At 67.4% G+C, this 114,778-nt stretch carries 94 protein-coding genes, 1 other RNA gene and 1 riboswitch (1 of these 96 cut by a window edge); of the genes, 39 read left to right on the top strand and 56 right to left on the bottom strand.

Annotated elements, in window-relative coordinates; genetic code table 11:
* The 5 genes from gspM to ACIGHN_RS04475 all read left to right on the top strand — a co-directional run.
* Nucleotides 1-548 carry the 3' portion of a type II secretion system protein GspM gene (gspM, locus tag ACIGHN_RS04495; RefSeq protein ID WP_056415100.1) on the top strand. 16 nt of this gene lie to the left of the window's left edge, so 548 of the gene's 564 nt are visible here — the last part of the coding sequence; its start codon lies beyond the left edge, outside the window; it ends in the stop codon at nt 546-548.
* Between the two features lie 14 nt (nt 549-562).
* On the top strand, nt 563-1,372 hold the full coding sequence (gspN, locus tag ACIGHN_RS04490; protein WP_396503432.1) for a type II secretion system protein N: 810 nt from the start codon (nt 563-565) through the stop codon (nt 1,370-1,372).
* Nucleotides 1,373-1,376: 4 nt separating this feature from the next.
* On the top strand, nt 1,377-4,004 hold the full coding sequence (gspD, locus tag ACIGHN_RS04485; RefSeq protein ID WP_396503431.1) for a type II secretion system secretin GspD: 2,628 nt from the start codon (nt 1,377-1,379) through the stop codon (nt 4,002-4,004).
* Nucleotides 4,005-4,022: 18 nt separating this feature from the next.
* Nucleotides 4,023-5,411, top strand: a complete 1,389-nt coding sequence (locus ACIGHN_RS04480; RefSeq protein WP_056415093.1) for a GspE/PulE family protein — start codon at nt 4,023-4,025, stop codon at nt 5,409-5,411.
* A gap of 366 nt (nt 5,412-5,777) precedes the next feature.
* Complete coding sequence (locus ACIGHN_RS04475; RefSeq protein ID WP_396503430.1) at nt 5,778-8,102, top strand: hypothetical protein; 2,325 nt, start codon at nt 5,778-5,780, stop codon at nt 8,100-8,102.
* An 82-nt stretch (nt 8,103-8,184) separates the two neighbouring features.
* Here the strand turns inward: ACIGHN_RS04475 and ACIGHN_RS04470 are convergent, their stop codons facing one another.
* From ACIGHN_RS04470 to dapF, 29 genes are all read right to left on the bottom strand, one after another.
* Nucleotides 8,185-9,840, bottom strand: coding sequence for a methyl-accepting chemotaxis protein (locus tag ACIGHN_RS04470; RefSeq protein WP_396503429.1), 1,656 nt, complete (start codon nt 9,838-9,840; stop codon nt 8,185-8,187).
* A 276-nt stretch (nt 9,841-10,116) separates the two neighbouring features.
* Nucleotides 10,117-12,018: a phosphomethylpyrimidine synthase ThiC gene (gene thiC / locus ACIGHN_RS04465; RefSeq protein ID WP_396503428.1), complete on the bottom strand. Its 1,902-nt coding sequence runs from the start codon at nt 12,016-12,018 to the stop codon at nt 10,117-10,119.
* A gap of 174 nt (nt 12,019-12,192) precedes the next feature.
* Nucleotides 12,193-12,334, bottom strand: a riboswitch (TPP riboswitch).
* Between the two features lie 56 nt (nt 12,335-12,390).
* Complete coding sequence (locus tag ACIGHN_RS04460) at nt 12,391-12,567, bottom strand: hypothetical protein (RefSeq protein ID WP_200912413.1); 177 nt, start codon at nt 12,565-12,567, stop codon at nt 12,391-12,393.
* Nucleotides 12,568-12,629: 62 nt separating this feature from the next.
* A complete protein-coding gene (gene lpxC, locus ACIGHN_RS04455; RefSeq protein WP_396503427.1) occupies nt 12,630-13,553 on the bottom strand; it encodes a UDP-3-O-acyl-N-acetylglucosamine deacetylase in 924 nt (307 codons plus the stop codon).
* Between the two features lie 320 nt (nt 13,554-13,873).
* A complete protein-coding gene (ftsZ, locus tag ACIGHN_RS04450; RefSeq protein ID WP_056415078.1) occupies nt 13,874-15,115 on the bottom strand; it encodes a cell division protein FtsZ in 1,242 nt (413 codons plus the stop codon).
* A 175-nt stretch (nt 15,116-15,290) separates the two neighbouring features.
* A complete protein-coding gene (gene ftsA / locus ACIGHN_RS04445; protein WP_008903721.1) occupies nt 15,291-16,520 on the bottom strand; it encodes a cell division protein FtsA in 1,230 nt (409 codons plus the stop codon).
* Between the two features lie 98 nt (nt 16,521-16,618).
* Entirely contained in the window at nt 16,619-17,425 is an 807-nt protein-coding gene (locus ACIGHN_RS04440) for a cell division protein FtsQ/DivIB (protein WP_396503426.1), read from the bottom strand.
* The gene (locus tag ACIGHN_RS04435) at nt 17,422-18,423 is read right to left on the bottom strand and encodes a D-alanine--D-alanine ligase (protein WP_396503425.1); all 1,002 of its coding nucleotides are present in this window, start codon (nt 18,421-18,423) and stop codon (nt 17,422-17,424) included. Before ACIGHN_RS04435 ends, ACIGHN_RS04440 begins: the two co-directional genes overlap by 4 nt.
* The gene (murC, locus tag ACIGHN_RS04430; protein ID WP_396503424.1) at nt 18,420-19,853 is read right to left on the bottom strand and encodes a UDP-N-acetylmuramate--L-alanine ligase; all 1,434 of its coding nucleotides are present in this window, start codon (nt 19,851-19,853) and stop codon (nt 18,420-18,422) included. Before murC ends, ACIGHN_RS04435 begins: the two co-directional genes overlap by 4 nt.
* Nucleotides 19,850-20,911 (bottom strand): undecaprenyldiphospho-muramoylpentapeptide beta-N-acetylglucosaminyltransferase, encoded by a 1,062-nt coding sequence (gene murG, locus ACIGHN_RS04425; RefSeq protein ID WP_396503423.1) that lies wholly within the window; start codon nt 20,909-20,911, stop codon nt 19,850-19,852. The genes murC and murG overlap by 4 nt, the downstream gene beginning before the upstream one ends.
* Nucleotides 20,908-22,179 (bottom strand): putative lipid II flippase FtsW, encoded by a 1,272-nt coding sequence (gene ftsW / locus ACIGHN_RS04420; protein ID WP_396503422.1) that lies wholly within the window; start codon nt 22,177-22,179, stop codon nt 20,908-20,910. Before ftsW ends, murG begins: the two co-directional genes overlap by 4 nt.
* The gene (gene murD, locus ACIGHN_RS04415) at nt 22,176-24,164 is read right to left on the bottom strand and encodes a UDP-N-acetylmuramoyl-L-alanine--D-glutamate ligase (protein WP_396503421.1); all 1,989 of its coding nucleotides are present in this window, start codon (nt 24,162-24,164) and stop codon (nt 22,176-22,178) included. The genes ftsW and murD overlap by 4 nt, the downstream gene beginning before the upstream one ends.
* A complete protein-coding gene (mraY, locus tag ACIGHN_RS04410) occupies nt 24,161-25,339 on the bottom strand; it encodes a phospho-N-acetylmuramoyl-pentapeptide-transferase (protein WP_056173130.1) in 1,179 nt (392 codons plus the stop codon). Before mraY ends, murD begins: the two co-directional genes overlap by 4 nt.
* Before the next feature lie 66 nt (nt 25,340-25,405).
* Entirely contained in the window at nt 25,406-26,887 is a 1,482-nt protein-coding gene (murF, locus tag ACIGHN_RS04405) for a UDP-N-acetylmuramoyl-tripeptide--D-alanyl-D-alanine ligase (RefSeq protein ID WP_396503420.1), read from the bottom strand.
* A complete protein-coding gene (locus ACIGHN_RS04400) occupies nt 26,884-28,395 on the bottom strand; it encodes a UDP-N-acetylmuramoyl-L-alanyl-D-glutamate--2,6-diaminopimelate ligase (protein WP_056415061.1) in 1,512 nt (503 codons plus the stop codon). The genes murF and ACIGHN_RS04400 overlap by 4 nt, the downstream gene beginning before the upstream one ends.
* A complete protein-coding gene (locus ACIGHN_RS04395) occupies nt 28,392-30,137 on the bottom strand; it encodes a penicillin-binding protein 2 (protein ID WP_056415057.1) in 1,746 nt (581 codons plus the stop codon). Before ACIGHN_RS04395 ends, ACIGHN_RS04400 begins: the two co-directional genes overlap by 4 nt.
* Entirely contained in the window at nt 30,134-30,481 is a 348-nt protein-coding gene (gene ftsL, locus ACIGHN_RS04390; protein ID WP_396503419.1) for a cell division protein FtsL, read from the bottom strand. The genes ACIGHN_RS04395 and ftsL overlap by 4 nt, the downstream gene beginning before the upstream one ends.
* A gap of 122 nt (nt 30,482-30,603) precedes the next feature.
* A complete protein-coding gene (gene rsmH / locus ACIGHN_RS04385) occupies nt 30,604-31,536 on the bottom strand; it encodes a 16S rRNA (cytosine(1402)-N(4))-methyltransferase RsmH (RefSeq protein ID WP_056173117.1) in 933 nt (310 codons plus the stop codon).
* Between the two features lie 2 nt (nt 31,537-31,538).
* Nucleotides 31,539-31,967: a division/cell wall cluster transcriptional repressor MraZ gene (gene mraZ / locus ACIGHN_RS04380; protein WP_056415049.1), complete on the bottom strand. Its 429-nt coding sequence runs from the start codon at nt 31,965-31,967 to the stop codon at nt 31,539-31,541.
* Nucleotides 31,968-32,232: 265 nt separating this feature from the next.
* Nucleotides 32,233-33,558 (bottom strand): ATP-dependent protease ATPase subunit HslU, encoded by a 1,326-nt coding sequence (gene hslU / locus ACIGHN_RS04375; protein ID WP_056415046.1) that lies wholly within the window; start codon nt 33,556-33,558, stop codon nt 32,233-32,235.
* A 98-nt stretch (nt 33,559-33,656) separates the two neighbouring features.
* Complete coding sequence (gene hslV, locus ACIGHN_RS04370) at nt 33,657-34,220, bottom strand: ATP-dependent protease subunit HslV (RefSeq protein ID WP_056173105.1); 564 nt, start codon at nt 34,218-34,220, stop codon at nt 33,657-33,659.
* Nucleotides 34,221-34,431: 211 nt separating this feature from the next.
* Nucleotides 34,432-36,180, bottom strand: coding sequence for an STAS domain-containing protein (locus ACIGHN_RS04365; RefSeq protein WP_056415043.1), 1,749 nt, complete (start codon nt 36,178-36,180; stop codon nt 34,432-34,434).
* Nucleotides 36,181-36,240: 60 nt separating this feature from the next.
* On the bottom strand, nt 36,241-37,065 hold the full coding sequence (dksA, locus tag ACIGHN_RS04360) for an RNA polymerase-binding protein DksA (protein ID WP_082485889.1): 825 nt from the start codon (nt 37,063-37,065) through the stop codon (nt 36,241-36,243).
* 178 nt (nt 37,066-37,243) lie between these two features.
* Nucleotides 37,244-38,317, bottom strand: coding sequence for a CobW family GTP-binding protein (locus tag ACIGHN_RS04355; protein ID WP_396503418.1), 1,074 nt, complete (start codon nt 38,315-38,317; stop codon nt 37,244-37,246).
* Nucleotides 38,318-38,431: 114 nt separating this feature from the next.
* Nucleotides 38,432-39,667, bottom strand: a complete 1,236-nt coding sequence (locus tag ACIGHN_RS04350) for a class I SAM-dependent rRNA methyltransferase (protein WP_396503417.1) — start codon at nt 39,665-39,667, stop codon at nt 38,432-38,434.
* A gap of 94 nt (nt 39,668-39,761) precedes the next feature.
* A complete protein-coding gene (gene lepB, locus ACIGHN_RS04345) occupies nt 39,762-40,433 on the bottom strand; it encodes a signal peptidase I (RefSeq protein WP_396503416.1) in 672 nt (223 codons plus the stop codon).
* Nucleotides 40,434-40,685: 252 nt separating this feature from the next.
* Entirely contained in the window at nt 40,686-41,660 is a 975-nt protein-coding gene (gene xerC / locus ACIGHN_RS04340) for a tyrosine recombinase XerC (RefSeq protein ID WP_396503415.1), read from the bottom strand.
* 167 nt (nt 41,661-41,827) lie between these two features.
* Nucleotides 41,828-42,520 carry a DUF484 family protein gene (locus ACIGHN_RS04335; protein WP_396503414.1) on the bottom strand — a complete coding sequence of 231 codons (693 nt, stop codon included), beginning with the start codon at nt 42,518-42,520 and terminating at the stop codon, nt 41,828-41,830.
* The gene (gene dapF / locus ACIGHN_RS04330) at nt 42,517-43,398 is read right to left on the bottom strand and encodes a diaminopimelate epimerase (protein ID WP_396503413.1); all 882 of its coding nucleotides are present in this window, start codon (nt 43,396-43,398) and stop codon (nt 42,517-42,519) included. Before dapF ends, ACIGHN_RS04335 begins: the two co-directional genes overlap by 4 nt.
* 194 nt (nt 43,399-43,592) lie before the next feature.
* On the opposite strand from dapF, the gene ACIGHN_RS04325 reads away from it, so the two are divergent.
* The gene (locus tag ACIGHN_RS04325; RefSeq protein ID WP_056415026.1) at nt 43,593-44,303 is read left to right on the top strand and encodes a glutathione S-transferase N-terminal domain-containing protein; all 711 of its coding nucleotides are present in this window, start codon (nt 43,593-43,595) and stop codon (nt 44,301-44,303) included.
* 31 nt (nt 44,304-44,334) lie between these two features.
* Here the strand turns inward: ACIGHN_RS04325 and ACIGHN_RS04320 are convergent, their stop codons facing one another.
* Complete coding sequence (locus ACIGHN_RS04320; protein WP_396503412.1) at nt 44,335-45,219, bottom strand: LysR substrate-binding domain-containing protein; 885 nt, start codon at nt 45,217-45,219, stop codon at nt 44,335-44,337.
* Nucleotides 45,220-45,356: 137 nt separating this feature from the next.
* On the opposite strand from ACIGHN_RS04320, the gene ACIGHN_RS04315 reads away from it, so the two are divergent.
* The 7 genes from ACIGHN_RS04315 (at nt 45,357) to ACIGHN_RS04285 (ending at nt 54,612) form a co-directional block, all read left to right on the top strand.
* Entirely contained in the window at nt 45,357-46,559 is a 1,203-nt protein-coding gene (locus ACIGHN_RS04315) for an MFS transporter (RefSeq protein ID WP_396503411.1), read from the top strand.
* 1,330 nt (nt 46,560-47,889) lie between these two features.
* Nucleotides 47,890-49,569, top strand: coding sequence for an MBL fold metallo-hydrolase (locus ACIGHN_RS04310; RefSeq protein WP_396503410.1), 1,680 nt, complete (start codon nt 47,890-47,892; stop codon nt 49,567-49,569).
* Between the two features lie 171 nt (nt 49,570-49,740).
* Entirely contained in the window at nt 49,741-50,583 is an 843-nt protein-coding gene (locus tag ACIGHN_RS04305) for an rRNA pseudouridine synthase (protein WP_396503409.1), read from the top strand.
* A gap of 326 nt (nt 50,584-50,909) precedes the next feature.
* Nucleotides 50,910-52,178 carry a YjgN family protein gene (locus ACIGHN_RS04300; RefSeq protein WP_056417071.1) on the top strand — a complete coding sequence of 423 codons (1,269 nt, stop codon included), beginning with the start codon at nt 50,910-50,912 and terminating at the stop codon, nt 52,176-52,178.
* Nucleotides 52,175-53,446, top strand: a complete 1,272-nt coding sequence (locus tag ACIGHN_RS04295) for a M48 family metallopeptidase (RefSeq protein ID WP_396503408.1) — start codon at nt 52,175-52,177, stop codon at nt 53,444-53,446. The genes ACIGHN_RS04300 and ACIGHN_RS04295 overlap by 4 nt, the downstream gene beginning before the upstream one ends.
* A 279-nt stretch (nt 53,447-53,725) precedes the next feature.
* On the top strand, nt 53,726-54,202 hold the full coding sequence (locus ACIGHN_RS04290) for a hypothetical protein (RefSeq protein ID WP_396503407.1): 477 nt from the start codon (nt 53,726-53,728) through the stop codon (nt 54,200-54,202).
* On the top strand, nt 54,199-54,612 hold the full coding sequence (locus tag ACIGHN_RS04285) for a hypothetical protein (protein ID WP_396503406.1): 414 nt from the start codon (nt 54,199-54,201) through the stop codon (nt 54,610-54,612). Before ACIGHN_RS04290 ends, ACIGHN_RS04285 begins: the two co-directional genes overlap by 4 nt.
* Before the next feature lie 49 nt (nt 54,613-54,661).
* Here the strand turns inward: ACIGHN_RS04285 and rnpB are convergent.
* Together rnpB and rtcR are read right to left on the bottom strand one after the other, a co-directional pair.
* Nucleotides 54,662-55,101, bottom strand: an RNA gene (rnpB, locus tag ACIGHN_RS04280) — RNase P RNA component class A.
* A 45-nt stretch (nt 55,102-55,146) separates the two neighbouring features.
* Nucleotides 55,147-56,781, bottom strand: a complete 1,635-nt coding sequence (rtcR, locus tag ACIGHN_RS04275; protein WP_396503405.1) for an RNA repair transcriptional activator RtcR — start codon at nt 56,779-56,781, stop codon at nt 55,147-55,149.
* Nucleotides 56,782-57,568: 787 nt separating this feature from the next.
* On the opposite strand from rtcR, the gene ACIGHN_RS04270 reads away from it, so the two are divergent.
* From ACIGHN_RS04270 to ACIGHN_RS04220, 11 genes are all read left to right on the top strand, one after another.
* A complete protein-coding gene (locus tag ACIGHN_RS04270) occupies nt 57,569-58,714 on the top strand; it encodes a slipin family protein (protein WP_396503404.1) in 1,146 nt (381 codons plus the stop codon).
* 82 nt (nt 58,715-58,796) lie between these two features.
* Nucleotides 58,797-59,480: a hypothetical protein gene (locus ACIGHN_RS04265; protein ID WP_235504017.1), complete on the top strand. Its 684-nt coding sequence runs from the start codon at nt 58,797-58,799 to the stop codon at nt 59,478-59,480.
* 22 nt (nt 59,481-59,502) lie between these two features.
* Nucleotides 59,503-60,723 carry an RtcB family protein gene (locus ACIGHN_RS04260; RefSeq protein ID WP_396503403.1) on the top strand — a complete coding sequence of 407 codons (1,221 nt, stop codon included), beginning with the start codon at nt 59,503-59,505 and terminating at the stop codon, nt 60,721-60,723.
* Nucleotides 60,724-60,922: 199 nt separating this feature from the next.
* On the top strand, nt 60,923-61,762 hold the full coding sequence (locus tag ACIGHN_RS04255; RefSeq protein WP_396503402.1) for a nucleotidyltransferase domain-containing protein: 840 nt from the start codon (nt 60,923-60,925) through the stop codon (nt 61,760-61,762).
* Nucleotides 61,759-62,826 carry an RNA 3'-terminal phosphate cyclase gene (rtcA, locus tag ACIGHN_RS04250; RefSeq protein WP_396503401.1) on the top strand — a complete coding sequence of 356 codons (1,068 nt, stop codon included), beginning with the start codon at nt 61,759-61,761 and terminating at the stop codon, nt 62,824-62,826. Before ACIGHN_RS04255 ends, rtcA begins: the two co-directional genes overlap by 4 nt.
* 279 nt (nt 62,827-63,105) lie before the next feature.
* Nucleotides 63,106-64,023, top strand: coding sequence for a cysteine synthase A (gene cysK / locus ACIGHN_RS04245; RefSeq protein ID WP_056417040.1), 918 nt, complete (start codon nt 63,106-63,108; stop codon nt 64,021-64,023).
* 302 nt (nt 64,024-64,325) lie between these two features.
* Entirely contained in the window at nt 64,326-65,090 is a 765-nt protein-coding gene (locus ACIGHN_RS04240) for an endonuclease/exonuclease/phosphatase family protein (RefSeq protein WP_056163840.1), read from the top strand.
* A complete protein-coding gene (clsB, locus tag ACIGHN_RS04235) occupies nt 65,087-66,409 on the top strand; it encodes a cardiolipin synthase ClsB (RefSeq protein WP_396503400.1) in 1,323 nt (440 codons plus the stop codon). The genes ACIGHN_RS04240 and clsB overlap by 4 nt, the downstream gene beginning before the upstream one ends.
* Before the next feature lie 43 nt (nt 66,410-66,452).
* Nucleotides 66,453-67,511 carry a lysylphosphatidylglycerol synthase domain-containing protein gene (locus ACIGHN_RS04230; RefSeq protein ID WP_396503399.1) on the top strand — a complete coding sequence of 353 codons (1,059 nt, stop codon included), beginning with the start codon at nt 66,453-66,455 and terminating at the stop codon, nt 67,509-67,511.
* A gap of 182 nt (nt 67,512-67,693) precedes the next feature.
* On the top strand, nt 67,694-69,412 hold the full coding sequence (locus tag ACIGHN_RS04225) for an NAD(P)/FAD-dependent oxidoreductase (RefSeq protein WP_396503398.1): 1,719 nt from the start codon (nt 67,694-67,696) through the stop codon (nt 69,410-69,412).
* Between the two features lie 15 nt (nt 69,413-69,427).
* Entirely contained in the window at nt 69,428-69,979 is a 552-nt protein-coding gene (locus ACIGHN_RS04220) for a VUT family protein (RefSeq protein WP_056417028.1), read from the top strand.
* Nucleotides 69,980-70,978: 999 nt separating this feature from the next.
* Here the strand turns inward: ACIGHN_RS04220 and ACIGHN_RS04215 are convergent.
* Nucleotides 70,979-72,322: an amidohydrolase gene (locus ACIGHN_RS04215; RefSeq protein ID WP_396503397.1), complete on the bottom strand. Its 1,344-nt coding sequence runs from the start codon at nt 72,320-72,322 to the stop codon at nt 70,979-70,981.
* 127 nt (nt 72,323-72,449) lie between these two features.
* Between ACIGHN_RS04215 and ACIGHN_RS04210 the strand changes: the two genes are divergently transcribed.
* Nucleotides 72,450-73,556 carry a GlxA family transcriptional regulator gene (locus ACIGHN_RS04210; RefSeq protein WP_396503396.1) on the top strand — a complete coding sequence of 369 codons (1,107 nt, stop codon included), beginning with the start codon at nt 72,450-72,452 and terminating at the stop codon, nt 73,554-73,556.
* A 12-nt stretch (nt 73,557-73,568) separates the two neighbouring features.
* Here the strand turns inward: ACIGHN_RS04210 and ACIGHN_RS04205 are convergent, their stop codons facing one another.
* The 6 genes from ACIGHN_RS04205 to ACIGHN_RS04180 all read right to left on the bottom strand — a co-directional run bounded on the left by ACIGHN_RS04205 (nt 73,569) and on the right by ACIGHN_RS04180 (nt 80,789).
* Nucleotides 73,569-75,140 (bottom strand): methyl-accepting chemotaxis protein, encoded by a 1,572-nt coding sequence (locus tag ACIGHN_RS04205; RefSeq protein ID WP_396503395.1) that lies wholly within the window; start codon nt 75,138-75,140, stop codon nt 73,569-73,571.
* A 305-nt stretch (nt 75,141-75,445) separates the two neighbouring features.
* Entirely contained in the window at nt 75,446-76,321 is an 876-nt protein-coding gene (htpX, locus tag ACIGHN_RS04200) for a protease HtpX (protein WP_056163883.1), read from the bottom strand.
* Between the two features lie 200 nt (nt 76,322-76,521).
* Nucleotides 76,522-77,331 carry a DUF3025 domain-containing protein gene (locus tag ACIGHN_RS04195; protein ID WP_235507266.1) on the bottom strand — a complete coding sequence of 270 codons (810 nt, stop codon included), beginning with the start codon at nt 77,329-77,331 and terminating at the stop codon, nt 76,522-76,524.
* Nucleotides 77,316-78,377, bottom strand: a complete 1,062-nt coding sequence (pyrC, locus tag ACIGHN_RS04190) for a dihydroorotase (protein WP_396503394.1) — start codon at nt 78,375-78,377, stop codon at nt 77,316-77,318. The genes ACIGHN_RS04195 and pyrC overlap by 16 nt, the downstream gene beginning before the upstream one ends.
* Before the next feature lie 129 nt (nt 78,378-78,506).
* Nucleotides 78,507-79,517, bottom strand: coding sequence for a Bug family tripartite tricarboxylate transporter substrate binding protein (locus ACIGHN_RS04185; RefSeq protein WP_396503393.1), 1,011 nt, complete (start codon nt 79,515-79,517; stop codon nt 78,507-78,509).
* Nucleotides 79,518-79,619: 102 nt separating this feature from the next.
* The gene (locus ACIGHN_RS04180) at nt 79,620-80,789 is read right to left on the bottom strand and encodes a M20 family metallopeptidase (RefSeq protein WP_396503392.1); all 1,170 of its coding nucleotides are present in this window, start codon (nt 80,787-80,789) and stop codon (nt 79,620-79,622) included.
* Between the two features lie 102 nt (nt 80,790-80,891).
* Here ACIGHN_RS04180 and ACIGHN_RS04175 point away from each other — a divergent pair, with 102 nt between their 5' ends.
* A complete protein-coding gene (locus ACIGHN_RS04175; protein ID WP_396503391.1) occupies nt 80,892-81,812 on the top strand; it encodes a MurR/RpiR family transcriptional regulator in 921 nt (306 codons plus the stop codon).
* Between the two features lie 138 nt (nt 81,813-81,950).
* On the opposite strand, the gene ACIGHN_RS04170 is transcribed toward ACIGHN_RS04175, so the two are convergent.
* The 6 genes from ACIGHN_RS04170 to ACIGHN_RS04145 all read right to left on the bottom strand — a co-directional run bounded on the left by ACIGHN_RS04170 (nt 81,951) and on the right by ACIGHN_RS04145 (nt 87,389).
* Nucleotides 81,951-82,688: an amino acid ABC transporter ATP-binding protein gene (locus ACIGHN_RS04170; RefSeq protein WP_056416571.1), complete on the bottom strand. Its 738-nt coding sequence runs from the start codon at nt 82,686-82,688 to the stop codon at nt 81,951-81,953.
* A 148-nt stretch (nt 82,689-82,836) separates the two neighbouring features.
* On the bottom strand, nt 82,837-83,502 hold the full coding sequence (locus tag ACIGHN_RS04165) for an amino acid ABC transporter permease (RefSeq protein WP_056416573.1): 666 nt from the start codon (nt 83,500-83,502) through the stop codon (nt 82,837-82,839).
* Between the two features lies 1 nt (nt 83,503).
* Complete coding sequence (locus ACIGHN_RS04160) at nt 83,504-84,259, bottom strand: amino acid ABC transporter permease (RefSeq protein WP_056163901.1); 756 nt, start codon at nt 84,257-84,259, stop codon at nt 83,504-83,506.
* Nucleotides 84,260-84,368: 109 nt separating this feature from the next.
* Nucleotides 84,369-85,268 carry an amino acid ABC transporter substrate-binding protein gene (locus ACIGHN_RS04155; RefSeq protein WP_056416576.1) on the bottom strand — a complete coding sequence of 300 codons (900 nt, stop codon included), beginning with the start codon at nt 85,266-85,268 and terminating at the stop codon, nt 84,369-84,371.
* A 115-nt stretch (nt 85,269-85,383) separates the two neighbouring features.
* On the bottom strand, nt 85,384-86,283 hold the full coding sequence (locus tag ACIGHN_RS04150; RefSeq protein ID WP_056416578.1) for an amino acid ABC transporter substrate-binding protein: 900 nt from the start codon (nt 86,281-86,283) through the stop codon (nt 85,384-85,386).
* 173 nt (nt 86,284-86,456) lie between these two features.
* Nucleotides 86,457-87,389: a LysR family transcriptional regulator gene (locus tag ACIGHN_RS04145; protein WP_056163913.1), complete on the bottom strand. Its 933-nt coding sequence runs from the start codon at nt 87,387-87,389 to the stop codon at nt 86,457-86,459.
* Nucleotides 87,390-87,630: 241 nt separating this feature from the next.
* Here ACIGHN_RS04145 and ACIGHN_RS04140 point away from each other — a divergent pair, with 241 nt between their 5' ends.
* The 3 genes from ACIGHN_RS04140 (at nt 87,631) to ACIGHN_RS04130 (ending at nt 90,614) form a co-directional block, all read left to right on the top strand.
* Complete coding sequence (locus ACIGHN_RS04140; protein ID WP_396503390.1) at nt 87,631-88,197, top strand: TRAP transporter small permease; 567 nt, start codon at nt 87,631-87,633, stop codon at nt 88,195-88,197.
* Nucleotides 88,194-89,492, top strand: a complete 1,299-nt coding sequence (locus ACIGHN_RS04135; protein WP_396503389.1) for a TRAP transporter large permease — start codon at nt 88,194-88,196, stop codon at nt 89,490-89,492. Before ACIGHN_RS04140 ends, ACIGHN_RS04135 begins: the two co-directional genes overlap by 4 nt.
* An 87-nt stretch (nt 89,493-89,579) precedes the next feature.
* Nucleotides 89,580-90,614 carry a DctP family TRAP transporter solute-binding subunit gene (locus ACIGHN_RS04130; RefSeq protein ID WP_396503388.1) on the top strand — a complete coding sequence of 345 codons (1,035 nt, stop codon included), beginning with the start codon at nt 89,580-89,582 and terminating at the stop codon, nt 90,612-90,614.
* Nucleotides 90,615-90,682: 68 nt separating this feature from the next.
* On the opposite strand, the gene ACIGHN_RS04125 is transcribed toward ACIGHN_RS04130, so the two are convergent.
* The 5 genes from ACIGHN_RS04125 to ACIGHN_RS04105 all read right to left on the bottom strand — a co-directional run bounded on the left by ACIGHN_RS04125 (nt 90,683) and on the right by ACIGHN_RS04105 (nt 94,984).
* On the bottom strand, nt 90,683-91,012 hold the full coding sequence (locus ACIGHN_RS04125; protein WP_396503387.1) for a nucleotide pyrophosphohydrolase: 330 nt from the start codon (nt 91,010-91,012) through the stop codon (nt 90,683-90,685).
* Nucleotides 91,013-91,091: 79 nt separating this feature from the next.
* Nucleotides 91,092-91,607, bottom strand: a complete 516-nt coding sequence (locus ACIGHN_RS04120; protein ID WP_056163925.1) for a GNAT family N-acetyltransferase — start codon at nt 91,605-91,607, stop codon at nt 91,092-91,094.
* The gene (locus tag ACIGHN_RS04115; RefSeq protein ID WP_056163928.1) at nt 91,604-91,882 is read right to left on the bottom strand and encodes a DUF1778 domain-containing protein; all 279 of its coding nucleotides are present in this window, start codon (nt 91,880-91,882) and stop codon (nt 91,604-91,606) included. The genes ACIGHN_RS04120 and ACIGHN_RS04115 overlap by 4 nt, the downstream gene beginning before the upstream one ends.
* A 147-nt stretch (nt 91,883-92,029) precedes the next feature.
* Nucleotides 92,030-92,962, bottom strand: a complete 933-nt coding sequence (locus ACIGHN_RS04110) for a 2-hydroxyacid dehydrogenase (RefSeq protein WP_396503386.1) — start codon at nt 92,960-92,962, stop codon at nt 92,030-92,032.
* A 189-nt stretch (nt 92,963-93,151) separates the two neighbouring features.
* On the bottom strand, nt 93,152-94,984 hold the full coding sequence (locus ACIGHN_RS04105; protein WP_396503385.1) for an ABCB family ABC transporter ATP-binding protein/permease: 1,833 nt from the start codon (nt 94,982-94,984) through the stop codon (nt 93,152-93,154).
* 45 nt (nt 94,985-95,029) lie between these two features.
* Between ACIGHN_RS04105 and ACIGHN_RS04100 the strand changes: the two genes are divergently transcribed.
* Nucleotides 95,030-95,467 (top strand): acyl-CoA thioesterase, encoded by a 438-nt coding sequence (locus ACIGHN_RS04100; protein WP_056416595.1) that lies wholly within the window; start codon nt 95,030-95,032, stop codon nt 95,465-95,467.
* A 236-nt stretch (nt 95,468-95,703) separates the two neighbouring features.
* Here ACIGHN_RS04100 and ACIGHN_RS04095 read toward each other — a convergent pair whose 3' ends face one another.
* Both ACIGHN_RS04095 and ACIGHN_RS04090 read right to left on the bottom strand, forming a co-directional pair.
* Nucleotides 95,704-96,282, bottom strand: a complete 579-nt coding sequence (locus ACIGHN_RS04095) for a polymer-forming cytoskeletal protein (RefSeq protein WP_396503384.1) — start codon at nt 96,280-96,282, stop codon at nt 95,704-95,706.
* 230 nt (nt 96,283-96,512) lie between these two features.
* Nucleotides 96,513-97,013 (bottom strand): thioesterase family protein, encoded by a 501-nt coding sequence (locus ACIGHN_RS04090; protein ID WP_396503383.1) that lies wholly within the window; start codon nt 97,011-97,013, stop codon nt 96,513-96,515.
* 666 nt (nt 97,014-97,679) lie between these two features.
* On the opposite strand from ACIGHN_RS04090, the gene ACIGHN_RS04085 reads away from it, so the two are divergent.
* The 7 genes from ACIGHN_RS04085 to ACIGHN_RS04055 all read left to right on the top strand — a co-directional run bounded on the left by ACIGHN_RS04085 (nt 97,680) and on the right by ACIGHN_RS04055 (nt 105,964).
* Complete coding sequence (locus ACIGHN_RS04085) at nt 97,680-98,555, top strand: branched-chain amino acid ABC transporter permease (protein ID WP_056163944.1); 876 nt, start codon at nt 97,680-97,682, stop codon at nt 98,553-98,555.
* A 4-nt stretch (nt 98,556-98,559) separates the two neighbouring features.
* Nucleotides 98,560-99,636 (top strand): branched-chain amino acid ABC transporter permease, encoded by a 1,077-nt coding sequence (locus ACIGHN_RS04080; RefSeq protein ID WP_396503382.1) that lies wholly within the window; start codon nt 98,560-98,562, stop codon nt 99,634-99,636.
* A complete protein-coding gene (locus ACIGHN_RS04075) occupies nt 99,633-100,472 on the top strand; it encodes an ABC transporter ATP-binding protein (protein ID WP_056416607.1) in 840 nt (279 codons plus the stop codon). Before ACIGHN_RS04080 ends, ACIGHN_RS04075 begins: the two co-directional genes overlap by 4 nt.
* A complete protein-coding gene (locus tag ACIGHN_RS04070) occupies nt 100,469-101,290 on the top strand; it encodes an ABC transporter ATP-binding protein (RefSeq protein ID WP_056163951.1) in 822 nt (273 codons plus the stop codon). The genes ACIGHN_RS04075 and ACIGHN_RS04070 overlap by 4 nt, the downstream gene beginning before the upstream one ends.
* Before the next feature lie 6 nt (nt 101,291-101,296).
* Entirely contained in the window at nt 101,297-103,153 is a 1,857-nt protein-coding gene (locus ACIGHN_RS04065; RefSeq protein WP_396503381.1) for an AMP-dependent synthetase/ligase, read from the top strand.
* Between the two features lie 358 nt (nt 103,154-103,511).
* A complete protein-coding gene (locus ACIGHN_RS04060; protein ID WP_056416613.1) occupies nt 103,512-104,675 on the top strand; it encodes an ABC transporter substrate-binding protein in 1,164 nt (387 codons plus the stop codon).
* Between the two features lie 125 nt (nt 104,676-104,800).
* Entirely contained in the window at nt 104,801-105,964 is a 1,164-nt protein-coding gene (locus tag ACIGHN_RS04055; protein ID WP_396503380.1) for an acyl-CoA dehydrogenase family protein, read from the top strand.
* A 182-nt stretch (nt 105,965-106,146) separates the two neighbouring features.
* Here ACIGHN_RS04055 and ACIGHN_RS04050 read toward each other — a convergent pair whose 3' ends face one another.
* The gene (locus ACIGHN_RS04050) at nt 106,147-106,449 is read right to left on the bottom strand and encodes a hypothetical protein (protein WP_396503379.1); all 303 of its coding nucleotides are present in this window, start codon (nt 106,447-106,449) and stop codon (nt 106,147-106,149) included.
* Between the two features lie 188 nt (nt 106,450-106,637).
* Here ACIGHN_RS04050 and ACIGHN_RS04045 point away from each other — a divergent pair, with 188 nt between their 5' ends.
* Together ACIGHN_RS04045 and ACIGHN_RS04040 are read left to right on the top strand one after the other, a co-directional pair.
* A complete protein-coding gene (locus tag ACIGHN_RS04045; protein ID WP_396503378.1) occupies nt 106,638-107,843 on the top strand; it encodes an acetyl-CoA C-acetyltransferase in 1,206 nt (401 codons plus the stop codon).
* Nucleotides 107,844-107,868: 25 nt separating this feature from the next.
* The gene (locus tag ACIGHN_RS04040; protein WP_396503377.1) at nt 107,869-110,040 is read left to right on the top strand and encodes a 3-hydroxyacyl-CoA dehydrogenase NAD-binding domain-containing protein; all 2,172 of its coding nucleotides are present in this window, start codon (nt 107,869-107,871) and stop codon (nt 110,038-110,040) included.
* A 191-nt stretch (nt 110,041-110,231) separates the two neighbouring features.
* On the opposite strand, the gene ACIGHN_RS04035 is transcribed toward ACIGHN_RS04040, so the two are convergent.
* From ACIGHN_RS04035 to ACIGHN_RS04025, 3 genes are all read right to left on the bottom strand, one after another.
* On the bottom strand, nt 110,232-110,873 hold the full coding sequence (locus ACIGHN_RS04035) for a LysE family translocator (RefSeq protein WP_056416660.1): 642 nt from the start codon (nt 110,871-110,873) through the stop codon (nt 110,232-110,234).
* A 348-nt stretch (nt 110,874-111,221) separates the two neighbouring features.
* Nucleotides 111,222-114,113, bottom strand: coding sequence for a midcut-by-XrtH protein (locus ACIGHN_RS04030; RefSeq protein ID WP_396503376.1), 2,892 nt, complete (start codon nt 114,111-114,113; stop codon nt 111,222-111,224).
* A gap of 213 nt (nt 114,114-114,326) precedes the next feature.
* Nucleotides 114,327-114,778: 3-keto-5-aminohexanoate cleavage protein (locus tag ACIGHN_RS04025; RefSeq protein WP_396503375.1), on the bottom strand; the 452-nt coding region annotated here is incomplete at its 5' end.

Raw genomic sequence — 114,778 nt, 5'->3', positions numbered from 1 at the left:
CGTCCAGCGCCGCGCTGCGCGCCCGCTGGCAAACCCTGGCCCCACGCGAGCAGACCCTGGTGCTGGCCGCTGGCGGTCTCGTGGCGTTCGCGCTGCTGTGGTGGGTGGCCGTGGCACCGGCCCTGGCCACGCTGCGCGCCGCCCCCGCGCGCCATGCAGAGCTCGACGCCCAGCTTCAGCAGATGCAAAGCCTGCGCGCAGAAGCGCAGCAGCTGCAGTCCGCCCCCCGCAACACGCGCGGTGACTCGGTGGGTGCGCTGCGTGCCGCACTGGCGCAGCGCCTGGGCAACACGGCACAGATCAATGTCATCGGCGACCGCGCCACCGTCACGCTCAAGGGCGCCCCCGCCGACGCGCTGGGCCAGTGGCTGGCCCAGGCCCGCAGCAATGCGCGCGCAGCGCCCATCGAGGCGCGCCTGGCACGCAGCGCCGCGGCCGCACCCGCAACCCCCAACGGGGCGGCAGCACCCGTGGTGCTGGGCAGCGCCCGCGCCATGCCGCGCTGGGATGGCACGCTGGTGCTGGCCCTGCCGCCAGCCCAGCCCTGAACGCAACGAGACCCGTGGCCACTTCCTCCCGACACCGCCCACCCGTGACCCGCACGCCCCCCTCTGCCTGGGGCTGGGCGCTGGCGGGCGCCCTGGCCGGCATGCTGCCCGCCGTGGTGGTGTTTGCACCCGCGCACTGGCTGGCCGACAACGTGGCCAACGCCTCCGGCGGGCAGGTGCAGTTGCTGCAGGCGCGCGGAACGGTATGGACCGGCTCGGCACAACTGGTGCTGACCGGCGGCAGCGCCAGCCAGGACCGCACCGCCCTGCCGGGGCGGCTGGACTGGCGCATACGCCCCAGTTGGGGCGGACTGCATGTGCAGATCCATGCCGACTGCTGCACACCCCAGCCGCTGCAGTTGCAGGCCAGCGCGGGCTTGTCCGGCGCACGGCTGACCGTGATCGACGGCGAAAGCCTGTGGCCCGCGTCCGTGTTGACCGGCCTGGGCACCCCCTGGAACACGCTGCAGCCGCAGGGGCAGCTGGTGCTGCAGACCCGCGGCCTGGCGGCGCGCTGGAGCGCTGGCCGCATGACCCTGGCAGGCCAGGCGCAGCTCGATGCGCGGGCCATGTCCTCGCGACTGTCCACCCTGCGCCCCATGGGCAGCTACAGGCTGGCGGTGCAGGGCGGCGAAGTGCCCACGCTCACGCTGAGCACGCTCGACGGACACCTGCAACTGAGCGGCTCAGGCCAATGGGTGGGCCAGCGCCTGCGTTTCACGGGCGAGGCCAGCGCGGCCCCCGAGCGCGAAGCGGCCCTGGCCAATCTTCTGAACATCATTGGACGGCGCAGCGGCGCGCGCTCCATCATCACCGTGGGTTGACCCTATGACTTCCTTGTTCTCACCCCGCCTTGATTTTGCTCTTAAAGCGATAGCTGCCAGCGTCCTGCTGGCTTGCGCCAGCGGCCAGATCAATGCACAAACCGCCATCGACACCCGCACCGGCAGCGTGCGATCGGGCGAGCCGGTCACGCTGAACTTCGCCAACGCCGAGATCGAAGCCGTGGCGCGCACCATGGCCACCATCACCGGCCGCAACGTGGTCGTGGACCCGCGCGTGAAGGGCCAGCTCAACCTCGTCACCGAGCGCGCCGTGACCCCGGCGGCGGCCTTCCAGCAGTTCCTGGCCGCGCTGCGCCTGCAGGGCTTCACCGTGGTCGAAGCGGCGGGCCTGTACAAGGTGGTGCCCGAGGCCGATGCCAAGCTGCAGGGCGGCAGCGTGAGCGTGGTGCAGGGCAGCTCCGGCAGCGCGCCGGGCGGCGGGCAGATCGTCACGCAGATCTTCAAGCTCAACTTCGAAAACGCGGCCAACCTCGTGCCCGTGCTGCGCCCGCTGATCAGCCCCAACAACACGATCAACGTGAACCCCGGCAACAACTCGCTGGTCATCACCGACTACGCCGACAACCTGCAGCGCCTGGCGCGCATCGTGGCAGCGATGGACGTCTCCAACGCCAGCGACGTGGAGGTGATCCCGCTGCGCAACGCCGTGGCCACCGACCTGGCGCCGCTGGTGGCGCGCCTCATCGACGGCGGCAGTGCCGCCGTGGGCGTGCCGGCCGCTGGCCAGGGGCAGTCGGACACGTCGTTCAAGACCACTCTGATCGCCGAGCCGCGCAGCAACTCGCTGATCCTGCGCGCCGCCAACCCGGCGCGCGTGGCCCAGGTGCGCGCGCTGGTGGACCGGCTGGACCAGGCCCCCGTGCCCGGCAGCAGCGCATCCACCGGCAACATCCACGTGGTCTACCTCAAGAATGCCGACGCCACCAAGCTTGCGACCACCCTGCGCGCTGCCATGGCGGCGATGGGCACGGGCAACAGTGCGGGGGGTGCCGCAGGCGGCGGCGGTGTCAGCAGCCCCGCTACGCCCAGCGGCAGCCTGAGCGGCGGCAACAACAGCGGCAGCATGCTGTCCACGGGCACGGGGCTGTCCAACAGCAGTTCGGGCGGACTGGGTGCGGGCAGCAGCGCCATGGGCACCAGCAGCACCAACAACAACCAGCCATCCACCGGCGGCCAGATCCAGGCGGACCCCACCACCAACTCGCTCATCATCACGGCGCCGGAGCCGCTGTACCGCCAGCTGCGCACGGTCATCGACCAGTTGGACGGGCGGCGTGCGCAGGTGCTGGTGGAAAGCCTGATCGTGGAAATCTCGGCCAACAAGCTGGCCGAGTTCGGCATTCAGTGGCAGGGCATTCTGGGCAAGCAAGGCGACGGTACCGTGGGCGTGATCGGCACCAACTCCGGGCAGGCCGGGGCCAACATCCTGGGCATCACCGCGGCCCTGGCATCGGGCAACGCTGCGAGCATCGCCTCGGCCGCGGGCACCCTCGGTCAGGGATTGAACGTGGCGCTGGCGCCGCGCATCAACGGCCAATACTACCTGGGGGCACTGGCCAACTTCCTGCAGAACAGCGGGGACGCGAATGTGCTCTCCACCCCCAACCTGATGACGCTGGACAACGAAGAGGCGCGCATCATCATCGGCAACAACGTGCCCTTCGTCACGGGTTCGTACGCCAACACCACGGGCAGCAGCACGGTCAACCCGTTCCAGACCGTCGAGCGCAAGGACGTGGGCCTGATGCTCAAGGTGCGACCGCAGATCAGCGAAAACGGCACGGTGAAGATGGCGATCTACCAGGAGGTTTCCAAGATCGACACGTCGACCCTCAGCAACGCCAACGGTCCGAGCACCAGCAAACGCTCCATCGAATCGAACGTGGTGGTGGACGACGGCAGCATCATCGTGATCGGCGGCCTGCTGGAAGACAGCTATCAGCAAGGCCAGGACAAGGTGCCGGTGATGGGCGATCTGCCGGTGGTGGGCAACCTGTTCCGCAGCGAAACCCGCTCGCGCAACAAGACCAACCTCATGGTCTTCCTGCGTCCCATCGTGGTGCGCGACAACGCCACCAGCGACGCTTTGATGGTGGACCGCTATGAAGCCATCCGCGCGCTGCAGCAGGCCACGCAGCCCGCTCCAAGCCTGCCCATGAAGACGGTGTCGGGCGCACCCATATTGCCTCCTCTGCCGGAGCGATTCACCGCCCCTGCCCCTGCGCAACCGGCGACCGCTGTGCCCGTGCCCGTCCCCATGCAGCAACTCACCCCCGTGGTGCCGCTGCCTCCGCCAGCACCCACCGGCGCACCGATCAGCAGTGCGCCTGCGCAACCTGTTGCAGCACCGCCCGCGACTCCCCAGGCCGCGGTTTCGCTGTACTACGTCAACATCGGCACCTTCGGCGATGACGCGCAGTCCAAGGCCTCGATGGCCCGCCTGCGCAATTCGGCGCTGCCGCTGGCGCTGCAGTCCGTGGAGACCAACCGCGGCACGGCCACCCGCGTGCGCGTTGGCCCCTACGCGACCGAAGAGGCTGCCCAGGCCGCCGCAGCCACCGTGCGCGGCAAGCTGGCGCTGAACGCCACGGTGGCGGCGCAGCCGCTGTAAACCAGGGATCGCCCGCCCATGCGCCACCCCCTGCCCTACGCCTTTGCCCGCACCGCCCAGTTGCTGCTGGAGGATGACGGCCACCAGCTTGTGCTGTGGCACGGCCCGGCCCCCGACGCGGGTGCGCTGTCCGAAGTGCTGCGCAAGCACGCGGTGCAGCAGTTGCTGCCGCTGGACGCGCCGGGCCTGGCGCAGCGCATCAGCGCCGCGTACTCGCACAGCGAATCGAGCGCCGCCACGGTGGTGAGCGAGGTCGAGAGCGACGCCGACCTCTCGCGCATGATGCAGGAGCTGCCCGCGGTGGAAGACCTGCTGGAATCCGCCGGCGACGCGCCCATCATCCGCATGCTCAACGCCCTGCTCACGCAGGCCGCGCGCGACGGCGCGAGCGACATCCACATCGAGCCGTACGAGCGCCACTCCAGCGTGCGCTTTCGGGTGGACGGCACGCTGCGCGAGGTGGTGCAGCCCAACCGCGCGCTGCACGCCGCGCTGATCTCGCGCCTGAAGATCATGGCGGACCTCGACATCTCCGAAAAGCGCCTGCCGCAGGACGGCCGCATCAGCCTGCGCCTGGGCACGCGGGCCATCGACGTGCGCGTGTCCACCCTGCCCAGCGCCCATGGCGAGCGCGCCGTGCTGCGCCTGTTGGACAAGAGCGAAAGCAAGCTGAGCCTGGAAGCCGTGGGCATGCAGGGCGACACGCTGCACCGCTTCGAAGGCCTGATCTCGCAGCCGCACGGCATCATCCTCGTGACCGGACCCACGGGCTCGGGCAAGACGACCACGCTGTACGCGGGCCTGGGGCGCCTGGACGCCACGCGCAACAACATCATGACGGTGGAAGACCCCATCGAGTACGAGCTGCCGGGCGTGGGCCAGACCCAGGTCAACAGCAAGATCGAGCTGACCTTTGCCAAGGCCCTGCGCGCCATCCTGCGGCAGGACCCGGACATCATCATGATCGGTGAAATCCGCGACTTCGAGACCGCGCAGATCGCCATCCAGGCCTCGCTGACGGGCCACCTGGTGCTGGCCACGCTGCACACCAACGACGCCGCCAGCGCGGTGACGCGCCTGACCGACATGGGCGTGGAGCCCTTCCTGCTGTCGTCGTCGCTGCTGGGCGTGCTGGCGCAGCGGCTGGTGCGCAAGTACTGCAGCCACTGCCACGGCAGCGGCTGCGAGCACTGCGGCCAGACGGGCTACACGGGCCGCACCGGTGTGTTCGAGCTGCTCGTGACCAACGACGCGATCCGCGCGCAGATCCACAACCAGGCATCCGAAGCCGACATCCGCGCCGCGGCGATGGCCGACGGCATGGCGCTGATGCGCGACGATGGCGAACGCCTGATCGCCGCGGGCATCACCAGCCGGGAAGAAGTGCTGCGCGTCACGCGCGACTGAGCGTCCGGCAGACCCGCACCGCCGGGGATACGGCCGGGCGCGGTGCGGGCGAGGGCTTGCGCGATGCAGCGCATTGCGCCCTCGCCCCGGGTTACTCCCACCACGAAACGCTATATTTTTTGTAGCTGCCAGCGCTTTCTCATAGCGCGGTAGCGGCCAAAACCTTCCGTATCTTCCCCTACGGATCGCCCGGCGCTGCTGTCAGCCCAGTCTGACAGGGCCACTGGCCCGTGACCGCTGGAAGCCGGGCAGGCAGCCGCCCAGAATGGAAAGCCTGCAACCCGGCGAGGCGCGGCCTGCGCCCGCCGCGGTATCCGCCCCGCCTCCATTCCCATTGGCCCGCCGATCGCGCCCGCACCCATTCCCATGCACCCACCACCGACCCCGCCCCACCCATGGCAATTCTTCCGCGCCGGGGGCGTGGACCAGGTGATCATCCGATCCGGCGAGGACATCGCCCGGTTGCCGGAGCTGGACCAGAAGCTCTGGGTGGCCCTGGCCTGCCCCACGCGCGGCATCGAGTTCGACGAGCGCACGCTGGATCTGATCGACATCGACCACGACGGCCGCATCCGCCCCCCGGAACTGCTGGCCGCCTGTGCCTGGGCCTGCGCGCAGCTGCGCGACCCTGCCGAGCTGACACGGCCCGGCGATACGCTGGACATCGCAGCCATCGACGACAGCACCGAGCCGGGTGCGGCGCTGGCAGGCGCAGCGCGTCGCATCCTCGCCATGGCGGGGAGCCCTGATGCCACCGCCATCTCGCTGGCCGAGGTGGTGGCGCGCAGCGAGCAACTGAGTACCCTGCGGTTCAACGGCGACGGAATCATCACCGTGGAGACGGCGCAGGGCGACGCGCTCGCCCGCACCGCGATCGAGCACATCCTGAAGACCCAGGGCAGCACCCCGCCCGTGGGCGACCCGCCGCTGCCGGGCATCGACCGCGCCCGCGCCGAAGCGTTCTTTGCCGACCTGGACAAGATCGCCGCCTGGGCTGCCAAGGCCCGTGACGCCACCACGGCACTGGCCCTGGGCGAACACACGCTCAGGGCGACCGAGGCCATGAACGCGGTGGCCCACAAGGTGGAAGACTTCTTCGCCCGCAGCCGCCTGGCGGCCTACGACCTGCGCGCGGCCACGGCGCTGAACCCGTCGCTGGAGGAATACACCGCCATGGCGCGCCAGGAGCTCGACCTGTCATCCAGCGCCATCGCCACCCTGCCGCTGGCACCCATCACGCCGCGCGGCCTGCTGCCGCTGACCGAGGGGGTCAACCCCGCCTGGGCGGCCGCGCTGCACACCTTTCGCGACCATGCCGTGGTGCCGCTGCTCGGGCACGACGTGGACACGCTGACGCAGGAGGGCTGGCACACCATCGCGCAGGCGCTGGCGCCCTGCCAGCAATGGCTGCAAGACCGGCCCGCCACCGCGGTGGACACGCTGGGCGACGAGGTGCTGACCGCCCTGCACGCCACGGACGCGCGCCAGCGCGTGATGGACCTGATCGCCGACGACGAGGCCGAGCAGACGCACAACGCGCACACCAAAGACCTGGAAAAGCTGCTGCGCTTCAAGCGCGACCTGCTGGAGCTGCTGAACAACTTCGTGTCGTTCTCCGCGTTCTACCAGCGCCGCGGCGCGATCTTCCAGGCCGGCACGCTGTACCTGGATGCGCGCAGCTGCGACCTCACGGTGCAGGTGGCCGACGCCGCGCAGCACGCCAAGCTGGCGGGCTTGGCCAAGACCTACCTCGCCTACTGCCAATGCACGCGCAAGGGCCAGAAGATGGGCATCGTGGCAGCGTTCACCGCGGGCGATGTGGACTTCCTCTTCGTGGGCCGCAACGGCGTGTTCTACGACCGCAAGGGCCAGGACTGGGATGCCACCATCACCCGCATCGTCGAGAACCCCACCAGCATCGGCCAGGCCTTCCTGTCGCCCTACAAGAAGTTCGTGCGCCTCATCGAAGAGCAGGTGGCCAAACGGGCGGCAGCCGGCGAGGCACGGGCGCAGAAGTCCCTGGGCGCCACGGCCAGCTCGCTGGCCAACACGCCCCTGAAGGCTGCGGGCACGGCGCCTGCGGACGCCGTCACGGCCACCGTGCCCCGCCGTACCGACGTGGGCACAGTGGCCGCCATCGGCGTCGCGCTGGGCAGCATCAGCGCAGTGCTGGTCGGCGTTTTCGCCAAGTTCGTGGACCTGGGGGTGTGGATACCGCTGGCGCTGGCGGGCATCGTGCTGGCCATCTCGGGGCCCAGCATGCTGATCGCCTGGCTCAAGCTGCGCCAGCGCAGCCTGGGGCCGCTGCTGGATGCCAGCGGCTGGGCCATCAACGGGCGCATGCGCATCAACACGCGGCTGGGCAGCTCGCTGTCGCAGACGGCCAAAGTGCCTGCCACTGCGCGCCGCACGCTGCAGGACCCGTTTGCGGAGTCGAAGGCACCGCTGTGGTGGAGCGCGGCGGCGCTCGTGGTGGTGGTGGCGCTGGGGGTGGCTGCGTGGCGCCTGCAGTGGTTCGACCGGTGGACCACTGCGCCTGCGCGGGCTCCGGCAGCGACGGCGCCTGCGCCGGCTTCAGCGGCTTCGTCTGCGGCCACCGTGCCGCCAGCCACGGGCAGCGCTGCCCCCGTGAACCCCGCCACCGCCCTGCCGGCCGCCACCGGTGCGGCTGCGGCGTCCAGCGCCCGCTGATTCTCCTGCGCGACAGGGCCTGAGCAAAAAGCAAAAGGCCGGTCGCCCGGCCTTTTGCGTGTGGGCTGTGCCCTGTGCAGGGTCAGCGAATCTGCAGCGCGGGCCGGCGCGGTGCCTGGGCCACCGCCGGTGCCGAGGGCTCGCCAGGCGCACCGAACGCCGGCGAAGACCCCGCGGCGCCTTCCTGCAGCCGGAACTGCCGCACGGCGCTGGTCAGGTGCACGGCCTGCTCGCGCAGGGATTCCGACGCGGCGGTGGACTGCTCCACCAGCGCGGCGTTCTGCTGCGTCATCTGGTCGAGCTGGGTGACGGACTGGCTGATCTGGCCGATGTTGTCGCTCTGCTCGGCCGACGACGCGGTGATCTCCGCAATGATGTCGGACACGCGGCGCACGCTGCTCACGATCTCGGTCATCGTCGCGCCGGCCTGGCTCACCAGGCGCGAGCCGTCTTCTACGCGCTCCACCGACGAGCCGATCAGGCCCTTGATCTCCTTGGCCGCCGCCGCACTGCGCTGGGCCAGGCTGCGCACTTCGCTGGCCACCACGGCAAAGCCTCGGCCCTGCTCGCCCGCCCGTGCGGCCTCGACCGCAGCGTTCAGCGCCAGGATGTTGGTCTGGAACGCGATGGAGTCGATCACGCCCGTGATGTCGGCGATCTTGCGCGAGCTGGTGGTGATCTGGTCCATGGTGGTGACCACCTGCGACACCACGGCGCCGCCGCGTGCGGCCACCTCGGCGGCAGACGATGCGAAGTCGCTGGCCTGGCGCGACGACTGCGCGCTTTGCTGCACGGTGCTGGTCAGCATTTCCATCGACGATGCAGTCTCTTCCAGGTTGGCCGCCGTCTGCTCGGTGCGGTGGCTCAGGTCGTGGTTGCCGCTGGCGATCTCGGAGCTGGCGGTGGAGATGTTGCCCGCCGAGTCCTGCACCTGGCGCACCAGGCCGCGCAGCGCGTCCTGCATGCGACCCATGGACACCACCAGCTGGCCCACTTCGTCGTGGTTCATCACCACCACGTCGCGCGACAGGTCGCCGCCGGCGATGCGCTCGGCCAGCTCCTGCGCCTGGCCCAGGGACTTGGTGATGGAGCGCACGCTGAAGAACGTGAGCGGAATCAGCACCGCCAGGCCCAGCAGCAGGCCGATGCCGATCAGCGCCGACATGGCCTTGGCGCGCGACTCCACGCCCGCGCGGGCCTCGTCCATCTGGGTGCGGGCCGACGTGGCCAGGCTGGAGAACAGCTTGTCGGTGGCTTCCATGTGCACCTTGAAACGGTCGGCGTAGGCGCCACCGCCCGCACCGTCGAGTTGCGCGCGTTCGATCTGCTCGAAGATGGGGGAGATGCCGGTTTCGTACTGCTTGATCTCGGCCAGCGACTTGTCGATGGACTCGACAAACGCTGCATCGCCGGACTGCACCTGGCGCACATCGGCCAGGCTCTTGCGCAGGGCGGCGAGGGTCTTGGCCCAGGTCTCGCGCAGTGCGGAGACTTCGACCGAGTTGTTGAAATTGATGATGATGTCTTTTTCGGTGCGGCGCAGATCACCCAGTGTGGTGCGCAGCTCGGACATGTCGGTCAGCGTCTGCACCCGCTCCGAGAACAGCACCTGCAGCGTGCCGCGCGTGCGGTCCAGTGCCACATAGCCCATGGCGCCAATGACGACCAGCAACATCAGCGAAAAAACGGTTCCGAAGTACAGGCGGGTGCGGATCGAAAAACGGCCCAGAGCATTCATGGCTCTTCCTTACATTTTTTAACAGACAACCCAGCATAGCAAATTTGGTGCCACGCCACCACCCGTCCTTCTGGGCCGGGCGTGGGCGCGACTATATGCTGTGCGGGCCTGTCAAAAGCACAGGGTAAGCCCCGGCTTCCCAGGCGCAGCAGGGAAACCCTGGAGCCAGTAGCCGGGCTAATGGGAATGCGATCTACGGGAACACCCCTACTGATACGACGACCAAAAAAAGATGCATGGAGCGTCCTTTCGCTTGGTGTCCAGGGGCCTGGGTCGTCAGGCCTTGCCCTGCCCTGGCGCCGCGCCTTCGGCCACGATGGGCACGTACAGCTGACCGCCCTGGCGCTGGAACTCCACCGCCTTGGTCTCCATGCCGCGGGCCAGTGCTTCCGACTCGGCCATGCCCTTTTGCGCGGCGAATTCGCGCACCTCGTGCGTGATCTTCATGGAGCAGAACTTGGGGCCGCACATGGAGCAGAAATGCGCCACCTTGGCGCTGTCTTTCGGCAGCGTCTCGTCGTGGTATTCCTTGGCCGTGTCGGGGTCCAGGCCCAGGTTGAACTGGTCCTGCCAGCGGAAGTCGAACCGCGCTTGGCTCAGCGCATCGTCGCGCGCCCGGGCGCCCGGGTGGCCCTTGGCCACATCGGCCGCATGCGCCGCGATCTTGTACGCGATGATCCCTTGCTTGACGTCATCGCGGTCGGGCAGCCCCAGGTGCTCCTTGGGCGTCACGTAGCACAGCATGGCCGTGCCCATCCAGCCGATCATGGCCGCGCCGATGGCCGATGCGATGTGGTCGTAGCCCGGTGCGATGTCGATGGTCAGCGGGCCCAGGGTGTAGAACGGCGCCTCGTGGCAGGTCTTGAGCTGCTCGGTCATGTTGGCCTGGATCATGTGCATGGGCACGTGGCCGGGGCCTTCGATCATGGTCTGCACGTCGTGCTTCCAGGCCACCTGGGTCAGTTCGCCCAGCGTGTGCAGCTCGGCGAACTGGGCCTCGTCGTTGGCGTCCGATGCGCAGCCGGGGCGCAGGCCGTCGCCCAGGCTGAACGACACGTCGTACGCCTTCATGATGTCGCAGATGTCCTCGAAGTGCTCGTACAGGAAGCTCTCGCGGTGGTGTGCCATGCACCACTTGGCCATGATGGAGCCGCCGCGCGAGACGATGCCCGTGCGCCGCTGCGCGGTGAGGTGGATGTAGGCCAGCCGCACGCCCGCGTGGATGGTGAAGTAGTCCACGCCCTGCTCGGCCTGCTCGATCAGCGTGTCGCGGAAGATCGCCCAGGTCAGGTCCTCGGCCACGCCGCCCACCTTCTCCAGCGCCTGGTAGATGGGCACCGTGCCGATGGGCACGGGCGAGTTGCGCACGATCCAGTCGCGCGTGGTGTGGATGTTCTTGCCGGTGGACAGGTCCATCACGTTGTCGGCGCCCCAGCGGATCGCCCACACCAGCTTTTCGACCTCTTCCTCGATGCTGGAGGTGACGGCCGAGTTGCCGATGTTGGCGTTGATCTTGACCTTGAAGTTGCGCCCGATGGCCATGGGCTCGACCTCGGGGTGGTTGATGTTGGCGGGGATGATGGCGCGGCCCCGGGCTACTTCATCGCGCACGAATTCGGGGGTGATGATCTTCGGGATGCTCGCGCCCATGGGGTTGCCCATCAGGCGCTGCTCGCGGCCCGCGTCCTGCATGTACTGGGCCATCCACTCGCGCTTGCCGTTCTCGCGCAGGGCCACGTATTCCATCTCGGGCGTGACGATGCCTTTCCTGGCGTAGTGCATCTGGGTCACGTTGGCGCCGCTCTTGGCACGCAGCGGTGCGCGCTGCAGCGCGGCCGCTTCGGTGCGCAGTTGGGCCAGGCGCGCGGCGTCTTCGCTCTTGCTGCCGTCGTCCAGCGCCACACGCTGGCGGCCGTCGTACAGCTCGGTGTCGCCGCGCGCGGCGATCCAGCCACCGCGCACGCTGGCCAGGCCCTGGCGCACGTCGATGGTCGCCGTCGGGTCGGTGTAAGGGCCGGAGGTGTCGTACACGCTGACCTGCTCGCCATTGGTGAGCGCAATGTCGCGCACGGGCACGCGGACATCGGGGCGGCTGCCGGTCAGGTAGCTCTTGGTGGAAGCGGGGAAGGGTTCGCGGGTGAGCGCGAGCAGGTGGGCGAACTTGTCGGGGGCATTCATGGCGGGCACATTCCTATCGTTGGGATGGATCTGTGCTCCGCAATAGGCCGGCATGGACCGCACGCACCCTGGCGGGTGCCCGGGCGCACCGCCAAGGCCCGACAGGCCCTCGCTGTGCGCACGTTGCGCGCCAACGCTGCCCGGTGGGCGGGGTGTTGGTACGCAGGTGCGGAAAATTCCGACTGCAGCTCTTCTTACGCTGGTACTAACCAGATCAAGTTCGCGGTTCCGGCGGTAAGGTCCGCCGTCTCAGCACGCCCAGCAGCCTGTTCGACGTTGTCGAAGCAGGCCCCTACGTGCACCCCGGAGCAGGCGCGAGTATAGGCCACTGTGCGGGCCGGGGGAAACTGCGGCGGTACAGGGCAGGAGCTGTCAGGTCACCCGGTCGATCAGCACGACTGCGAAAAACACCACGGCAGCGATCACCGTCCACTTCAGGATGGCCAGGCCGATGCGCTTGTAGTGCGCCTGGCCTGTGCCCACGTAGAAGCCAAAAGAGACAGCCGCTGCCAGAAGCAAGAAGATGGCGAGCCAGCGAACGATGATCATGGTGGGACGTGCCTTTCAGCAGTGCGCAACAGGGCCGGTCCGCCGGCCAGCGAGACCCACGGTCACCAGGCTCGCGCCGGCTGCGCAAAGCCGCCAGGGGCCTGGCGCTCGGCCTCGAAGGTCACCACTTCCCAGGCATCGCGCTGCGCCAGCAACTCGCGCAGCAGCAGGTTGTTCATGCCGTGGCCCGAGCGGAACGCGCTGTACGCCGCCAGCAGCGGCTTGCCGATGAGGTACAGGTCGCCCATGGCATCGAGGATCTTGTGTTTGACGAACTCGTCGTCGTAGCGCAGCCCGTCGCTGTTGAGCACCTTGTAGTCGTCCATCACGATGGCGTTGTCAAGACCGCCACCGAGTGCCAGGCCGTTGGACCGCATCATCTCCACGTCGCGCGTAAAGCCGAAAGTGCGGGCGCGGGCGATGTCGCGGCTGTAGTTGCCGGCGCCCATGTCGAACTCCACACGCTGGCCGGTGGAGTCCACGGCCGGATGGTCGAAGTCGATCTCGAAGCTGAGCTTGTAGCCGTGGTACGGCGCGAGGCGCGCCCACTTGGTGTTGGCGCCCTCGCCCTCGCGCACCTCCACCGGGCGGGTCACGCGGATGAAGCGCTTGGGAGCGTTCTGCAGTTCCACGCCCGCGCTCTGCAGCAGGAACACGAACGATGCCGACGAACCGTCGAGGATGGGCACCTCTTCGGCCGTGATGTCCACGTACAGGTTGTCGATGCCCAGCCCCGCGCAGGCCGACATCAGGTGCTCCACCGTGTGCACCTTGGCGCTGCCCACCGCGATGGTGGACGCCAGCCGGGTGTCGGTCACGGCCTCGGCGCGGATCGGAATGTCCACCGGCTGCGGCAGGTCCACCCGCCGGAACACGATCCCGGTGTCCGGCTGCGCAGGCCGCAGGGTCAGCTCGACCCTCTGACCACTGTGCAGGCCCACGCCCACGGCGCGGGTGATCGTCTTGAGGGTGCGTTGCTGAAGCATCCGGGGATTTTAGTGGGGCGACCCCGCGAAAACCATCCGCAGCTTCCTATGACCTTGATAGGAAACGGATTGGTTCAATTCAGTTAGTGAGAGCAAGTTGAGTCACTGCGCAATTGGACGTTTAACAGCTACGCCTCTGAACGCTGTGCTTGAGGTGCCTGACGAAAGGACCGCTCAATCGGACAACGGCGGACCAAAACTGGCGCGACCCAGGCCAGAGACACCGCGCAAGGGCCGCCCCGCCGCGCTGTTTTCGTCCCCCCTCCCGCGCAGCGAGAGAGGGGGTGAAGCGGCGTAGCCGCTCAGGGGGGAGTACCGAATCAATCTGCTTGTTTACGCAGGAAAGCCGGGATTTCCAGATCGTCCATGCCACCCGACGACAGCGCGTCCACCCGGGCTGCCGCCTGCGTGCGGTTGGTGCGCCACACGCTGGGCACCGACATGCTGCCGTAGTCGGCCTGGGTGCTGCCGGCATGGCCGCCCTGCACGCCCACGGCCGAGCCGATCACGCCGGCGCCGGTGAGCGGCATCTGGTAGGCCACGTTGTCCGTGCCCGTGCGCAGGCCGCCCTGCACCACCGAGATCGGTTGGCGGCGCGCGTTGGGGCGCGACAGGCCGGTGGCGACCACGGTCACGCGGATCTCGTCGCCCAGGCTGTCGTCGTAGGCGGCACCGTAGATCACGTGCGCGTCGGGCGAAGCGTAGGCATTGATGGTGCTCATGGCCAGGCGCGATTCGGACAGCTTGAGGCTGCCCTTCGCGGCCGTCACCAGCACCAGCACGCCCTTGGCGCCCGACAGGTCGATGCCTTCGAGCAGCGGGCAGGCCACGGCCTGTTCCGCAGCGATGCGGGCGCGGTCCGGGCCGCTGGCGGTGGCCGTGCCCATCATGGCCTTGCCGGGCTCGCCCATCACGGTGCGCACGTCTTCGAAGTCGACGTTCACGTGGCCGTATTCGTTGATGATTTCGGCAATGCCGCCCACGGCGTTCTTGAGCACGTCGTTGGCATGGGCGAAGGCTTCGTCCTGGGTGATGTCATCGCCCAGCACTTCCAGCAGCTTCTCGTTGAGCACGACGATCAGCGAATCCACGTTGGCTTCGAGCTCGGCCAGGCCGTTGTCGGCGTTGGTCATGCGGCGGCCGCCTTCCCAGTCGAACGGCTTGGTGACCACGCCCACGGTGAGAATGCCCATTTCCTTGGCCACGCGGGCAATCACGGGTGCAGCACCCGTGCCCGTGCCGCCACCCATGCCGGCGGTGATGAACAGCATGTGTGCGCCATCGATGGCCAGGCGGATGTCGTCCACCGCGGCTTCGGCGGCTTCACGGCCCTTGTCGGGCTTGCTGCCGGCGCCCAGGCCGCTGCCGCCCAGCTGGATGTGGCGGTGGGCCGAGCTGCGGGTCAATGCCTGCGCGTCGGTGTTGGCGCAGACAAACTCCACGCCCTGCACGCTGCGGGCAATCATGTGCTCGACGGCGTTGCTGCCGCCGCCGCCCACCCCGATCACCTTGATCTGGGTGCCCTGGTTGAATTCTTCGGCTTCGATCATTTCGATGGTCATGTTGGAGCTCCTGTTTCTTTCACTGAATTCGTTTGCAATCTCGTGTGCGACTGCCAATGGGTTGTTCGGTATGTCATCGTGCGCAGTGGGGGCGGCGGTCCGGTACATCGTCGCCATCGCCCACGCGGTATTCGGTGCGGGCTGCCTCGCGCCAGCCAGAGAGGAAATTTCATGGTCAGAAATTCCCCACGATGAAGTCCTTGAAGCGGCCAAAGGCCGTCTTCATGGAACCGCTTTTCTGTGCCACCTTGAAGCCGCGCAGGCGTGCCAGACGCGCCTCTTCCAGAAGGCCCATGACGGTAGCAGCTCTGGGCTGTGCCACCATGTCAGACAAAGCGCTGGAATACTTCGGAATGCCACGCCGAACGGGCTTCAAGAAGATGTCTTCACCCAGCTCGATCATCCCGGGCATGACCGAGCTACCGCCGGTGAGCACGATGCCCGACGACAGCACTTCTTCGTACCCCGACTCGCGCACCACCTGCTGCACGAGCGAGAAGATCTCTTCCACCCGCGGCTCGATCACGCCGGCCAGCGCCTGCTTGCTCAGCATGCGGGGGCTGCGGTCGCCCAGGCCCGGCACTTCCACCTGCGCCTCGGGGTCGGCCAGCAACTGCTTGGCGTAGCCGCTTTCGACCTTGATGTCCTCGGCGTCCTTCGTGGGCGTGCGCAGCGCCATGGCGATGTCGCTGGTGATGAGGTCGCCCGCGATCGGGATCACCGCCGTGTGGCGGATCGCGCCGCCGGTGAAGATCGCCACGTCGGTCGTGCCCGCGCCGATGTCGACCACCACCACGCCCAGCTCGCGCTCGTCGTCGGTCAGCACCGCCTGGCTGCTGGCCAGCGGGTTGAGCATGAGCTGCTCGACCTCCAGGCCGCAGCGGCGCACGCACTTGATGATGTTCTCGGCCGCGCTCTGGGCGCCGGTCACGATGTGGATCTTGGCTTCGAGGCGGATGCCGCTCATGCCGATGGGCTCCTTCACATCCTGCCCGTCGATCACGAACTCCTGCGGCTCCACCAGCAGCAGGCGCTGGTCGCTGCTGATGTTGATGGCCTTGGCCGTCTCCACCACGCGCGCCACGTCGGCCGAGGTGACTTCCTTGTCCTTGACGGCCACCATGCCGCTGGAGTTGAGGCCGCGGATATGGCTGCCGGTGATGCCGGTGTACACACGCTGGATCTTGCAGTCGGCCATCAGCTCGGCCTCTTTCAAGGCCTGCTGGATGCTCTGCACGGTGGCGTCGATGTTGACCACCACGCCGCGCTTGAGGCCATTGCTCGGAGCCACCCCCAGGCCTGCCAGCTTGAGCTCTCCATTGGGCAGCACCTCGGCGACCACGGCCATGACCTTGGCCGTGCCGATATCGAGCCCCACCACAACGTCTTTGTATTCTCTTGCCATATCAGTCTCTGCCCTTCTCTGTTCTGCCTGGCCGCCCCTCGGTCGGCACCACACCCTGGCCCGTACGCTTGCGCGCCTCGATCTGTTGCTGCATGCCGTTACCTCCTGCGCCCCGCGGCCGGTGCACCTGTACCATCCGCCGCCACCGTGGTCACGCCGCGCATGCGCAGCGCGTACCCGCCGGTGTGCCGCAGGTCCGCGGACTCCAGCGCATCCACGCGGCGGTGGTACTGCGCCGCCACCTGGGTGAGCGTGCGCGTGAACCGCTGGGTGCGCTGCACCACCTCCGCGGGCGTGCCGCCACCGAGCTCGACCACTGCGCCGCTATCGAGCGTCACGCGCCAGCCGCCGCGGCCGGTCAGCTCCAGCGTCTCGACCTCCATCCCCAGCGGCGTGAAGACCGGCGCCAGCAAGCCATGCATCTGCAGCACCTCGGCGGAGCTGCCCGCCGGGCCCAGCAGTCGCGGCAGGCCTTCCTGCTCCACGTCGCCCACGTTGGCCTCGAACACCTCGCCCTGCGTGTTGACCAGCGCCGAGCCGCTCTCGGGCCCCCAGTACGCCACCGCGTCGTGCTCCTGCAGCTGCACATGCAGGCTGCCGGGGTACACGCGCTGCACCTCGGCGCGGCGCACCCAGGGCACTTGCTCGAACGCCTCGCGGGCCGCGCGAAGGTCCACCGTGAAAAAGTTGCCGGCCAGGTGCGGCGCCACATTGGCCCGCAGCGTGACCGCGTTGTTGTGCACCAGGTCGCCCTGCACCACGATGCGCGACACCGCAAAGCCGGGGTAGCGCAGCACCCACCACGTCCCCGCCACCAGCACGCCCGCAGCCAGGCACACGAACAGGGCCGAGGCGGTCCAGTTCATGAGCTTGACGTCCAGCGGTGCCGGCAGGGTGGAGGTCATGGGTGGGCGGCTCCTTGTGCGGCGCGCGCGGGCGTATCCAGCGCCGCGTCTGCCAGGATGCGCAGGCACAGCGCTTCATAGCTGATGCCCGCAGCACGCGCAGACATCGGGACCAGCGAGTGCCCCGTCATGCCGGGCGACGTGTTCATCTCCAGCAGGAAGGGCTTGCGGTCGCTCGCGCGGATCATCAGGTCGGCGCGGCCCCAGCCCCGGCAGCCGAGCGTGCGGTAGGCCTCCAGCACGATGCGCTGGATCTCGCGCTCCTCGGCCTCGGGCAGGCCACTCGGGCACTGGTACTTCACGTCGTCGGTGAAATACTTGTTCTGGTAGTCGTAGGCGCCATCCGGGGCCGCGATGCGGATCACGGGCAGCACCACGGCATCGGCACCCTGGCCCAGCACGGGGCAGGTCACCTCTTCGCCGTCGATGAATTCTTCGCAGAGCACATCGGGGTCGTAGCGGGCCGACAGCAGCACGGCCTCCTGCATGTCCGAGTAGCCGCGCACCTTGGTCACGCCGATCGACGATCCCTCGCGCGGCGGCTTCACGATCAGCGGCAGGCCCAGCTCGTCGGGCACCGTGCGCACCACCTCGCGCTGCTGGCGGTCCGGTGCCAGCCACACGTAGCGCGGCGTGGGCAGGCCCTCGGCCGTCCACACGCGCTTGGTCATGACCTTGTCCATCGCAATGGCCGAGGCCATCACACCCGGGCCGGTGTACGGAATGCCGAGCAGCTCCAGCGCGCCCTGCACCGTGCCGTCCTCGCCGTGGCGGCCATGCAGCGCGATGAAGCAGCGGGCGTAGCCGTCGCGCTTGAGATCGCTCAACTGGTTCTGCGCCGGGTCGAACGCATGCGCGTCCACGCCGCTGGAACGCAGCGCCTGCAGCACGCCGCTGCCGGACATGAGGGACACCTCGCGCTCTGCGGAGTCGCCGCCCATCAGCACGGCGACCTTGCCCAGGGCCTTCACATCGATATTGAGTTCAGAAACAGTCATACCGCGCTCCCCTCCAGCGCCTTCAGCTCATTATTTTGTAGCAAATCGACCACCTTGCCCGGCACGGCCCCGATAGAGCCTGCGCCCATGCACATCACCACATCGCCCGCCCGGGCGTTGTCGGCAATGGCCTGCGGCAGGTCGGACACGTTGTCGACGAACACCGGCTCCACCCGGCCGGCCACCCGCAGCGCACGGGCCAGGGAGCGGCCGTCGGCCGCGACCACGGGTGCCTCGCCGGCGGCGTACACCTCGGTCAGCAGCACGGCGTCGGCGTTGCCGATCACCTTGACGAAATCCTCGAAGCAGTCGCGCGTGCGGCTGTAGCGGTGCGGCTGGAAGGCCAGTACCAGGCGCCGCCCGGGGAAGGCGCCGCGCGCAGCCGCCAGCGTGGCCGCCATCTCCACCGGGTGGTGGCCGTAGTCGTCGATCACGGTGAACGTGCCGCCGCCCTTGGCGGGCATGTCGCCGTAGTGCTGAAAGCGCCGGCCCACGCCCTTGAAGCCCGCCAGCGCGCGCTGCACGGCTTCGTCGGGGATGTTGAGCTCCACCGCGATCGCGATGGCCGACAGCGCGTTGAGCACGTTGTGCTCGCCCGCGAGGTTGAGGACCACTTCCAGGTCGGGCAGCGTGACGCCGTTGCGCCGCTGCACGGTAAAGCGCATCTGCCCGGCCTCGGCGCGCACATCGATGGCGCGCACCTGGGCGTCTTCCGAAAAGCCGTAGCTGGTGATCGGGCAGGTCACGCTGGGCATGATCTCGCGCACCGCGGGGCTGTCCACGCACAGCACCGCCGTGCCGTAGAACGGCATGCGGTGCAGGAAGTCGACGAACGCGCCCTTGAGCCGGCCGAAGTCATGCCCGTAGGTCTCCATGTGGTCGGCGTCGATGTTGGTCACCACGGCCATCACCGGCAGCAGGTTCAGGAACGACGCATCGGACTCGTCGGCCTCGACCACGATGTAGTCGCCGCTGCCCAGCTTGGCGTTGGCGCCCGCGCTGTTGAGCTTGCCACCGATGACGAAGGTCGGGTCGAGCCCCGCCTCGGCCAGTACGCTGGTCACCAGGCTGGTGGTCGTTGTCTTGCCGTGCGTGCCCGCAATGGCGATGCCTTGCTTCAGGCGCATCAGCTCGGCCAGCATCAGGGCGCGCGGCACGACCGGGATCTTCTTCTCGCGGGCGGCCAGCACCTCGGGGTTGTCGGGCGTCACGGCCGTGGACGTGACCACCGCATCCGCACCGTCGATGTGCGCCGCGGCATGGCCCAGGCAGGTCTTGATGCCCAGGCCCTCCAGGCGCCGCAGCGTGGCGCTGTCGGCCAGGTCGGAGCCCGAGATGCGGTAGCCCAGGTTGAACAGCACCTCGGCGATGCCGCTCATGCCGGCGCCGCCCAGGCCGACGAAGTGGATGTGGCGAATGGCGTGCTTCATGCCAACTCCTCGCAGGCGGTCACCACTTCGCGGGTGGCATTGATTTTTTGCATGTTTTTGGCTTTCACCGCTGTATCTACCAGCGTGGAGCGCTCCATATTCAATAGCATCTGCGACAGGCCTTCGGGCGTCAGGTCGCGCTGCTGGGTGAGCCACCCGCCGCCTGCATTCACGAGGAACTGGGCGTTGGTGGTCTGGTGGTCGTCCACCGCCGAGGGGAAGGGCACGAACAGTGCGGCAGCCCCCACAGCCGCGATCTCGGTCACGGTGCTCGCGCCCGCGCGGCAGACGATGATGTCGGCGTCGGCAAAGGCGCTGGCGGTGTCGTCGATGAACGGCGTGCATTCGGCCTCAACGCCGGCTGCGGCATAGTTGGCGCGCAGCGCGTCGATCTGCGTCGCGCCGCTCTGGTGGATGACCACCGGGCGCTGGTCCGCAGGCATCAGCGCCACGGCCTGCGGCACGATCTCGTTGAGCGCACGGGCGCCCAGGCTGCCGCCCACCACCAGCAGGCGCAAAGGCCCGGTGCGCCCGGCAAAGCGTTCGGCGGGTGCGGGCTTGCTGGTGAAGGCGGTGCGCAGCGGGTTGCCCACCCACTGGCCCTTGGGGAACACGTTGGGGAAGGCGGTGAACACACGGTCTGCCACGCCCGCCAGCACCTTGTTGGCCATGCCGGCCACCGAGTTCTGCTCGTGCAGCACCAGCGGCTTGCCGGCCAGCACGCCCATCATGCCGCCCGGAAAGGTGATGTAGCCGCCCAGGCCCACCACCACGTCGGGCTTGACGCGGCGCACCACCGCCAGTGCCTGGCCGAATGCGCGCAACAGGCGCAGCGGCAGCAGTGCCAGCGTGACGATGCCCTTGCCGCGCACGCCCGAAAAATCGATGAGCTCGAGTGCAAAGCCGTGCGTGGGCACGATGCGCGACTCCATGCTGCCCGGCGCGCCCAGCCAGTGCACGCGCCAGCCGCGCGCACGCAGTTCTTCCGCCACGGCCAAGCCCGGAAAGATGTGGCCGCCGGTGCCGCCGGCCATGATGAGGGCGGTCTTCTGCGTCATACGCGCCCCCCTCTCATGAGGAGTTTGTTCTCGTAGTCCACCCGCATCACCACCGCCAGCGCCACGAGGTTCATCAAGATCGCCGACCCGCCAAAACTCATCAGCGGCAGCGTGAGCCCCTTGGTGGGCAGTGCGCCCAGGTTCACGCCCATGTTGATGAAGGCCTGGAAGCCGATCCAGATCGCCACGCCCTGCGCGACGAGGCCGGAGAACACGCGGTCGAGGGCGATGGCCTGGCGGCCGATGTGCATGATGCGGCGCGTCATCCACAGAAACAGCACGATGAGGATGACCACGCCCACCAGGCCGAACTCTTCGCCGATCACGGCGAGCAGGAAGTCGGTGTGGGCTTCGGGCAGCCAATGCAGCTTCTCGACGCTGCCGCCCAGGCCCACGCCGAAGATCTCGCCACGCCCGATGGCGATCAGCGAGTGCGAGAGCTGGTAGCCCTTGCCCAATGCGTGCTCTTCGCTGAACGGGTCGAGGTAGGCGAACACGCGCTCGCGACGCCAGGGCGAGCTGGCGATCATGATGCCGAAAGCCGACACCAGCACGCCTGCGATCAGGAAGAACATGCGGGCGTTCACGCCGCCCAGGAACAGGATGCCCATGGCGATCACGGCGACCACCATGAAGGCGCCCATGTCGGGCTCGGCCAGCAGCAGCACGCCCACGATGGCCACGGCGGCGCCCATGGGCAGCACGGCGCGGAAGAACCGCTCCTTCACCTCCATCTTGCGGACCATGTAGTCGGCCGCGTAGATGAGGACGGCGAACTTGGCCACCTCCGACGGCTGAAAGCCGATGGGACCGAGCGACAGCCAGCGGCGCGCGCCATTGACCACCTTGCCCACGCCCGGAATCAGCACCGCCACCAGCAGCAGCAGCGCCGCCACGAAGAGCCAGGGCGCCACGCGCTCCCACAGGGCCATCGGGATCTGGAACGCCAGCAGCGCGGCGACAAAACCCACCACCAGGTACATCACGTGGCGGGTCAGGAAATGGGTGGAGGCGTAGTTGGCAAAGCGCGGGTTGTCCGGCATGGCGATGGAGGCCGAATACACCATCACCAGCCCCCATGCGAGCAGCGCCACCACCACCCACAGCAGGGCCTGGTCGAAGCCGAGCACGCTCGCGGGCGTGCTGGTGGTGCGGGGTCGGTAGTCGGTGCCGCCCACGCGCACGGGCAACACGTCCACGGCCTTGCCCGGCAGGCCGCCGAACCAGCCGGTCACGCGCTGCAAAAGGCTGCTGGCGGGTGCGCTCATGCCACACCTCCCATCGCGTCATCGGCCAGCGCGCACACGGTGTCGCAGAACACCTGTGCCCGGTGCTCGTAGCCGCGGAACATGTCAAAGCTGGCACAGGCGGGCGACATCAGCACGGCGTCGCCTGCGTGTGCGCGCTGCGCGGCCAGCTCCACGGCCTGGGGCAATGTCTCTGCATCGACCAGGGCCACGCCGCTGTCGGCCAGCGCGGCGCGGATCAGCGGCGCGTCGCGCCCGATCAGCACCACGGCGCGTGCGTAGCGCGACACGGGCGCTGCCAGCGGCGAGAAGTCCTGCCCCTTGCCGTCGCCGCCCAGGATGACGACGATGCGGCGCTCCGCACCCAGGCCGGTCAACGCAGCGACGGTGGCGCCCACGTTCGTGCCCTTGCTGTCGTCAAAGTATTCGACGTCGCGGATGATGGCCACCGGCTCCACGCGGTGCGGCTCTCCGCGGTACTCGCGCAGCCCGTACAGCAGGGGCGCGAGCGTGCAGCCCGCGGCCGATGCCAGGGCCAGCGCGGCCAGCGCGTTCACCGCGTTGTGGCGGCCCCGGATGCGCAGCGCGTCGGCCGGCATCAGGCGCTGGATGTGCAGGTCTTCGGCGGCCTCGTTGCGGCCGCGCTTGCGGGTCTCGTCGGCGTCCATGGCGCGCACCAGCCAGGGCATGCCGCTCACGACCTCGATGCCGAAGTCGCCGGGGCGCTGGGGCATGTCGGCGCCGAAGGTGATGTGCTCGCGCACCTGGGGCTTTTGCAGCTTGACCTTGATGGGTGGCGGCAGCATCTGCATCACCGCCGCGTCCTCGCGGTTCAGGATCATCAGGCCCTTCTCGCCGAAGATGCGGGCCTTGGCGGCGGCATACGCGGCCATGTCGCCATGCCAGTCCAGGTGGTCCTGCGTGACGTTGAGCACAGCCGCCGCAGTCGGCTCGAAACCGGTGACGCCATCGAGCTGGAAGCTCGACAGCTCCAGCACCCACACGTCGGGCAGCGTGGCCGCGTCGATGTGGCCCGCCAGCGTGTCGAGCAGCGTGGGGCCGATGTTGCCGGCCACGGCCACGGTCTTGTCCGAGCGCTCCACGAGCTGGCCGGTGAGCGACGTGACGGTGGTCTTGCCGTTGGTGCCGGTGATGGCCAGCACGGCCGGCGCGTAGCCATGGGACGCCCGCAGCGTGGCCAGGGCCATGGCATACAGGCTCAATTCGCCCCCCACCGGCAGTCCAATGGCGCGAGCAGCTACAAAAACAGGAGCAACCGTGTCGGGGCTCAGGCCGGGCGACCGGTAGACCGCGTGCAGGCCCCGGCCCTCCACCAGGGCCGCGTCGAAGGCGCCGGCCACAAAACGCACCAGGGGCAGCTCGTGCCGCAGCGTGGCGAGTTGCGGCGGCGCTTCGCGCGTGTCGGCCACGGTGACGTCGGCGCCGCAGCGCACGCACCAGCGCGCCATGGCCAGGCCGGAGGCACCCAGGCCCAGGATGAGGATGTTCTGGCCCTGCAGCGGCGTCATGCCCTGGCCGGGCGGGCCCAGGGGTTCGGTGGGCGCATCGACCGGTTCGGCATCGGCATCGGCATCGTCTTGCGGCGCTGCAGGCTCCGGCTGCGCAGGGGCGTCGGCAGCGGCCACGTCGGCAAAGATCTGTGCGACGAAGTCGGCAGCGGCCTTGGCGGCGGACACGGCCGGGGGCTTTTCGGGGTCCCAGGCTGCGGCGGCGGCGGCCGCCGCGCGGGCGCCGGTAGCGGTGGCAGGGGTCTCTGCCTCGGGCTGGGGTTCGATGGACTCTGGCGATGTCCCTGGGTCGGCCACGGACTGCATAGGCGCACTGCCGGATGTGCCGGGTGTGCCGGATGTACCGGACGCGTCGGGCACCGTCGATGCGCCGTCCGACGGATCGGCAGGCACGGCCCCGCCTGCATCCGTGTCGGGAGGCAGCTTCACCGCCGAGGGGGCGGTGGTCGCGGGGATAAGGGGATCGTCCGGGTTCATCGCAGTTTCAGGGTCGACAGGCCGACAAGGCACAGCAGCATGGTGATGATCCAGAAGCGCACGACCACCTGCGTTTCCTTCCAGCCGCTCTTTTCGAAGTGGTGGTGCAGCGGCGCCATCTTCAGCAGGCGCCGGCCTTCGCCGTAGCGGCGCTTGGTGTACTTGAACCAGGTCACCTGCAGCATCACCGACAGCGCCTCGACCACGAAGATGCCGCCCATGATGGCCAGCACGATTTCCTGCCGCACGATGATGGCGATGGTGCCCAGGGCGCCGCCCAGCGCCAGCGCGCCCACGTCGCCCATGAAGACCTGGGCCGGGTGTGCGTTGAACCACAGGAAGGCCAGGCCCGCACCCGCCATGGCGGCGCAGAAGATCAGCAACTCGCCCGAGCCGGGGATGTGCGGGAAGAACAGGTACTTGGAATACACCGAGCTGCCGGTGACATAGGCGAACACGCCCAGGGCCGAGCCCACCATCACCACGGGCATGATCGCCAGGCCGTCCAGGCCGTCGGTCAGGTTCACTGCGTTGCTGGAACCCACGATGACCAGGTAGGTCAGGATCACGAAGCCCAGCACGCCCAGCGGGTAGCTCACTTCCTTGAAGAACGGCAGCTGCAGGCCCGCCTTGGGCGGCAGGTCGAGCGAGAAGCCCGACTGCACCCAGCCGACGAACAGCTCCCACACCTTGGCGTTGGAGCTCTCGGAAATGCTGAACACCAGGTACAGCGCGGCCGTGAGGCCGATCACCGACTGCCAGAGGTACTTCTCGCGCGAGCGCATGCCCTCGGGGTCCTTGTTGACCACCTTGCGCCAGTCATCCACCCAGCCGATGGCGCCAAAGCCCAGCGTGACGATGAGCACGATCCAGACGAAGCGGTTGGACAGGTCGAACCACAGCAGGGTCGAGATCGCGATCGACAGCAGGATCAGCACGCCGCCCATGGTGGGCGTGCCGCTCTTGGACAGGTGCGACTGCATGGCGTAGCCGCGGATGGGCTGGCCGATCTTGAGCGAGGTCAGCACACGGATCACCTTGGGCCCCGCCACCAGGCCGATGAGCAGCGCCGTCATGGCCGCCATCACCGCTCTGAAGGTGAGGTACTGGAACACGCGGAAGAAGCCGAACTCGGGCGACAGGCCCTGCAGCCATTGGGACAGCACTAGCAGCATGCGACACCTCCGGCAGGTTGCCGCACCGCAGGGATGCTGGAGGCGGCCTTGAAGACCCGCACGTTCTTACTGCGTTGCACCATGGTGTCCCTCCAGTACCTGCGCGGGCGGTTGTCGCTCTTGTTGTTGTGGGTCGTCCTGCACTTGTGCGGCAGAGGCGATCGCCTCCACCACCTGTTCCATCTTCATGAATCGAGATCCCTTGACCAGCACACTGCCCACCGTGGGCAGGGCCTGGCGCACTGCATCGAGCAGCGCGCCCCTATCGTTGAAATGACGTGCCTCGCCGCCTTCGCCGTTGCCATGGCCGTACGACGCGGTGGCATGCACCGATTGATCGCCCAGCGCGAACAGTCGGGTGATGCCGGCCGTGCGCGCGTGCGCGCCGGCCTCGGCGTGGAACTGCGGCCCCTGGTCGCCCACCTCGCCCATGTCGCCCAGCACCAGCAGTTGCGGGCCGGGCAGCTCGGCCAGCACGTCGATGGCGGCACGCATGGAGTCGGGGTTGGCGTTGTAGGTGTCGTCCACCACGGTGACTTCGCGGCCCGCGATGCGCACGCTGAAGGCGCGCGAGCGGCCCTTGACCGGCGTGAAGCTGGCCAGCCCCTGCGCGATGGCGGCCAGGGGCGCGCCTGCCGACAGGGTGCAGGCGGCGGCGGCCAGGGCGTTGCTCACGTTGTGGCGCCCGGCGATGTGCAGCTGCGTGGCGACTTCGCCTTGCGGCGTGGCCATCGTGACAGCCCAGGCGCCCTGCTCCCAGGCCGCGCTGCGGCAGGTCACATCGCCGCCGTCGCCAAAGGTGACGGTGCGGCGGCCCTGCGCGAGCGATTGCCACAGGCCGCTGTACGCATCGCCCGCCGGGAACACCGCCACGCCATCGGCAGGCAGGCTGGCAAACACCGAGCCGTTCTCGCGCGCCACGGCCTCCACGGTGTGCATGAACTCCAGGTGCTCGCGCTGGGCATTGTTGACCAGCGCCACCGTGGGCTGCGCCATGGCGGCCAGGAGCGCGATCTCGCCGGGGTGGTTCATCCCCATTTCGATCACGGCGGCGGCGTGGCCGGCGCGCAGGCGCAGCAGCATCAGCGGCACGCCGATGTCGTTGTTGAAATTGCCCTGCGTGGCAAACGCGGCCTCGCACTTCCAGGCGCGCAGGATGGACGCGATCATCTGCGTCACGGTGGTCTTGCCATTGCTGCCGGTCGCGCCGACGAGCGGCAGGCCGAACTGCGCGCGCCAGCCGGTGGCCAGCGCACCGAGCGCAGCCAGGCTGTCGGGCACTTCGATGCCCGCGAGGCCGGCGGCTTCGAGGCCGCCGTGGGCGATGGCCGCGGCAGCGCCACCCGCACGGGCATCGGCCAGGAAGGCATTGGCGTCGTAGCGCTCGCCCTTCAAAGCCACGAACAGATCGCCCGCCTGCAGCGTGCGCGTGTCGGTGTGCACGCGGGCCAGCGGCGTGGTGCCGTCGCCCACCAGGCGCGCGGCGGGAATGCGCGGCTGCACGAGGTCGAAGGCCTGCTGCAGGGTCAGCATCGTGGCGGCGCTCATGGGCGGGCCTCCCGGGCCTGCAGCGCAGTGCGTGCATGGGCCTTGTCGGAGAACGGCACGCGCACGCCCGCGGTCTCCTGGGTGTCTTCGTGGCCCTTGCCGGCGATCAGCACCACATCGGCCGGCGCGGCCTCGGCCAAGGCCAGGGCAATCGCGGCGGCGCGGTCGGGCTCGGCGCGCACGGTGCGGCCGGCGATGGTGCCTTGCAGGATCTGGTGCACGATGGTGGCGGGGTCTTCGCTGCGCGGGTTGTCGCTGGTCACGACCACATGGTCGGCCTGGTGCTGCGCCACGGCGCCCATCAGCGGGCGCTTGGCCGCGTCGCGGTCGCCGCCGCAGCCGAACACGCACCACAGCTGCCCGCCGCGCTCGGCCGCAATGGGGCGCAGCGCCTGCAGGGCTTTTTCCAGCGCATCGGGCGTGTGCGCGTAGTCCACGGCCACCAGCGGCTGGCCGGGGCTGTGGATCTGCTCCATGCGGCCGGGCACCGGCGAGAGCTGGGCGCAGGCATACAGCGCATGCTCCAGCGGCACGCCCAGCGCCCGCAGGCCGGCCAGCACCCCCAGCAGGTTGGAGACGTTGTACAGCCCGATCACGCGCGTTTGCAGCACATGCGTGTGCGCGCCCTCGGCCACGGTGAAGCGCAGGCCGCCGTCGCCCATGCCGATGTCGCGTGCAGCCAGCCGTGCGGGGCCGGAGATCGACACGCTCCACAGGTCCAGCATGCGGTCTGCCAGCGATGCGTACAGCTCGGCGCCCCGCAGGTCGTCGATGTTGACCACCGCCGCCTGCAGGCCGGGCCACTCGAAGAGCATGCCCTTGGCCTGCCAGTAGGCGGCCATGCTGGGGTGGTAGTCCAGGTGGTCCTGCGTGAAGTTGGTGAACAGCGCCACGCGGATGCGGCTGCCGGCCATGCGGTGCTCGGCCAGGCCGATGGACGAGGCCTCGATGGCGCACGCCGTGCGGCCCGCGTCGGTGAACTGCTGGAAGGCGTGCTGCAGCCGCACCGGGTCGGGCGTGGTCATGCCGGTGCTGGTAAGCGCAGGCGGCACGCCGATGCCCAATGTGCCCACCAACGCGCATCCGCCATGCGCAATCAGCTCATTTTTTGATAGCACATTCAAGGCCTCGGCCAGCCACCAGGTGGTGCTGGTCTTGCCGTTGGTGCCGGTCACGGCCAGCACGTCGAGGCGCTGCGTGGGGTGGCCGAACCAGTCGGCCGCGATCAGCCCGGTGGCGGCTTTGAGGCCGTGCAGGGCGGCCACCGGCCAGCCGTCGAGCGGGAAGGCCTCGACGCCTTCGTGCTCCACCAGGCACGCCACTGCACCGCGTGCCAAAGCGTCGCCGATGTGCGCGCGGCCATCGGTGGCGGCGCCGGGCCAGGCGATGAAGCCATCGCCCGCGCGGACCAGGCGGCTGTCGGTCTGCAGCGTGCCGGTGACGCGTTCGCGCAGCCAGGCCACGGCGTCGTGCACCGAGGCCAGCAGGGGCAGCGTGCTTGCCGTCATAGCGATTCCTCCACCGTGTTGGCCACGATCTGGGGCTTGACGGCCATGTCCGGCTGCACGCCCATCATGCGCAGGGTCTGCTGCACCACTTCGCTGAACACGGGCGCGGCCACGGCACCGCCGTAGAACACGCCGTTGCTGGGCTCGTCGATCATCACGGCCACGATGATGCGCGGCTTGTCGATGGGCGCCATGCCGGTGAACCAGGCGCGGTACTTGCCCGATGCGTAGTTCTTGCCGACCTGCTTGCGCGCCGTGCCGGACTTGCCACCCACCGAGTAGCCCAGGGTCTGCGCCTTCTGGCCCGTGCCGCCGGGGCCGGCGGCCATCTGCAGCATCTTGCGCACCTGGTCGGCCGTGCGCTCGGAGAACACGGGCACGCCCAGCGCAGGCTCGGACGTCTTGAACATGGTGGCCGGGATCACGCGGCCGCCGTTGGCGAACACGGTGTACGACCGCGCCATCTGGAACAGGCTGGCCGACAGGCCGTAGCCGTAGGACATGGTGGCCTGCTCGACAGGGCGCCAGGTCTTGTAGGGCCGCAGGCGCCCGGTCACGACGCCGGGGAAGTGCAGCTGCGGCTTCTGGCCGAAGCCCGCGGCCGAAAAGGTCTCCCACATCTCGCGGGCGGGCATCTGCATGGCGATCTTGGTGGTGCCCACGTTGCTCGACTTCTGGATCACGCCTTCGACCGTGAGCAGGCCGTAGTTGTGCGTGTCCGAGATGGTGGAGCCGGTGATGTTGATGCGGCCGGGGTTGGTGTCCACCGGCGTCTCGGGGCGCACGCGCCCGCTCTCCAGGGCCAGGCCGATGGTGAAGGGCTTCATGGTAGAGCCGGGCTCGAACACGTCGGTGAGCGCGCGGTTGCGCAGTTGCTCGCCGGTCAGGTTCTGGCGCTTGTCGGGCACGTAGCTCGGGTAGTTGGCCAGCGCCAGCAGCTCGCCGGTGTGGGCGTCGAGCACCACCACGCTGCCCGCCTTGGCCTTGTGCAGTGCGACCTGGTCGCGCAGCTTCTGGTACGCGAAGAACTGCACCTTGCTGTCGATGGACAGCTGCATGTCCTTGCCGTCGACGGGTTGCACCGTCTCGCCCACGCCCTCGACCACGCGGCCCAGGCGGTCCTTGATCACGCGACGCGACCCGGCCTTGCCAGCCAGGTCCTTGTCGAAGGCCAGCTCCATGCCTTCCTGCCCGTGGTCTTCCACGTTGGTGAAGCCCACCACGTGGGCGGCGGCTTCGCCTTCGGGGTACTGTCGCTTGTATTCCTTGCGCTGGTAGATGCCCTTGATGTCGAGCGCCGCGATCTCGCGGCCCACATCCCAGTCGAGCTGGCGCTTGATCCAGACGAAGGTCTTGTCTTCGTCGGCCAGCTTCTTTTGCAGCTCGGCCAGCGGCATGTCGAGCAGCTTGGCCAGCTGCTTGAGCTTGGCACGCGTCTCGGGCTTGTCCTGCTCCACGTCTTCGGGGATGGCCCAGATGCTGGCCGCCGGCACGCTGGACGCGAGGATCAGGCCGTTGCGGTCCAGGATCTTGCCGCGGTTGGCCGGCAGCTCCAGGGTGCGCGCGAAACGCACCTCGCCCTGGCGCTGAAAGAACGCGTTGCCGAACACCTGCACATAGGCGGCGCGCCCGGCGAGCGCCACAAAGCCCAGGGCGATCATGGCCACGATGAACTTGCTGCGCCAGACGGGCGTCTTGCTGGCCAGCAGGGGGCTGGCGGTGTAGACCACGCTGCGGCTCATGGCTGCGCTCCTTGCACCGGTGCGGGTGCGCCACCCGGCGCAGCGGCCGCTGCTGCTGCTGCTGCGGCAGCCGCCACACCCTGCGGGTCGGACACGTACTGCGTGATGGCCGGCGTGGCCGTGCGCATGTTGAGCTGCGCCCGCGCGATTTTCTCGACGCGCAGCGGCGTGGCCTGGGCGCGCTTTTCGACCTGCAGGCGCTGGTGCTCGGTCTCCAGGCGGCGGGCCTCGACCGTGGCGCGGTCGAGCTCGGTGAACAGCCGGCGCGACTCGTACTGGGTATGCACCAGGTAGATCGCGCTCGCCAGCACTGCCAGCAGCAGGACGATGTTCAAGCGTGTCATGTCAGTAGCTGCACCGTATGCATGCAGCGGCCGTGGCAGCAGCAGCCGCAAGTTGGCCCGGCAGCGAGCACACCGCCTTTGGCAAGGCCGACATCACGCAAAGACACAGGGGGCGGCTCATGTCATGCCACCTCGGTGCGCTCGGCCACGCGCATGATCGCGCTGCGCGAGCGCGGGTTGCCGGCCACCTCGGCAGCGCTGGGCTTGATGCGGTCCAGCGCCACGAGCTTCATGGCCTGCGGCGCGGCAAACGGCGCGCGGCGGTCGTACACCTCTTTGGAGTGCTTGGCGATGAACTGCTTGACGATGCGGTCTTCCAGCGAGTGAAAGCTGATCACCACCAGGCGCCCGCCCGGCTGCAGCACCGACAGCGTGGCTTCTAGCGCCTGTTGCAGTTCTTCAAGCTCAGCGTTGATGAAAATCCGAAGAGCCTGAAATGTGCGCGTTGCAGGGTTCTGGCCCGGCTCGCGGGTTTTGACCGTGCCAGCCACGAGATCGGCCAGTTCGGCGGTGGTTGCAAGAGGGCCCCGTTCTTCGCGCCGAGCAACAATCGCCTTTGCAATGGGGCCAGCAAACCGTTCTTCACCGTAGTCACGTATCACCTCCGCAATCTGTTGAACCTCGGCAGTGGCCAGCCACTGGGCCACGCTTTCGCCGCGCGTGGTGTCCATGCGCATGTCCAGCGGGCCGTCGAAACGGAAGCTGAACCCCCGCTCCGGGCTGTCGATCTGGGGCGAGCTCACCCCCAGGTCCATGAGCACACCCGCTGCGCTGCCGGCCGGCAGGTCGGCGATGTGGCTGAAACCTTCGTGCCGAATGGAAAAACGCGCATCGGTGATGCGCGTTGCTTCGGCAATGGCTTCGAGGTCCTTGTCAAACGCGACAAGGCGCCCTTGGGGCCCCAGCCGCAGCAGGATGAGCCGCGAATGCCCTCCGCGCCCGAAGGTGCCGTCCACCCAGGTGCCCGCAGGCTCGGGCCCGGCGCCGCCCAGCAGCGCGTCCACGGCTTCGTCCAGCAGGACGGTGGTGTGTTGAAGAAGAGAAGGGGATGTCATGGTCAGAAGGAGAAGTCCTTGAAGACATCCGGCATGTCACCCTGCATGGCCTTGGCCTCCTGCTCGTCGTACGTGGCCTTGTCCCAGAGTTCGAAGTGGTTGCCCATGCCCAGCAGCATGGTGTCCTTGGAGATGCCGGCCGCCTGGCGCAGCTCGGGCGAGACCAGCACGCGGCCGGTGCCGTCCATCTCCACGTCCATGGCGTTGCCCAGGAAGATGCGCTTCCACCACTGGGCCGACATGGGCAGCTCGGCGATGCGCTCGCGAAACTTCTCCCACTCGGGGCGGGGGAACACCATCAGGCATCCGTGGGGGTGCTTGGTGATCGTGAGCTGGCCCGCTGCGGTGGCCGCGAGCACGTCACGATGCCGGGTCGGCACGGACAGCCGACCCTTCGCATCGAGACTTAGCGACGAGGCACCTTGAAACACGGAGGATTTTCCAGTTCGGAATCTTGAGATCCTTCAGGGCCCAAACGGGGGCCTGGAGGGCACTTTTCACCACTTAATTGCACTTTTTTGCACTGTAGCAGGAAAAGCACGCCGAACAAGAGGGCGTCCACCAAACTTTTGTAATGAAATCAACGACTTAGACGCGACTCTGCAGCCACCGGAACGCTAAAAGTCGTTGAAAAATAAGAACTTACGGCGGGCTATGAAAGTGACCTCTCAAGCCCGGCCCGATTCTGCCGTGTCGTCACAGGATGTAGCGCGACAGGTCCTCGTCCTGGCTCAGGGTCTGCAGGCGGGTGTCCACATAGGCCGCGTCGACGGTGATCGTCTGGCCCGACAGCTTCGTGGCGTCGAAGCTCACCTCGTCCAGCAGGCGCTCCATCACCGTGGCCAGGCGGCGGGCGCCGATGTTCTCGGTGCGCTCGTTCACTTCGAAAGCGATGTGCGCCAGGCGCGTGATGCCTTCGGGCGCGAATTCGAGCGTGACGCCTTCGGTGGCCAGCAGCGCCTGGTACTGCTTGACCAGCGATGCATGGGTCTGCGTGAGGATGGCCTCGAAGTCCTGGACCGACAGCGACTCCAGCTCGACGCGGATCGGAAAGCGGCCCTGCAACTCGGGAATCAGATCGCTGGGCTTGGACAGGTGGAATGCGCCGGAGGCGATGAACAGGATGTGGTCGGTCTTGATCATCCCGTACTTGGTGGTCACGGTGGTGCCCTCCACCAGCGGCAGCAGGTCGCGCTGCACGCCCTGGCGCGATACGTCGGCGCCGCTGGTTTCCTGGCGGGTGGCCACCTTGTCGATCTCGTCGATGAACACGATGCCGTTCTGCTCGGCATTGGCCACCGCGCGGGCCTTGATCTCTTCCTCGTTGACGAGCTTGCCGGCCTCTTCGTCGGTCAGCAGCTTGAGCGCCTCGGCGATCTTGAGCTTGCGGGTCTTGCGCTTGTCCTGACCCATGGAGCTGAACATGCCGCGCAGTTGCTCGGTCATCTCTTCCATGCCCTGGGGGCCCATGATCTCGAGCGGCTGCCGGTTCTCGGCCACGTCGATCTCGATCTCCTTGTCGTCGAGCGCGCCTTCGCGCAGCTTCTTGCGGAACACCTGCCGCGCGGTGTTGTCGGCGGCTGGCTCGGTGCCGACAGCGGCGCGGGCGGGCGGGATCAGCACGTCGAGGATGCGCTCTTCGGCAGCGTCGACAGCGCGGTCGCGCACCTTTTTGGTCTCGGTCTCGCGCGTCTGCTTGACGGCCATCTCGGCCAGGTCGCGGATGATGGAGTCGACGTCCTTGCCCACGTAGCCCACCTCGGTGAACTTGGTGGCCTCGACCTTGATGAAAGGCGCATCGGCCAGCCTGGCAAGGCGGCGCGCGATTTCGGTCTTGCCCACGCCCGTGGGGCCGATCATGAGGATGTTCTTGGGCGTGATCTCGTGGCGCAGGCTGCCTTCGACCTGCTGGCGGCGCCAGCGGTTGCGCAGCGCGATGGCCACCGCGCGCTTGGCGCTGGCCTGGCCCACGATGTGGTGGTCGAGTTCGGAGACGATTTCCTGGGGGGTCATGGAGGACATGCGGGGCCTGCCTTCAAAGTTCTGAGCAAAAATAGCCGCTACCGCTTTCTGGACAAGCGCAAGCAGCTATCGAATTAAGAGTAACCGCCATCAAACGCTCACAGCGTCTCGATGGTGTGATTCATGTTGGTGTAGATGCACAGCTCGCCCGCGATCTCCAGCGACTTCTTGACGATGTCCTGGGCCGACAGGTCGGTGTGGTTGAGCAGCGCCTTGGCGGCCGAGTGCGCATACGCGCCGCCGGAGCCGATGGCCACGATGCCCTGCTCGGGCTCCAGCACGTCGCCGTTGCCGGTGATGATGAGCGAGGCACTGGCGTCGGCCACCGCCAGCATGGCCTCCAGGCGGCGCAGCACGCGGTCGGTGCGCCAGTCCTTGGTGAGCTCGATGGCCGCGCGCGTCAGGTGGCCCTGGTGCTTTTCGAGCTTGGCCTCGAAGCGCTCGAACAAGGTGAACGCATCGGCCGTGGCGCCCGCAAAGCCCGCGAGCACCTTGCCGTGGTAGAGCTTGCGCACCTTGCGCGCCGTGCCCTTGACCACGATGTTGCCCAGGGTGACCTGGCCGTCGCCGCCGATCGCGACCTGGATGCCGTCAGGGGTCTGGCGCCGCACGCTCAGGATGGTGGTGCCGTGGAACACCGGGGTGTTTTGAGAAGAATCCATAGCTGCCGCACATGGGGGCGCGGGCGCGGCTTTCAAGCGCCGCGAGGCACAGCCGCCGTGGCCCAGCGCCGGCCCATGCAGGACCAGCATCCAGTGCCAGCAACCCCCGACAAAGCCCTGCGGCGATCTCAACGATCGCATTGCATGCATCCGCAACGCAACGCAACGTCACACCACGCTGCGCCGCGCGCCCAGCGCGACGCCGTGCCGATCAGTTCTTGCGGGGGATCACCCAGGCGTGCTCGTTCACGCCGATCACGTTGAAGAAGATCGCCACCAGGCGCTGCAGGTTGTGGAACTGCACCACATGGCCCAGGCCCTGCTGCTCGGCCGCCCAGTTGAGCACCGAGCCCGCCGCCGCGAAATCCATCCGGATGAGCTTGTCGCACGAGATGGTGAATGGCGCACCGGGCTTCATCAACGCCTGGAAGGGCTCCAGCAGCGGCGCCGCATCACCCTCGATATGGCCGGTGAGCGCGGCGACCGGTGCGCTGTCGAGCGGCGCAGGTGCCGAGAGGTCTCCCGCCAGGTCCGACGCTGCAAAGTCGCTGTCCGCCGCCAGCGGCGCGGCGCCCGACGACCCGCCCTCGTTGTCCGAGTAACCGCAGCGCGGCGACACCCAGGACGGGGGCGAGACTTCGTAGGTCACGCAGTAGTCGAGCGCGACCAGCTCGAACTCGTCGGGCTTGCCCATGAGCCGCAACGCCGCCATGCGCAGGCGCCACCATTCGGGGCTGGTGGCTCGGTCGCCCGACTGGGTCTTGGCGTCCAGCAGGGCGTTGAGTTTTTCGACACCGGAAAACACCAGCTGGCCGTCGCGCTCCGCCCACAGGCTGAACTGGTCGGCCAGCAGCGGCACGGCAGCGTCGTCGATGGAGACGATGCGGGACCACGACAAGGTCCACGGCGAGGCAGACCGCGCGAGCGATGCCTGCAAGGCCGCCACGGACGACACGCCCAGCGCGGCTGGCGCATTCCAGCTGAAATCCTTGCGCGCCGGCAGGCCGGGCGCCGCAGTGGCTGCCGCCGGCGACGCGGGTGCCATGCCCAACTGCTCAGGGATCGAGAACCACAGCGGCGCCGACCGGCTGTACTGCGCAGCGTAGTCGATGGCCAGGGTCTCGAAGCGGTCGTGCTGCCCTGTCGCGCGGTACAGGTCGAACAGCGTCATCCAGATTTCCTGCTGCTCGGCAGGCGCATCCCCGCGGTGCTGCGCCAGCACATCCATGAGGCCCGCCTCTGCACCGGCGTGGTCGCCATTGGCAAACCGGATGGCGGCTTCTTCCAGATCGGGTTCGTGCACAAATTCCTCCGGTTCAGGTGCCGGCGCTGGCGTGGCAGCGGCGGTCGCATCAGGGCTGAAGGATGCCTCCTGCGGGCCCGGGCTTCCACCCATCTGCGCGTCCATGCTTCCAAATCGACCCACGGCCATGCTGTCGTCTGCGAACAGCGGCTGCACGGCGGGCTTGGTCTCCAGGTGGGCGGGCAAGCTGCCCGGCGCGGTGGGTGCATAGGCCCGGGAGTGCGCGGAGTCGGCGGTCTCGCCCCCCGACTCGGGCATCACGCCGGGCTGGGTGGGAGCGTCAGCGCCTTGCTTGCTCTTCCACCACTGCTGCGACATCTGCGCTTCGATCTCGTCGATCTTCTTGAGCGTGACGGCGCGCTCGTCGGGCGAGGCCATGCTGCTCTGAAAGAACGAGGGCCGTGCGGTGGGGTCTTCCGTGCGGTGCCCCTGGAGCACCTCGCGCTGGCGCAGCTTGCGCAGCTGATCGAACTCGCGGCGCCGCACGAAGTCGTTGCGGCGCTTGCGCTCGATCATCTCCTTGAGCATCTGCTTGCTGTACTGGCTTTCCCGATCGTCCTGGATGGAGTCGAGCTCCGTCCAGTTGACCGTGGGATTCTTCACGAACCGAACCACCTTCGATAGCAGGCCGCCGGGGGTGGTTTCTTCCTTGCTCATGACTCAGGGGTACCGGTACAGAGATTGCGCAGCGATGATCAGCGTCAGGCCAGCGCCCGATCAGTCCCCGAACATCTTCTGCTTGAGTTCGCGGCGCTGCTGCGCCTCCAGCGACAGCGTGGCGGTGGGGCGTGCGATCAGGCGGCCGACGCCGATGGGCTCGCCGGTTTCGTCGCAATAGCCGTAGTCGCCAGCGTCGATGCGGGCGATGGACTGCTCGATCTTCTTGAGCAGCTTGCGCTCGCGGTCGCGGGTGCGCAGCTCGAGGGCGTGCTCTTCTTCGATGGTCGCGCGGTCGGCCGGGTCGGGCACCACCACGGTGTCTTCACGCAGGTGCTCGGTGGTCTCGCCAGCGCTGTTGTGGATGTCCTGCTTGAGCTGAACGAGCTTCAGGCGGAAGAACGCCATCTGCTTGTCGTTCATGTACTCGCTGTCCGGCATCGCCATGACTTCGGCATCCGTCAGCTCGGCGGCGGACTTGGTCTTCCAGTTGTTCGCCAGCTTGGGGTCTTTTTTGGCAGCCGTGAAAGTGGGGTGCGCTTGCGCAGTCGTGGGCATGGTATGTAGATAACTGGCTTTGGCAGCGGTGGAAGCCACTGTCTGTGCCATGGATGGTACGGTCAATTGGGCCAATCGGGAAGAAGGCCGGGTCGTGCGCGCGGGTACCCCCCCCGGCTGTGCGGGTGCGGCGGCAACGGGCGCCGGTGCTGCCACTGCGGGACTGGCTACCTTGGCCGCGGCCGCCTTGGGGACGGCAGCGGCGGTCTTGGCCGGAGCGGCTTTGGCAGCAGCCTTGGTCGCAGCAGGGGCTGCAGGGCGCTGGGCCGCGGCGGCGGGCTTCGCTGCCTTGGTGGCGGCCTTGGGTTTGCTGGTATCGGCTTTCACTTCCTGGTCTCCTCGCTGTACGGGCGGGCCCTTGCACCGCTAACGCGGCTTGGGGCGGGTGGCAAGCCTTCCGGGGTTTTACCGGGGCGCGATTGTATCGACCTGGGCTGACGCAAACGGAAACGTTGCGGATACAACACAAATCGGGCCGGGATCGGCGCCCCGTCCTACGAATGGATCAAACGAGGCTTTGCTCCAGCCCTTGCAGAAAGATGTCCTTGGGCAGGTCGATGCCGATGAAGACCATCTTGCTCAACCGCTGCTCGCCCTCGGCCCACTGGGGGCCCAGGTCGCTGCCCATGAGCTGGTGCACACCCTGGAAGATCACCTTGCGCTCAGTGCCCTTCATATTAAGCACCCCTTTGTAGCGCAGCATGCGCGGGCCGTAAATATTGACGATGGCGCCCAGGAAATCCTCCAGCTTGGCCGGATCGAACGGCCGCTCGGAGCGGAAGACGAAACTCTTCACGTCGTCGTCATGGTGATGGTGGTGGCCGTGCCCATGGTCGTGCTGGTGCGAGGGGTGGCTGCAGTGCTCGCCGTGCTCGTGGTCATGGTCGTGGTGGTCATGGCCGTGGTCATGACCATCGCCCTCTTCCTTGAGGAACTCGGGGTCGATATCGAGCTTGGCATTGAGGTTGAAGCCCCGCAGGTCCAGCACTTCCTTCAAGGGCACCTCGCCGAAATGCACGGCCTTGATGGGTGCGCGGGGGTTCATGTGCTTCAAGCGATGGATCAGCGCGTCGGTCTCCTCCTGGGAGACCAGATCGGTCTTGGACAAGAAGATCTGGTCGGCAAAGCCCACCTGGCGGCGCGCTTCCTGGCGGTCGTTGAGCTGCTGGGGCGCGTGCTTGGCGTCCACCAGCGTGATGATGGAGTCGATGAGGTAGGTCTCGGCGATCTCCTCGTCCATGAAGAAGGTCTGCGCGACGGGGCCGGGGTCGGCCACGCCGGTGGTCTCGATGACGATGCGGTCGAACTCCAGCAGGTTCTTGCGCTTCTTGGCGGCCAGCAGCTGCAGCGTCTCGCGCAGGTCTTCGCGGATGGTGCAGCAGATGCAGCCGTTGCTCATCTGCACGATCTGCTCCTTGGACTCGGTCACGAGGATGTCGTTGTCGATGTTCTCTTCGCCGAATTCGTTCTCGATCACGGCGATCTTCTGGCCGTGGGCTTCGGAGAGCAGGCGCTTGAGCAAGGTGGTCTTGCCCGAGCCCAGGAAGCCGGTGAGGATGGTGACGGGGATCAATGCCATGTTGTGTGTCCTTCAAGGGATGAACCCATGCGCTGCGCCCGGCACTGCGGGCCGGGTGTGCGTGGCGCAAGGGGTTGTTTTCAGTGTACCGACGCTGTCAAGCCCTTGCCGCGCTCAGCCCTTGCGCATCACCACCAGGCCCTTGAGGTACTCGCCTTCGGGGAATTCGAGGGTCATCGGGTGGTCGGGCGCGCCGCCCAGACGCTCCAGGATGAAGCCGTCCACGCCCGCATCGGCGCCCGCTGATGCGACGATCTTGTGGAACAGGTCGGCGCTGATGCCGCCCGAGCACGAGAAGGTGAACAGCACGCCGCCGGGCGAAAGCAACTGCAGCGCCAGGCGGTTGATGTCCTTGTACGCGCGTGCAGCGCGCTCGGCATGGGCCGCAGTGGGCGCAAACTTCGGCGGGTCGAGCACGATGGCATCGAAGCGCCGGCCTTCCTTGAGAAACTGGCGCAGCGAGGCGTTCACGTCCGCATCCATGAAGCTGGCGTGGTTCAGGTCGAACCCGTTGAGCGCCACATGGGCGCGCGCGCGCTCCAGGGCCGGGCCCGACGAGTCGATGGACGTCACATGCCCGTCCGCCGATGCGCCGCCGGCGCGCATGCCCGCGAGCGCGGCCACGCTGAAGCCGCCGGTGTAGCAAAAGCAGTTGAGCACGTCCTTGAAGCCCAGGCGCTGCGCGTAGTCGGCAAAGCGCTTGCGGCTGTCGCGCTGGTCCAGGTAGAAGCCGGTCTTGTGGCCTTCGGCGATGTTCAGCGTCAAATTCCACTGGTGTTCGTGGATGGTGAGCTCGAGCGGGGGGCCTTCGCCGTCGCCCGGCGTACCCGTGGGGCCGCCGCGCAGCCAGCCGGTGGCGGGCTCGAGGCCCTCGAGCGCGCGCACGCTGGCGTCCGAGCGTTCATACAGCTTGGCCAGGCCCGTCTCGCGCAGCAGGGCATCGGCGATCACGGCTTTCCAGCGCTCGGTCCCGGCGCTGGTGAACTGCGCGACCAGGGTGTCGCCATAGCGGTCCACGATGAGGCCCGGCAGGCCGTCGGACTCGCCGTGCACCAGGCGCACACCGTCGCTTTGCACATCAAAACGGGCTCTGGCAATGATGGAGCGCGCGCAAGAAGCTATGAAAAAAGGAGCATCGATGCGCTGCGCCTCGTCGAAGCTCCACACCCGTGCGCGGATGCGCGAGCTGGGGCTGAACGCGGCCCAGGCCAGGAACTGGCCCTCGTGCGACTCCACGCGCACGGTCTCGCCGCTGTCGGCGCCGCCTTTGGCGATGGCCGATTCAAAAATCCAGGGGTGGCGGCGCAAGAGCGAGCGCTCTTTGCCAGGGCGAAGGCGAAGGGTTTTCATGATGGGGCGATTGTCGCGTGAATGCGCCCCGCCGCCGGCCAGTGCTGCAGGGCGCTGACCGTTCCGCCCTGCACTTGCTGACGGCCCACCCGGGTCAGAGCGGGTGGCCGATGCGCCCGATGCGGGGCGCCCAGTTCTCCAGGATGTCGGCCGACACCAGCACCCGCCGCGCCTGGCCGATGAGCAGGTGCCGCGGCACGAAGCCGATGTAGCGGGAGTCCGCGCTGTTGTCCCGGTTGTCGCCCAGCACCAGGTACTGGCCCTCGGGCACCGTCACCGGCCCGAAGCTGCTGTGGGCCGTCACGCCCTGCAGCCACTGCACGCGCCGCTCGTGGCCGTCCAGGTGCTCCGTCCAGCGCGTGGCGGGCACTTCGGCGCCCAACTCGGCCAGGTGCTCCGTCACTGCCTCGGGCGCGTCGTAGCGCGCCGCCTGGCCGTTGAGGTACAGCACCTCGTCGCGCATCTCCACCGTGTCGCCCGGCAGCGCCGCAATGCGCTTGATGAGCCGCGTTCCGTCCAGCGGCGACGAAAACGTGACCACATCCCCCCGCGCCGGATCCCCCAGCCGCGCCACCACCACATCGGTCAACGGCACCTTCAGGTCATAGGCCAGCCGGTTGACGAACACCACATCCCCCTCCAGCAGCGTAGGCCGCATGGACCCCGAAGGAATCGGATTCCAGTCCGCCACCGCCGTGCGAAAAATGCCGAAGCACAGCAGCAACACGATGAACCCACGGTTCGATTTGACCCATTTCAGCAACATGGCACAACACTCCAAGGCGCCCTACAGCAAGCGCCCCCTGCTCGGATGCACGGCCTCACATCTTGGTTCCATGACCCCAGACAACGAGAACCACCCCGACCCACCGGCATGCCCGATCAGCGCCAGACACCGGCCCCGCAACCACCAACGCCCGCAGCGCGCGTCGCCCCCACCAGTGCACCCGTGGAGCTGGCTTTGCCAGGCCAGGGGGTGCGTCCCCCTCGGGGGAAGGCGCGCAGCGCCTCAGGGGCGCTACTTTTTTCTAGCGCGAGGATGCGCCGCGTCATACACCTTGGCCAGGTGCTGAAAATCCAGCCGCGTGTACACCTGCGTGGTGGTGATGTTGGCGTGCCCCAGCAGCTCCTGCACCGCGCGCAGGTCGCCGCTGCTTTGCAGCAAATGGCTGGCGAACGAGTGGCGCAGCATGTGCGGGTGCACCGGCGTGGTCAGCCCCGCCTGCTGGCTGCGCTGGCGCAGGCGCAGCCAGATCGACTGCGCCGTGAGCCGGGCGCCACGCTGGCCGACGAACAGCGCAGCGTCGAGCCGCGCGGCACCCTCGCCGCCAAACGGCGTGGCCCGCAGCTGCAGCCAGGCCTGCAACGCCTGGGTGGCGGCGCGGCCCACGGGCACGCTGCGGCGCTTGCTGCCCTTGCCGAACACATGGGCTTCGCCCGCCTGCAGGTCCACCCAGCCGCGGCCCAGGCGCTGGGTGTCGGGGCCGGGCACCGCGTCCAGCCCCGCCAGCTCGCCCACGCGCAGGCCGCAGCCGTACAGCAGCTCGACCATGGCCGCGTCGCGCGCCTCCAGCCACGGGTCGGCGCCAGTGTTGTCGAACTCGGCCAGGCGCACCGCGTCGTCCACGCCCAGCGCCTTGGGCAGGGGCTTCGGCGCCTTGGGCGCACGCACGTCCTGCACCGGGTTGTGATCGATCAGGCCCTGGCGCCCGGCCCAGATGAAGAACCCGCGCCAGCCCGACAAAATGAGCGCAATCCCCCGCCCGCTGCGCCCCGCGCTGTGCATCTGCGCCACGAAGCGGCGGATGTGCGCACTCGTCAGCTGCAGCAGCGGCAGATTCACCCCGTGCGCGAACTGCGCCAGCCGTGCAAGGTCCAGCGTGTACAGCGTGAGCGTGCGGTCCGCCAGCCGCTTCTCCACCCGCACATGCTCCAGATAGCGCAGCACCTGCGGGTCGGCGGGCAATGGCAAGGCAGCCGGAGCGTCGGACATGGTGGTAACGCCAAACAGAACGGCAGCAGCCTTGAAGCTCTAAACCACCCGCGCGAAGGCCGCAACCGGCGCGCCCCCACGCCAGCGCCACCGTGGAACCGGCTTCGCCGGGCCACGGGTGGCGTCCCCCCTTTGGGGGGAAGACGCGGAGCGGCTCAGGGGGGAGCTCATTTCAAGCGGATCAGGGCCGCACTGGCCAGCTCGGCCATGCGCGCCAGGAAGTCCGTGCCCATGGTCGCGTCAAAGCGGTGCGCATCGGGCGAGCCCAGCACCAGCAGGCCGAACGCCGGCGTGGCGCTGTCGATGGCCCCCGCGCGCAGCGGCAGCAGCGCGAGCGACTGGGCGGGTTCGCCCGGCTCCTGCGACAGCCAGCCGGCCGGCTCGAAGCCCAGGTTGGGACCGCAGAACGGCATGGTCAGCGACGAGGCGAACGCGCGCGCGTCCTCGCTCGCGCCCTGGGTGAAGTCGGCATCGATGTACGGGCCGGCCACGTCCCACACGCGCACCGCCGCCTGGGGCACGTCGAACAGCGTGCGCAAGCCGTCCACCACGGCCTGGGGCAGGTCGAACGGGTCCTTGACCTCCAGCAGCGCGCTGGTCCACTGGTGCACCTTGTGCGCGATGGTGGCGTTTTCGGTGCTGTTGCGCACCATCTCCATGATGCGCTGCTCCAGGCCCTTGATCTTCTCGCGCAGCATCTCAGCCTGGCGCTCCTGCAGGCTCACGGCACGGGCGCCGTGGGGGCTGGTGATCTGCACGCTGGCCAGTACCTCCGCGTGGCGCTCGAAGAAGCCCGGCGTGTTGGTGAGGAACTGGGCGATGTCGTCTTCGGTGATCGGTGGGATGTGGGACGTCGTCATAGGAGGGTGTCGGGAATGTCGATCTGGCCTTCGAACACCGTGGTGGCCGGGCCGGTCATGAAAACGGAATCGGCCGCCTGGCCGCTCCAGGCGATGGTGAGCGTCCCGCCGCGGGTCTCGACCTGCACTTCGGCGTCCAGCAGGCCCAGGCGGATGCCCGAGGCCACGGCCGCGCAGGCGCCGGTGCCGCAGGCCAGGGTCTCGCCCACGCCGCGCTCGAACACGCGCAGCCGCACATGGCTGCGGTCCACGACCTGCAGGTAGCCGGCGTTCACGCGCTGCGGAAAGCGCGCGTGGTGTTCGATGAGCGGGCCGGTCTGCGCGACGGGCGCCGTGTCCACGTTGTCCACCAGCTGCACGGCATGCGGGTTGCCCATGGAGGCCACCGCTACAAATATAGGAGCTGCTTGCGATTGCCCATCGAGCGACAGCGGCCATTTTTGCCCCGAACCCTGGTCCACGGGCGTGAGGCCGGCGGGGTCGAACGGCACCTTGGCCGGCTCGAACTCGGGGCGGCCCATGTCCACCGTCACGCGGCCGTCGGGCGTGAGGCGGGGGGCGATCACGCCGCTTTTGGTTTGCACGCGGATGGTGTCGCGGCCCGTCAGGCCCTTGTCGTGCACGAAGCGCGCAAAGCACCGGGCGCCGTTGCCGCACTGCTCGACCTCGCCGCCGTCGGCGTTGTGGATCACGTATTCGAAGTCAATGCCCTCGCCGGGCGATGGCCGCACGGTCAGGATCTGGTCGGCGCCCACACCGAAGTGGCGGTCCGCCAGAAAGCGGTACTGGGCGGTGGACAGGCCCAGGCGGCCCTGGGTCTCGTCGAGCACGACGAAATCGTTGCCCGCGCCCTGCATCTTGGTGAAGCGAATCTGCATCCCCGGGATTATCGTCGCAGGACCGGGTTGCCCGCCATGGCGCACCCCATCGCACGCACCGCAGCGCCGGGCTGCCGTGCGGCGCACCCAGGGCGCAAGCCCCTGGCGTGCACCGATTCGCACTCCGGTTTAGGCTTGCGCTTTTTTCCGGCCCGCGTGGCCGCTACCGCCACCACTTCGAAGGATCTTCCAGCATGGCCCAGCCCGATCTCTCCGCCTTCACCATCACCCGCAAATGGCCCGCGCAGCACCCGGAGCGCATTCAGCTGTACTCGCTGCCCACGCCCAACGGCGTGAAGGTGTCGATCGCGCTCGAAGAGCTGGGCCTGCCCTACGAGCCGCACCTGGTGAGCTTCGAGACCAACGACCAGACCTCGCCCGAGTTCCTGTCGCTCAACCCCAACAACAAGATCCCCGCCATCCTGGACCCGAACGGGCCGGACGGCCAGCCCCTGGCGCTGTTCGAGTCCGGCGCCATCCTGGTGTACCTGGCCAGCAAGACCGGCCATTTGATGCCAGAGGACACCGCGGGCCGCTACGAGACCCTGCAGTGGGTGATGTGGCAGATGGGCGGCCTGGGCCCCATGTTCGGCCAGCTCGGCTTCTTCCACAAATTCGCCGGCAAGGACTATGAAGACAAGCGCCCGCGCGACCGCTACGTGGCGGAATCGAAGCGCCTCTTGAAGGTGCTGGACGAGCGCCTCAAGGGCCGCCAGTGGGTGATGGGCGACACCTACACCATCGCCGACATCGCCATCCTGCCGTGGGTGCGCAACCTGGTGGGCTTCTACGGCGCGGGCGACCTGGTGGAGTTCGGCCAGTTCAAGGAGATCGAGCGCGTGCTGGCAGCGTTCGTGAAGCGCCCGGCCGTGGCCAAGGGCCTGAACATTCCGGCGCGCGGCTGAGCCCGGCCGGCGCAGTGCATGGGCTGCCGCGTCAGCCCATGCGCTCTTGCAGAAAGTCCAGAAAACACGCGATGCGCGCGGCCAGTTGCGTGTTGCGGTAGTACACCGCGTTGATGGGCTGGCGCACCTCCACCGTGTCGCGCGCCAGCACCTGCACCAGGCGGCCGCCGTCGCGGTCGCCTGCGGTCATGAAGTCCGACAGGCACACCAGCCCCTCATGCGCGAGCGCCAGCTGGCGCAGGGTTTCGCCGCTCGACGCGGTGAGGCGGGGCACGATGGGCCACTGGTCCCCGTGCGCGCCCCGCAGCGGCCAGCGGTTGAGCGATTCGGGCTGGTTGAAGCCCAGCAGCGTGTGCCCCGCCAAGTCCCCCACGCTCTTGGGCCTGCCCGCGCGCGCCAGGTACTCGGGGCTGGCCAGCACCCGCAGGCGCGTGGTGCACAGCGGGCGCGCGTGCAGGGTCGAGTCCTGCAGCTGGCCGATGCGGATCGCCACGTCGGTGCGCCGCTCCAGCAGGTCGATATAACCCTCGTCCGTGTCGAGCTCCAGCATGATCTGCGGGTAGGCGCTGCGAAACGCCGGCACCAGCGGCACGACGGCGTGCAGCATGAACGGCGTGGCCGCATTCACGCGCAGCCGCCCCGCGGGCTGCTGGCGGCGCGCGGCCATGTGCTCTTCGGCGTCTTCGATGGACGCGAGGATGGCGCGCGTTCGCTGCAGAAAGGCCTGGCCCTCCTCCGTGAGTTCGGTGCGGCGGGTGGTGCGGCGCAGCAGCGTGGTGTCGAGCTTTTTCTCCAGCCGTGCCAGCGCCCGGCTGATGCCCGAGACCGTCTGGTCCAGGCGGTCGGCGGCCGCGGTGATCGAGCCGCCGTCCACGACGGCGACAAAGGCCTGCAGCTCTTCGAGCGTGGTTTTCATGGAATGCGCCTCGGTTCAGACAACCCGCCATTATTGATTTGGCAGCAAGTATCTTCTGCCGATAACCGTCTTTTTCTGCAAAGGACAAGCACCCACACTCCAGGCATTGACCCATTGCCTACCAGGAGTGTTCTTCCATGCCCATTGCCTTGCTCGCGCTGACGCTCAGCGCATTCGCCATCGGCACGACCGAGTTCGTGATCGTCGGCCTGCTGCCCACCGTGGCAGCCGACCTGGCCATCAGCATCCCGTCTGCAGGCCTGCTGGTCAGCCTGTACGCCCTGGGCGTGGCGGTCGGCGCGCCCGTGCTCACCGCCCTCACCGGCCGCGTGCCGCGCAAGGCACTGCTGCTGTCGCTGATGGCTCTGTTCACCGCCGGCAACCTGCTGGCCTGGCAGGCCCCGAGCTACGAGACGCTGGTAGCCGCGCGCATCCTCACCGGCCTGGCGCACGGCGTGTTCTTCTCGATCGGCTCGACCATCGCCACCGGCCTCGTGCCGCGCGAGAAGGCCGCGAGCGCCATCGCCATCATGTTCACCGGCCTCACCGTGGCGCTGGTCACCGGCGTGCCGCTGGGCACCTTCATCGGCCAGCATTTTGGCTGGCGCGAAACCTTCCTGGCCGTGGCGGCGCTGGGCGTGGTGGCCTTCATCGGCAGCGCCTGGTTCGTGCCGCGCGGCATTGCGCACACACCCCCCGCATCGCTGCTGCAACAGGCCCGCGTGCTGGCCGAGCCGCGCCTGCTGCTGGTGTACGCCAAGACGGCCGTCGGCTACGGCGGCACCTTCATCCCCTTCACTTTTCTCGCGCCCATCCTCACGGACATCTCGGGCTTCAGCGCGGGCGCCGTGGGCTGGGTGATGCTGGTGTACGGCGTGTCGGTGGCGGTTGGCAACATCTGGGGCGGCCGCCTGGCCGACCGGCTGGGGCCCATCCCCGCGCTGCGCATCATCTTTGCGCTGCTGGCTGCGGTGTTGTTGTTGCTGCAGTTCACCGCGCCCTACCCCTGGCTGGCTTTGGTCACTGTGCTGTTGTGGGGTGCTGTGGCATTCGGCAATGTGCCGGGGTTGCAGGTTTATGTGGTCAAGCAGGCCGAGCGGTTCACACCCCAGGCGGTGGATGTGGCGTCGGGGCTGAACATTGCGGCGTTCAATCTGGGGATTGCGGGGGCGGCGTGGGGCGGAGGGTTGATCGTGACGCATCTGGGGTTGATGCATACGCCGTGGATTGGGGCGGTGGTGGTGTTGGTGTCGCTGGGGTTGACGCATTACAGCGGTGTGCTGGACAGGCGCAGTGGGATACCGGTGCGGGGTGGTGGGGCGGTGCCTGTGGGGCATTGAGTGAGGCTGGCTTCGAGTGCTTCCATCACTTTTTTTCTGGGCGGAGGCACTTCACTCACAGCCGTTCGGGTTGAGCCTATCGAAGCCAGGGCGCAGCGACCCACGTCCGTTCGGGTTGAGCCTGTCGAAACCAGGGCGCAGCGACCCACGTCCGTTCGGGTTGAGCTTGTCGAAACCAGGGCGCAGCGACCCACATCCGTTCGGGTTGAGCTTGTCGAAACCAGGGCGCAGCGACCCACATCCGTTCGGGTTGAGCTTGTCGAAACCAGGGCACATCGGTCCACGTCCGTTCGGGTTGAGCTTGTCGAAACCGGGGCGCTGCTCGCAGGCTCGCTGATGGGCAGCATGCCTTTGTTGAGTGCGGAGGCCGGGAGTCGCCCGGCGTGCGAGTAACTTTCTTTCGCGTCGCCGAAAGAAAGTCACCAAAGAAAGGGCGACCCTACAGCCTGCGTCCCCACTCGCCCTGCGGGCGAGTGGGGCAACCTGCGGTGCTCGGTCGTGGGGTGCGCTGCGGAACTCGCTGCGCGCTGCCGCGCTACGCTCAAACATCCGCAGCGAGTCAGTTCACGATGCGTGTGTCCTTCGGCACACGCTCACCCCACGCCCTGCGCTCCTCGGCGCATCCTGAAGGGATGGGGGAGAGAACATCCACACGGGCCATCGCTGCGCTCGGCCTGGCGGTCGCGGCGCGAAGCGCCTGCGCGGTCGGGGCCGAGCAACGCGATGGCCCGTGTGGCTGTTCGGATGTTGGCTGTTTGGCTGCCCACCCCCTGTGGCTGCGCCTGCGGCGGGGCGGTTGCGGGGTGAGCATGGGCGTCGGAGCGCCCATGCTTCGTGCTCTAGCTCGCCGTGGTTGTCTGAACGTAGCGCGCAGCGCGCAGTGAGTTCCACGGCGCACCCCGCAACCGCCCCGACGCAGGTCGCCCCTTCGCAACGCGAAGGGGTCGCAGACTTGGGGTCGCCCTTTCTTTGGTGACTTTCTTTCGGCGACGCGAAAGAAAGTTACCGCGCCGCCGGGCGCGCACCCCGGCTCCCGCCCTCAACACAGGCATGCTGCCGAATCAGCGAGCCCGCGAGCAGCACCCAGGTTTCGACACGCTCAACCCGAACGGATGGGGTTACGGAAGGGCAAGGTTTCGACAAGCTCAACCCGAACGGACAGCGATGACGGACAAACGCTTCGACAACCTCAGCCCGAACGGGCGAGGGTGCAACACCTTAGGTTTCAACAGGCCCAACCCTAACGCCAAGGGAACAAGAACCCACCCCTCACAACCCAGGCCCCAAACAGACACGAACACCCAACCCACTCCCCCTCGATAATCCCCCGATGCCCCGCACCACCCAACAACTGCACCCCCACCGCGAGCCCGTAGCCACCCGCCCCGCCGCCACCGTGCTGCTGCTGCGTGACGCCACAGGCAACAACAGCGGGCTCGAAGTCCTCATGACCCGCCGATCCGCCAGCGCCAGCTTCGCCCCCAGCGCATACGTCTTCCCCGGCGGCGGCATCGATGCACTGGACGCCGCCCCCACCACCCACGCCGCCGCAGACCGCCGCCCCACACAAAGCGACCTGCACCTCACCCAGGCCATCGCCGCCATCCGCGAGAGCTTTGAAGAACTGGGCGTCCTGCTGGCGCGCCACGCAGCCGACGGCCGCTGGGCCGATGCCGCCGACATCGCTGCCATCGACCGCCACCAGCCCTTCGCCCAGCAATGCAGCGCACGCGGCCTGCGGCTCGCGGCCGACAGCGTGTTCGTGCTGGCGCACTGGACGACCGACCGCGACCTGCCGCGCCGGTTCGACGTACCGTTTCTCGTGGCACGCATGCCTGAAGAAGGCCAGGAGCCGGTGGCCGACGAGGCCGAGCAGTTCGAGCCCGTGTGGGTGCGCCCGGCCGATGCGCTCGCGCGGCACGAGGCGGGGCAGTTCTTCATGATCTTTCCGACCGTGCGCACGCTGCAGCGGCTGGCGCAGTTCGGCACCACGCAGGCCGTGTTCGATGCGCTGGCCGACGAGCAGCCGCTGTGGACCAGCTGCCCGCGCGCCGGCACCCTGGCCGGCAAGGAAGCGCGCTACATGGAAAGCGACACGCCCTACGGCGAGCTGGCGCTGGTGTGCCCCGACGGGCAGATCGTCCACGCGCTCGACTGGCAGACCGCGCAGCCCGTGCCGCTGCTGCGCAACGTGCAACGCCTGACCGCGCCCAACCCCGGCGTGATGACCGGGCCCGGCACCAACAGCTACCTGGTGGGCGACCCGGCCACCGGGTTCATCGCCATCGACCCCGGCCCGGCAGACCCGGAGCACCTGGACACGCTCTGGCGCGCAGCGGGTGGCGACATCCGCATGATCGTGTGCACGCATTCGCACGCGGACCACTCGCCGGGCGCCGCGCCGCTGCAGGCGCTGTGCGTGCAGGCGGGCAAGGCGCCGCCGCCCATCCTGGGCCTGCCGTCCGCGCCCACGGCGCGCGCAGCCAGCGCCTTCACGCCCGACCGGGTGCTACAAAACAATGAGCTGCTGACGCTTGCAGGACAAGCGGCAGAGGGCCCTGTCACCCACACCCTGCAGGTGATCCACACGCCCGGCCATGCCGCCAACCACCTGTGCCTGCTGCTGGTGGAAGACGCCCTGCTGTTCAGCGGCGACCACATCCTGAACGGCAGCACCACGGTGGTGGACCCGCCGGACGGCAACATGGCCGACTACCTCGACTCGCTCGACCGGCTGGATGCGGTCTGCGCGCAGCACGGCGTGGAGTTCATCCTGCCCGCGCACGGCTATGTGCTGGGCCAGGCCCGCAGCGCCATCGCCAAGCTCAAGGCCCACCGCCTCGCACGCGAAGCCAAGGTGATGGCGGCCATGCAGGCGCTGCCAGAGGGCACCATGGAGGACTGGGTGCGCCACGCCTACGACGACGTGCCGCCGCGCATGTGGCCGGTGGCGCAGCGGTCGCTGCTGGCGCATGTGGAACGCATCCGGTCCCTTCAGCCTGGAGGTTAAGAAGCCCGCTGAGCGGCTGCGCCGCTTCCCCCCAGGGAGACGCCACCCGTGCCCTGGCAGAGCCAGTTCCACGGTGGCACTGGCGACAGGCCGCGCTCGTGGGGAGTGCACCGCCGACAATCACCCACCTACACCCTCGACCCGCGCACGGCGAATGTTCACCTTTGATGTATGACCGACAAGAACCCTGACCCCTCCCACATCCGCCTGGCCAAGCGCGTGGCCGACCAACTCAACTGCTCGCGCAGCACGGCGGAGCAGTTCATCGAGGGCGGCTTCGTGAGCGTGGACGGCCAGGTGGTGGAAGCGCCCGGCGCCCGCGTGCGCCCCGACCAGGCCGTGACGGTGGACCCCGATGCCAGCCTGCTGGAACTCACGCCGGTCACGCTGCTGCTGCACAAGCCCGCCGGATTTGAAGCGGGCCTGGGCCAGAGCGCGCCCGGCGGCGGCGGAGGCGGAGGCGGCGCCCACGGCACGCCATCAGGCAGTCATGGCAGCCACGGCAGTCACGGCAGCCGCAGCCAGGGAGCCACGCCCGCCACCACGCTGCTGGGCGTCGCGTCGCACCTGGCGGAAGACGCCTCGGGCATCCGCGTGCTGCAGCGGCACTTCCGGCAGCTCGAATGCTTCACCCCCCTGCCGACTGAGGCCAGCGGGCTCGTGGTCTACACCCAGGACAAGCGCATCGGGCGCAAGCTGGCCGAAGACATCGAGTCGCTGGAGCAGGAGTGCATCGTCGAGGTGAAAGGCGAGATCGCCCCGAACGGCCTGCAGCGCCTGTGCCACGGCCTCACCTTCAACGGCCGCCCGCTGCCGCCCATCAAGGTGAGCTGGCAGAGCGAGACAAAACTGCGGTTTGCGCTCAAGGGCATCCGGCCCGGGCAGATCCCGGCGATGTGCGAGGCCGTGGGCCTGTCGGTGGTGGCGATCAAGCGCATCCGCATCGGCCGGGTGCCGCTGGCCAAGGTGCCCGAGGGGCAGTGGCGGTATCTGCAACCCTGGGAGAAGTTCTAGCCCCCCTGAGCCGCTGCGCGGCTTCCCCCCGGAGGGGGACGCACCCGGTGGCTTGGCGAAGCCAGATCCACGGGAAGAACTGATGCCCCCCTGAGCGGCTGCGCCGCTTCCCGCCAAGGGGGACGCACCCCGTGGCCTGGCGAAGCCAGGTCCACGGGTGCGCTGGCGGGGGCGCGCCCTATGCGGACGGCGTGTGGTGGGCGACCAATGCTATTAAAAATATAGCTACTGGCGTTTGCCTATCAAGCGGTAGAGGCCATTTTTGTTTGAATTTCGCACCCATGCCTCGCTGCTACACTGCCTGCCACTCAGGAGGGAGTGAGTTCATGAACGAAAACAAGACCGGCGGCTCGGCGGGACCGATGTCGACCTTCATGCCGCAGAACATCGATGCGTACCCGCTCGAATTCACCGGGAGCGGTGGCGAGTATTTCAGGGTGTGGATCGTCAACGTGCTGCTGTCCATTGTCACACTGGGCATCTACACGCCCTGGGCGCGGCGGCGCACTGCGCAGTACTTCTACAGCCACACGCTGGTGGCGGGCAGCCCGCTCGAATTCACCGCGCAGCAGCGCAAGATGGTGATGGGCTTTGTGCTGCTGACGCTGATCACCATCGCCTACAACATCGCCGCCAACACCGGCCAGGATACCGCCGTGGGCGTGTTCTTGCTGACGGGCGCGCTGCTCTCGCCGCTGATCTGGGGCAGCGCCATGCGCTTTCGCCTGGGTGCCACGCGCTGGCGCGGTTTGCGCCTGCAGTTCACCGCCAGCTGGAAAGAGGTCTACATCGCCAGCTGGCCGATGTTTGCGCTGGCCCTGGTGTGGTTCGCCGTGTTCTTCGGCATGCAGATGCTGTCGCCCGAACTGGCCCAGGCCATGGAGGCGGTGGAAGAAGCCGAAGAAGGCGTCAAGCGGGCGCTGCCCAGCTTCACCCCCGCCATGGGCGGCCTGCTGGCGCTGGGCCTGGTGCTGACGGTGCTGTGCTTCATCCGGCTGGAATACAACTACAAGAGCCTGCTGGTGCTGCGCGCCCAGGTGGGCGCCGAACGCGGCCGCTGGAAGCCGGTGTACATGGACTTCGTGAAGGTGTGGCTGGCCACGGTGGCCGTGTTCATCCTGTGCGTGGTGGTCATCGCCACGCTGATCGCGGTGCTGGCGGGCAGCTCCATCGCGCTGCTGGTGGCAACCTCGGACAAGCTGGGCTTCTGGCTGTTCGTGATCATCTTCGCCTCCATCATCGGCGGCATGCTGCTGCTGTTCCTCGCGTCGGCCCCGGCCCGCGCGTACCGCGAGGCCCGCATGTTCCAGCTGCTGTGGAACAACACGGGCGTGAGCCATGTGGCCCGCTTCAAGTGCCACCTCAAAAGCGGCGGCTACGTGGGCCTGCGCATCAAGAACATGTTCCTGACATTGTTCACGCTGGGCCTGTACCGCCCGTTTGCCCGCGTGAGCGAATACCGCATGAAGCTCGAATCGGTGACCCTGCACGTCAAGGGCGGCGTGGAGCAGGTGGCCGGCACCATGGTGCGCCAGCAGCAGGGCGGCCTGGGCGATGCGCTGGCCGACGCGGCCGGCCTGGACCTCATCGGATGAGTGACCCCACCACGACCCCGGCCCGCCTGCTGCAGGGACGCTGGTTCGACGGGCTGAGCAGCAAGGCCCGGCCCGTGATGGTGAGCCTGCAGCCCACGCCCCGCGGGCCGTCGCTGGTGCTGCACCCGCTTTCGCAGCCCGGTGCCGAGCCTGTGGTCTTTGCCTGGAAGGACGTGGGCTGGCCCGAGGCCTGGAACGAGCACAAGCCCCAGCCCCGCGTGGTGGTGGACCTGCGCGACCAGGGCAGCCTCGAGATCGACGCCGTGGCCGACTGGCGCGCCGCGCTGGCCGCCGCCGGCGAGCGCCCCGGCATCGCCCAGCGCATGCAGACGCGCTGGCCCGTGCTGCTGGGCGTGACGGTGGCGGCGGCCATCGGCCTCACGCTGTTCTACCGCTACGGCACGCCCTGGGCCGCCACGCAGCTCACCCGCTTCGTGCCGGTGGGCTGGGAAACCAGCGTGGCCGAGAACGTGCTCAGGCAGATGGACGACGGCACCCTCAAGCCCAGCAAGCTTCCGCGGGAACGGCAAGACCAGCTCAAGGCGCGGTTCGACGCGCTGGTGCAGCAGACGCCGAAGACCTTGCACCGGTACCCCGACTACCGCCCGCCCCTGTCGCTGGAGTTCCGCGCGGGCATGGGCGCCAATGCGTTCGCGCTGCCCGGCGGCAAGATCGTGATGACCGACGGCATCGTCAAGGCCGCGGCCGAGAAGGGCCTGCCCGACGACGCCCTGGTGGGCGTGCTGGCGCACGAGATCGGCCACGTCGTGCACCGCCACACCACCCGCATGGTGGTCGAACAAGGCGTGCTCAACATGGGCTTGGGCCTGGCGCTGGGCGACGTGTCGGGCATCGTGTCCACCGGCGCATCGGTGCTCACCGGCCTGGCCTACAGCCGCAGCCACGAGCGCGAAGCCGACTGCTACGCCATTGCCCTCATGCGCCACACCGCCCTGCCCACTGCGCCCATGGGCAAGCTGCTGCTGGCCATTGCGCGGGACGAAGAGGAAGAAGAAGAAGAAAAAAAGAGCAAGAAGCCAAAAGCCCAGGAAAAAGGCAGCGCCGCGACCACCCCAGGCCAGGGTGCAGATACCGCGGCATCGGCTCCTGCACCATCGGGCAGCGCCCCCGCACCCAGCTCCAAGGGCCAGGCCCGCGCAGAGCTGGAGGCCCACCCCGTGTGGTCGCTGCTGAGCAGCCACCCGGACACCGTGCGCCGGGCCACCGAGCTGGAACAAGGCCACGCACCGCACTGCGGCAAGGACTGACACGGCGTTGCTGGACGCAACAGCTGGATGAACTGACGATGCGGTTTGGATGGCATTCCGATGCCGCAACCCGCCATGGAGGCAGCACAAACCACTGAATTTGTTACCCAAACAAACACAAGGTAACAGCCATTGGCGTCTGCATACAGAGAATGGCCGGGTTCGCAGCCGCCTGCCTTGCATGGACGAGGTAGATTCCTCGCAGACGCAGGGATTGGAACCCAGGCGGTGTATTGCCCTGCTGACCGGCAGGGCTCACCCATCCCCTCTCCACCACCCATGAGCACGACACTCACCGCACTCAATGCCTTCGTCGGCAAGCCGATCTCCGACATCTGCTCCAACAAATTCGACGCCTCCACGCAAAATCATTGCGCACATTTTGTAAGCCACGCACTGGGAATCAAACTGGGCATGCTGTGCGGCGACATGAAGTTCGCCACCAAAAAGACCGGTGGGTCCATCCGCTGCGACGAGCTCTACAACCGGCTGGCCCTCAAGGGCAAATGGGAAGACAAGCCCGCGATCACCGACGGGCTCTTGATCTTTGTCCTGTCCGCATCCAACGTGGTGAACAACGTGATGGGGCCCGTGCCGCAAAAGCACGTCGGCATCCACTACGGCGGCAAGGTGTTCAACTTCTCCAACAGCCAGCACAAGGTCGTGGTCGACAACTCTGTGGAGGCGTTCCACAGCAAGTTCAAGAACAGCTACGCCGGCGCCGATATTTCCCTGTACTACGGGGTGGCACCGTGAAACGCGGTGTGCGCCTGCTGTGCGCAGCAGCCATCGGGCTCGGCTGCACCTTGGCAGCGCCCGCGTTCGCGGCCGGTGCATCAGCCGCTGCCGCCGCGGACCCGGTCGCCACGCAAAAGGCCTTGAGCGCCTTGCTTGCCGCTGCCAACGACACCATTCCCAAAGCGTCCTCGTGCCACGGCGATTTTGGCCAGGCTGGAAAAGCCAAGGTCAAGGATCTGCTGGCCATGCGCATGGCGTACCTGTATGCAGGCACGAATGTGATCGAGGGGAGTTGCAGCAAGGCGGCGCAATGTACGGTGACCATTCGCCACGCGGCGGGTGAGGATGTGGCCTCTGCGGCCATCTCGTTCGCCGTCGGTGCAGGCAAGGCCCGGGCGTCGTCGCTGCAGTGCGTGATCACCCCGTGATGATGCTGCGGCTGTCGCTGCTGCCGGTGTGCCGGGTCGTCGGAATAAAGTGTGAAGCACGCCGATAAGCCGGATTCTGTGCACCACGGTTGCCCGCAGTGTGACCGCCATTAATCTGGGCCGGGTGTCGCCACCACGGCTCGGTGCTACCTACCCGCCAGCTCTGCGGAACCACATCAACGCTGGCCTACTTGGTATTGCTGCGCGTAGAGATTGCCCGTTTCACCCCGAGCGGGCTTGCCCGCTCGGGGTGGCTGCTCGGACCCGGCTTTCGCCGGGTTCGGACAGCTCTCGCTGTCCTCTCGCCAGCTTGCGCTGGCGCCTCACAGAACACTCCGCGGCAGGTAGTTTCCACCCGGACTCGTCTCTGTTGCTCTGATCCTCACCTCACGGTGGGCAGCCGTTAGCTGCTACGCTGTCCTGTGCAGTCCGGACGTTCCTCCAGTGCCTGGTTTCCCAGATTGCACCAGCGGCGGTCTGGCGTGCTTCACGGGCTGGATTATCCCACCTCCCGTGTGGCGCAACGCGCAGCCTTTATCCAGTGCGGCTGACACGCTCCCAATCCAGCCCAAACCGCGCCAGAAACTTGCGCAGCCGGTCCGCATCGTTGACCACGGTGCGCTGCGTGCGCGACGCGTTGAAGAGTTGCCGTCCCGCATCCGACAGGGTGCGCGACTGCCGGCACACCTGCAGCACCGCGGCCAGTTGCAACTGGTCGAACAGGTCCAGCGCAGCCACCGCCTCCTCGCCCAGCAGTTCCACCAGGTCGTCGCGGCCGACGGTGCCAGCGCCTGCATGGGCCATGCCATCGCGCGCATCCCGGGCGGCCTGCCACAGCCAGCGCAGGCGGGCGATCTCGGCCTCGACCAGGGGCAGGCCGATGCGGCCGCTGTCGGCCAGCGTGGCCAGGCGCGTGGCGCTGGCCGACAGGTCGCGGAAGTTGCCGCTCCACAGCGCGTCGCTTGACTGCGCAAAGCGCAGGTAGGCCGCGCGCGCCTCGGCCGACAGGCGCACCATGCGGCCCAGCTCGGCCCCGGTGCGCGCGAGCAGGTGGTCCAGGTTGGGCTCGATATCTTCGGGCCGCTGGGCCAGGCCCGGTAGCTGGTAGCTCCAGAGGTTGATGCGCGCGTACAGGTCTTCGCGAAATCGCCCCGCCGCGACCTCGGTGCGCAGGTCGCGGTTGGTGCCTGCAATCAGCTCAAAGTCGCTGCTCACCTCGCGGTCGCTGCCCATGGGGTAGAAGCGCTTTTCCTCCACGGCCTTGAGCAGCATGGCCTGCTCGTCCAGCCCCAACTCGCCGATCTCGTCGAGAAAAAGCACGCCCTTGTGCGCCGTGCGCAGCAGGCCCGCGCGGTCGGCCGCGGCGCCCGTGAAGGCGCCCTTCTTGTGGCCGAACAGCGTGGAGGCAGCGCCGTCGCCATGCAGGGTGGCGCAGTTCACTTCGACGAATTCGCCCTCCACCTGGTGGCGGGCCTTCTTGAGCTCGAACATGCGCCGCGCCAGGTGCGACTTGCCCGCCCCCGTGGGCCCTGTGAACAGGATGGGTGCGCGCGAGCGCACCGCCACGCGCTCGACCTCTTCGATCAATGCGTTGAAGCGCGCATTGCGCGTGGCGATGCCACTCTTGAGGAAGTCGAGCGCATCGCGCTGCTCGGCGCCGAAGCGATGCGCGATCACGTCGTAGCGCGACAGGTCCAAGTCGATCAGCGCGTAGCTGCCCGGGTCGCCCATCTGCTGGCGCTTTGGCGGTGATGTCTGCGCCAGCACACCGGGGATGCGGCGCGACTCCACCAGCAGGAACAGGCAGATCTGCGCGACGTGCGTGCCGGTGGTGATGTGCGTCCAGTACGCCTCGCGCTCGGTGTCGAAGCGGTAGCCCTGCGTCCAGTCGAACAGCGTGGCGTAGACCTCGCCGAAGTCCCACGGGTCGGCGATGTCGAGCTTCACGAGGTGGACGGTGGTCTCAGGCGACGCAGTGTGGATGTCCGTGCGCACCTGGTGGGCCAGTTCATGGTGAGGAGGGGTGTAGAGCAGCTCCATCCGCTTGACGACCACATCCTCGTGCTGGGCCAGCGACACCGTGGGGCGCCACTTCTCCCAGCGGCCTGCCCCCTTGCCTGCGTCCAGCTGAGTGCCCAGGAAGCCGATGACCACTTTTTCTTTGTGCATCATGTTTAGCTAATTGACTAGCTTTAATTCTATCTTCTGACCGAATTGATGGTGACAAAGAATTTTCTTCATGTCAGAAAGTTCATATGAATCAATGACTTGCGATTTTTCACCCGTAATTTCACAAGCTGGCACGCATCTGGCAATAGATAAGTACCAGCCGCAAACGCAGACCGCTCACAGGCCAGGGTTAGGACACAAGTTCGCCCTGCCGGTGCCGAGGTTCCAGGGGCCCTCAAGGCCCTCGTCGACCCCCTGCATGCCGCACTTCGCCAGCGTCTGGTCACGGCACGGTCGTGGAGACCACTCCGAAAGGACGTGTCTGGTTCGACTCCAGGCGTGCCACCACTGGTAGCTCAGAGGAAGAGCAACCCGCAAGGGTCTGTCACAGGTTCGACTCCTGTCCATTCTTCCGGCCGCAAGGCCGGAGCTTTGAAGAAACGGTCGAAAGACCACCCGCCGGACGCGGGGCGCAGGCAAAGGCTGCTGCACGGCAGCCCCCGCAGGCACTCCGTCAGCCGGCGGCGGTTTGCACCAGACCCCGGTGCAGCCCGCGCCCGCAGCCAGCCACGCTGCCGCCCTGCTTGCAGGGCAGCAACCACGGCGCACTGCAAGGCCCGCGGCTGCACTGCCTGGAGCCCCGCCGCCGCTGTAACGGCGCCCTATCGGGATTGGGGTCGTGTTGCCTGCGCTGTGCGGCAGCCGACATGACAACGACGACGAAGAAGAGAAGACGAACGAACGAACGAGGACTCCGCAACGCGGACCGCCACAAGGAGAAAAAGAAATGCTGAACAACAAGATCCAACGCATCACCGTCAAGAAGAACGAACGCGCCCTGCTGCTGCGCAATGGCGATTTCGACCGCGTGCTGCAGAGCGGTACGCACTGGCTGTTTGCCGGCCTGGACACGCTGCGCGTGGAAACCTTCGCCCTGGAGCAACCCGCGTTCACGCACGGCCTGGCCGACTACCTGATGGCGCAGGAGCCTGCCGTGGTGGCCGAGCACTTCGTGCAGGTGAACCTGTCGGAGCGCGAAGCGGGCCTGCGCAGCGAGAACGGCGTGCTGGTCGAAATCCTGCCGCCCGGCACGCGCCGCCTGTACTGGAAGGGCCTGGTGGACGTGGCCGTGCAGGTGGTGAACCTGCACAACGGTGCCGAGCTGCCCGCCGACCTGGTCGCCCGCCTGACGCAGACGCCACTGCGCCAACGGGCAGTGACCGGCCTGAACGGCGTGCTGCAGGTGCAGGTGCCCGAAGGCCAGTGCGCGCTGCTGACGCTGGACGGCAAGGTCGAGCGCCTGCTGACCGCCGGTGCCTACGCGTTCTGGAAGTATGGCCGCACCATCGCCGTGGAACTGGTGGATTTGCGCCTGCAGGCCGTGGAGGTCTCGGGCCAGGACATCATGACCCGCGACAAGGTGAGCCTGCGCCTGAACCTGTCGGCCACCTACCGCATCACGGATGTGCTGCAAGCCTTTGCCCAGCTGCAAAAGCCTGCCGACTACCTGTACCGCGAGCTGCAGTTTGCGCTGCGCGCCGCCGTGGGCACCCGCACGCTCGACGAGCTGCTGGAGAACAAGACGGTGATCGACGAGGTGGTGACCGCGCACCTGGCCACCAAGCTGCAGCCCTACGGCATGCAACTGGAGAGCGTGGGTGTGAAGGACATCGTGCTGCCCGGCGAGATGAAAGCCATCCTGACCCAGGTGGTGCAGGCGGAAAAGCAGGCCCAGGCCAACGTGATCCGCCGCCGCGAGGAAACCGCTGCCACGCGGTCGCTGCTCAACACCGCCAAGGTGATGGAGGACAACCCCGTCGCCCTGCGCATGAAGGAGCTGGAGACGCTGGAGCGGGTGGCCGAGCGGATCGACAAGATCTCGGTGTTTGGCGGCCTGGACCAGGTGCTGAATGGCCTCGTGAAGATGCGTTGATTCTCATGAAGAAAGAGAAATCGAGATGAAAGCAAAGAAACTGACCGCACGTGAAAGGCGCACGAACCGTAAGGAGACGCCCGTGAGTTGCGAGTCGATCAACCTGGATCCAGCGGTCTACAGCGCGGCATTGCGCTACCTTTTCGACCGCCCCGTGCCCGACAAGAGCGGGCAGGAGTGGTACTGGCTGATCGACGAGCCGGAGTTCGACGCCACGCCGCTGCAATGGACACACATCCAGACCGTGCTGTTCGCCAATGCGGGCACCGACCTGGCGCCCTACAGCGACGAGCACGTGGGTATGGGCCTGAACCATGTGATGAGCAACAACGCGGGCGACATCCCGCACATGGTGAACGACCCGTCCGTGCCCCTGGCCGACGCTATGCGCATGATGCGGGCCCTGCCCACCTTGTGGCGCGACTGCCTCGGCCCGCGCCTGGACACCGGGCCGAGCCCCATCGGGAGCCGAAGCGACCGCCTGTACTTCGTGAGCTACATGTGGTTTGACGTGTGGCCCACGTTCTGGAACGCCAAGGACATCCCTGAATGGCGCGACGCGATGTGGCAGGTGTTCTGCGAGATGCTGGCGATGCCTTACCGGGCTGCCCAGGAATCGGCATTGCACGGGATCGGTCACGAGGGTGTGCGCCTGAAGCGCCCCCAGGAATTGCAGGCGCACATGGACGCATTCATACGGCAAGTGAAGAACGACGACGAACTGAAGAACTACGCCCAGGCCGCAGCGCGCGGAATGGTTCAATGAACGACAAAGACGAAAGAACGAAATGAGCAACTACGAACAACTCGAAGTACCCAATGGCGTCCCCGTGAAGATGTGGACGAACGGCGTGCCCGTGGAAGAAGAAGCCAAGAACCAGCTGCGCAACATCGCCCGCCTGCCCATCGTGTTCAAGCACGTGGCGGTGATGCCCGACGTGCACCTGGGGATCGGCGCCACCATCGGCTCGGTCGTGCCGACGCTCAAAGCCATCATCCCCGCCGCCGTGGGTGTGGACCTGGGTTGCGGAATGATGGCGTGCAAGACCACGCTGACCGCCAGCGACCTGCCCGACAACCTGTCCGGCGTGCGTGCCGCCATCGAGCGCGCCGTGCCGGTAGGGATGACGCCCAAGCACTTCGGCCGCGATAAAGGAAGCTGGGATACCCCGCCTGCCGAAACCGACCGCGCCTGGTCGGCGCTGGTGGACGAGTTCAAGGAAATCTGCGAAGCGCACCCGCGCATTGAGAAGACCAACAACTACAAGCACCTGGGAACGCTCGGAACGGGTAACCACTTCATCGAGATCTGCCTGGACGAACACCAGTCCGTGTGGGTGATGCTGCACTCCGGTTCGCGCGGTGTGGGGAACGCCATCGGCACCCACTTCATCGAGCTGGCCAAGAAGGACGCCGAGATGAACCAGCGCAATCTGCCCGACAAAGACCTGGCGTACTTCGAGGAAGGCGCGCAGTACTTCGGCGACTACGTGAAGGCCGTGGGGTGGGCGCAGAAGTTCGCCGCCGCCAACCGCGAGGTGATGATGGGCCGCGTGATCGCCGCGCTGCGAAAAGTGATCACCAAGCCGTTCGAGACGCACGTGGAAGCGGTGAACTGCCACCACAACTACGTGCAGCGCGAAACGCACTTCGGGCAGGACGTGTTCGTGACCCGCAAGGGCGCGGTGAGTGCCGAGCAAGGCAAGCTGGGGATCATCCCGGGGAGCATGGGGGCCAAGAGCTTCATCGTGCGCGGAAAAGGCAACCCCGAGAGCTTCAACAGCTGCAGCCACGGCGCGGGCCGCACCATGAGCCGTACCAAGGCCAAGAAGATGTACACGGTCGAAGACCAGATCAAAGCGACCGAAGGCGTGGAATGCCGCAAGGACGCCGACGTGATCGACGAGATCCCGATGGCGTACAAGAACATCGACGCGGTGATGGCAGCGCAGGAAGACCTGGTGGAGGTGGTGTATACGCTCAAGCAGGTGGTGTGCGTGAAGGGGTAGCCCCCTGAGCCGCTTCGCGGCTTCCCTCCAGGGGGACGACGCCCTCGCTGCGGGGCGGCCCTTGCTTGGCATCTCTCGCCCGGGCCGCGCCAGTTGCGCAGGATTGCAGAAATTACTACATTTTTTATAGCTGCTAACGCTTATCCATCCAGCGCTCCAGCCATTTTTTATGCATACGCAAGAAGAACAACAAACAGAAATGCTCCGTTCCGCCCACCCGGTGGAGCCGCACATGCGCGCGCAAGTCATGCAGGAACTGCAGCGCATCGAAGCCACGCACGACGTGACCATCCTCTTCGCCTGCGAGTCCGGCAGCCGCGGCTGGGGCTTTGCATCGCCCGACAGCGACTACGACGTGCGCTTCATCTACGTGCACCGGCTGCCCTGGTACCTCACAGTGGCACCCGGCCGCGATGTGATCGAGGTGCCGATCAGTGGCGACCTGGACATCAACGGCTGGGACCTGCGCAAGGCGCTGGGGCTGCTGCGCGAGTCCAACCCCACGCTGCTGGAGTGGCTGCGCTCGCCCATCGTCTACCGCGAAGAGGCGGCCACCATGGCGCCGTTCCGCGCGCTGGCAGAGAACGTCTTCTCCAACGCCAAGGGATGGCACCACTACAGCTCCATGGCCAAGAAGAACTTTCGCGAGCATCTGCAGGCCGACGAGGTGCGCTACAAAAAGTACCTGTACGTGCTGCGCCCGCTGCTGGCTGCGCGCTGGATCCGCACACGCCCCGGCGTGCCGCCCATGCGCTTTGCCGAGCTGGCCCAGCACACGCTGGACCCGGTGGCCGACGCCGCGCTGGTCGCGGAGATCAACGCCCTGCTGGAGGTGAAAATGCGCGCCGGCGAGGCCGCCACCAGCCCGCGCTGGCCCGGCATCCACGCGTTCATCGAGGCCGAGCTGGCACGCAACGCGGCCGAGCCTGTGCAGCCGCTGCCCGTGCCGGGGCATGCTGCGCTGGATGTGCTGCTGCATGACACGGTGCTGCGGTACAGCCACCGCGCCGGGGGTGTGGCAGCGGAGGTGTCGCCATGACGGAGCTCGCTCTATCGCCCCTCACCCTCGACGGCTCCACCGGCGAGGGCGGCGGCCAGATCCTGCGCACCGGCTTGGCGCTTTCCATGGTCACCGGCCGGCCGCTGCACATCACGCGCATCCGGGCGGGGCGGCCCAAGCCGGGTCTGATGCGCCAGCACCTGGCCTGCGTGCAGGCTGCGGTGGCCGTGAGCGGCGGGCAGGCGGACGGCGCCGAGCTGGGCTCGCAGACGCTGCTGTTCACACCCGGCGCGGTGCAGGCGGGCGACTACCGGTTTCAGATCGCGACGGCGGGCAGTTGCCTGCTGGTGCTGCAGACGGTGCTGCCCGCCCTGATGCTGGCCAATGGCGAAAGCCGTGTGCAGCTATCAGGCGGCACGCACAACCCGATGGCGCCGCCGTTCGACTTTCTGGAGCGGTCGTTTGCACCCCTGGTGCGGCGCCTGGGAGTGGGGCTGGACCTGCAATTGCAGCGGCGCGGCTTCTACCCCGCCGGGGGCGGCGAGCTGGTGGCGCACATCACGCCGTCGGCACAGCCGCTGACACCGGTGGACGTGGTGGAGCGCGGGGCGCTGCTCAACGCTTATGGCGAAGCGCTGGTGCCGGGCCTGGCGCGCAACATTGCGCACCGCGAACTGGAGGCCCTGGGCCAACGCATGGGCTGGACGTTCGAAGCGGGGCAGCTGCGCAACCCGCCCACGCGGCAAAACGAAGGGCCGGGCAATGCGCTCATCGCCACGCTGGAATACGAGCACGTGACCGAGGTGTTCTGCCAGCTGGGCGAGCGCAGCCTGTCGGCCGAGCAGGTGGCCAAGCGGCTGGCGGACGAGGTGCGTACATACCAGCGTAGCCAGGGCGCGCTGGGGCCGCACCTGGCGGACCAGTGGATGCTGCCGCTGGCGCTGGCCGTGTGGCGCAGCGGGCGGGCCGCGCGCTACACCTGCACCGAGGTCACGCAGCACACGGCCACCAATGCGCAGACGATTGCGCTGGGCCTGCCGGTGCGGGTGGAGATCACGCCGGTGGATCGGGCGATGCGGGTGGAGATCAGCCCGCTGCGGTGAGCGCAGCTGGAATGACGAAAAGGCGGGAAGGCGGGAAGTGGCACCTCGGATATATCCATATCACCGGGGCTATCGAACAACTGGTTCAGAATGCGCGGGACACCGCAATGCCGGTCGGTGACCCGTCCATCCCGATCTGTCGAAAGGCCAGCCACGCCATCGTGCCCTGACTCCGACAGGCTCAGTCTCAACGGATGGTTGTTTATCTGGCCCCTCACCGGCTGGCATTGGGGCACCCCGTCACCCCTACCCATTGAATCGACCTTCACAGGAGACGCCATGAAAGCTGACAACATTCTGCAAACCATCGGCAACACGCCGCACGTGCGCATCAACCGCATTTTTGGCCCGGCGGCCAATGTGTGGGTGAAGTCCGAGCGCAGCAACCCCGGTGGCTCCATCAAGGACCGCATTGCGCTGTCGATGGTGGAAGACGCCGAGAAGTCGGGCGCGCTCCAGCCCGGTGGCACCATCATCGAGCCCACCTCGGGCAACACCGGCATCGGCCTGGCTCTGGTGGCGGCCGTCAAGGGCTACAAGCTCATCCTCGTGATGCCCGACAGCATGAGCATCGAGCGGCGCCGCCTGATGCTGGCCTACGGCGCGCAGTTCGACCTGACGCCGCGCGAAAAGGGCATGAAGGGCGCGATCGCCCGCGCGCAGGAGCTGCAGGCCCAGACGCCCGGGTCGTGGATTCCGCAGCAGTTCGAGAACCCCGCCAACATCGATGTGCATGTGCGCACCACCGCGCAGGAGATCCTGGCGGACTTCCCGGACGGCGTGGACGTGCTGATCACGGGCGTGGGCACGGGCGGGCACATCACGGGCGTGGCGCGGGTGCTGAAAGCCAAATTCCCGAACCTCAAGGTGTTCGCGGTCGAGCCCACGGCGTCGCCCGTGATCTCGGGCGGCGCGCCGGCCCCCCACCCCATCCAGGGTATCGGCGCGGGCTTTGTGCCCAAGAACCTGGACACCAGCGTGCTCGATGGCGTGATCCAGGTCGATGCCGAACCGGCGCGTGAATACGCCCGCCGCAGCGCGCGCGAAGAGGGGCTGCTGGTCGGCATCTCCTCGGGCGCCACGCTCGCCGCCATTGCGCAGAAACTCCCTGAGCTGCCTGCGGGCGCCAAGGTGCTGGGCTTCAACTACGACACGGGCGAGCGCTACCTGTCCGTGGAAGGCTTCCTGCCCGCGTAAAGCCCCCCTGAGGCGCTGCGCGCCATCTCCTCCCGGGGGGGACGCCACCCGTGGACTGCAAGAACCAGATCCACGGTGGCGCCGGCCGAGGGCGCGCGAGTTTGAGGCCGAGGTCGGGTTGCTGATCGACCCCTGCTGCGCATTGCGCCGCCGTACTGCACGCCTTTTTCGGCCACGGCAGCACATGCCAACGGCCAGACGTCCTACAGAGGCCACGCACCACGGCCACAACAATCGTTTCACCCTTCGGACCGCCCTGCATGGCGCTTTCGCTGCAGGGATTCCACAACGATTGTTTGCCCATGGCCACCACCCCATCCCAGCCCATTGCGTTCAAGGTTCTGACCGTGAACGTGCACAAGGGCTTCACCACATTCAACCGGCGTTTCATGCTGCATGAGCTGCGCGAAGCAGTGCGGGAGGTGGAGGCAGACCTGGTGTTTCTGCAAGAGGTGCAGGGCACGCACCACAAGCATGCCAGCCGGCTCGCCAACTTTCCGCAGGTGCCGCACTACGAGTTTCTGGCGGACACCATCTGGTCGCAATACGCCTACGGACGCAACGCGGTGTATGACAACGGCGACCACGGCAACGCGCTGTTGTCCAAGTTCCCCATCACCCGCTATGACAACCACGATATCTCGATTGCCGGGCCCGAGCGCCGCGGCATGCTGCACTGTGTGCTGCAGCCGCCGGGCCACCACCTGCCGGTGCACGCGGTCTGCGTGCACCTGGGCCTGCAGGAGTCGCACCGCCAGCGGCAGTTGAAGCTGGTGTGCGACCTGGTGAACACGTTTCCGAAGGACGAACCCGTGGTGCTGGCGGGCGACTTCAACGATTGGCGCCACCGCGCCCATTCCATCCTGCACCGCGGCGCAGGGCTGGAGGAGGTCTTCGTACAGGCCTTCGGCCGCGCGGTGCGCACCTTCCCTGCGTCGATGCCGTTGCTGGCGCTGGACCGCATCTACGTGCGCAACGCGTCGGTGCACTCGCCGCTGACCCTGCCCAAGAAGCCGTGGGACAAGCTGTCGGACCACGCCCCACTGGCCGCGGAGATCTACCTATGAACCTGCGACGCCCCAACTTCAGGCCACCGCGCTCTTCGCGCTGGGTGCCCGGCAACCATTTCGAGCTGCTGGAAAACGGCGAGGAGTTCTTCCCCCGCGTTTTCGAGGCCATCCGTGCAGCGCAGCGCGAGGTAGTGCTGGAGACCTTCATCCTGTTCGAGGACAAGATCGGCAAGCAGCTGCACGAAGCCCTGCTCGCCGCGGCCGACCGCGGGGTGGAAGTGCATGTGCTGGTGGACGGCTTCGGCTCGCCCGACCTGTCCGACGAGTTCGTGGGCAGCCTGGTCGGGGCGGGTGTGCGTTTTCGCATCTTCGACCCGGGCCGCCGCTTCATGGGGCAGCGGCTCAACGTGCTGCGCCGCATGCACCGCAAGATCGTGGTGGTGGATGGCGAGCTGGGATTCATCGGCGGCATCAACTACTCGGCCGACCATGTGGCGGACTTCGGGCCCGAGGCCAAGCAGGACTACTCGGTGGCGATGCGCGGCCCCATCGTGGCGCAGATGCACCGCTTTGCACGCGAGGCGGTGCTGGGTCGCGGCGGCCGCAGGCCGCAACAGCCGGATCGCAAGGCACAGCAAAAGGAGCCGGCCACGGCAGGCAGCGCCGACGCGATCTTCGTCACGCGCGACAACCACCATCACACCAACGACATCGAGCGCCACTACCGGGTGGCTCTGCGCTCGGCGCGTGACCGCGTGGTGATCGCCAATGCGTATTTCTTTCCGGGCTACCGCTTCATCCGCGAGATGCGGCGCGCCGCCAAGCGCGGTGTGGACGTGCGGCTGATCCTGCAGGGCCAGCCCGACATGGCCATCGTGCGCACCGCCGCCAGCATGCTGTACGACCACCTGCTGCGCGCCGGCGTGCGCATCTACGAGTATTGCGACCGCCCGCTGCACGGCAAGGTGGCGCTGGTGGACGACGAGTGGTCCACCGTGGGTTCGAGCAACCTCGACCCGCTGAGCCTGTCGCTGAACCTCGAAGCCAACGTCATCATCCGCGACCGCGCCTTCAACGACCACCTGTATGGCCGGCTGTCGCACCTGATGGAGAACAGCTGCAAGCAGATCAAGCCCCAGCCGTCCGGGCGCTTCGATGGCCTGCGGCTGATGCGCAGCTACCTGGTGTTCCACCTGATGCGCTGGTTCCCCACGTGGGCGGGCTGGCTGCCCCGGCACCAGCCCACCATCACCATGGTGCGCGCCGAGGCGGAAGCAGCAGCAGCGACGGCTGCCGCCGCATCCACCCAGGCGGACGGCGCCACCCACGGCGCTGCGGCCCAGGCGACTGCGCCGAACGCCGGTGTCGCCGCTTGATGCACCCCCGCACCGTGCGCCGCTCATAACCACACCGCCCGCCATGGCTGCCAGCACTCCCCACCCCCTTGCATTGGAGCCCGGCAGCGACAGCGATGACCTGCATGCCGCGCCCACCCCGGGCTGGCGCGGCATCACGCAGCGCCCCTGGTGGCCCTGGCTCACCCGCGGCCTGGCGCTGGCGTTCTTCGCGGTGGTGGCTTGGCTCATCGTGCGGCAGGCACGCACCGTGGACTGGCCCGCCGTGGGGCAGGCACTGCAGGCCTTGCCGGTCAGCGTGCTGGCCATCGCCGGCGCGCTGGCGCTGGCCAGCCACTGCACCTACGGCACCTTCGACCTGATCGGCCGCCACTGCACCGGCCACCGCCTCTCCCGCCCCGCCACGCTGGGCATTGCGATGACCAGCTACCCCTTCACCCTGAACCTGGGTTCGCTCATCGGTGGCGTGGGGGTGCGCTACCGGCTGTACGAGCGGCGTGGCGTGGACAACGGCACCATCGGCCAGGTCGTGGGCACCAGCATCGTCACGAACTGGGTGGGCTACCTGCTGCTGGCCGCCGTGCTGCCCTGGCTGTGGCAACCGCCGGCCCTGGCGGGCTGGGCCGCCGAACCCTGGCAATGGCGGGCCGGCGGCGCCCTGATCGGCTGCCTGCCCATGGCCTACGTGGCGCTGTGCGCGCTGCGCGCGGGCCGGGCGCTCAGGTTGCGCGGCCTGGAGTTTCCGTTGCCGCACTGGCCCGTGGCGCTGTGGCAGGTGGCCGTATCGGCCGCCAACTGGATGCTGATGGGCGCGGCGCTGTGGACGGTGCTGCAGGGCCAGGTGAGCTACCCCGCCGCCCTGGCCACCGTGCAACTGGGCGCTGTGGCCGGGCTCATCCTGCGTGTGCCCGCTGGGCTGGGCGTGCTCGAAGCGGTGGGCGTGGCTTTGCTGGCCAGCGGCATGGCGGGCGCGCTGGGGCAGGACAAGGTGTTGGCCGCGCTGCTGGCCTACCGCGCGCTGTATTACTTCCTGCCGCTGGTGCTGGCGGCCATCGCGTTCGGCGTGGCGGAACTGCGCTGGCGCCGGGGTGGCGACGCCGCCACCGCGCAAAGTATGAAGTAAAAAACGCCTCTGCCGCGCATCCAGCAAGCGGTAGAAGCTATTCTTTTGATAGCAATCTCAGCCAGCGGCCCCGGGTGGCGCCTGCGATGGCAACACCCGCCAGCACGCTGGCGCACGCTCCCCGGTAAAATCACGGCCCCACGACTTTGCACCCCGCCCGATCGACACGGGCCCGCAAGACCATGATCCGCCTCTCTGAAATCCGGCTGCCCTTCACGGCCGCCGAAGACCCCGACGCCCTGCTGCGCTCCGCCGCGGCCAAGCTCTTGGGCCTGGCACCGGCCGACATCACCGACCTGCACGTCTTCAAGCGCAGCTTCGACGCGCGCAAGGTGGACCTGCTGGCGGTGTACATCATCGACATCACCCTGGCCCAGCCGGAGCATGAAGCCGCGCTGCTGGCGCAGTTCGACAGCCACCCGCACATCCAGCCCACGCCCGACATGGCCTGGCACCCCGTGGGCCAGGCCCCTGCCGACCTGCCCCTGCGCCCCGTGGTGGTGGGCTTTGGCCCCTGCGGCATCTTTGCGGCGCTGGTGCTGGCGCAGATGGGGTTCAAGCCCATCGTGCTGGAGCGTGGCAAGCCCGTGCGCGAGCGCACCAAGGACACCTGGGGCCTGTGGCGCAAGCGCGAGCTGCATGCCGAGAGCAACGTGCAGTTCGGCGAGGGCGGCGCGGGCACCTTCAGCGACGGCAAGCTCTACAGCCAGATCAAGGACCCGCGCCACCTGGGCCGCAAGGTCATGAACGAGTTCGTCAAGGCCGGCGCCCCGGAAGAAATCTTGTACGTGGCCCACCCGCACATCGGCACCTTCAAGCTGGTGAAGGTGGTGGAGAACCTGCGCGAGCAGATCATCGCGCTGGGCGGCGAGATCCGCTTCGAGCAGCGCGTGACGGACGTGGTCGTCGAAGGCACGGGCGACGCCCGCCACCTGCGCGGCCTGAAGGTGCTGAACCAGGCCACGGGCGAGACCACCGACCTGCGCGCCGACCATGTGGTGATGGCCCTGGGCCACAGCTCGCGCGACACCTTTGCCATGCTGTACGACCGCGGCGTCGCCATGGAGGCCAAGCCGTTTTCCATCGGCTTTCGCATCGAGCACCCGCAGGGCATCATCGACCGCGCCCGCTGGGGCCGCCACGCCGGCCACCCGCTGTTGGGCGCGGCCGACTACAAGCTGGTGCACCATGCGCAGAACGGCCGCGCGGTGTACAGCTTCTGCATGTGCCCGGGCGGCACCGTGGTGGCCGCCACCAGCGAGCCCAACCGCGTGGTCACCAACGGCATGAGCCAGTACTCCCGCAACGAGCGCAACGCCAACGCGGGCATGGTGGTGGGGATCGACCCGAGCGACTACCCCACCGATGCCGCCGCCTTCGACGCCCACCTGGGCCACACCCACGGCATCGAAGCGCTGCCGCAGGGCCAGTTCCACCCGCTGGCGGGCATCGTGCTGCAGCGCCAGCTGGAGTCCAACGCCTTCGTGCTGGGCGGGCGCGACTACAGCGCGCCGGGGCAGCTGGTGGGCGACTTCATCAAAGGCACGCCGTCCAAACATCTGGGCGATGTGGAGCCCTCGTACAAGCCCGGCGTGGCCCTGGGCGACCTGCACGCCGCCCTGCCCGGCTACGCCATCGCCGCACTGCGCGAGGCGCTGCCCGTGTTCGGCCGCAAGATCAAGGGCTTTGACATGCACGATGCGGTGCTGACCGGCGTGGAGACACGCACGTCGTCGCCGCTCAAGATCGGGCGGGGCGAGAACCTGCAGAGCCTGAACACCGCCGGCCTGTACCCGGCGGGCGAAGGCGCGAGCTATGCGGGCGGCATCCTGTCGGCAGGGGTGGACGGGATCAAGGTGGGCGAGGCGGTTGCGCGCGCCCTGCTGGGCACCACGGCCTGACGTAGTGGTGGTGGCATGCCGGCTGCGCTGACGCACCCGACCCGCGCGCAGTTCGCTGCCGCGGCCCTGGCCATGGCCGCCGTGGTGCTGGCCTCCAACATCCTGGTGCAGTTTCCGATCAACGACTGGCTCACCTGGGGTGCCATCACCTATCCGGTGGCCTTCCTGGTGAGTGAACTGGTCAACCGCGCCCACGGCCCGCAGCAGGCACGCCGCGTGGCCTGGGTGGGCTTTGCGGTGGCGGTGGCCGCGTCGCTGGTACTGGCCCCTGCGCGCATTGCCATCGCGTCCGGCACGGCGTTTTTGCTGTCGCAATGGCTGGACATCGCCGTGTTCGACCGGCTGCGCCACGGCACCTGGTGGCGCGCGCCGTTGGTGGCCACGCTGTTGGCCGCGGTGCTGGACACGGCGGTGTTCTGGAGCATCGCCTTTGCTGGCAGCAACGATCCGTGGGTGACGTGGGCGCTGGGGGATCTGGGGGTGAAGCTGGTGTTGGGTGTGGCGCTGCTGCTGCCGTTTCGGCTGCTGGTGGGTCGGAGCGCTGCGCTCTACACACGGTCGGGTTGAGGTTGTCGAAACCTGTGCGCTTGACCTGCGTCCGTTCGGGTTGAGCTTGTCGAAACCGGGGTGCTGCTCGCAGGCTCGCTGATTCGTACCGCGTGCCTGGTTCAAGGGCGGAGGCCGGGAGTCGCCCGGCGTGCGAGTAACTTTCTTTCGCGTCGCCGAAAGAAAGTCACCAAAGAAAGGGCGACCCTACAGCCTGCGTCCCCACTCGCCCTGCGGGCGAGTGGGGCAACCTGCGGTGCTCGGTCGTGGGGTGCGCTGCGGAACTCGCTGCGCGCTGCCGCGCTACGCTCAAACATCCGCAGCGAGTCAGTTCACGATGCGTGTGTCCTTCGGCACACGCTCCCCCCCGCCCTGCGCTCCTCGGCGCATCCTGAAGGGATGTGGGAGAGAACATCCACACGGGCCATCGCTGCGCTCGGTCTGGCGGTCGCGGCGCGAAGCGCCTGCGCGTTCGGGGCCGAGCAACGCGATGGCCCGTGTGGCTGTTCGGCTGTCCACCCCCTGTGGCTGCGCCTGCGTCGGGGCGGTTGCGGGGTGAGCATGCGCGTCGGAGCGCGCATGCCTCGTCATCTAGCTCGCCGTGGATGTCTAAACGGAGCGCCAACGGCGCGCAGTGAGTTCCACGGCGCACCCCGCAACCGCCCCGACGCAGGTTTGCCCCGTAGCGCAGCGAAGGGGTCGCAGACTGGGGGTCGCCTTCTCTTTGGTGACTTTCTCTTGGCGAACCAAGAGAAAGTTACCGCGCCGCCGGGCGCGCACCCCGGCTCCCGCACTCAACACGGGCATGCTGCCGAATCAGCGAGCCCGCGAGCAGCACCCAGGTTTCGACAAGCTCAACCCGAACGGATAGCGGGCAGATCACCGGCACAGGCCCAGGCTTCGACAAACTCAACCCGAACGGGCGAGGCTGCAACAGCTCAGGTTCCGACAAGCCCAATCCGCGCAACCTGAAGAGCCCGAACCCCAGTCGCCACCACAACCAGCGCCGAGCCCCACGCCCTACTTGCGCTGCAAGAAATCCACCGCCAGCGCCGCCAGCGTGCGCGCCCCCACCGGCAACTGGTCTTCATCGATGTCGAACAACGGCGAGTGATTCGACGGTGCCTTGTTGAAGTCCGCCCCCTTGGGCGGCGCGCCCAGGAAATAGAAGAAGCCGGGCGCCACCTTCTGGAACTCCGAAAAATCTTCCGATCCGCTCACCTTGGGGATGATCATCGCCTTGCCCCCCGACGCCAGCTTGAGCGCGGGCAGCGATGCGGCAGTCAGCTCGGCCGGGTTGGTGGTCACCGGGTAGGCCACGGGGCCGAAGCGCACCTTGGCCTTGGCGCCGCTCGATGCTGCGATCTGCTCGGCCGTGGTGGTGATGCGCTTCAAGGCCTCCTGGCGCATGCCTTCGTCGAAGGTGCGCAGGGTGCCCAGCAGCTCCACGTTGTCCGGAATGATGTTGTAGCGCGTGCCGCCGTGGATGGAGCCGATGGTGACCACCGCGGGCTCCTGGCTGATGTTGAGCTGGCGGCTCACCACCGTCTGCAGGCCCAGCACGACCTGGCTGGCGGCCACCACCGGGTCGACCGCGTTCCAGGGCGACGAGCCGTGGCCGCCGCGGCCTTCCACCTGGATGCTGATGTTGTCCGAGCCGGCCATCAGCGGGCCGCTGCGGTAGCCCACCACGCCGGACGGCAGGTTGGCCGTGATGTGCAGGCCGTAGATGGCCTGCACGTCCTTCATGGCGCCCTCTTCCACCATGGCCTTGGCGCCGAAGCTGGGCACCTTGCCGTTGGCGTCGGCCTCCACCGGGGCGCCTTCCTCGGCGGGCTGGAAGATGAACTTGATGGTGCCGGGCAACTGGGCCTTCATGCCGGCCAGCGCCTCGGCCGCGCCCATGAGCATGGCCACGTGGGCATCGTGGCCGCAGGCGTGCATCACCGGCACTTCCTTGCCCAGGTAGTTGGCCTTCACTTTCGAGGCGAACGGCAGGCCGGTGTTTTCGGGCACGGGCAATGCGTCCATGTCGGCGCGCAGCGCCACCACCTTGCCCGGCAGGCCGCCGCGCAGAGTGCCCACCACGCCGGTGCCGCCCACGTTGGTCTGCACCTCCATGCCCAGCTTCTTAAGGTGCTCGGCCACGAGCTTGGCAGTGCGCACCTCCTGGCCCGACAGTTCCGGGTGGGCATGGATGTCGCGGCGCCAATTGACCATCTTGGGCGCTACCTTGTTCACGGCGGTGTCGATGGCCTGCAAGCCGGCGGCATCGAGCGCTTGAGCGTGGGCCGAAGATACGACGGCCAGCCCGCTGGCAGCGAGGCCGGCGGCAAGGGCGATGGCAGAAAGGGTTTTGTGCATGGAGCAGGTCCGTAAGGGTGGGTGGCGGCTTGCAAAGCCGTGATGGAACAAAAAAGCACGTCCATGCTAAAAGCTGCACCCCACTGCATGACAAGCGAAAATAGCCATCCAAAGAGCCAATATCGCCATGCAGCCTCCACGTTTCCCCCCGCCCGCCGGCACGACGGGTCGCACCGAGCCTGCGGTGTATCGCATCGACATCCCTTTGCTGCCCGAGTCCGCGGCAGGCAATGCGCTGCAGCTCATCGACCTGCTGCGCAGCGCGAATCTGCTGGCCGGCTTGCGCCTGGGCGCGCAGGCACCACGCCTGGCCTGGCGGCTGCTGGACGCCGAGGGCCTGCCCCTGCCGCAGTTGCCGGGGCCGCTGGCGGCCTATGGCGCCAACCCCACCCAGTCAGACGACCCGGAGGCCAACCGTGCGCCCGCCCAGGCGCTGTTCATCCCGTCGTTCCACGCGCCGGACATTCCGGCCATCCGCGCAGTGGCGGGCCGCTACGGCGCGCTGTCGCGGCAGCTGGGCATTGCGGTCGATGCGGGTTGCAAGCTGGTCACCGTCGGCAACGGCGCCTGGCTGGCCGCGCACAGCGGGCGGCTCAACGGGTGCCAGGCGAGCCTGCCGTGGTTCTACATCGCGGGGTTCGAGCGGGACTTTCCGGGCATCGGCCTCAGCCTGGGCCAGGATGTCTCGGACGACGGGCCCTGGCTCAGCGGCGCGCTGCCGCACAGCGTGAATCTGCTGGCCATCGCCCTGGTACGCCACGCGATGGGCCCGGAACTGGCCGCCGCCTGCGAGTCCGTGATGGCGCCCGACCACCAGCGCGCCCGCGCCGCGCTGCAGGCCAACGCGCAGCAGCACATCCCGGCCACGCGCGACAGCACCCTGGCGCGCGCCATCGCCTTCATGGAGGCGCACCTGGACCAGCCCTACGCCCTGGCCCGGCTGGCCGAGGCTGCGTCGGTGAGCACGCGCACGCTGCTGCGGCACTTCCAGCAGGAGCTGTCGCAGTCGCCGCTGGACTACCTGCACGGCCTGCGCTGCGCGCGCGCCCGGGTGATGCTGGAGGTGACGCTGGAGAGCGTGCCCAGCATCGCCGTGGCCTGCGGCTATGCGGACCCCGCGGCCTTTCGGCGCATCTTTGCGCGCTACACCGGCATGGCGCCGGCCGAGTACCGCAAGCGGCATGCCCTGCGCGCGCCGCGCCGGCGCTGGCGGGTGGAGGTGGCGGCGCGCTGAGATCGGAAGGGTCTAACGCAGCAGCGCGTTGCCGGCGGGCAGGCGGAACGCCTCCACCAGCTCGGCCAGTTGCTGCGCCTGCACCCGCAGGCCTTGGGCGGCGGCCGACGATTCCTCGACCAGCGCGGCATTCTGCTGCGTCATCTGGTCGAGCTGCGACACGGCCTCGCCCACCTGGCTCAGGCCCGTGGTCTGCTCGCGCGCGGCGGTGCTGATCTCGCCGATGATGGTGGCCACCTGGCCCACAGAGTCGACGATCTCGCCCATGGTGCTGCCGGCCGCGTGCACGAGCTTGGAGCCTTCGTCCACCTGGCGCACGCTGTCGCTGATCAGGCCGCCGATCTCCTTGGCCGCCGTAGCCGAGCGCTGGGCCAGGTTGCGCACCTCGCCCGCCACCACCGCAAAGCCGCGGCCCTGCTCGCCCGCGCGGGCGGCCTCCACCGCGGCGTTGAGCGCGAGGATATTGGTCTGGAACGCGATGCCGTCGATCACGCTGGTGATGTCGGCAATGCGGCGCGACGACAGGGCAATGCCGTCCATGGTGCCGACCACGCGGTCCACCGCCTCGCGGCCGCGGCGCGCCACATCGCTCGCGCCCGTGGCCAGGCTGCTGGCCTGCGCGGCGGCGTCGGCGCTGTGGCGCACGGTGGCCAGCAGTTCTTCCATGCTGGCGGCGATTTCTTCCAGGTTGGAGGCCGTGTGCTCGGTGCGGGCCGACAGGTCGCTGTTGCCCGCGGCGATCTCGCTGCTGGCGCCCGCCACCGAGGTGCTGGCCTGGCGCATGCCCACCACCAGCCCGGCCAGCCGTGCCTGCATGCCGCCCAGGCGTGTCAGCAGGGCTTGCAGTTCGTCGCGGTTGCCGGCAGTGGGCGTGGGCACGGCGGTCGTCAGGTCGCCTTCGGCGATGCGGTCGGTCACTTCGGACGCTTGTGACAGGGGCTGCAGGATGGAGCGCGAGAGCAGCCAGGCGCAGGCCAGGCTCAGCAGCAGCCCCACGGCAGAGCCTGCCGCCAGCAGCGCGATGCCCTGGCTTTCGCTGCGGCCAGCGGCTTCGCGGGCTTCCACCACGCGCTGGCGCTGGTACTCGGCCAGCTTGTTCACCGACGCCGCGTACGCATCGGCCGCAGGGCGCAGGCGCGTGGCGATGGCGTCGGGCGGCAGGGCCTCGCCGTCCTTGCGGCGCTTGACCAGATCGTCGCGCACCGTGCGAAAGCCGTTACCGGCCTTGTCGATGGCATCGAACAGGGCCTGTGATTCGGGGTCGGCCGCGAGTTCGTCCAGCCGCTTGCGCACCTCGGCCGAGCGGGCCGAGGTGACCTTGCGGTCCGCATCGATGCGGGCCGCGTAGGCCGCGTTGTCGATCTCCAGCAGGGTCTCGGCGCGCACCGAGCTCAGCACCACGATGGCGTGCAGTTCGCGCGCCAGCAAGGCGCGCTCCGACGAGGCGCCCCCCAGGTCATCCGCAATGTCCTGCAGCCCCGCCAACCGCCAGATGCCGACAGCGGCGGACAGCGACATGACAAGGCACACAACGCCGAAGGCCAGGGCCAGGCGCACCGCAACACGTGCGTGGGAGATGGACATACAACAGGGTTCCGTAAGAAGATTTTCGGGGCACGGCGTGCACGACAAGCCACACTGCCCGGCCCCGTGGCGAGTTTATCGACAGAAAGTTACAAACACTTGAGAGCTGAGGCCACCTCCCCACGCCTGGGCCCAGAGGCAGGAGCCGCTCGACACGCCTGCCACCGCACTCGCCGCGGCTCGGCCTTCCCCCGCGAGCGCCGGGCCCCGCCGAGGCGCCCATGAAAAAACCGCCGCAGGGCGAAACCCTGCGGCGGTCGATGGTGTGGGGCACGGCGGGCGTTGACAGCCCCGTGCAATCCGCCTTACTGCTGCGCGTTCTGCAGCGCGGCGATGCGCTCTTCGATGGGCGGGTGGGTGGAAAACAGCTTGCCGATGCCGCCGGCAATGCCGAAGGCGGCGACGCTCTTGGGCAGCTCGCCGGGGTGCATGCCGCCCAGGCGGGCCAGGGCGTTGATCATCGGCTGGCGGCGGCCCATGAGCTGGGCGGCACCCGCGTCGGCGCGGAACTCGCGCTGGCGGCTGAACCAGGCCACGATCATCGCGGCGACGAAGCCCAGCACGATGTCGAGCACGATGGTGGTCACGTAGTAGCCGATGCCGGGGCCCGAGCTGTTCTCGTCGTTCTTGCGCAAAAAGCTGTCGACCGCGTAGCCGATGACCCGCGACAGGAACACCACGAAGGTGTTCATCACGCCCTGGATCAACGTCATGGTGACCATGTCGCCGTTGGCGATGTGGGCCACCTCATGGCCGATGACGGCCTCGACCTCGTCGCGCGTCATGCCCTGCAGCAGGCCGGTGGACACCGCCACCAGCGCCGAGTTCTTGAAGGCCCCCGTGGCGAAAGCGTTCGGGTCGCCTTCGAAGATGCCGACTTCGGGCATGCCGATCTTGGCCTGGTCGGCGAACTTGCGCACGGTCTCCACGATCCAGCGCTCATCGGGGGAGCCGGTGCCGTCGATCACGCGCACGCCCGAGGTCCACTTGGCCATGGGCTTGCTGATGAGCAGCGAGATGATCGCGCCGCCAAAACCCATGATGAGCGCAAAGCCCAGCAGCGCGCCCAGGTTCAGCCCGTTGGCCGTGAGGTAGCGGTTCACGCCCAGCAGGCTGGCCACCACCCCCAGCACGACAACGACGGCCAGGTTGGTCATCACAAATAACAGGATCCGCTTCATGGAATGGGTTCTCCGTGGGGTCTACTACAACAACAGTGTTCGCTGGTCCAGATGGGGGCCGGGGGCGGTGCTTCAAGCGGCACGCCCAGCGTGGAAAGCCGCCTGCACCCCGCGCCGGCCCGCCCATGGCCGCGATTTCATCGCGCTATGGTAGGTGCAAACCCGCGGCGCGGCGTTGATCACACAAGCGTTGACGGGAATTACGGCCGGGGCCCGGGGCGCGGCGCTGGCCGAAAGACCTGGGCGTCGGCATAAAAGCCGGGTGCCTCGTTGGCCGGCCACCAGCCCGGCACGCCCAGCACCGGCAGCGGCACGAACGGCTTGGCAGCCCAGGTGTGCGGCTGCACGGCCTGCGCCAGCCAGGCGTCGAGCTCGCCCAGACCGTCCCCAGCACCGATCACTCCCGAATTGATAGCTACTGGCGCTGGATAGACGTGCGCCACCATGGGTTTTCGGGGTGCTACCAGCTTCTCCAGCAAGGCATGGCCGAACAGCACCAGCCGGGCCCGGGGCCACAGCGGGCGCAGGTCGATGAACAGGCGCTGCCAGTCCCGCGCGCGAAGGGCATCCCACAGCGCATCGGGCGCCTGCAGCAGCGCGCCGTTTTCATCGAACACCGTGAGCGAATCGCGCAGCGGCCCGCGCACGGCCTGCACGCCATCGGCCGCGATGGCCTGGGCCTGCAGTTCGTTCAGGCGGCGCTTGGCCTGCGGAAAATGCAGCCACACCAGGCCGTTGAAGAAGTCGTGCAGGTTGTCGCGGGTGGGTACGCGGCGGGTGTGCCAGATGTACTGCTCGTAGGCCGTGCCCTCGGGCAACTCGGACTGGGCGGCGAACACCACCGGCGCAGCCCCAGGCACCGCAGCCTGCAGCGCCTGGCCGACCGGGCTGCCGCCCTGCACCTGCTGCGCCACCGGCAGGCCCCGGCCGCGCCACGGCGCCAGCCAGGGAGCGCTCCAGTCGATCGCGCAGGGCAACGTGGAGGTGGGCGGGCTTACACCAGTCGCCACGGCAGCGCTTCACCGGAGCGCAGGGGCTTGAGGTTGGCATCGCCGAAGACGAAGCTCTCGGGCGGCGTCCAGGACTCGCGGCGCAGGGTGATGGTGCCGGTGTTGCGCGGCAGGCTGTAGAAGTCGGGGCCGTGGAAGCTGGCAAAGCCTTCGAGCTTGTCCAGTGCCCCCGCGTTGTCGAACGCCTCGGCGTACATCTCCATCGCGGCGTGCGCGGTGTAGCAGCCGGCGCAGCCGCTGGCGTGCTCCTTGAGGTGTGCGGGGTGCGGCGCGCTGTCGGTGCCCAGGAAGAACTTGGCGGAGCCGCTGGTGGCGGCCTCCACCAGCGCCACGCGGTGCGTCTCGCGCTTGAGCACGGGCAGGCAGTAGTAGTGCGGGCGCACGCCGCCGACGAAGATCGCGTTGCGGTTGTACAGCAGGTGGTGCGCGGTGATGGTGGCGGCCGTGAAGCGGTCGGATGCCTGCACGTAGTCGGCCGCGTCCTTGGTGGTGATGTGCTCGAAGACGATCTTGAGCTCGGGGAAGTCGCGGCGCAGCGGGATGAGCTGCTGGTCGATGAAGACGGCCTCGCGGTCGAACAGGTCGATGTCGCTGCTGGTGACTTCGCCATGCACCAGCAGCAGCATGCCGGCCTTTTGCATGGCCTCCAGCGTCTTGTAGGTCTTGCGGATGTCGGTCACGCCCGCGTCGCTGTTGGTGGTGGCGCCCGCGGGGTAGAGCTTGCAGGCCACCACGCCCGCGTCCTTGGCACGCGCGATCTCGTCGGCGGGCAGGTTGTCGGTGAGGTACAGCGTCATCAGCGGCTCGAACTGCACGCCGGCCGGCACGGCGGCCAGGATGCGCTGCTTGTACTCGAGCGCCTGCTGCGCCGTGGTCACGGGCGGGCGCAGGTTGGGCATGATGATCGCGCGGCCGAACTGCGCGGCCGTGTGCGGCACGACGGTCTGCAGCGGCTCGCCGTCGCGCACATGCAGGTGCCAGTCGTCGGGGCGGGTGATGGTGAGGGTTTGAAGGAGGTGGGAAGGTGCGGCGGTCATGGCCTGCATTGTCCCATTGCGCGCCCCACCCCATTGCACGCTATGCATTTGATAGCTGGTGGCGCTTGTCTACGGTGCGGCAGGCGGTCAAAACCCTTCCAACCGCGTATCCCGCACACCAGCCCTGGCGCCGGCAGGTCACTCCGCCGTGATGCCGACCTTGCGCACCACTTCGCCGAATTTCACCAGGCGCTCGGACATCATCTTCTCGAACTGGGCGGGGGTCATTTCCTCGGGCGCGATCACGCCGCGGTCCTTGAGGTTGGCGACCATGGCAGGCGACGTGGCCACCTGCCGCACGGCCTTGTACAGCGTCTGCACCACGGCGTCGGGCGTGCCGCCGGGCGCGGCCAGGCCGGTCCAGGACGTGAGGTTGAGCTCGGGGTAGCCCACTTCGGCCAGCGTGGGCACGTCGGGCAGCTGCGGCAGGCGCTGGTCTGACGCGACGGCGAGGGCGCGCACCTTGCCCGCCTGGACGTGGGGCAGCATGATGACCAGGTTGTCCAGGATGAACTGCACCTCGTTGGCCAGCACCGCCGTGATCAGCGGCGTGCCGCCGCGGTACGGGATGTGCGTGGTGAAGGCGCCGGTCGCGGCCTTGAACATCTCGACGTTGAGCTGGCCCATGCTGCCCACGCCGCCGCTGCCGTAGTTGAGCTTGCCGGGATTCTTCTTGGCGTAGGCCACGAACTCGGCGAACGTCTTGAACGGCAGGCTGCTGTGCACCACCAGTGCGTTGGGCTGGCGGCCCAGGATGGCGATGTTCTCGAAGTCCTTGACCGGGTCGTAGCCCACCTTGGGCTGGGTCAGCGGGTTGGCCAGGTGGCTGCTTTGCGACGACACGACCAGCGTGTAGCCATCGGGCTTGGCACGCGCCACGTACAGCGCACCCACAGAGCCGCCCGCGCCGGCACGGTTCTCCACCACGATGGGCACGCCCAGCACCTTGGACAGGGGCTCGGAATACTGGCGCGCCATGATGTCCACCGACCCGCCGGGCGGGAACGGCACCACGAGCGTGATCGGGCGCGAAGGGTATTTCTCGTCGGCCTGCACGGCCAGTGGTGCCAGGCCGGCCATGGCCGCCAGGCCCAGCGCCAGGCTGGCGGAAAGAACGCGACGGCGGGGAGTTTGCGAGGCAAAGGACATGGGTCTACTTTCAGGAAACTGGAATGGGGATGGAGCGTCGGCGCAGCGGCATCGGCGGACCTGTGCTGACTTGTACGGATAAGCGGATGGGCGCGGAATGGTTCAGGGGTGGTCGAGCACCGCCAGCGCCACGGCCTGCGCGCGCGGCACGAAGGTGGACAGCTCGCAGTACTCGCGCTCGGTGTGCGGGTGGCCGCCCACGGGGCCGGTGCCGCACAGCGTGGGCGCGCCCACCGATGCGGTCAGGCCGCTGTCCGCCGCGCCCCCGGTGAACTCGCCCTGCACCTCGAAGCCCAACGACAGCGCGCCGCGCTGGTACAGCGCCAGCAGCGCGTCGGGCGTGGGCTTCATGGGCAGCGTGCGGCGCGATTCGGTGATGCGGCCCTGGGTGCGCGGCACGGACTCTTCCTCGACGATGGCGCGCACCTTCTGAAGCAGTGCCTCCGGATCGGTGTCGGAGGTGAAGCGCAGGTCCACCTCGGCCTTGGCGTGCGGCGCCACCATGTTGGGCACGATGCCGCCGTGCACCACGCCCACGTTGACGGTGGTGCCCGTGGCGGGGTCGGTCAGTGCATGCAGCGCCAGCGTCTTGCGGGCCAGCGCCTCGATGGCGCTCGCGCCCGCCGCGTGGTTGATGCCGGCGTGGGCGGCGACGCCCTCCACCTCGAACTCCACCACCATCGAGCCCTTGCGGCTCGTCACCAGGTTGCCGCTGACGCGGCCGGGCTCGGCATTGAGCACCGCCTTGACGCCGCGCGCCTGGGCCATGATGCGCTCGCGCGTGACGGGCGAGCCGATCTCCTCGTCGCACGAAAAGAACAGCTGCAGCGGCCCTTTGAGCCCGCCGCAGCGCGCAAACGCCTCGGCCACGAACACGTTCATCACCAGGCCCGACTTCATGTCGGCCACGCCGGGGCCGTAGGCACGGCCATCCTCCACACGAAACGGGCGCCGCGCCACGGTGCCGACAGGAAACACGGTGTCCATGTGGCCCATGAGCACGATGGGCGGGCCGTCGGCGGCGCCGGGAACGTGGGCGTGCAGCAGCACGCCATAGCCCGGCACGGGCTCGAACCGCACGGCCACGCCGGCGGCCTCCAGCCGCTCGCGCAGGGCGATGGCCACCGCTGTCACACCTGGCTCGTCGCGGCTGCCGCTGTCGATGTTCACGACTTTTTGCAACAGATCTTGCATGGCTTGGGATTGGCCAGCCAGCCAGTCCAGAATGCGCTGGCGCACCGCCAAGCCTTGGTTTTCAAGGGTATCCTGCATCTCAATCCTCAGGTTTTGCCCCGGAGTCGGGGCGCGAATCTGGGGTGAAGTGTTGCATGCGGCGTTCGTGTTTGCAATACGTTTTTCACAAAAGAGACATCAATGAAATCATCATTGCAAGCATCCACAGGCCTGCTGACCGAGCGCCTGGCGCGGCAGAGCGCAGAGCTGACCGCCAGCGAACGCGCCCTGGCCGAGGCCCTGGGGCGCGACTACCCGCACGCGCTGCTCGAGTCGGCCACAGCCCTGGCCGCGCGCAATGGCACCAGCGCGTCGACCGTGGTGCGGCTGTTCGCCAAGCTGGGCTACGCGAGCTATGCCGAGGCCCAGCGCGAGGCGCGCGGCGAAGTCACCGCCCTGCTGCAGACGGCCGGCCAGCGCGCCCCGGTGACCATCGGCACCGAGCGCAGCCTGCCGCAGTGCGTGGACGATGCTTTGCTGCACGACCAGCACAACATCACCGCCACCCGCGACAGCCTGGACATGGCGGCTTTCGAAGCGATGGCCCGGCGCATCGCCCAGACCGAGGGGCGGATCTTCGTGCTGGCGCAGATCAACAGCGCCCCCGTGGCCGCGTGGCTGGCGCTGCACCTGAACATGTGCCGCCCGGGCGTGCACGAACTGGGTGCCGGTGCGGTGGCCGCCACCGACCAGCTGCTGTGGGTGCAGCCCGAGGACACGCTGCTCGTCTTCAGCATCCGCCGCTACGCCAGCGGGCCGGTGAAGGTGGCCCAGCGCTTTCGCGACGCGGGCGCGCAGGTGCTGGCCATCACCGACAGCCCGGCCGCCCCGCTGGCGGCGCTGGCGCGGCACCTCGTGCAGGTGCGCACGTCCAACGCATCGCCGTTTGATTCATACACCGCCGCGTTCTTCGTCTGCAATGCCCTGGTCTCGGCCGTCGCGCAGCTTCGGCATGCCCAGGTGTCCGAGGCGCTCAAGCGCAGGGACACGCTGTGGAAGGATGTGGAGGACCAGCAGCTCATCGTGGCCGAGCAGCCGGTGCGCAGGACATCACGCAAGTAGCGGGAAAGCGCAAGCGCGCGGCGCGCCCACTGCCGTTGGCGGACAGGTGCGGCGCTCAAAACAAAGGCGCCCGAAGGCGCCTTTGTGGAATCCACCGCATCGCACCCGAAGGGCTGCGATGCAATGCGGGCGCACCGGTCAGTGCGCCAGGATCTTGTTGAGGAAGTCCTTCGTGCGGGGCTGGCGGGCGTCCGGGTTGTTGAAGAAGTCGTCCTTGGAGCAGTCCTCCAGGATCTTGCCGCCCACGTCCATGAAGATCACGCGGTTGCTCACCTTGCGGGCGAAGCCCATCTCGTGGGTCACGCACATCATGGTCATGCCTTCGTTGGCCAGGCCCACCATCACGTCCAGCACTTCGCCGACCATTTCGGGGTCGAGCGCGGACGTGGGTTCGTCGAACAGCATCACGATGGGGTCCATCGACAGCGCACGGGCAATGGCCACGCGCTGCTGCTGGCCGCCCGACAGCTGGCCCGGAAACTTGTCCTTGTGTGCCATCAGGCCCACGCGTTCAAGCATCTTGAGGCCACGCTTCTTGGCGTCGTCCGCACTGCGGCCCAGCACCTTGACCTGCGCGATCGTCAGGTTCTCCGTCACCGACAGGTGGGGGAACAGCTCGAAATGCTGGAACACCATGCCCACGCGGCTGCGCAGCTTGGGCAGGTCCGTCTTGGGGTCGTGCAGGCGGATGCCATCGACCGTGATCTCGCCCTTCTGGAAGGGCTCCAGCGCGTTGATGGTCTTGATCAGCGTGGACTTGCCCGAGCCCGACGGGCCGCACACCACCACCACCTCACCCTTGTTGATGGTGGCCGAGCATTCGTTGAGCACCTGCACGGGGCCATACCACTTGGATACGTTCTTGAGTTCGATCATTTCTTTCTCCAATCTCTTCTCTCGTCACTGGTTCAGGGCGCCGCGCATGGGGCCGATCCGGCCCCATGCGACGATGCCGTGGAACTGGCTTTGCCAGCCCACTGGCGTCGTCCCGCTCGGGGGAAGGCGCCGAAGGCGACTCAGGGGGCTACCGAATAATGGCGATCTTCTTGTGCAGGCGCTTGACCATCCAGGACAGCGCGTAGCACATCACAAAGTACAGGACGGCAGCCGCCAGGTAAGCCTCGATGGGGCGGCCGAAGTTCTTGCCGGCCACTTCGAAGCCCTTGAGCATGTCGTAAGCACCGATGGCGTAGACCAGCGACGTGTCCTGGAACAGGATGATGGTCTGCGTGAGCAGCACCGGCAGCATGTTGCGGAACGCCTGCGGCAGCACCACGAGCTTCATGTTCTGGCCATACGTCATGCCCAGCGCCTGGCCGGCATGCACCTGGCCGCGCGGGATGGACTGGATGCCCGCCCGCATGATCTCGCTGAAGTACGCGGCCTCGAAGGCGATGAAGGTGATGATGGCCGACACCTCGGCGCCGATGGGCCGTCCGATGATGGCAGGCACCAAGAGGAAGAACCACAGGATCACCATCACCAGCGGAATGGAGCGCATGCCGTTGACGTAGATGGTGGCGGGCACATCCAGCCACTTCTTGCCCGACAGGCGCATCAGCGCCAGCAGGGTCCCGAAGAACACGCCACCGACGGTGGCGACAGCCGTGAGCAACAGGCTGAAGTACAGCCCCTTGAGCACGAAGTTGGAGATCAGGTCCCAGTTATAGAAGGAAAGGTCGAGATTCATATCAGTGACCTCCGCCGCCGCTGGCCACGACCATGCCGGGGATGCGCACGCGTTTTTCGATGAACGCCATGATCCGGTTGATCGCGAATGCCGACATGACGTAGAGCGCCGTCACAGCCAGGTACACCTCGATGCCGCGCGAAGTCTCTTCCTGCGCCTGCATGGCGAACATCGTGAGTTCGGCCACCGACACGGCGAACGCCACCGACGAGTTCTTGAAGATGTTCATCGTCTCGCTGGTGAGCGGCGGGATGATGATGCGAAACGCCATGGGCAGCAGCACATAGCGGTAGGTCTGGAAGGTGGTGAAGCCCACCGCCATGCCCGCATAGCGCTGGCCGCGCGGCAGTGTCTGGATGCCCGAACGCACTTGTTCGGCGATACGCGCCGAGGTGAAGAAGCCCAGGGCCAGCACCACGAGTGCGAAGCCGGGAACGCCTCGGAGCACCGGGAACAGGCTCGGCAGGACGTGGTACCAGAGGAAGATCTGGACCAGCAGCGGAATATTGCGAAACAGCTCGACCCAGGCATTGCCCAGCCGAACGATCATCGGCCGGTCCTGCAAGGTCCGCAGCGTGCCGATGAAAGAACCCAACACAAGCGCCAGCACCAGGGCCAGCAACGAAACAGACACCGTCCAGCCCCAGGCCGACAGCATCCAGTCCAGGTACGTGATGTCGCCGCCTTTGCCAAAGCAGCTTTGCACGACTTCCCTGTCCATGGTGTCCTGGCAGAACACCTGCCAATCCCAACTCATAGGAGCACCCCTTTAATTCTTGGAAAGGCGTTGGGCTGACCCGCAGGCGCAGCCCAACAAAAAAGCCCCCTCGAACCGGTTGGCCGAAGGGGCACAAGCTCAGCGAAGATTACTTCTTGGCGTAGTCTTCCATGGGCTTGTCGTTAGGCGATGCCCAGGCAGCCTTGGTAGCATCCGACATCGGCAGGCCGATCTTGGTGTTGGTCGGTGGCACGGGTTGCATGAACCACTTGTCGTACAGCTTGGCCAGCGAGCCGTCGGCGATCTGGCGCTTGATGGAGTCGTCCACAGCCTTCTTGAAGGCGGCGTCGTCCTTGCGCAGCATGCAGGCGATGGGTTCCACCGACAGCACTTCGCCAACGATCTTGTAGTCGGCAGGGTTCTTGGACTTGGAGATGTTGGCAGCCAGGATCGAGCCGTCCATCACGAAGGCGTCGGCACGGCCGGTTTCCAGCATCAGGAAGCTGTCGGCGTGGTCCTTGCCGAAGACTTCCTTGAAGTCGATGCCGCCAGCGCGCTCATGCTTGCGCAGGGTCTGCACCGAAGTGGTGCCCGTGGTCGTAGCCACGGTCTTGCCAGCCAGGTCCTTGATCGAGGCGATGCCGGAGTTGGCCTTCACCACGGTGCGCACTTCTTCCACGTAGGTGGTCACGGCGAACGCCACGTCCTTCTGGCGGGCGGCGTTGTTGGTGGTGGAGCCGCACTCCAGGTCCACGGTACCGTTGGTCACCAGGGGGATGCGGTTTTGCGAGGTCACGGGCTGGTACTTGATGTCCAGCTTGGGCAGGCCCAGTTGCTTTTGAACGTCGTGCAGGACGATTTCACCCATTTCCGTGTGAAAGCCGACGTACTTGCCGTTGCCCAGGGTGTAGGAAAGACCCGAAGACTCCCGCACGCCGAGCGTCACGCTGCCCGAGGCCTTGATCTTGGCCAGGGTATCCGTGGCTTGCGCAAAGGCGCTACCTGCAGCGAGGGCGGTCACAGCAACCGCGAGCAAATGCTTCTTCATGAGAATCTCCTTGTATGTGAAGCGAAAGGACAGAGGGGAATTTTAGGGCTCCGCACAGGCCGGGGTGGCCGGCAGGCAGAGCATTCCGGAAAGGGTACTCAACCAGGATTGTTAGTCAGAACGGAACCTGGTCAGTAGGGTATTTCCAGAAGTCCCGCAGCAAATAGCTGACGGGAAGGTTCAGCACCGTGCCGGTCGGGGGGATCGGCTTGTTGAACCACTTGTCATAAACGGGGTAGATGTCGCGGCTGGTGATCATGCGGCGCATTTCCTCATCCACCAGCTTCTTGAATTCGGGGTCGTTCTTGGGCAGCATGATCGCCAGGGGTTCGGTGGTCATGAACCGGCCCACCACCTTGAGCGCCTTGGGGTCCGGCCGGCCCGCGGCCAAGCCGTACAGCAGCACGTCGTCCATCACGAAGGCATCGGCCTCGCCCTTTTCGACCATGTCCACCGCCTTGGCGTGGTCGGGCGCCTCCACGATGGTGATACCCATCAGGCGCTCCCGGTTGGCCTGGTCGGCGGCCTTGAGCGGCGTGGTGCCCTTGGTGGACACCAGCTTCTTGCCGTTGAGGTCTTCCACCTTGTCGATCGGGCTCATGGCCTTGACCAGCAGGCGCGCACCGGTGATGAAATGGGGGATGGTGAACGCCACTTTCTGGCGCCGCTCGGCGTTGTTGGTGGTGGAGCCGCACTCCATGTCCGCCTTGCCTTCTTCGATCATCGCGATGCGGTTGGCGGACGTGACGGCCACGAACTCCACTTCCATGTCCTTCTTGCCGGTCTTCTTGCGCACCACATCGGCCAGGCGCAGGCACAGGTCCACCGCATAGCCCACGGGCTTGCCGGTCTTGGAATCCACGTACGAGAAGGGGACGGACGAGTCGCGGTGGGCGATCACCAGCTTGCCGCCGGCGCTGATCCGCTCCAGGACGGTGGCAGCCTGCACGGGCAGCGCCAGCGCGCAGCACAGGCCTGCAAGGCCTGCGGCGAATCCCCATTGCTGTACTTTCATGCGATGCCCCGTTGAGTGAATGAACCGGATCTGCAATCTTCGTGCCATCTAGCGCTTGACACGTTCTGCAGTGCCCGACCCAGCGATGGCGCGAACTGTACGTGTCGTTACCATGAAACTCCAATGCCGTTTGCGGGCGCAACTATGCAAAGTGTTTATATCCGTAGTTACCCTTAGCATGACCCTGCCTGCGCCTGGAGGTAGGTCCACAGCGCCTGGGCCGTGCTCTTGGGCGCCTCTTTGCCGCCCGGCTTTTCGCGGTAGGCCCGCACGTCCATGGTCATCTGCAGGCCGTCGGTGTCCGGCGGGGCCGCGCTCACCAGGCGCCGGGCGCGCAGTTCCTTCTTCACCGCGCTGTGCGGCAGGAAGGCCACGCCGTGGCCTTCGAGCGCCATGGCCTTGAGGCCCTCGGCCATGTCGGTCTCGTACACGCGGTCCAGATGGATGGGGGTGCCGGACTCCTTGAGGATGAGTTCCGTCACCCGCCCCAGGTAGGCACCGGGCGCGTAGCCCAGGTACGGCAGGGGCTGGCCCGAGCGGCCCGGCAGGCGGTGCAGCGGCTGGCCGTCGGCATCGGCCTTGCTGTAGGGGGAGATCACCTCCTGGCCCAGGCTGACCATCTCGTAGCGGTCGGCATCGAGCTGAAACGGCTGCGACGGGTGGTGGTAGGCGATCAGCAGGTCGCAGCCACCCTCCACCAGGCGCATGACGGCGTCGTGCACGTTCAGCGCGATGAGCCGGCTCTTGAACGGGCCGAACTTGTCGGCCAGGCTCGATACCCAGGCGGGGAAGAACGTGAACGCCAGAGTGTGCGGCACCGCGAACTCGATCATGTCCTTGCCGGCACTGGTGTGCGCCCGCAGCATGGCCCGGGTGTTCTGCAGGGCCTGCAGCATTTCCAGCGCCTGGTCGTACAGGGTCTTGCCGGCCGGCGTCAGGCGGGTGGGGTAGGAACTGCGGTCCACCAGATCGGTGCCTGCCCAGGCCTCCAGCGCCTGGATGCGCCGCGAAAAGGCGGGCTGCGTTACATGCCGGAGCTGGGCGGAGCGGCTGAAGCTGCGCGTTTCCGCAAGACTGACGAAATCTTCAAGCCACTTGGTTTCCATCGGCACATTATCGGCGCGGGGCCCGGCCAGCGCAGTGCGGGGATATGAGGGTTTACCTAGCGCTTACCGCGCGCACCATTGGTGTGCACACTTAGCAACACATCGCATAATACCGAGCAGCGCCCACCGCGCCTGTTTGCCCTCGGGGCATGCCGCCAGCCCCTGGTGCACAACACTGCCGGGCAGAGCCATCGACCAGCATTCGCCTGTTTGTTCTCCTCCACCCCTGCTCCCCGCTCCAATGTCCTCCTCTTTTCCTTCGGGGGCCAAGGCCCCCGACGCGGCACCCGTGGCTGCCGAGAGCCCCGAATCCGAGCCGCGCTCCCTGCGGCTGGAAGACTGGCTCACCGTCATCGTGATGGCGGCGCTGGCGCTCATCACCTTCGCCAACGTGCTGGTGCGCTACTTCACCAATTCGTCCTTTGCCTGGACGGAAGAGATCTCGGTCTTTCTGATGATCGTGCTGGCCCTGGTGGCCGGCTCGGCTGCGGTGGCGCGTGACCAGCACATCCGCATCGAGTACTTCGCAGAAGGCGGCTCGGCAATGCGCAGCAAGCGCCTGGCCCAGCTGGGCGCCATCTGCGTGGCCGTGCTGTTCGGGCTGATCGCGGTGTTGAGCGTGCGCGTGGTGTGGGACGACTACCGCTTTGGCGAGACCTCGCCCGGCATCGGCGTTCCGCAGTGGTGGTATTCCATCTGGCTGCCGGTGCTCTCCACGCTGATCGCGGCCCGCGCCGTGGGCCTGCTGGTGCGCCGCAACCGCGAAGCGCGCCGTTCCGACGCCGCCGCCCAGGACGCCCAGCCATGATCGCCACGCTCCTGTTCGTGGCCTTTCTGGGCCTGATGTTCGTGGGCGTGCCGATTGGCGCCGCCCTGGGCCTGGCAGGCGCCGCCGCCATCGCCCTGGCCAATGCCGACAGCCAGTGGTTCGGCCTGCTGGCCGTGCCGCAGAACTTCTACGCGGGCCTGGGCAAGTACCCACTGCTGGCCATCCCGATGTTCGTGCTGGTGGGCTCCATCTTCGACCGCTCGGGCGTGGCGCTGCGCCTCGTGAACTTCGCCGTGGCCATCGTCGGGCGCGGTCCGGGCATGCTGCCGCTGGTGGCCATTGCCGTGGCCATGTTCCTCGGGGGCATCTCGGGCTCGGGCCCGGCCAACGCCGCCGCCGTGGGCGGCGTGATGATCGCCGCCATGTCGCGCGCGGGCTACCCGCCCTCGTTTTCGGCCAGCGTGGTGGGGGCTGCAGCCGCCACCGACATCCTGATCCCGCCCTCGGTCGCGTTCATCATCTACTCGGTGCTGGTGCCGGGCGCCTCGGTGCCGGCGCTGTTCGCAGCCGGCATGATCCCCGGCATCCTGGCCGGTATCGCACTCATCGTGCCGGCCGTGTGGATGGCCCGCAAGCACAAGATGGGCGCGCTGGAGGCCACGATGCCCCGCCCCCCGTTCTGGAAGAGCCTGCGCGAGGCCACCTGGGGCCTGGCCGCACCGGTGCTGATCCTGGGCGGCATGCGCGCCGGCTGGTTCACGCCCACCGAGGCCGCCGTGGTGGCCGTGTTCTACGGCCTGTTCGTGGGCATGGTGATCCACCGCACGATCAAGGTGCGCGACCTGTTCCCCATCCTGCGCGAATCGGGCGAGCTGTCGGCGGTGATCCTCATCGTGGTGTCGCTGGCGGGCATCTTTGCGTATTCGCTGTCCACGCTGGGCGTGATCGACCCGGTGGCCAACGCCATCGTGAACTCGGGCCTGGGCGAGTACGGCGTGCTGGCGCTGCTCATCGTGCTGCTGATCACCGTGGGCATGTTCCTCGACGGCATCTCGATCTTCTTGATCTTCGTGCCGCTGCTCTTGCCCATCATGCAGTTCTACAAGTGGGACCCGGTCTGGTTCGGCGTGATCCTGACCCTGAAGGTGGCCCTGGGCCAGTTCACCCCGCCGCTGGCGGTGAACCTCATGGTCTCGTGCCGCATCGCGGGCGTGCGCATGGAGTCGACCGTGCGCTGGGTGGGCTGGATGCTGCTCGCCATGTTCCTCGTGATGGTGCTGGTGATCGCCTTCCCGCAGCTGGCGCTGTGGCTGCCCGCCAAGCTGGGCTACTGACCGACTGACCGACTGACCGCCGTACCGACGCATTGCATTGACTGACTGACGCATTGACCCATCGATTTCTACAAGGAGACTGACACCATGAAACTGCGCACCTTCCTGACCTCGGCCGTGGCCGCCGCAGCGGCCCTGGCCTTCACGGCCCCTGCCGCCATCGCACAGACCGCCTACAAGAGCGAGTACCGTATGTCGCTGGTGCTGGGCACCGCCTTCCCCTGGGGCAAGGGCGGCGAACTGTGGGCCAACAAGGTCCGCGAGCGCACCAGCGGCCGCATCAACATCAAGCTGTACCCCGGCGTCTCGCTGATCCAGGGCGACCAGACGCGCGAATTCTCCGCACTGCGCCAGGGCGTGATCGACATGGCCGTGGGCTCCACCATCAACTGGTCGCCCCAGGTCAAGCAACTGAACCTGTTCTCGCTGCCCTTCCTGTTCCCCGACTACGCAGCGGTGGACGCGGTGACGCAGGGCGACGTGGGCAAGCAGATCTTCGCGACGCTGGACAAGGCCGGCGTGGTGCCGCTCGCCTGGGGCGAGAACGGCTACCGCGAAATCTCCAACTCCAAGAAGGCCATCAAGACGCCCGAGGACCTGAAGGGCCTGAAGATCCGCGTGGTGGGCTCGCCCCTGTTCCTGGACACCTTCACCGCGCTGGGCGCCAACCCTACGCAAATGAGCTGGGCCGACGCACAGCCCGCCTTTGCCAGCGGCGCCGTGGACGGCCAGGAGAACCCCATCGCCGTCTACATGGCCGCCAAGCTGCACACCGTGGCGCAAAAACACGTGACGATGTGGGGCTACGTGAACGACCCGCTGATCTTCGTGGTCAACAAGGACATCTGGGCCTCCTGGACCCCTGCCGACCGCGAAATCGTCAAGCAGGCCGCCATCGACGCCGGCAAGGAAGAGATCGCCATCGCACGCAAGGGCATGGTCGAGGCCGACAAGCCCCTGCTCAAGGACATCGCCGCCAACGGCGTGACCGTGACGCAGCTCTCCGCCGCCGAGCGCGCCGCGTTCGTGAAGGTCACACGCCCGGTGTACGACAAGTGGAAGGGCCAGATCGGCGCCGACCTGGTGACGGCTGCCGAGAAGGCGATTGCGGCGCGCAAATAAGCTGACGCTATCAAAAAAGGAGCTGCTGGCGCTTGTCTATCAAGCGGTAGCAGCTCTTTTTTCGTGTGTCACAGGTTGGGGGCTTTGGGTGGAGGGTGTTTCACCGCGTTCTTCACCAGCTTGCGCTCCACCGCAGCGTGCAGGTCCACGCCCGCGTGGTCGGCGATCTGCAGCAGGTACAGCAGCACGTCGGCCACCTCGTCGGCGATGGGCTCCGTGAGCGCCGGGTCGTCGCGCGCGGCCAGGGACTGCTCTGGCGTCATCCACTGGAAGATCTCGGCCAGCTCGGCCGCCTCCACCATCAGCGCCATCGACAGGTTCTTGGGTGTGTGGAACGGCTGCCAGTTGCGCTCGGCAGCGAACTCTCGCAACCGGGTTTGCAGGGCTTTCAGGTCCATGGTGCTTCTCTCTTCCAGCTCATTGGCTGACTTTTCATCGCCATCAAGGCTGGCTGCATCTGCTGCTGATTGCTCGCCCTCATGCAGCACCATCCGCAGCCGCCACCGATGCCGCGATGTCCGCCATGGACCGAAACAGCACCAGCGGGTCGTCGCGTGAAGCGATGAAGCCCCGCCGCGTCCAGAATGCGGCGGCACCCTCATCCACAGCGTGAACGACCAGAGCACGGCCACCGATGAGCTGGGCCGCTGCCACGCTGCGCTGCAAGGCATGCTTGACCAAGCCTGTACCCACACCCTGCCCGGCCCAGCGGCTGTCGGTGGCCAGTTGCCCCAATAGCAGGCAGGGCACCGGATCGGGCGGCTGGCCGGTGCGGACGGAGCGCGGCAGTTGCACGGGCAGCACCGCCGTGGGCGACAGGCCGTAAAAACCCACCACGCGGCCCTGCACATGCACGACGACCACGGCCGTGAAGCCCTTTTGCTGGTTGGACAGCGCGCGGGTGTGCAGCCAGCGGTCGAGCGCGGGGTGGCCGCACGAGAACGACGACACCTCGTGCTGGGCCGTCAGGGCCTGCGGCCCTTCGATCTTCACGGGGTGCGTTCCCAGGGCGCGGTGCGCTGCAGCGTCTGCACCATCTCCGGCACGGGCGTACCGGGCTCGGCGAGCACGGACAGAAAGGCCTCGAAGCCCTCGGGACTCATGCGGATGGGCAGGGCTTCGAGCAACGCTTCTTCCGCAGCCCGCACGGCGGCATCGCGCATGAACTCGGTGCGCGACCGACCGCGCAGCGCGGCGGCGCGGTCGATGATGGCCAGGTCGCCGGTGGCCAGGCGCAACGACAGGGGATGAACGGTGAGGGCAGTCATGCGCACATTGTAGCCATGTAGCGCAAATAGCACTACAGAGCAACACCACGTCTACAACCCTGTTACCGCCACGCCAATTCACTAGCCGCTGGCACTTGTTGCCCAGGTGCGTAGTGAATCACGGCCAGATATCCATCTGGCCGTGATTCAGATCGGAGACACCGGCGCCTCGCCCGCCAGGTGCCGGCGCGCGTTCTCCAGGAAGCGGTCCACCGACGCCTGCACCGCCTCGGGCGACCAGCCGGCGACGTGGGGGGTGAGCACCACGGTGTCCAGGCCGGTCAGTTCGGCCGGCGGCGCAGGCTCGCTCTCGTACACGTCCAGGCCCGCGCCTGCGATGGTGCCATCGCGCAGCGCCTGAGCCAGCGCGGCGGTGTCGATGACGCTGCCGCGCGCGATGTTGACCACATGGCCGCCCGGGCCCAAAGCCCGCAGCACCTGCGCATCGACCAGATGCTGCGTGCCCGCGCCGCCGGGCGTGGCCACGATCAGAAAATCCGCCCACCCGGCGAGCGCCGCCACGTCGGCGAAGTAACGGTAGGCCACATCGCTGCGCGCACTGCGGTTGTGGTAGCCCACCTCCATCTCGAAGCCCAGCGCGCGCTGGGCGATCTTCTTGCCGATGGTGCCCAGGCCGATGATGCCCAGCCGCTTGTGCGACACGTTGGGCGGCAGCGGCAGCGCCGTGCGCCACACGCCCTGGCGCGTGAGGCCGTCCAGCTTGGGGATGCCACGCACGGTGGCGATCAGCAGCCCGAACGCATGGTCGGCCACGCAGTCGTCATTGGTGCCCGCGCCGTTGGCCACCACGATGCCACGCGCCTTGGCATGCGCCACCGCGATGTTCTCGTAGCCCGCGCCCAGCGCGCAGATCAGCGACACCTGCGGCAGCGCATCGATCTGCGCCGCCGACAGGCCCGTGGCGCCGATGGTCAGCACCACCGTGATGCGCGCGCCATGCCCGGCTATCGCCGCCGCAGCCTGCGCCGCGTCAGGCGCATAGATCACCTCGAACGACTGCGCCATCTGGGCGCGGTGTTCTTCGGACAGGAACATGAGGGCAAGCAGGACAGGTTTCATGGGAGCGGATGGAACAGGATGAACGAGGAACAGAAAACGACGGAGCAAAACAAGGGCTGCCACAGAGGCAGGCGACGGTCAGTCACCCCACCGACGCATGCCACGAGCGCGGCCCCACCAGCGCCACCGTGGAACCGGCTCTGCCGGGCCACCGGTGGCGTCCCCCTCTGGGGGATAGCGCGAAGCGCTTCAGGGGGAGCTCTCATTCTGCAGCGCCCACATGCTCGAATACCGCCCGCGCTGCGACAGCAGCTGCGCATGCGTGCCGCGCTCGATGATGCGGCCCGACTCCATGACCAGGATCTCGTGCGCGTCCACCACGGTGGACAGGCGGTGCGCGATCACCAGCGTGGTCTTGTTCTGCGCCACGCTCTGCAGTTCGGCCTGGATGGCGCGCTCGTTGGCCGAGTCCAGCGCCGAGGTGGCCTCGTCGAAGATGAGGATGGGCGGGTTCTTGAGCAGCGTGCGCGCGATGGCCACGCGCTGCTTTTCGCCACCCGACAGCTTGAGCCCGCGCTCGCCCACCATGGTGCCGTAGCCCTTGGGCGCGCTGGCGATGAAGTCGTGGATGCGCGCCGAGCGGGCCGCGGCCTCCACCTCGTCCTGTGTGGAGCCCGGGCGGCCATAGGCGATGTTGTAGGCCACGGTGTCGTTGAAGAGCACGGTGTCCTGCGGCACGATGCCGATGGCCTGGCGCACGCTGGCCTGTGTCACGCCGCGGATCTCCTGGCCGGCGATGGTGATGCGGCCCTGCTGGATGTCGTAGAAGCGGAACAGCAGCCGCGCCAGCGTGCTCTTGCCCGAGCCCGACGGCCCCACCACCGCCACCGTCTTGCCGGCCGGGATCTCGAAACTCACGCCGTGCAGGATGGTGCGGCCGCCCTGGGGGTCGTAGGCGAAGTGCACGTCCTCGAAGCGCACCGTGGGCTGGTCCAGCCCTGCCAGGGGCTGCGCGCCGGGGGCATCGGCCACCTCGCGCTCGCGGTCGAGCAAGGTGAACATCTTGTCCAGGTCGGTCAGGTTCTGCTTGATCTCGCGGTAGATCACGCCCAGGAAGTTGAGCGGGATGTACAGCTGGATCATGTAGGCGTTGACCATGACCAGGTCGCCCAGCGTCATGGTGCCCGCCGCCACGCCCTGCGTGGCACGCCACAGCATGGCCACCAGGCCCACCGCGATGATGAGCTGCTGGCCGGTGTTGAGCAGCGACAGCGTGAACTGCGCCTTGATGCGCGATCGGCGGTAGCGGTCCAGGCTCTCGTCGTAGCGCCGCGCCTCGAAGCCCTCGTTGTTGAAGTACTTGACCGTCTCGTAGTTCAGCAGCGAATCCACCGCCTTGGTGTGTGCGGCCGAATCGAGCTCGTTGGCCTCGCGCCGGTACTTGGTGCGCCACTCGGTCACCGTCACGGTGAACAGGATGTACAGGCCCAGCGCGCACAGCGTGATCCAGGCGAACCAGGCGTCGAACTTCACGGCCAGGATGGTGAGCACCAGCACCACCTCGATCAGCGTGGGCACGATGCTGTAGAGCGAGTACGAGATCAGCGACTCGATGCCCTTCACGCCGCGCTCGATGTCGCGCGTCATGCCACCGGTCTGCCGCTCCAGGTGAAAACGCAGGCTCAGCGCATGCAGGTGCTCGAACGTGGCCAGCGCAATGCTGCGCGTGGCGCCCTGCGTGGCGCGCGAGAACACCAGTTCGCGCAGCTCGGTGAACAGCGAGGTGGACAGGCGCAGCAGCCCGTAGGCCACCAGCAGGCCCACCGGCACCACCAGCACCGCCGTGGGGTCGCCGGGCTTGATGCTCATCGCATCGACCAGGTTCTTGAGCAACAGCGGCACGCTCACGTTGGCCACCTTGGCCCCCACCATGAACAGCAGGGCCGCGAGCACGCGCCACTTGTACTGCCACAGGTAGGGGAACAGGCGGGAGAGCGTGGACCAGTCGGACTGCGTGGAGGCCGCTGCGGCGGCGCCCGGGGGCGTGGGGAGAGGGGAGGTGGATTCGCCGGTGCGGCGCATGGGGGACAATTCCGGTTGTTTTTTTATCTATCCGGGATTTTGCCCATGTCTGCCATCTTCAGCCCACCACCCGCCGCATTGCCCACAGACAAGGAGCTGGTGCTCAAGGTCATCCCCATGCCCGCGGACTGCAACGCCAACGGCGACATCTTCGGCGGCTGGGTGATGGCGCAGGTGGATCTGGCGGGCTCCGTGCTGCCCGCGCGCTACGTGCAGGGCCGCATGGCCACGGTGGCGGTCAACGAATTCATCTTCAAGCAGCCCGTGCGGGTGGGCGACATCCTGTCGTTCTGCTCGGCCATCACGCGCGTGGGCAACACCTCGATCACGGTCGAGGTGGAGGTGTATGCCGAGCGTTTTGCCGAACAGGGCCGGTATGTGAAGGTGACCGAGGCCCGCCTGACCTACGTGGCCATCGACGAACAAGGCCGCCCGCGGTCCGTGCCCAAGCTCACGCAGCCGCCTGCGGCAGCGGAGCAATAGCCACACGGATGCTACTGGGGCAGCGCTGGGTCATCGCAGCGCTGGGGCACCACCGGGGCCGGCACCTGGCAACCCTGCGCATCGGGCCCCCAGGCGCGCGGCGCAGGGGCACAGGCGCCAATCAACAAGCACCCGTTGCGATGAACGCCAGCCCGTTGGCTGGGCCATCGCGGGTGCCTGGATGGGTGGTTGCCTTGCGGCAGAGGGACGCCGACGCCGCCAAGGCGGCGCAGCGATCAGGCCGCCATGGCAGTGGGCTCAGCCCGCAGGGGCGCGGATGCCGTGCGCTGCGCGCTCGACGGCGATGATGCGCCGCTGGCAAAACCGGCTTCGATCTCGCCCGCCAGCTGGCCGCCCTCTTCCACCACGAGCTTGCCGTAGCGGATCTTGCCGTTGACCTTGCCCGTGCTGTAGATCACGAGCTTCTGGCGCACGGTCAACGTGCCGTTGAACTCGCCATGGATCTCGGCGATGTCGATCTCGGCCGAGCCGCGAAAGGCGCCGTTCTCGGAGATCTGGATCACGCGCGAATCCATGGTGGCCTCGACCGTGCCTTCGACCACGAGCGTGTCGCAATCGGTGATCTCCACGCCCTTGAGCTTAATGTTGGGGCCCACCGTGAGCTTGCTGCCCGTGGTGTCGGTGGGCGACTTGGCCGCAGAGCCCGACAGCGCCTGCGCATTGAGCCCGCTGGTCGCCGCCGTGCCCGTCAGGCCGGCGGAGGTAGAGGGGGTCGGTGTGGAAGTGGTGGCGCTGTGGCGGGGTTGGAACGATTCGGGTTCACGCTTGCCAAAGAAGGGGTTTTGCACGGCCATCAGATCTCCTTGAAAAGAAGTCATCGTAGGGACCGTGTGTAGGGAAAGATGCCTTCGTTACGCAAGAACGGTAACCAAACGGTTCTCTCGTTGCATGCACTTGCAAGGCTTGCGGGATCACACATTCGGCGGTGAACGCTGCGCCGGGTTGAACTGCAGACATTGCAGCGCTGGAGCCAAGCCACCCGATCGCGCCCTGCCCCTGCCCCTGCTGGCGAGCGCGCAGCCCGCTACGACACGATGTACGCAGCCGCTCCCGCCGACATGATCTCGCCGTCCGGCCCCAGGAATTCCATGCGGGTGCTGGCCACGCGCGAGCCCAGGCGCAGCACGTTGGCGCGCAGCTCGAAATGGCTGCCGATGCCCGGGCGCAGGTAGTCGATGCGCAGGTCGATGGTGCCCAGCTTGGCAAAGCGGTGCAGGCGCTGCTCCGGCGGCTCGTCCATGTGCTTGGCACCGATGGCGGCCATCACGGCCAGGCCGCCCATCGCATCCAGGCCCGCACTGATCACGCCGCCGTGGATGCGGTTGTACGCGTAGTGCCCCACCAGCTCGGGCTTCATGTCGATGCGGCCGGTCACGCCGTCGGGCCTGAGGCTCGTGACCTTCAGGCCCAGCACCTGGTTGAACACGATCTTCTCTTCGAAGATGGCCTTGAGCCCGGTGATGAACTCCGGCTCGAACGCGCGCGGCTCGGCGGCAGAGGGCGTGGTGTGGTTGGTCTTGCTCATGCGGTTCCTGTTCGGCTCCTGTGCGGTGGCGCCAGCGCTTCGTGAAGAGGCCTGCACCGTGGATGCTACTATTTTCATAGCTTACAGCGCTTGGTGATAAAGCGGTAGCGGCTATTTTTTCTTAAAGAACTCTCTCTGCGGTACGCCCGCCCCCGTCCTGCAGCGATCGAGCAGGACGGATCGCAACGTTGCGCGCAGCTGAGCGAAGCCGCTTCATGTCACCCACGCGACACGGCACTCCATGAGCGCGCGAGCGATCCCGAGGCCCGCGCCGGTGCGCCACCAGGCCACCCAAGCCTCTCCAGGCCGCCTGCATGGCGCCTGCAGCGCGCCCCGACGCGACCAACACCGCTGACACGCCCGATACCGCGATCGGTGCCCACCCCGGCAACCCGAGCCCGCCTAGGCCGCAACCCTTATTGCGCCGTGCACCGGGCTGCGTCAATATGCGCCGCGGCCCCCCGCACTCCATGCCCCTGGACGCGCCATCAGGGTTAGCCCCGAGTGCGGTGCGCCCGCAGCACGTGCACCATTATTTATGCAAAGCAATCGCTTTGTATAAATATCTGCCAAGGCCCACGCAGACCAGGACGGACACACCGCATGTCCAAGGCCCTGCGCGTTGCCCCCGTCCGATCTGCGTCAGTCCTCTTCGGGAGAGCCCGTGTGCAATTCGTGCAACTGTTGATCAGTGGTGTCTCCCAGGGGTGCATCTACGGGCTGATCGCGCTGGGCTTCGTGCTGATCTACAAGGCCACCGAAACCGTGAGCTTCGCGCAGGGCGAACTCATGATGCTGGGCGCGTTCTGCGGACTGGCGCTCATGACGGTGCTGGGCTTTCCGTTCTGGGTGGCGGTGATCGCGAGCATCCTGGCCATGGGCCTTTTCGGCACCGTGCTCGAGCGCGCCGTCATCCGCCCCATCCTCGGCCAGCCCGCGTTCTCCATCGTCATGCTCACCATCGGCATCGGCTATGTGCTACGCGGCCTGGTGACGATGATCCCCAACATCGGCACCGAGACCCACACGCTGCCCGTGCCCTACAAGGACATGTCCCTGCGGGTGGGGGCGCTGGTGCTCAACGCCGAGCAACTGGTGGTCATTGGCGCCACCGCCGTGCTGTGCCTGCTGCTGTTCGCGATGTTCCGCTACAGCAAGCTGGGCATTGCGATGCAGGCCTCGTCGCAGAACCAGTTGGCGGCCTACTACATGGGCATCCCCGTGCAGCGGCTCAACGGGCTGGCCTGGGGCCTGGCCGCCGCCGTGGCCGCGGTGGCGGGGCTGCTGCTCGCGCCCATCACCTTCGTGCACGCCAACATGGGGATGATCGGCCTCAAGGCCTTTCCGGCGGCCGTGGTGGGCGGCTTCGGCAGCCTGCCGGGCGCCATCGTGGGCGGGCTGGTCATCGGTATCGTCGAATCGCTCTCGGGCTTCTACCTGCCCGACGGCTTCAAGGACACGGCCGCGTACATCGTGGTGCTGATCATGCTGATGGTCAAACCCAACGGTCTGTTCGGCGAAAAATTGAGAAAGAAAGTCTGACCCCATGCGCTTTCTTTTCAAGACCTCGTACGAACAAGACCTGCGCCTGGCAAAACATGGCGGGCATGTCTTCTGGTACAGCCTGCTGGCCGTGGCGCTGGTCGCAGCTCCCTGGGTGGCCCCCGAGTACTGGCTGGCGCAGCTCACCTTCGTGCTGATCTACGCCATCGTCGGCCTGGGGCTCATGCTGCTGGCGGGGTTCACGGGGCTGTTCTCGCTGGGGCATGCGGCCTTCCTCGGCGTGGGGGCGTACACGCAGGCGGTGCTCACGGGCATGGGCTGGCCGTTCGCGCTGTCGCTGGCCTGCGCGGCGGGGCTGTCGGCCGCCGTGGGCGTGGTGGTGGGACTGCCCGCGCTGCGCGTCAAGGGCATCTACCTGGGCATGGCCACGCTGTCGTTCGGGTTCATCGTCGAAGAGGTGTTCGCGCGGTGGGAATCGGTGACCGGTGGCAACTCCGGCAAGCACCTGGTGCCACCCGAAATCTGGGGGTTCAAGTTCGAATCCACCGAGTCGTTCTACTTTCTGTGTCTCGTGATTGCCGTGGTCAGCACGCTGGCCATCCTGAACCTGCTGCGGTCCTCCACGGGCCGGGCCTTCGTTGCGATCCGCGATTCGGAAATATCGGCGCAGAGCATGGGCATCCACTTGGCGCGGTACAAGACGCTGTCGTTTTCCATCTCGGCGGCCCTCGCCGGCATCGGCGGTGCGCTCTATGCGCACAAGCTGCAGTTCATCTCGCCCGACCAGTTCAACATCCTGCAGTCCATCGACCTGCTGTTGATGATCGTGATCGGTGGGCTCGGGTCGGTGCATGGCGCGTTCCTCGGGGCCATCTTCCTCATCACCATGCCCCAGATGATTTCGCTCACAAAGGACTGGCTGCCCGCCGCCATCGGCCAGGCGCCGGGGCTGCAGGCCGTGGTTTATGGCGCGGTGCTGATCGCGTTCGTGCTGTTCGAGCCCATGGGCCTGTACGGCCGCTGGCTCAAGGTGCGCACCTGGCTGCAGATGTTCCCGTTCTACCGCAGGGGGATGTTCAAGCGGCAGAAGTCCTTCCAAAAATCGGACAGGCTGAAATGAACGACGACATCCTGCTCACCGCCCAGAACCTCAGCGTGCGCTTTGGCGGCGTGCTGGCGGTCAACAACGTGAGCTTCGACGTGCGCCGGGGCGAGGTGTTCACCCTCATCGGCCCCAACGGTGCGGGCAAGACCACGGTGTTCAACCTCATCAGCCGCATCTATACGCCCACCACCGGCACCATCGCGTACGCGGGCCCGGGCGGTGCCATGCTGCCTTTGACTGACCAGCCGCCGCACAAGGTGGCGGGCCTGGGCATCGCCCGCACCTTCCAGAACATCGAGCTGTTCGAGCATGCGAGCGTGCTGCACAACCTGCTGATCGGCCGCCACACGCGCCGCGAGACCGGCGTGTGGGCCGAGATGTTCTTCACCCGCAAGGTGCGCGACGCCGAGGTGCGTGCCCGCGAGAAGGCGGAGCAGGTCATCGACTTTCTCGACCTGCAGCACTACCGCGACACGCTGGTGGCCGGCCTGCCGTACGGCGTGCGCAAGGTGGTGGAGCTGGCGCGCGCGCTGTGCACCGAGCCCCAGCTGCTGCTGCTCGACGAGCCCTCGTCGGGCCTGAACGTGGAGGAGACCGACGACATGGCTTTCTGGATCCAGGACATCCAGCACGAGCTCGGCATCACCGTGCTGATGGTGGAACACGACATGTCGCTGGTCTCCAAGGTGTCGGACCGCGTGCTGGCCATGAACCAGGGCGAAGTGGTGGCGATGGGCACGCCGCGCGAGGTGCAGTCGCACCCCGGCGTCATCGAGGCCTACCTCGGCACCATCGACGACGTGAGCAACCTGCGCCGCCCCGCAGGCTCCAGCCAGGGGGTGCGGGCATGAGCGCCGTTCTCGCCGTCGACAACGCTGGCACCGCGGCCGTGGCCGACCCCCAACCCCTGCTGAAATTGCAGAACGTGGAGAGCGCCTACGGCCCCATCAAGGCCATCCGCGGCGTAAGCCTGCAGGTGCGGCGCGGGGAGATCGCGGCCGTGCTGGGCAGCAACGGCGCGGGCAAGACCACCATCTTGAAGACCATCAGCGGCATCATCGACCCGCGCAAGGGCACCATCGAGTTCCAGGGCCAGGACATCACCGCGCGCGACCCCGCGGCCATCGTGCGCCGGGGCCTCATGCATGTGCCCGAAGGGCGCGAGGTGTTTGCACTGCTGTCGGTGCGCGACAACCTGCTCATGGGCGCCTACACCCGCAGCGACACCGATGCCGTCGCGCGCGACATCGAAACGGTGTACGGCTACTTCCCCATCCTCAAGGAGCGCGCCGCGCAGGACGCTGGCCTGCTGTCGGGCGGGCAGCAGCAGATGCTGGCCATCTCGCGCGCGCTGATGGCCAACCCCGAGCTCATCCTGCTCGACGAGCCCAGCCTGGGCCTGTCGCCCAAGCTCACCAAGGAAATCTTCGAGATCGTGGTGCGCATCAACCGCGAGCGCGGCACCACCATCTTGCTGGTGGAGCAGAACGCCAACATGGCGCTCAACGCCTCGGACTACGGCTACGTGCTGGAGAACGGCCGCATCGTGATGGAAGACAGCTGCGAACGCCTGCGCGAGAAGGACGACATCAAGGAGTTCTACCTGGGCATGAAGGACGAAGGCGTGCGGGGCGAGCGGCGGTGGAAGAAGAAAAAAACCTGGAGATAAGTCCACATGTCGAATCTCTGGGACCTCGATCACATCCAGCCCGCCGGCACCGACGTGCTGGCCGGCAGCACCATCTCCGCCATGTTCTGGAACGCGGTGGCATTGCGCGGCCCGGCTGTGTGGATGCGGCAAAAAGAGCTGGGTATCTGGAAGAGCTGGACCTGGGACCAGACCGCCGAGGCCGTGCGCGAGATCGCGGGCGGGCTCATGGCGCTGGGCTTTGCGCGCGGCGACTGCGCATCCATCCTGTCGAACACCAACATCGAATGGGTGCTGGCCGACCTGGCCGTGCTCAGCTGCGGCGGCGTCTCCAACGGCATCTACCCCACCGACGCCGCGGCGCAGGTGCACTACCTGAGCGAAGACTCCGCCACCACCGTGCTGTTTGTCGAAAACGACGAGCAGCTCGACAAGGCGCTGGAGGTGCGTGCGGGCCTGCCGCTGCTGCGCAGGATCATCGTGTTCGACATGGAAGGCCTGCGCGGGCTGCAGGACCCTGGCGTCATCAGCCTGCAGGCACTGCGCGACCTGGGCCGCGCCTGGAACCAGCAGAACCCCGACGCGCTCATGCGCCGCGTGCAGGCCTGCCAGCCCGAGGACGTGGCCATCCTCGTCTACACCTCGGGCACCACCGGCAAGCCCAAGGGCGCCATGCACACGCACGCCGCCCTGGCCTACACCGTGCGCGGCTACAACACGCTGATCTCGCGCACCGACCAGGACGAGGCCATGTGCTTCCTGCCGCTGTGCCACATCGCCGAGCGCATGGGGGGCGAGTACTTCTCGCTGTACACCGGCTCGCGCCTGAACTTCGTCGAGAACCCCGACACCGTGCCCGAGAACGTGCGCGAAATCGCACCCACCGTGTTCACCGCCGTGCCGCGGGTGTGGGAGAAGTTCTATTCGGGCGTGATGATCGCGCTCAAGGAATCCACCGCGCTGCAGCAGGCGGCGTATGCGTGGTCCATCGGCGTGGGCACGCGCATTGCCGATCTGGTGCTGGCCGGCCAGCCCGTGGGCGGGCTGCTCAAGGCGCAGTTCCAGCTGGCGCGCTGGCTGGCGCTGAACAACGTGCGCAAGCTCATCGGCATCCACCGCGCGCGTTTTCTGGTCACGGGGGCGGCCCCCATCTCGCCCGAGCTGGTGAAGTGGTACCTCGCCCTGGGCGTGCCCATGCTGGAGGTATGGGGGATGACGGAGACCTGCGGCGCGGCCACCGGCGTGCCGGCCAGCCGCATCAAGCCCGGCTCCATCGGCCCTGCGGCGGCCTACAACGAGGTGCGCATCGACCCCGCCACCGGCGAGATCCTGGTGCGCGGCCCCAACGTGTTCAAGGGTTATCTCAACCTGCGCGAGAAGACGGCCGAGACCATCGACGCCGACGGCTGGCTGCACACGGGCGACGTAGGCACCATCGATGCCGACGGCTACCTGCGCATCACCGACCGCATGAAGGACATCATCATCACGGCCGGCGGCAAGAACATCACGCCCAGCGAGCTGGAGAACGAGCTCAAGTTCAGCCCCTACGTGACGGACGCGGTGGTCATCGGCGACAAGCTGCCCTACCTCACGGTGATCATCATGATCGACCAGGAGAACGTGGAGAAGTTTGCGCAGGACAACGACGTGCCGTTCTCCAACTACGCCAGCCTGACCCGCGCGCGCGAGGTGCAGGACCTGATCCAGGCCGAGATCGACCGCGTGAACACGCAGTTCGCCCGCGTGGAGCAGATCAAGAAGTTCTTCCTGCTCGACACCCAGCTCACGGCCGAGGACGAAGAACTGACGCCCACCATGAAGCTCAAGCGCAAGCTGGTGCAGCAGAAGTACGCGGCGCAGATCGAGGCGATGTACCGGTAGGGGCGGCCTCCGACAGGCTCAGGCGGAAAGGGTGGGGGTTGCGGGTTGGTGCATTGAGCCCGAAGACCTTGCAATCCCCCCACCGTTCGGGCTGAGCTTGTCGAAGCCTGGGCCCATTGCGCAGCGGCCCCCCGGCCTCCGGGCCTTCGACAAGCTCAGGCGGAACGGGACATGTGGGAGGCATCGGGAATGCGGCGGTGCGCTTGCGAGCACACCCCCGACCGTTCGGGCTGGGCCTGTCGAAGCCAGGGCGCACCGCCACCCAGGCCCGCCGCAGATAGGGAAAGTGCTGGTGCCCCACCCCGGGCATCGTTCTATAACGAGCGATCGTGTTCGATCCAACCGAAGGAGACGTGCCATGAAACTTCATCCCATCGCAGCCCTCGCAGCCATGGCCCTGGCTGCAGGCGCCGCGCATGCACAGGCCACCCAGGGCGTGAGCAAGGACACCATCACGCTGGGCTCCATCCAGGATCTGTCGGGCCCGCTGGCGGGCTTTGGCAAGCAGGTGCGGCTGGGCATGATGCTGCGCGTGGACGAGGCCAACGAGCAAGGCGGCGTGAACGGCCGCAAGCTCGACCTCAAGGTGGAGGACTCGGGCTACGACCCCAAGAAAGCCGTGCTGGCCGCGCAAAAGCTTGTCAACCAGGACAAGATCTTCATGATGATCGCGCACATCGGCACTGCGCAGAACCTGGCCGCCATGCCGGTGCAGTTCAGCAAGAACGTGATCAACTTCTTCCCGGTGACGGCCGCGCGCGAAATGTACGAGCCCTTCCACAAGCTCAAGTACTCGTTCGCCGCCACCTACTACGACCAGATCCGCCTGGCCGCCCCCAAGCTCATCAAGGAGAAAGACGCCAAGAAGGTCTGCACCATCTACCAGGACGATGAGTTCGGCCTGGAGGTGATGCGCGGCGGCGAGGCGGCGCTCAAGTCCATCGGCATGGAGTTCGCCGAGAAGACCTCGTACAAGCGCGGCGCCACCGACTTCTCGTCCCAGGTCGCCAAGATGAAGTCCTCGGGCTGCGACTTCGTGATCCTGGGCACCATCATCCGCGAGACCATCGGCACCATCGGCGAGTCGCGCAAGACGGGCTTCAACCCCACCTTCCTCGGGTCCAGTGCCGCCTACACCGACCTCATCCACAAGCTGGGCGGCAAGCCCATGGACGGCCTGTACGCCACCATGACGGTGCAGCACCCCTACCTGGACGAAGCCAGCCAGCCCATCCGCTTCTGGGCCAACAAGTACAAGACCAAGTTCAACGAAGACCCTACCGTGTTCTCGGTCTACGGCTACGGCGCGGTGGACGCCTTCATCAAGGCCGCGCAAAAGGCAGGCACGGGCCTGACCACCGACAGCTTCATCAAGGCCATGGACACGATGGTCATCCCACCCGACATGTTCGGCAGCGCCGAGGCCACCTACGGCCCGCAAAAGCGCCTGGGCAGCGACCTGTCGCGCCTGTCGCAGATCACCGACGGCAAGTGGAAGGTGGTGTCGGACTATGTGAAGTAGGCGCGCGCCGGCTCTGCCGCCCCAAAGCCGCCCCCCGGGCGGCTTTTTCATTCGGGGGTGCGCCAGGGCCTGGACAGTGGCAGAATTTAACCAAGCAGTAACTTTGCAAAAATAGGATCGCCGCCATGATCGACCGCACCCTCTTCCAGAGCGACCACCTGGCGTTTGCCGACAGCTTCCGCCGCTTCATCGACAAGGAAGTGGTGCCCCACCACGCTGCCTGGGAAGACCAGGGCTACGTGGCGCGCGAGGTGTGGAGCCAGGCGGGCGCCAACGGCTTTCTGTGCATGAGCCTGCCCGAGGAATACGGCGGCGCCGGGGCCGACAAGCTCTATTCGGTGGCGCAGATGGAAGAGCTGGCGCGCGCCGGCACCACCGGCATCGGCTTCGGGCTGCACAGCGAGATCGTCGCGCCGTACATCCTGCACTACGGCACCGAAGCACAAAAGCGCCGCTACCTGCCGCCCATGGCCAGCGGCGCGGTGGTGGGCGCCATCGCCATGAGCGAGCCCGCCGCCGGCAGCGACCTGCAGGGCATCAAGACCACGGCGCTAAAGAGTGCCGACGGATCGCACTATGTGCTCAACGGCAGCAAGACCTTCATCACCAACGGCTGGCACGCCGACCTGGTGATCGTGGTCGCCAAGACCGACCCGGCGGCCGGGGCCAAGGGCACCAGCCTCTTCCTGGTGGAGCGCGGCATGCCCGGCTTTGAAAAAGGCCAGCGCCTGAAGAAAATGGGCATGAAGGCGCAGGACACCTCCGAGCTGTTCTTCACCGACGTGAAGGTGCCCGCCGACAACCTGCTGGGCGGCCCCGCCATGGAAGGGCGTGGCTTCATCTGCCTGATGGAGCAGCTGCCGTGGGAGCGCCTGCAGATCGCCATCACCGCCGTGTCCGCCACGCAGGCTGCCATCGACTGGACGGTGGACTATGTGAAGGACCGCAAGGTCTTCGGCCAGAGCGTGGCCTCATTCCAGAACACCCGCCACACCCTGGCCGAACTGCAGACTCAGGTGCAGGTGGCGCGCGTGTTCGTCGACAAATGCTGCGAGCTGATCACGCGCGACCAGCTCGACACCCAGACTGCCAGCATGGCCAAGTACTGGACCACCGACCTGCAGTGCAAAGTGATGGACGAATGCGTGCAGCTCTTCGGCGGCTACGGCTACATGTGGGAATACCCCATCACCCGCGCGTACGCCGATGCGCGCGTGCAGCGCATCTACGGCGGCACCAACGAGATCATGAAAGAGGTGATTGCGCGTGCCATGGGCCTGGGCAAGTGACACAACGCGCAAGACAACGTGAACCCGCCCCGCACCGCCCTTGGCGCCCTCGGCCTCGCGTTCAGCCATCCCATGCTGGTCAGGCTGAGCTGGTCGACGCCCCGCGCGGCGCTCCGACCAGCTCAGCGTGATCGGCTGCTTGGGCTGGAGGGCCAATGGGTATCCGCGCGAGCCAAACGCTCCTACAGGTACCAGGCGGCGCGTGCCTCTTCAGGACTGAGCGGCGCACCGGGGCGGCGGTCGGTCACGTTCAGCCACGCACGGACGCCCTGGCTGCCGCTCAGCGCACGCATCAGCAGCAAGCCAGCACCGATGCCCCGCACGGCGGCCGCAGTGCGCGACGGCGCCATGAAGGCCGACACCGCCAGCGCGCTGGATGCGGCCAGCGCCATGTGGTGCTCGAGCGCAAAGCCCTCGCGCGTGTCGTCGTACTCGATAGCGCCACGGACCATGCGCTGCAAGGCGGAGGATGGATTTGATTTCATAGCCAGAAATTTAGATGACAACCCCACAAAGATAGTGCAAAAACCGCTGCACCCGCGTCAGAGAGCGTGCTGTCGTGGTGTGAGCGGCCCATGCGCCCCACGCCCCGGCGTGTGCAAGGTGCAGGCCACCAACACCCGCTGTCCCCCCGCAGCGATTCACCCATTGTGACGACCACCGGAGACCATTCATGACCGAAGCCTTTGTATTCGATGCGCTGCGCACCCCGCGCGGCAAGGGCAAGAAGGACGGCACCCTGCACGAGGTCAAGCCCATCGACCTGCTCACCGGCTTGCTGATCGAGCTGCAGGCACGCCACCGCTTCGACACGGCCGCGGTGGACGACGTGGTCATGGGCATCGTCTCGCCCGTGGGCGAGCAGGGCTCGGTGCTGCCCAAGGTGGCCGCCCTCAAGGCTGGGTGGGACTTTCGCTGTGCGGGCGTGCAGGTCAACCGCTTTTGCGCATCGGGCCTCGAAGCCGTGAATATGGCCGCGCAAAAAGTGCGCAGCGGCTGGGAAGACCTGGTGGTGGCCGGCGGCGTGGAGAGCATGAGCCGCGTGCCCATCGGCTCCGACGGCGGCGCCTGGGCGCAAGACCCTGCCACCAATTCGGAAACGCTGTTCGTGCCCCAGGGCATCGGCGCCGACCTGATCGCGACGCTGGACGGCTACACCCGCGCCGACGTGGACGCCTTCGCGCTCGAATCGCAGCGCCGCGCCACCGCGGCGCGTGCCGCGGGTTACTTCAAGCATTCCGTCGTGCCCGTGCGCGACTTCATCGGCCAGACCATCCTGGCGGAAGACGAATTCATCAAGCCCAAGACAACCCTCGAAGGCCTGGGTGCGCTCAAGGCCTCGTTCGAGCAACTGGGCGGCATGGGCTTCGACGCCGTGGCGCTGCAGCGCTACCCGCAGGTGGAGCGCATCCACCATGTGCACCACGCGGGCAACTCGTCCGGCATCGTGGACGGCGCCGCCGCCGTGCTGATCGGCAACGAGGCCGCCGCCAAGGCCCACGGCCTCACGCCGCGCGCGCGCATCGTGGCCACGGCGCTCAGCGGCGCCGACCCCACCATCATGCTCACCGGGCCGGTGCCCGCCGCCCGGAAGGCGCTGGCCCGTGCGGGCATGGCCATCGACCAGATCGATTTGTTCGAAGTCAACGAGGCGTTTGCCGCCGTGCCCATGCGCTTCATGCGCGAGCTGGGCGTGCCGCACGACAAGGTCAACGTGAACGGCGGCGCCATCGCCATGGGTCACCCGCTGGGCGCCACCGGGGCGATGATCCTCGGCACCCTGATCGACGAGCTGCACCGCCGGGGCCAGCGCTACGGCCTGGCCACGCTGTGCGTGGGCGGCGGCATGGGCATTGCCACCATCGTTGAACGCATTTGATTGACGGGCAGGAGACAAGAACATCATGCAAACCATCCGCTACGAACTCATCGCCGGCCAGGGCGTCGATGGCCAGGTCGCCGTCATCACGTTCGACGAAGCCAACTCGCCCGTCAACACCATGTGCCGCCAGTGGCAGCAAGAGCTGGGCGAGGTCACCGCCCAGGTGGTGGCAGACCGCGAGCGCCTGGGCGCCGCGCTCAAGGGCATCGTCCTTGCATCCGCCAAGACCAGCTTCTTTGCGGGCGCCGACCTGAAGGCCACGATGCGCCTGACACCCGCCGACGCGCCTGCCGCGTTCGGTGAGATCGAGCGCATGAAGGCGCACTTCCGCACGCTCGAAACCCTGGGCATCCCCGTGGTGGCCTGCCTCAACGGCGCCGCGCTGGGCGGCGGATGGGAGGTGGCCCTGGTCGCCCACTACCGCATCGCCGTGGCCGACCCCAAGATCCAGTTCGGCCTGCCCGAGGTCACGCTGGGCCTGATGCCCGGCGCCACCGGCGTGACCAAGATGACGCGCCTGCTGGGCCTGATGGGCGCACAGCCCTACGTGCTGGAAGGCAAGCTCTTCAACCCCGCCGAGGCGCTGGACCTGCAACTGGTGCACGAACTGGTGGCCACGCGCGAGCAACTGCTGCCGGCCGCCCTGGCCCACATCGCCACCCACCCGCACGCCGTGCAGCCGTGGGACGACAAGAATTACAAGATGCCCGGCGGCACGCCCGCCAACCCCAAGATCGCCAGCGCCCTGACGGTGGCGCCCGCCATGCTCAAGAAGACCACGCGTGGCCGCTACCCCGCGCCCGAGGCGGCCCTCGCCGCCATGGTCGAAGGCGCGATGGTGGACTACGACACCGCCCTGCGCATCGAAAGCCGCTACCTCGCCCGCCTGATGACAGGCCCCGTGGCGCGCAACATGATCAACACGTTCTTCTTCGACATGAACGCGATCAAGAGCGGCAAGTCGCGCCCGGGCTCAGCCCCGCGCTACAAGCCGCAAAAGGTCGGCATCCTGGGCGCCGGCATGATGGGCGCCGGCATCGCCTGGGCCCAGGCCAGCCGGGGCATCGCCACCGTGCTCAAGGACGTGAGCGCGCAAAAGGCCGAGGCCGGCAAGGCCTACAGCACCAAGCTCGCACAAGCCCGCGTGGACAAAGGCCGCATGACGGCCGAGGCGCAGCAAGCGCTGCTCTCGCGCATCACGCCCACCGCCAGCGCAGCCGACCTGGCGGGCTGCGACCTCATCATCGAAGCCGTGTTCGAAAGCCGCGACCTCAAGGCCCGGGTCACGCGCGAGGCCGAGCCGCAGCTGGCACCCGGCGGATTCTTTGCCAGCAATACCTCCACCCTGCCCATCAGCGGCCTGGCCACGGCCAGCAGTAACCCCGAGAAATTTGTCGGCATCCACTTCTTCAGCCCCGTGGACAAGATGAAGCTGGTGGAGATCATCCGCGGCAAACAGACGGACGACGAGACCGTGGCCCGCGCGTTCGACTATGTGCAGGCCCTGGGCAAGGTGCCCATCGTGGTCAACGACGCGCGCGGCTTCTACACCAGCCGCACCTTCGGCACCTACGTGATGGAAGGCACCGCCATGCTGGGCGAAGGCATCCCCGCCGCCGCGATTGAAAACGCCGCCCTGCAGGCCGGCCTGCCCGTGGGCCCGCTGGCCGTGCTGGACGAGACCGCGCTGACCTTGAGCGTGCACGTGCTGGACCAGACGCGCGCCGACTGCGCGGCGGAAGGCAAGACCTACACCGCCACGCCCGGCGAACTGCTGGTGGAGCGCATGGTCAAAGAGCTGAAGCGCCCTGGCCGCGCGGGTGGCGGCGGTTTTTACGACTACCCCGCAGGCGGCAAGAAGCACCTGTGGCCGGAGCTGAAACCTCTGTTCGAAAAGTCCGGCGTGGCATGGAGCGTGCAGGAGATCCAGGACCGGCTGCTCTACCGCCAGGCCATCGAGACTGCGCGCTGCCTGGCCGAGGGGGTGCTGACCAGCGTGCATGACGCGAACATCGGGTCGATCTTTGGGATCGGGTTTCCGGCGTGGACGGGGGGTGCGATGCAGTTCGTTTACGGCACGGGAATGGAGGCGTTCCTGAAGCGGGCGGATGAACTGGCGGCGACGTACGGGGCGGGGTTCGCTGTGGAAGCAAAAGCCCGAGATGCCCTTCGAGACTTTCAGCCCACCTATTGATCGACCGTGTTTCAGTCGAACCGGATAGCTGAAGGCACTCGCTTCTGGCACACCAAACGCATCACCGACCAACTGGCCTATCCGCTGGTTCGGTGTTGTGGAGAACACCCACCACAGCCCTGCTCTGCGCTGTGCTGCGCAGTGCGGGAAGCACCACGTCTTTCAGCGTGAAGCGTCCGCCGCCCTGGAGCTTACCGCGCCACCATCCGCAACCCCAGCGCAATGAACACCGTGCCCGCCAGCCGGTCCAGCCATACACCCACCCGCGGCTTGCGGTGGATCCACCCACCGACCCTGCCTGAGAAGTAGCCCAGCAACCCGAACAGCACCGCCGCCTGGGCCGTGAACAGCAGCCCCAGCAAGCCCAGCTGCAGCTCCATGCCGCCGCGCGATGCATCCACGAACTGCGGCAGGAACGACAGGAAGAACAGCACGACCTTGGGGTTGATGGCGTTGGCTATCAGGCCCTTGGAGAAGGTGCGGCCGAGCGATTCAGCAGCGGTTTGGCTGCTGGAGCTGCCATGGGCGCCTTCGATGCGCACAGCGCCTGCGTGGCGCAGGGCCTGGGTGCCAAGCCAGATCAGGTAGGCACCACCCGCCCACTTGAGCGCCGTGAAGGCCACTGGCGATGCGGCCAGGATAGCGCCTACGCCAATGACGGCCAGCACGGTATGGCTGAGGCAACCCAATGCGCAACCCAGGCCAAACACGATGCCAGCGCGGCGGCCTTTGGACATGCCGACGCTGAGCACCATGAGGTTGTCGGGGCCGGGCGTGGCTGTGAGCATGACGGCGGTGAGAAGAAACGCGATGGCCTGGGCGGTGGTCAACATGGTGGTGGCTGCCTGGCTTTTTTTGGCTGGCCGCCCCTGGCTGGCCGGGGCAGACGGTGACAGTGATGGGGATGGTGGTGTGCTGAGGCTTGCCCTGAATATCCAAGGCATCGGAGCAAACCGAATACTATCCAATCAATAGCATTCGTTCCTTTGCAAACCAGCGGCAGAGGCCTGAAAAGATGGAAGTTGGGCCTGCCAACGCCCGCCGCTTGGGCTGCAGGTCCAGATGCCAGGCTGCTTCCGGGGGCCGAAGGACCCGCAGCCCCGCCGACCACCACCCGTGGCTGTATCGGAGCCGGGCGGATGCCCTGTCCGGCAGATACGGGCCCGGCCAGCTCGCCGCCATCAATCCACGATGAGCTTGTTGTTGTTCAGCAGCTGGGTAATGATCTGCTGGTCGGTGGTGGCGCCGGAGTAGAGAGACTGCAGGTCGACCCCCGAAAGAACGATCTGCTGGGTTTCGGTGGCGCTGGTATAGGCCGCACCAACGAAGTGGGAATCCGCAGCAAACCCACCCGCGTGGCTGATGTGGATGATGGTGTTGCCCCCCGAGATCTCGAAGTGCACATAGTCCGCCAAGTTGCCCGCGCCGTTGGATGGACCCACGTGCTCCCCCTGCAGCAGGTCGCGCAGGTCCAGCACATCGCCCCCCGCGGTATTGCTGCCCGCTGCCGCCGTTTCGAAGTTCTGGATGGTGTCCACCGCAGGAGTCCCGGCAGCGCCCTGGTCGCCCAGGCTCCAGACAAACACGTCCACGAAGTTTTCACCGGCATCGCCGCCGATCAAGGTGTCGTTGCCGGGACCGCCCGAGATCACGTCGGCACCGCTGCCGGCGTTGATGGTGTCGTTGCCGCTGCCGCCGTAGAGCATGTCGGACCCGCTCCCGGCAGAGAGGTTGTCATCACCGTCACCACCGTGGACGATGTTGTTGCCATTGGCGGCATTGATGGTGTTGTCGCCATTTCCACCTTGGATGAATTCGTTGGCAGAGCTGCCGGTGTAGCTGCCACTCGCTGTCGTGGTGATGTCCACCGTTGTGTAGGCCGCCTTGAGCGTCACCACACTGCTCACGCTCGCAGTGACGCCACCGTTGGTTTCCGTGGATGTGACCTGTACGGTCAGGTGGGTTGCGTTGGTCGTGTAGCTGCCAGGAAGATTCAGCATCAGGTTGGGCAGGTCCGCCTCGGCAAGCTGCCACACGCCGCCACCCAGGTTGGCGCCCGCATTGAACGAGACACCCGTGGGCACGTTGCTCACCCTGATCGACAGGCTCTCGGAGCCATCCGTGTCCACCAGTGTTGTGGTGATAGGGAACCTGGCGCTGGTTCCACCAGTGCCGTGCGCATTGACCACCAGGGACTTCAAAACCACCAACGAAGGCGTGGTGGCCGAGCCGACGGTCACATTGACCGTGGCCGTGCTGCTGGCGCGGGAGGGATCCTCTATGGTGTAGGTGAAGCTGGCGGCACCTTCGAAGCCGCTGGCTGGCGTAAAGATGACGTTGTTGCCGATGCGGCTGACCGTGCCGTTCACTGCCGCCTGTACCGACACCAGGGTCAGCACGTCTCCATTGGCATCGGTGTCGTTGGCCAGCAACGTGGACACGGGAATGGAAATGGCCGTGTCCATGCGCGTGAGGGCCGTGTCGTTGGCAGCGACCGGCGCCTGATTCACGGTGGGATTCACAGTCACCGTGACGGTGCCGGTCGCCGTGTGGCCATGCCCATCGTCGACGGTGTAGGTGAAGGTGTCCGTACCGGTGAACCCGGCGTTGGGGGTGTAGATGGGGTTGCCTGTAACGGCATCGATCACCACCGAGCCATTGGCGCCCTGAGTCACGCCAACAACCGTGAGCGAATCGCCATCGGTGTCCGTGTCGTTGCCGCGCACGGCAATGACTACAGAGCTGTCTTCATCCACTGTCGCCACATCGTTGTTGGCGACGGGCGCGCCATTGGCCGACGCATTGACCGTGACCGTGACGGTTGCGGTGGATGTGGCGCCCTTGCCGTCGCTGATGGTGTAGGTGAAGCTGTCACTGCCGGCAAACCCTGCGTTGGGTGTGTAGATGGGGTTGTTCGTGACGGCATCGATCACCACCGAGCCGTGAGCGCCCGGCGTCACACTGGCAACCGTGAGGGGGTCACCGTCGGCATCGGTGTCGTTGCCGCGCACAGAGACGGTCACAGGGGTGTTTGCATTGGTGGAGACTGCGTCGTTCACCGCCACGGGCGCACGGTTCACGGTGATGCTGAGCGTGCTCGATGCGCCTGTGTGCACGGTGTAGGTCACTACCAGCGGGCTGGCGCCAGTGAACGGCGAGGCCGCCACAAAGGTGTAGTCGCCGTTGCTCTGCATGGTCAACGTGCCCAGCCCTGCCGCCGTGGCCGGCGTGCCGGCCGCGTACCGCGTGCCCTGGTAAGTGAAGCTGGCCAGCACCAGCGGGCCATCAGCGTCCAGGTCATTGAGCAGCACATTGCCCGTGGCCTGCGCTGCCGCCACCGCCGACACGGTATCGGCCAGCAAGGTGCTGGACTGATGGCCCTGCGCCGCGGTGGCCGCAGCAGCGCACAGTGCCGCCACATCGACCCAGCACGCGCCGCCTGCAGGCAGTGCAGTGCCAACGGCACAGACGGTGCCCGGGCGGGCCGGGGTCACTGGCAGGGGCGACGGAATGCCCAGCGGAAAGCAGGTGCTCCAGCTCGGCTGCGTGATGCTGGCGATGCGCAAGCCGGACGCTGTCCGGTTGGTGTAGACCACCGGCAGGAATCCCGAAGGATCGCCACCGGGCGTGGTGCCCGTGGACTGCACGGGAATCGTGAGCGTTTCTCCACCCGCCTGGTGGAAGGCAGCCTGCAGCTCCTGCAACTGGGCCTGCACAGCGTCACCCCACACCACCAAGGCGCCCAGCACCGTGGCCACGGCTCCCAGCGCCACGCTGCGCAAGGTGGCGGAGGACACGAGGCCTTTCGTGCGCACCATCCAGCCCATGCAGGCCACCATGGCCACCGCCAGCAGCAGCAAGGCGCCAGGGTGGTCGACGGGTATCGCTGCGGCCGCGAGCGCGCCTGCCGTAATCGTCTGCGCCTGCGCCGCCGGCAATGCGGCCACCAGCAGCATTGCAGCCGCCAGGCGCCGCAATGCACTGCGTGCACCGAGAGGGTCAGCGAAAAATGGGGCGCAATACCAGGGGCGCAACATCGATAGTCCTTCGTTGTTGGAAGAATGAAAGCTCATGGGGGGTTGCCTGCCGGGCATGCCTGCACAAGGCCTGCGGCAGGCCGCCTGGAGGGATGGCGCCGGCACTCTACCCTGTAAAAGCAGGTAAGCCATCATAGAAAATTGCAACAGACCCACGGAGCACAAGACTTACTCCAACGCCGTGGGGGAGGCGCAAGACGCAAACTGCCTGCCAAAACCGCGCAACAGGCGGGCAATGCGTGGCCTGCGCTACGCGCCAGCCAACCCCAACATCCCCCGCGCCTCCTGCGGCGACGCCACCTCCCGCCCCGCATTGCGCGCGTACTGCGCCAGCCTCTCGATCAACGGCCCATTCGAATCCGCCTTGGTGCCATCGGGCAGATAGAACGTGTCCTCCAGCCCCGTGCGCAAATGCCCGCCCAGCTCGGCCACGCGCTGGTGCACGGGCCAGATCTCGCTGCGGCCGATGACGGTGGCCTGCCAGGGGGCGTCCTTGATCTTGAGCTTGAGCAAGATGGGCAGCAGGTCCGGGTCCGCGGGCATGCCGGACTCGACACCCATCACGAAGTTGTATTCGGGCAGCCGCGCGGTGTACATGCCGGTCTGCACATACATCTCCACGCAGCGCACGATGCCCACGTCGAAGCATTCGAACTCGGGCAGCGTGCCGGTTTCCAGCATCACGTCGATGAAGTCCTTGA

This window comes from Acidovorax sp. NPDC077693 (assembly GCF_044542805.1).
Taxonomy (GTDB): Bacteria; Pseudomonadota; Gammaproteobacteria; order Burkholderiales; family Burkholderiaceae_C; genus Acidovorax.
Note: the sequence above shows the minus strand (reverse complement) of the source record. Positions and strands in the feature narration are given on the sequence as shown.

Excerpts from the sequence above, each read along its gene's own strand:
- rtcA (WP_396503401.1), top strand. The coding sequence starts at position 61,759 with ATGACGGAGCTCGCTCTATCGCCCCTCACCCTCGACGGCTCCACCGGC.
- rtcR (WP_396503405.1), bottom strand. The coding sequence starts at position 56,781 with ATGCACAAAGAAAAAGTGGTCATCGGCTTCCTGGGCACTCAGCTGGAC.
- ACIGHN_RS04165 (WP_056416573.1), bottom strand. The coding sequence starts at position 83,502 with ATGAATCTCGACCTTTCCTTCTATAACTGGGACCTGATCTCCAACTTC.
- ACIGHN_RS04440 (WP_396503426.1), bottom strand. The coding sequence starts at position 17,425 with ATGACCTCCACCCTGCCGGCACCGCTGGACGTCAAGCTCATGAACTGG.
- mraY (WP_056173130.1), bottom strand. The coding sequence starts at position 25,339 with ATGCTGCTAGTGCTGTCCCAATGGCTGCAGGGCCTGTCGCCCGAGTTC.
- murD (WP_396503421.1), bottom strand. The coding sequence starts at position 24,164 with ATGAACCCGGACGATCCCCTTATCCCCGCGACCACCGCCCCCTCGGCG.
- ACIGHN_RS04140 (WP_396503390.1), top strand. The coding sequence starts at position 87,631 with ATGTCCTCCTCTTTTCCTTCGGGGGCCAAGGCCCCCGACGCGGCACCC.
- ACIGHN_RS04225 (WP_396503398.1), top strand. The coding sequence starts at position 67,694 with ATGATCCGCCTCTCTGAAATCCGGCTGCCCTTCACGGCCGCCGAAGAC.
- ACIGHN_RS04270 (WP_396503404.1), top strand. The coding sequence starts at position 57,569 with ATGCTGAACAACAAGATCCAACGCATCACCGTCAAGAAGAACGAACGC.
- ACIGHN_RS04145 (WP_056163913.1), bottom strand. The coding sequence starts at position 87,389 with ATGGAAACCAAGTGGCTTGAAGATTTCGTCAGTCTTGCGGAAACGCGC.
- murG (WP_396503423.1), bottom strand. The coding sequence starts at position 20,911 with ATGACGCAGAAGACCGCCCTCATCATGGCCGGCGGCACCGGCGGCCAC.
- ACIGHN_RS04150 (WP_056416578.1), bottom strand. The coding sequence starts at position 86,283 with ATGAAAGTACAGCAATGGGGATTCGCCGCAGGCCTTGCAGGCCTGTGC.
- ftsA (WP_008903721.1), bottom strand. The coding sequence starts at position 16,520 with ATGGCAAGAGAATACAAAGACGTTGTGGTGGGGCTCGATATCGGCACG.
- ACIGHN_RS04325 (WP_056415026.1), top strand. The coding sequence starts at position 43,593 with ATGGCCCAGCCCGATCTCTCCGCCTTCACCATCACCCGCAAATGGCCC.
- ACIGHN_RS04320 (WP_396503412.1), bottom strand. The coding sequence starts at position 45,219 with ATGAAAACCACGCTCGAAGAGCTGCAGGCCTTTGTCGCCGTCGTGGAC.
- ACIGHN_RS04050 (WP_396503379.1), bottom strand. The coding sequence starts at position 106,449 with ATGAAATCAAATCCATCCTCCGCCTTGCAGCGCATGGTCCGTGGCGCT.
- ACIGHN_RS04095 (WP_396503384.1), bottom strand. The coding sequence starts at position 96,282 with ATGGCCGTGCAAAACCCCTTCTTTGGCAAGCGTGAACCCGAATCGTTC.
- ACIGHN_RS04110 (WP_396503386.1), bottom strand. The coding sequence starts at position 92,962 with ATGAAACCTGTCCTGCTTGCCCTCATGTTCCTGTCCGAAGAACACCGC.
- ACIGHN_RS04040 (WP_396503377.1), top strand. The coding sequence starts at position 107,869 with ATGCAAACCATCCGCTACGAACTCATCGCCGGCCAGGGCGTCGATGGC.
- ACIGHN_RS04130 (WP_396503388.1), top strand. The coding sequence starts at position 89,580 with ATGAAACTGCGCACCTTCCTGACCTCGGCCGTGGCCGCCGCAGCGGCC.
- cysK (WP_056417040.1), top strand. The coding sequence starts at position 63,106 with ATGAAAGCTGACAACATTCTGCAAACCATCGGCAACACGCCGCACGTG.
- ACIGHN_RS04310 (WP_396503410.1), top strand. The coding sequence starts at position 47,890 with ATGCCCCGCACCACCCAACAACTGCACCCCCACCGCGAGCCCGTAGCC.
- ACIGHN_RS04470 (WP_396503429.1), bottom strand. The coding sequence starts at position 9,840 with ATGAATGCTCTGGGCCGTTTTTCGATCCGCACCCGCCTGTACTTCGGA.
- ACIGHN_RS04435 (WP_396503425.1), bottom strand. The coding sequence starts at position 18,423 with ATGACTGTTTCTGAACTCAATATCGATGTGAAGGCCCTGGGCAAGGTC.
- hslU (WP_056415046.1), bottom strand. The coding sequence starts at position 33,558 with ATGTCCTCCATGACCCCCCAGGAAATCGTCTCCGAACTCGACCACCAC.
- ACIGHN_RS04070 (WP_056163951.1), top strand. The coding sequence starts at position 100,469 with ATGAGCGCCGTTCTCGCCGTCGACAACGCTGGCACCGCGGCCGTGGCC.
- ACIGHN_RS04230 (WP_396503399.1), top strand. The coding sequence starts at position 66,453 with ATGGCTGCCAGCACTCCCCACCCCCTTGCATTGGAGCCCGGCAGCGAC.
- murF (WP_396503420.1), bottom strand. The coding sequence starts at position 26,887 with ATGAGCGCCGCCACGATGCTGACCCTGCAGCAGGCCTTCGACCTCGTG.
- ACIGHN_RS04065 (WP_396503381.1), top strand. The coding sequence starts at position 101,297 with ATGTCGAATCTCTGGGACCTCGATCACATCCAGCCCGCCGGCACCGAC.
- ACIGHN_RS04460 (WP_200912413.1), bottom strand. The coding sequence starts at position 12,567 with ATGATCATCGTTCGCTGGCTCGCCATCTTCTTGCTTCTGGCAGCGGCT.
- ACIGHN_RS04055 (WP_396503380.1), top strand. The coding sequence starts at position 104,801 with ATGATCGACCGCACCCTCTTCCAGAGCGACCACCTGGCGTTTGCCGAC.
- ACIGHN_RS04215 (WP_396503397.1), bottom strand. The coding sequence starts at position 72,322 with ATGCACAAAACCCTTTCTGCCATCGCCCTTGCCGCCGGCCTCGCTGCC.
- ACIGHN_RS04180 (WP_396503392.1), bottom strand. The coding sequence starts at position 80,789 with ATGCAGGATACCCTTGAAAACCAAGGCTTGGCGGTGCGCCAGCGCATT.
- ACIGHN_RS04220 (WP_056417028.1), top strand. The coding sequence starts at position 69,428 with ATGCCGGCTGCGCTGACGCACCCGACCCGCGCGCAGTTCGCTGCCGCG.
- dapF (WP_396503413.1), bottom strand. The coding sequence starts at position 43,398 with ATGCAGATTCGCTTCACCAAGATGCAGGGCGCGGGCAACGATTTCGTC.
- ACIGHN_RS04170 (WP_056416571.1), bottom strand. The coding sequence starts at position 82,688 with ATGATCGAACTCAAGAACGTATCCAAGTGGTATGGCCCCGTGCAGGTG.
- ACIGHN_RS04155 (WP_056416576.1), bottom strand. The coding sequence starts at position 85,268 with ATGAAGAAGCATTTGCTCGCGGTTGCTGTGACCGCCCTCGCTGCAGGT.
- ACIGHN_RS04355 (WP_396503418.1), bottom strand. The coding sequence starts at position 38,317 with ATGGCATTGATCCCCGTCACCATCCTCACCGGCTTCCTGGGCTCGGGC.
- ACIGHN_RS04300 (WP_056417071.1), top strand. The coding sequence starts at position 50,910 with ATGAACGAAAACAAGACCGGCGGCTCGGCGGGACCGATGTCGACCTTC.
- ftsW (WP_396503422.1), bottom strand. The coding sequence starts at position 22,179 with ATGAGCGCACCCGCCAGCAGCCTTTTGCAGCGCGTGACCGGCTGGTTC.
- ACIGHN_RS04125 (WP_396503387.1), bottom strand. The coding sequence starts at position 91,012 with ATGGACCTGAAAGCCCTGCAAACCCGGTTGCGAGAGTTCGCTGCCGAG.
- ACIGHN_RS04090 (WP_396503383.1), bottom strand. The coding sequence starts at position 97,013 with ATGAGCAAGACCAACCACACCACGCCCTCTGCCGCCGAGCCGCGCGCG.
- gspD (WP_396503431.1), top strand. The coding sequence starts at position 1,377 with ATGACTTCCTTGTTCTCACCCCGCCTTGATTTTGCTCTTAAAGCGATA.
- ACIGHN_RS04290 (WP_396503407.1), top strand. The coding sequence starts at position 53,726 with ATGAGCACGACACTCACCGCACTCAATGCCTTCGTCGGCAAGCCGATC.
- ACIGHN_RS04315 (WP_396503411.1), top strand. The coding sequence starts at position 45,357 with ATGCCCATTGCCTTGCTCGCGCTGACGCTCAGCGCATTCGCCATCGGC.
- rsmH (WP_056173117.1), bottom strand. The coding sequence starts at position 31,536 with ATGACATCCCCTTCTCTTCTTCAACACACCACCGTCCTGCTGGACGAA.
- ACIGHN_RS04100 (WP_056416595.1), top strand. The coding sequence starts at position 95,030 with ATGTCTGCCATCTTCAGCCCACCACCCGCCGCATTGCCCACAGACAAG.
- ACIGHN_RS04335 (WP_396503414.1), bottom strand. The coding sequence starts at position 42,520 with ATGACGACGTCCCACATCCCACCGATCACCGAAGACGACATCGCCCAG.
- ACIGHN_RS04240 (WP_056163840.1), top strand. The coding sequence starts at position 64,326 with ATGGCCACCACCCCATCCCAGCCCATTGCGTTCAAGGTTCTGACCGTG.
- ACIGHN_RS04475 (WP_396503430.1), top strand. The coding sequence starts at position 5,778 with ATGCACCCACCACCGACCCCGCCCCACCCATGGCAATTCTTCCGCGCC.
- ACIGHN_RS04350 (WP_396503417.1), bottom strand. The coding sequence starts at position 39,667 with ATGAAAACCCTTCGCCTTCGCCCTGGCAAAGAGCGCTCGCTCTTGCGC.
- ACIGHN_RS04305 (WP_396503409.1), top strand. The coding sequence starts at position 49,741 with ATGACCGACAAGAACCCTGACCCCTCCCACATCCGCCTGGCCAAGCGC.
- ACIGHN_RS04480 (WP_056415093.1), top strand. The coding sequence starts at position 4,023 with ATGCGCCACCCCCTGCCCTACGCCTTTGCCCGCACCGCCCAGTTGCTG.
- pyrC (WP_396503394.1), bottom strand. The coding sequence starts at position 78,377 with ATGCAGGCCATGACCGCCGCACCTTCCCACCTCCTTCAAACCCTCACC.
- ACIGHN_RS04115 (WP_056163928.1), bottom strand. The coding sequence starts at position 91,882 with ATGACTGCCCTCACCGTTCATCCCCTGTCGTTGCGCCTGGCCACCGGC.
- ACIGHN_RS04400 (WP_056415061.1), bottom strand. The coding sequence starts at position 28,395 with ATGACGGCAAGCACGCTGCCCCTGCTGGCCTCGGTGCACGACGCCGTG.
- ACIGHN_RS04205 (WP_396503395.1), bottom strand. The coding sequence starts at position 75,140 with ATGTCCATCTCCCACGCACGTGTTGCGGTGCGCCTGGCCCTGGCCTTC.
- murC (WP_396503424.1), bottom strand. The coding sequence starts at position 19,853 with ATGAAGCACGCCATTCGCCACATCCACTTCGTCGGCCTGGGCGGCGCC.
- thiC (WP_396503428.1), bottom strand. The coding sequence starts at position 12,018 with ATGAATGCCCCCGACAAGTTCGCCCACCTGCTCGCGCTCACCCGCGAA.
- hslV (WP_056173105.1), bottom strand. The coding sequence starts at position 34,220 with ATGGATTCTTCTCAAAACACCCCGGTGTTCCACGGCACCACCATCCTG.
- ACIGHN_RS04395 (WP_056415057.1), bottom strand. The coding sequence starts at position 30,137 with ATGAGCCGCAGCGTGGTCTACACCGCCAGCCCCCTGCTGGCCAGCAAG.
- ACIGHN_RS04075 (WP_056416607.1), top strand. The coding sequence starts at position 99,633 with ATGAACGACGACATCCTGCTCACCGCCCAGAACCTCAGCGTGCGCTTT.
- ACIGHN_RS04160 (WP_056163901.1), bottom strand. The coding sequence starts at position 84,259 with ATGAGTTGGGATTGGCAGGTGTTCTGCCAGGACACCATGGACAGGGAA.
- ACIGHN_RS04060 (WP_056416613.1), top strand. The coding sequence starts at position 103,512 with ATGAAACTTCATCCCATCGCAGCCCTCGCAGCCATGGCCCTGGCTGCA.
- lepB (WP_396503416.1), bottom strand. The coding sequence starts at position 40,433 with ATGTTGCTGAAATGGGTCAAATCGAACCGTGGGTTCATCGTGTTGCTG.
- ACIGHN_RS04365 (WP_056415043.1), bottom strand. The coding sequence starts at position 36,180 with ATGAGCAAGGAAGAAACCACCCCCGGCGGCCTGCTATCGAAGGTGGTT.
- clsB (WP_396503400.1), top strand. The coding sequence starts at position 65,087 with ATGAACCTGCGACGCCCCAACTTCAGGCCACCGCGCTCTTCGCGCTGG.
- ACIGHN_RS04035 (WP_056416660.1), bottom strand. The coding sequence starts at position 110,873 with ATGTTGACCACCGCCCAGGCCATCGCGTTTCTTCTCACCGCCGTCATG.
- ftsL (WP_396503419.1), bottom strand. The coding sequence starts at position 30,481 with ATGACACGCTTGAACATCGTCCTGCTGCTGGCAGTGCTGGCGAGCGCG.
- lpxC (WP_396503427.1), bottom strand. The coding sequence starts at position 13,553 with ATGCTTCAGCAACGCACCCTCAAGACGATCACCCGCGCCGTGGGCGTG.
- ACIGHN_RS04030 (WP_396503376.1), bottom strand. The coding sequence starts at position 114,113 with ATGAGCTTTCATTCTTCCAACAACGAAGGACTATCGATGTTGCGCCCC.
- ACIGHN_RS04045 (WP_396503378.1), top strand. The coding sequence starts at position 106,638 with ATGACCGAAGCCTTTGTATTCGATGCGCTGCGCACCCCGCGCGGCAAG.
- ACIGHN_RS04185 (WP_396503393.1), bottom strand. The coding sequence starts at position 79,517 with ATGTCCTTTGCCTCGCAAACTCCCCGCCGTCGCGTTCTTTCCGCCAGC.
- ACIGHN_RS04295 (WP_396503408.1), top strand. The coding sequence starts at position 52,175 with ATGAGTGACCCCACCACGACCCCGGCCCGCCTGCTGCAGGGACGCTGG.
- ACIGHN_RS04260 (WP_396503403.1), top strand. The coding sequence starts at position 59,503 with ATGAGCAACTACGAACAACTCGAAGTACCCAATGGCGTCCCCGTGAAG.
- ACIGHN_RS04135 (WP_396503389.1), top strand. The coding sequence starts at position 88,194 with ATGATCGCCACGCTCCTGTTCGTGGCCTTTCTGGGCCTGATGTTCGTG.
- ACIGHN_RS04175 (WP_396503391.1), top strand. The coding sequence starts at position 80,892 with ATGAAATCATCATTGCAAGCATCCACAGGCCTGCTGACCGAGCGCCTG.
- xerC (WP_396503415.1), bottom strand. The coding sequence starts at position 41,660 with ATGTCCGACGCTCCGGCTGCCTTGCCATTGCCCGCCGACCCGCAGGTG.
- ACIGHN_RS04080 (WP_396503382.1), top strand. The coding sequence starts at position 98,560 with ATGCGCTTTCTTTTCAAGACCTCGTACGAACAAGACCTGCGCCTGGCA.
- ACIGHN_RS04255 (WP_396503402.1), top strand. The coding sequence starts at position 60,923 with ATGCTCCGTTCCGCCCACCCGGTGGAGCCGCACATGCGCGCGCAAGTC.
- htpX (WP_056163883.1), bottom strand. The coding sequence starts at position 76,321 with ATGAAGCGGATCCTGTTATTTGTGATGACCAACCTGGCCGTCGTTGTC.
- ftsZ (WP_056415078.1), bottom strand. The coding sequence starts at position 15,115 with ATGACCATCGAAATGATCGAAGCCGAAGAATTCAACCAGGGCACCCAG.
- ACIGHN_RS04210 (WP_396503396.1), top strand. The coding sequence starts at position 72,450 with ATGCAGCCTCCACGTTTCCCCCCGCCCGCCGGCACGACGGGTCGCACC.
- ACIGHN_RS04105 (WP_396503385.1), bottom strand. The coding sequence starts at position 94,984 with ATGCGCCGCACCGGCGAATCCACCTCCCCTCTCCCCACGCCCCCGGGC.